The organism is Streptomyces sp. ISL-43 (assembly GCF_018614195.1).
GTDB lineage: Bacteria > Actinomycetota > Actinomycetes > Streptomycetales > Streptomycetaceae > Streptomyces.
In genome coordinates, this window is sequence record NZ_JAGGOT010000034.1 from 55,372 (window position 1) to 166,515 (window position 111,144).

Consider the following 111,144-nt stretch of genomic DNA (forward strand, 5'->3'; position numbering starts at 1 on the left):
GCTGGGTGATGGTCGAACCGGACTGGGTGCCCTTGCCGGTCGCGGTGTTCCAGGCGGCGCGGAGCATCGCGGCGGGGTCCACGGCCCGTTCGGAGTAGAAGTCGCGGTCCTCGGCGGCCAGGACGGCCTCCTGGACGGTCCGGGGGATCTGGGAGAGCGGTACGTTGACACGGTTGACCTCGCCGTCGCGGGCGAGTTGGGAGCCGTCGGCGTAGAGGTAGACGTTGGACTGCGCGACGGCCGCCGCGTTGGCGGGCGGGATGTCGACCAGGAGGTAGCCGGCGACGAGGGCCCCGCCGCCCAGCAGGGCGAGCAGCAGGACGCCGCCCAGGACCATGCGCCAGGTGGGAAGGACGCGGCGCCAGCCGGTGCGCTTGCGCTTGGCCTTCTTCGCCGCCCCGGCCCTCTGCTTCTCCGCTTTCTCCGCGTCCTTGGCGCTCGCCGCCGGTCCGGCCGGCGAGGCCGCGCCGGCGCCCTGAGATCCGTCGGGGGTACCGGTGTTCTCGGGGGTGTCGGGGTCGCGAGGGGTCCAGCCGGGTGGTGGTGACGGGTCGCTCATCTCCGGGACTCCTCGGCGCCGTACGAAATATCCACATCTGTACCTCATGCTGTCTACCCGATGGCCACCGGTTCCGCTCCGGACGGGCGTAAATCGATCGCGTGGATCGCCCCTCCGCACTAAGCTCGCGCGCTTTGGACGACCTAGGAAAACGAACGACCCAGCATCGACGTGGGAAACGGAGGAGTGCGGTGCTTCAGACGGCAGCCCGGCGCGCCGGGCTCTACGGTGCGGTCGCGGCCGGAGGCTTTCGCCGCTACGCCACCTACGGGACCGCGACCGCGGCCGGGGTGTTCACCAACACCGTGTTCGGTTTCATCCTCGCCTACACCTACATCGCGCTCTGGGACGAGCGGCCCGGTCTCGGCGGCTACGACCAGTCGCAGGCCCTCACCTTCATGTGGGCCAGCCAGGCGCTGCTCTCCGCCGGCGCGCTGATCGGCGGAGGCTTCCAGGAGGAGTTCCAAGAGCGAGTCCGTACGGGTGACATCGCCGTCGACCTGTACCGCCCGGCCGACCTGCAGATGTGGTGGCTCGCGGCCGACTTGGGCCGTGCGGCGTTCCAGCTCCTGGGCCGCGGGGTGGTCCCGCTGGTGGTGGGCGCACTGGCCTTCGACCTGGCGCTGCCCGCCGACCCGGTGCGCTGGCTGCTGTTCCTGGTCTCCGTGGTCCTCGGGCTGGTGGTGGGCTTCGCGCTGCGCTACCTGCTGGGGCTGGCGGCGTTCTGGCTGATGGACGGAGCCGGGATCAACATGATGGCCACGGTCGTCTCCATCTTCTTCTCCGGGATGCTGCTGCCGCTGACCGTGTTCCCGGGCGGCTTCGGGGAGTTCGTCCGCCTCCTGCCGTGGGCTGCCATGCTCCAGGTGCCGCTGGACGTCCTGCTCGGCGAGGGCGCGGGCGCCGGGAGCGCGGCGGGGGCGCTCGGCTTCCAGGCCGCCTGGGCGCTGGCCCTGCTGGGACTGGGCAGGGTGCTGCAGTCGGCCGCGACGCACAAGGTGGTGGTCCAGGGTGGCTGAGCGGGTGGCCGAGGCGATCCCCGTACGGGACCTGCCGGTGGGAGCGGTGGAGGTACCCCGGCGCGGCCGGGTCGTGGAGGGCCTGCGCGGCTACGGCCTGATCGCAGCGATGTGGATCCGGTCGACGATGACGTACCGCACGTCGTTCTTCCTCTCCACCCTCGGGAACGCGGCGATCACCCTCCTGGACTTCGTCGCGATCTACATCATGTTCTCGCACGTGGACGAGCTGGGCGGCTTCGCGCTCCCCGAGATCGCCCTGCTGTACGGGTCCTGCTCGGCCTCCCTGGGCCTGGCCGACCTGCTGCTCGGCAACACCGACCGGGTCGGCACCCGGATCCGCGACGGGTCGCTCGACACCATGCTGGTCCGCCCCGTCCCGCTCCTCGCCCAGGTCGCGGCCGACCGTTTCGCGCTGCGCCGGCTGGGGCGCGTCGTACAGGGCCTCACGGTGCTGGGGTGGGCGGTCACGGAGCTGGACCAGCTGCACTGGACCGCCGGAAAGGTGCTGCTGGTGCCCGTGATGATCACGGCCGGGGCGGCGATCTTCGGGGCGGTGATGGTGGCCGGGGCGGCGTTCCAGTTCGTCGCCGGGGACGCGGCGGAAGTGCAGAACTCCTTCACCTACGGCGGCTGCACGATGCTCCAGTACCCGCCGACGGTCTTCGCGAAGGACCTGCTGCGCGGGGTGACCTTCATCGTCCCCCTCGCCTTCGTCAACTGGCTGCCCGCGCTCCACGTGCTGGGCCGGCCCGACCCGCTGGGGCTGCCGGGGTGGGCGGCGTACGCGAGCCCGCTGGTGGCCTTCGCGGTCTTCCTCCCCGCGTCGCTGGCGTGGCGCGCGGGGGTCCGTTCGTACCGCAGCACGGGGAGCTGAACCCACATGGCCGACGCGCTGATCTCGCTGGACGAGGTCGAGAAGGTCTTCGACGTACGGCGCCGGGTCGGGCTGATGCGCCGGGAGAAACGGCAGGTCAGAGCCGTGGACGGGATCAGCTTCGAGGTGGCGCGGGGCGAGGTGGTCGGCTACATCGGGCCCAACGGCGCCGGCAAGTCGACCACCATCAAGATGCTGACCGGCATCCTCACCCCGAGCGGCGGCCGGCTGCGGGTCGCCGGCATCGACCCGGCGCGGGAGCGGATGCGCCTCGCGCACCGGATCGGGGTGGTGTTCGGGCAGCGCACGACCCTGTGGTGGGACCTGCCGCTGAAGGACTCGTACGGGCTGATGCGGCGGATGTACCGGATCCCGGCGGCGCGGTTCGCGGAGAACATGGAACGCTGCGTGGACCGCCTCGACCTCGCCGAGCTGCTCGACGTACCGGTGCGCCAGCTCTCGCTGGGGCAGCGGATGCGCGGGGACATCGCGGCGGCGCTGCTGCACGATCCGGACGTGCTGTACCTGGACGAGCCGACGATCGGGCTGGACGTGGTCAGCAAGGCGAAGGTACGGGGCTTCCTGCGGCAGTTGAACGAGGAGCTCGGGACCACGGTGCTGCTGACCACCCACGACCTCCAGGACATCGAGCAGCTCTGCGAGCGGGTGATGGTGATCGACCACGGGCGGCTGATGTACGACGGCTCGCTGGGCGGACTGCACACGGCGGGCGGGGCGGGCAAGAGCGAACGGACGCTGGTGGTGGACCTGGAGCGGGAGCTGCCGCCGATCGAGGTGGCCGGGGCGCGGGTGGTCAAGGTGGAGGGGCCGCGGCAGTGGCTGGCGTTCCCGGCGCGGGCTTCGGCGGCTCCGCTGGTGGCGGCGGTGGCGGCGGAATACCCGCTGCTGGACCTGTCGGTGCGGGAACCGGACATCGAGGACGTGATCGCGCGGATGTACGCGGGGCGGGGATAGGGAGCGGGACAGGGAGCGGGCGAGGGGGCTGCGGCGAGGCGAGGCGGGGCGGGGATCGGGATCGGGCTCGGGGCTGCGGCGAGGCGGGGATAAATCAGGGAGAACCCTGAGCCGGAGCCGGGTCCGGGCCATACAACTCTTACCGGCGACTGCATAGGCTGGTCCTCATGAGTGACGAGCGGCCTGAGAAGCCGTTGCCCCAGGAGCCGGTGCCGTCCGAAAAGCCGCTGCCGGATCTGAGGGCGTCGGACGCGGACCGGGAGCGGGTGGTGGACCGGCTGCGGGACGCCGTCGCCGAAGGCCGGCTCGACATGGACGAGTTCGAGGAGCGGCTGGAGGCGGCGTACAAGTCCCGTACGTACGCGGAGCTGGAACCGCTCACCCGGGACCTGCCGGCGCTCGGCGCGACGGCCCCGGTGGCGGCCGCCCCGGTCGGCCCGGCCCCGATCGGTCTGACGAAGGGCGCGGCGGCGGGCTCGGAGTCGGCCTGGCCGGCCCGGATCGGTGGCGGCGGCCCGGCGGGCGGGCCGGCCATGGCCGTCGCGGTCATGTCGGGATTCCAGCGCAAGGGCAACTGGACCGTGCCCGCCCGTTTCCACGCGGTGGCGTTCTGGGGCGGTGGTGAGCTCGACCTGCGCGAGGCGAACTTCGCGGAGCGCGAGGTCGTGATCAACTGCGTCGCCGTCATGGGCGGCATCGAGATCACCGTGCCGCCGGGCGTCGAGGTCGACGTACGGGGCATCGGCGTCATGGGCGCCTTCGACCAGCGCGACAACCCCGGCCCGCCGGCGCCGGGGGCTCCGCGGGTGGTCGTGACGGGCTTCGCCTTCTGGGGCGGGGTGGAGATCAAGGTCAAGCCGCCGAAGAACGCGAACCCGAACCGGATCTCGAAGTCGAAGCCGCGCAAGGAGCTGTAGGGACGGCGGCAGGGGCCGCAGGAGCCGTAGTGGACCCGCGGGGGCTGTAGGAGCTGTAGGCGCGGTCCGGCGCGCGTTCGGCGCGCCGGGAACTCGCAGGGCTCCCCGGGAGTCGGATGCTATGGAGACAAAACCGGCGCCCGGGGGAAAGCAGGAGTACGTGGAGCAGGGCAGCAGTACGACGAAGCCGGCGGCGCGGGGCGGGTTCGTCTTCAGCGAGGCGGACGAGGAGCGCCGGCGCGGCGTCCGCCGGATGAAGCGGACCGCCACCGGCCTGCTGATCCTGGTCGCGCTGGTCTACGTCGCGGCGAAGTGGGCGGAGCACGCGGGCGCGGGCGGCTGGGCGGGCTATGTCGCGGCCGCCGCCGAGGCGGGCATGGTCGGCGCGCTCGCGGACTGGTTCGCCGTCACCGCCCTCTTCCGGCGGCCGCTCGGCCTGCCCATCCCGCACACCGCGATCATCCCGACCAAGAAGGACCAGCTCGGCGTCTCCCTCGGGGAGTTCGTCGGCGAGAACTTCCTCTCCGCCGACGTGGTGCGCACCAGGCTGCACGCGCTGGGCATCGGCGGCCGGCTCGGCTCCTGGCTGGCAGAGCCCGCGCACGCCGACCGGGTCACGGCCGAGCTGGCCACCGCCCTGCGCGGGGCGCTGACGGTCCTGCGGGACTCCGATGTACAGGCCGTCGTGGGCGAGGCGATCACGCGGCGGGCCGAGACGGCGGAGATCGCGCCGGGGATCGGCAAGACACTGGAGAAGGTCGTCGCGGACGGCGGCCACCGCCGGGTCGTGGACCTGGTGTGCGCGCGGGCGCACGACTGGCTGGTCACGCACGCGGACTCGGTGGAGGCGGCGGTGCAGGGTGGGGCGCCCGGCTGGACCCCGCGCTTCGTGGACCGCAAGATCGGCGACCGCGTGTACAAGGAGCTGCTCCGCTTCGTCCAGGAGATGCGGGACATGCCGGAGCACCCGGCGCGCGGGGCGGTGGACCGCTTCCTCGCGGACTTCGCGGCCGACCTCCAGTCGGACACGGAGACCCGGGCGCGGGTGGAGCGGCTCAAGTCCGAGCTGCTGGCGCGCGACGAGGTGCAGGACGTGATCGCCTCCACCTGGATGGCGGTCCGTTCGATGATCATCTCGGCGGCGGAGGACGAGCGGAGCGCGCTGCGCCTGCGGGTCAGGTCCTCGCTGATGTCGCTGGGGGCCAGGCTGGCCACGGACCGCCGGCTGCAGGACAAGGTGGAAGGCTGGATAGAGGGTGCGGTGGTCTATGTCGTCACCACGTACCGGACCGAGATCACCTCGCTGATCACGGACACGGTGGCGGGCTGGGACGCCGAGCACACCTCCCGCAAGATCGAGGCCCACATCGGCCGCGACCTCCAGTTCATCCGCATCAACGGCACGGTGGTAGGCGCCTTGGCGGGCCTGCTGATCTACACCTTGTCGCGGGCGCTGGGGGGATAGGGAGCGGGGCGGGCTGTGCGGGTCCCGGCGGATGTACGGGGCTCTGCGGCGGCTGTACGAGCGCCGGCGGCGGGCGGTACGGGTCCGGCCCGGCCCGGCCCCGGAGGCGTTGGCCGATCCGGCCCCGGCGCTCACTGGGCCCGGTTCTGACCAGCCCGGCGAGGAAGGACCGACCGGACTGCTCGGCCGAGAAGTAGGCACAGACCCGACCCGCCAGGGCCCGCCGCACAGTCTCTGGGCTGCCTACTCCGGATGGCTGCCGGGCGCGGGCCCGGGTCGCGAGAGGAGTGGCGCGGCTCAATAGTGAGTCGTGAGCAGGCCGCGGCATGCGCTCCGCAGATCCGAGGTCGGATGGGGCCGCCTACGGACCTGAGCCGACGAGCGGACGGCGCGGCCGAGCGTCATTCTGCCGACACCCGACAGTGAGGGCTGAGATGGACGACAGGCTCCAGTCGAAGGTTGCCCTGGTGACCGGGGGCGCCACCGGTATCGGGCTCGCCACGGTTCGTCGGCTTCTGGCCGAGGGCTGCAGCGTCATGATGGCGTCCAGGAACCGAGAGCGGGGCGAGGGCGTCGTTGCCGATCTCGGCAACGCGCGAGCCGCGTTCCATCAGTTGGACGTGACCGACGAGTCATCGGTCGAGTCGTCCGTCGAAGCCACCGTCCAACGCTTCGGGCGTCTGGACTGCCTCTTCAACAACGCCGGAATCGAGGGCACTGCGGGGCCTATGGCCGCGTGGTCTGCTGACGTTGTCGATGCGGTGCTGGACGTGAACGTCAAAGGCGCGTTCCTGTGTATGAAACACGCCGCGCCGCGCATGGCATCCGGGTCGGTGATCGTGAACAGCAGCTCCTGGCTCGGGATGATTCCCATGCCTGTCGCCGCACCTTACGCGGCCAGCAAGGCCGCCCTGGTGAGCCTGACCCGTTCGGCGGCCGCCGAGCTTGCCGAGCAGGGGATCTCGGTCTTCGCCATCTGTCCGGCAGTTGTCGACACCCCGATGATCGACCGTATCTCGCAGATGGCAGGCGCCCCCAAGACGGCCATCGCCGAGATGGTCTGTCCGAGCCGACAGGTCACCTCGCCCGACAGGGTGGCGGAAGTCGTCGTCGGCCTCCTGGCATCCGATACACCCTTCGAAAGCGGATCGGCGCTACGAATCGATCCGAACGAGGTCGAGCGAGTCGGGCCGTGACCCGAGCGAACGAGCCCTCGTCGACCCCTTCCGTCAAGAAGGGGCACCCGGCGCCCGAGGCCTCGGCCGGCCCGGCCCCGGTGCTCACCGGCCCGGAGCCGCATCCGTAGCCGTCACCGCGGTTGACCACCCCGGCGCGGCACCGGCCCGAAGAGGTCAGCCATGGCGTCGGGTCAGCCGCGGTCGGCGACGGCCCAGGACGCGGCGGCCACGATGCCCGCGGCTCCGAGAACGGCCGGCCACGCGCCGACCTTCTTCGCCAGCGGGTGCGCACCCGCGAAGCCGGCGAGGTACAGCGCACCGAGCCCTGCCGCGGCGGGGGCGCCGCCGCGCTTGTGCCACTCCAGCCCGGCCACGACGCCCGCGGCGCCGAGCACGACACCGCCGAGCGGCCGCTTCTTGGTCCACCGGGCGACGGCGTACCCGCCGACCAGACCGGTGGCCGCCACTACGGAACTCGGTACCCGCACCATGCCCAACTCCCTCACGCCATCAGCTCGTACGTCATACGTCCATACGCCCACACGCCCACGCGCCTACACGCCCACGCGCCTACACGCCCACGCGCCTACAGCGCAGGCGCCTACACGCCCACGCGCCCATACATGCACACGCTCACACGCCTACCTGCCCCACGAGGCTAACTCGGGCCCTTGACCACACGTCGGGCACCCACCGCGCCCAACACCAGCACGGCCCCGCCGATCACCGGATCCGGCACCGCGTCCCGTACGCCGCGCGGCAGCACCGCCACCACGCCCAGGACGAGAAGAAACGCGAGCCCGCATCCGCCGGCGGCCCGAAGCAGTCTGTCCACGCGCTGCTCAACGCGGCCGCCCCGCCACCCGACACGGACCGCACCGAGGGGATTTGTCGCACACTCGCCGCATCCGTGCGATGTCTGCCCATGGAACCTGATGGGCATAAATTCAATCTCCCACCCAAAGGGGCAAACCGCCTCAGCCCCTTGGAGCTCGCCCACCCCTCCACTCCCCACACTTCCCTCATCAACACCAGGAGCAAGGACACCGTGATCTGCTACGGACAGGCCGTCCTCGACCTCGCGGACGAACTGGTCGACGCCTACGCCGACGTCTTCTCCGCCCCGCCGTGGAACGAAGACGAAGAAACCATTCGCCAGTTCGCTGCCCGCCTTCCGGCCGACGCCCGGCGCCGTGGCTTCCGTACGGCCCTCGCCCAGTCCGCCACCGGCATCGACGGCTTCGCGACGGGCTGGATCACCCCGGCGACCTTCCCGAAGAACCGTGCGTACGCCCAGGTCGCGGCCCAGCTCGGCCCGGCCCGCGTGAAGGAACTCCTCGCCGGGGCACTGGAGATAGACGAACTGGCCGTACGCCCCTACGCGCGCGGCCGCGGCACCGGCCGGGACCTCCTCACCGAGATCACCACCGACGCCCCGGACCGCCGCGCCTGGCTCCTGACCAGCCGGCTGGCCAAGGACACGGTGGCCACGTACCGCCGCCTCGGCTGGCACGAGGTGCGGGCCCTGCCCGGCACGGAGACGGGCGTGATCGTCTTCCTGTCCCCGGACCACCCGAACCGATAGGGCCGATCCGGCTGATCCCCCCCGGGGCACCTACCAGAGGCGGCCGCACGGCATGAGAGGCCCGTGGCCGGGCGCCAGCTCAACCTGGCAACGCTCCGCCAACTCGCCACGGCAGCTGGCGCCCCTAGCACCTCCTGTACCCGCCTGGGCGGCCCCCGGCAGCGTCTACCCCCGGGTAGCCGCTGTTGATTTTGATTGTTGGCCGTGGTGTACCTCGTATGAGTGAACGCGGGTGCTGTGAGCTGGCGATCTTGGCAAAGACGGTCAGTGTGGGGGTGGAAGTCGTCAGGGCTGCGGTGGGGGATGGAGGGGTAGCTGGTGGCGCGTGGTGGGGGTCGGCGGAGGCGTGCACTGCGTGCGTTGGCTGTTCCGTTTACGGTGTCGGCGCCTGCGGGTGCGCGTATCCGGGATCGTCTGCGCCTGACCTCTGGCGATGTCGAGGTCTTGCGAGTCGTCGGAGGGCATCTCGGCCGGCATGCCCGTGCTGATCTGGCTGAGCGAGTGCGGATCGGCATGGTGCCGGTGAAGAGCAACCGGCGGGCGGAGCGTAAACGCGCACTGACGGGGGTGTCGTCGTCGCGCTGGGCGGGGGCGATCACCCGCGCATCCGAGGACCAGTACCAGCTGAGTGTGCGATGCCTGTTCGATGAGCGCGCCTTGCTGCGTCGGGCCATCTCGAAGATCGGTAAGCGTTTGGCCGTTCCGTGTGGTCAGCGTGTGGGTGGTGTCCGCGGTTACCCGAGCCGGACTGAGCGTGCGCAGAAGCAGTGCCGGTTGCAGGTGCTCACCGTGCGCCTGGCCGAGGTGGAGCAGCGGATCGAGGCCGGGCATCCGGCAATCGTTGTCGGTGGCCGCCGTCTCGCGAAGACCCGGCACAACCTCATCGACGCCGATCTCACTCAAAACGAGTGGCGGGAGTGCTGGGACGCACAGCGCTTGTTTCTGACCGCTGACGGGGAGTCCGGTGCGCCGTACGGGAATTACACGATCACTGTGGACCCGGCCGATGGGACGGTCACCGTCGTCCTGCCGGAACCGTTGAGGCACCTGGCGAACGCACCTCGGGGCCGCTACCGGCTCTCGTGTCCCGTTACGTTCAACCACCGCCGGGATGAGTGGCTGGACAGGGTCACGGCAAACTGCTCCGTGCGCTACGACATCGTCTGCGACCCCGAACGCGGTCGCTGGTACCTCGATGCCTCGTGGTCCACACCGAAGGTGGTGCTGCCGACCCCCGCCGAGCTGACCGCGATTGGCACCCGGCTGCTCGCGGTGGACCTTAATGCCGACCACCTCGCCGCCTGCGTCGTAGACGCCCACGGCAACCCGGTCGGTCAGCCCATCACCGTCACCACCGACCTGACCGGACCGACATCCCAGCGCGACGGGCGCCTACGGCAGGCGATCACCGAACTCATCCGCCTCGCGAAACTCCACGGCTGCGCCGGTTTCGCCATCGAGAACCTCGGCTTCGCCGACGCCCGCGCCACCGGCCGCGAAACCATGGGCCGAGGCAAGCGCGGCAAGACCTTCCGCCGTACCGTCGCCGGCATGCCCACCGCGCGTTTCCGGGAACGGCTGTCCGGCATGGCCTTCCACGCGGGGCTCGTCGTGGTCGCGGTCGATCCCGCCTACACCTCCCGCTGGGGAGCCCAGTACTGGAAGCAGCCGCTTCAACAGCAATCGAAGACCACCGTCGTCACCGGGCACCATGCGGCCGCGGTGGCGATCGGAAGGCGCGCCCTCTGCTACGGGGCACGGCGTCGGCCAGGTGTGACCGCACACGACCAGAGGATCGTGCTGCGGAGAGCTACCGGCCAGGCCGTGCCCCGCCCAAGGGCACGCGGGAACACGAGCCCGCCAAGGACCACAGGCGCACCCCACAAGGGTGGCAAGACCTGCTGGGACCAAAGCGACCAGCTCGCGCCATTCTCGCTCTCCCAAGACCGTTCGGGGAGACAACCGGCCAGCCCGGTATCCAGCGATCCGGCCAATAGCGGCCGACATCGCTAGGAACGGTCTACCTCCTCCAGACCACCACCAACGCGCCTCGCCGCGGTCCGTACGCCGCCGAGCCCGCCACGAACCCACTGTCCGGCGACACGGCCGCCCGGCGCCGCCACCCTGGCTCTCTGTCGCTACTGGGCTGCATCCAGGGGTACGACTGACCGCTGCTCAGTCACCCTGGCTCCGCAGGTGGGCCAGCACGTCGGCGAGCTCCAGGTCGTACTGGTCCTTGTCTTCCTCCCAATGGGACATCACCGCGACTGCCGCTTCGGCCATGTCTGCGGGCAGGTTGGCCGCGCGGAGCGTCTCGGCGATGTCCTCCATCTCCGGGGCCCAGCGCCAGGCGCGTGCGGCCACGCTGGGCAGGTATCCGGGGTCGGAGAGGATGTTGGACGCCATCACCTGCGCCTCGGCCGTGAGCTCGTCGCCGACTCCATGGGCGTCGGCCAGCGCGTGGGCCACTCCGGCGAGGGTTCGGGCGGCCTTCTGGTAGCTGGCGAACGCCATCTTCAGCGCGGAAGCGGAGCCGACGCTGCCGCTCGAGCGGCGGACGTGCAACGCGGTGTCCTTGAACACCGGCTGCACCGTGTCCACGGCCTGAGCTTCGCCGGCGAGGTAGAGGCGAGCCGCCCGCTGGCCGCCGGGCGGCGGGCCGAAGATCGCCCCGTCGAGGACCGTGGCGCCCGGCCTGATCACCTCCGCGATGCGCTGCATGCGCTGGGGGTTGATCGCGTTGGCATCCACGTACACGCCGGCGAAGGCGTGGCCAGCGACCGTGGTCGCCACGTCTTCGGCGGCCTGCGGCGGACAGATCGACAGGACGATCTCGCTGCGTTCCAGCGCCTCGCCGAGCGAGTCACACGCGGTGGCCCCGGCTTCCTTCGCGCGCCGGTGGGTCGCGTCGCTGCGGCCTTCCGGCACCCACAGCACCTGGTGGCCTGCCTTGACGGCCTGGGCGGCGACGGCTGCGCCCATGGCGCCGGGGTTCAAGAGGGTCACGGTCGTCACTGGCTGCCTCCTGGCGGGAGCTGAGCGGGCATTCGTTCCTGATGAGCAATGATCACCTCACGAAGGCCGATCGCGGCAGGTGATCCGGCCCCGGGGTGCAGCGCGAGCTGACGGCTGAAGTGGCCGATCCGGCGATCGACGCTCTCGGTGCGGCGCCGGGCACTGACCCCGAGGACAGCGTGGATCTGCGTCGCGGCTCCGTCGATGTCCCCTCGGCCCAGCCGAGCCATCGCGAGGTCCATGCGGGCCAGGGACATCTCGCCGAGTCGCTGCTGCTCCGGCGGCGCGGACTGGAACATCTCCACCGCTTCATCGGCGCGGGTCTCGGCGTCGCTGAGGTGCTGAGTGCCGGCAAGCCAGAGGTGCGTACTGCTGGAGTAGAACAGTTGCTTCTCGACGGGGAAGGCCATCATTCCGCCGGGCAGTTCGTCCCCTTCGACGAGACACTCGCGCAGGTGGTCAGCGGCGCTCAGGGAGGCCAGAGCATCGCTGCCCCGGTTGAGCTGGCCGTAGGCGCGTGCCTTGATGCTCTCCAGCCGGATCTGCGCCGTGCCGGACTCGGGGGTGAACGCACTTCCCGAGTCGGCGAGGCGTACGGCGTCTACGGGGCGGCCGTCCCAGTACGCGATCAGTGCCTGGAGGCCGCGCACCCAGGAGCGAAGTCCGTTGTGGCCGGCGAGCTCGCCGAATAGGAAGGCGGTGCGTGCCTGTGTCTCGGCGGCGTCGTAGCGGCCCAGGTCGAAGCTGGCATTGGCCAGTACGCCGCAGAGGACGCCAGCGCCCACGTAGAGGTCACTGGTGTACCGCGGTGGCTGGCGGCCTTCGAGGAGTTCGAAGGCGCGGTCGCGGAGGGCACGCACCTCGCGGAACAGGGGCCCGACGGGCCGGTTCGGATACGTAATGACGAGGCGGCGGATGTCAGCTTCCAGCTGCTCCAGCGTGTGCGGTCCCACGTTGCTGCTCTCTGCCCTGGCCGCGAACTGCGCCGACTCATTCGCCGCCGCCATGACCACGTCTTCAAGGCCGTACTCGGATGGATCCACTGCATTGCGGTCGTCAGCCGCTGGGTGGTGCGGCGAGGTCCCAGGCTTGGACTCCGCAGGCCCGAGGAGACGGGCAGCCAAGATGCCCGGGAACATGAACTCCAGGACGCGGCGGGCGACGGTCTGCGGGGTCCGGACCTCGCCGTGCGCGTACCGGAAGAACTGCCGCTTCTCGATCGTCGCGGTCCCGATCGAGGGCGGCCCCTCCAACTCCGCTAACTGCTTGGCCGCCTGCTCGTAGCGCCGCTTGAAGACTTGATAGTCCTGCCAACCCCGCTGGTTGATCAGGGTCTGGAAAAGGGTCGGTCCTGATGGCTCCACAGCCGCTCCCTCGTGCCGGGGTCCTTGTCCGGCATCCACGCTAGACATCAACAGCCGCCGACCGAAGATTTGTTGTCCAGAAATTCCAGGTGGAGAGCGAATAGACATCGGTTAGGCACGAAAGGGCCGCGTTCGGCATCACTCAGGGCCTCGTTTAGGCGGGAGCCGCCGGGAACACTTCGTCTTCGCCCCGGCAAGACAGCGGCCCTGCGAGGCCGAGTCGCCGCCGTGGTTAACGCAAGTCAGGCAGCCCAGGAGGCCCGCTCATGGCAGCGCACCACCAGCTCGCGTTCACCGTCGCCCGCACGGCAGCCGCCGCCCGGCAGGCACGACACCAGGTCGTGGCCGAGATCCGTTCCTGGGGCATACGGCTCGATGCGGAGGCACTGGCTGGAATCGAGCTGGCGGCTGGCGAGCTGATCACCAACGCCGTACGCCACACCGCGTCGGGGCCGGTCACCGTCAGCGTCTGCCAGGAGGGGCCTGTGCTTGTGGTCGAGGTGCATGACGCGGCCAAAGTGCTGCCGCACCCGGAACCCTTGAGCGGGAGCGCCGAGTCTGGGCACGGTCTGTATCTCGTATCCGTGCTCGCCGACCGCCACGGTGCCGATCTGACGGCGACGGGAAAGCGCTGCTGGGCGGAGTTCGATCTGCCCAGCAGCGCGGGTGATCGAACGGCGGATCAGGGCAGCGGTCGTGATCGGCGTCTGCCCTCTGACCATGCTGGCGAAGTGGCTGATCGGGCGGCGACGAGGGTTCGTACGCCAGCAGCGGGCTCGCCATCGCACACCCGGACGAGGGCTAGGCGCCAGACCATAGCCCCGGCGGCACGGAGGCCCTTCGCGGGTCAGCTCATCGACTGAATAGTGCTGATTCGACAGCAAGTTGGGGGCCTAGACTCGTGGGCTTGCCTGCGGCACCGACCGGCCACGGTCGGCCCGGGACAAGAAGTCCCCGGCCCTCTACCGGGCCAGCCCACGAATCAGCTCCTGTACCAAGTGGAGGTTGTTGCTATGCCCGAGAAGGTCACGAAGGAAAAGGTCCTCGTCTACGTCGTGCGTGACGGGCGCCTGCTGGTGTTCCGCCACACCGACTACTCCTACGAGGAGGTCGGCATCCAGGTGCCCGCGGGCAGTATCCGCCCCGCTGAGACTCCGGAGGCCGCCGCTCTGCGCGAGGCCCGCGAGGAGACCGGCCTGTCGGACTTCAAGATCGTCCGCAAGCTCGGCGAGACCGAGTACGACATCAGCCCGTACCGGTTCGAGATCCAGCGCCGTCACGTCTTCCACCTGGAGCTCACGGAGCCGACCCCGGAGCGGTGGATGAGCCAGGAGGACCACGACGGGGAGCAGGAGCCGACTCACTTCGAGTGCTTCTGGATCCCGCTGGAGGCCGCGCACATTCTCCAGTCCGGCCAGGGCGCCCTGCTGGGGCGTTTGTCCGACTAGTCAGTCATCCGGTCACGGCAGCATAGGAGGGGGCAGCCGATGAACCTCAGCACAGAACAGCGCCACACGATCGACGGGCTCTACCGGAGCCTGGACGCCGATGACACCGGCACCGCGGTGTCGGTCATCGTCAAGACGCGCGGCGAGACGTGCGACATCGACTGCCTCTACTGCTACGAGAAGCGCAAGGAGGCGCCTGGGGGTGCCAGGGTCAGCGCCGACCAGATCAGGCGCCTGGCCGACATCTTCAAGGGCCGCAAGCTCGCCGTCGAACTCCACGGCGGCGAGCCCCTGACCGCGGGGCGGGAGCACATCGGCGCGATCCTCGCGGAGCTGGCCGGCCTGCCTCAGGTCGTCCGCGTCAGCCTGCAGACCAACGGTGTCCTGCTCGACGCCGACTGGCTCGACATGTTCGACACTCTCTGCCCGGACCTCCGGATCGGTATCTCCCTCGACGGTGACGCCCAGGGCAACGCCTGGCGTGTCGGCTACGACGGCAAGCCCGTGTATCCGCGCGTCGCCGCCGCCCTGAACCTGCTCGCGGAGCGGGGCCGGAGCGTCGGTGTGATCGCCGCGGTGACCCCGGCGGTGCTGGACCGCGCCGAGGAGGTGCTGGACCACCTCGCCGGCTTCGGTTCGGTCAACGCGATCAGCTTCGTACCCTGCTTCGACTCCACGATCCGCCGCTCCACGGCCCTGCCGAGCAGGCGCAAGTCGGCCAGCCGACTGCTTCAGCAGGCTGCCGTGAACGCAGCCGATGGCCCGGCCTGGGCGATCCATCCCGACGAGTACGCCCAGTTCGTCCTAGCCGCCACCGCTCACTGGATCAGCGCCGGACACTTCGCCCGCATCAAGCTGGAACCGGCCGTCTCCACGATCCGGCGATTACGGGGTCTGACGACGGGGTTCTGCCACTTCTCCGACCTCAAGTGCGACCACGTCTTCACCCTCTATCCCGATGGCCGCCTCGGGAGCTGCGACGAACTGCCCTGGCCCCAGGCCCGCCTCACCCAGCTGGAGTCCACGGCCGACGAGCACGAGGTGGTCCGTGCCCAGCAGGACTCGCTCCTGCTGAACCAGGCCAAGGCCCTGATGGACAAGTGCACGACCTGTGACTACCGCACCAGCTGCGGCGGAGGGTGCATCGCCACCCGCTGGCGCCAAGACTCGGCCGACGATCACGACGCGTACTGCGAATACCGCATGCGGATGATCGACGGCGTTGCCGCACTGCTGGCCCAGCCCGGTCATCCCGCCGGCGCCTGGTGCCAGAGCGTGCGCTGGCACCCGCGCACCCCGAACAGCATGCGCGACGTGAACGCCTTCCTGACCAGCTGGGACAATCCCGACCTCGTCGGCAACGAAGTGAGGCTGCACACCAGCGAGCACGGAAACATCAACACTGTGGGCCTCGCCGGCGTCCACGAGGCCGACGATCTCACCCCGGCCCACCCGATGTGGCAGGCGGCCATCGAACCCGGCGTCTGGCCGTTGGTCGACACGGTCACCCGAGCGTGGGGGCTCGTCACGTACGACAGCTGCCAGGGCCACCAGTACACCGGCACGAACCTGGCCCCCACGGAGCTGCGTATCGGTCTCCTCGCTCGCGATCGCCAGGAGTACGCCCGTGCTGCTGCGGCCCTGTGCCGGGCCGCCACCTTGGCAAACGCCCTCATGCCCGCAGGCATCGAGGTCAACGTCAGCCGCTCGGAGCTCACCTGTGAGAGCACGGGGACCACGACGCCGGTCCTCGACCTGAGTTTGGCCCCCGGCCCGGGTCAGGGATGGGACGGCTACTTCGCCCGCTTGTGCGAGGCCGCCGCTGTTCTGGCCGCAGCACTCGACGCCGAGCGCCCGACGGGCGGCACCACATGCGCCTGCCCGCTGCCGGTGCCGACGGAAGTGGCCGATGGGGTGTTGCGGTGAAGCCCGGCGACGCGGTCACCTTCCACCAGCTCCTGGGACGGATCGCCTACTTCCACACCCTGTTCATCGAACCCGCCCTCACCTCCAGCAGGCAGCCCGGAGCGGGCGAGCCGTGCTGCAACCACAAGGGCACCGCAGGGGACGGGCGCCCTGACGTTGGCGCGATGCTGGCCAATACCGCTTGGGCAGTCCTGGACGAGATCGCAGCCACCATCGGCGAATACCTCCTCCTCTGTCCGGACGCAGGCCACCGGTGCTGCGCGACCTGCCGCGTCGCCGCCGCCAGCTCTGCCATCGCCCAGGTATGGACCGTCACCGAACACCTCGCGTACGACCGGCCGCTGCCCGCAACCGCCCTTCTGCGGGCCTGCCGCACCACAGCCGCGACCCGTCTCACCCTCGCCTTCGCCGAGCAACATGGCACCGCGTGCGGCGCTCTGCCCCAAGCCGAGACGTCTGACGCGGGCCTACTACCCGACAGTGACGACCTGCCGTTGACCGGAGAACTCCTCGCCCTGTGGCAGGACCCGCTGGCCGCCACCCGCAGCCCGGTCGTCAGCTGGCTCAACCACTGCACGGACCTGAACGACATCCACCGCGTGCTCCAGCAAGGGGGAACGAAGTGATCCACATAGCCGAGACCGTCGGCGTCGGAAGCATCGAGAACTTCCTCAGCGACGCCGAGCGGGCCCACCTCGCCGACCTGATGAACGACGTCCTGACCAGCGGCGGCACCAGCCGCTTCGGTGACGAGCGCCGGACCTCCATCCACGAAATCCCCGGCCACAGCCCCAAAGAGGCCACGGCCGTCTACGAGCCTGCCGGACGCGTCGAGATCCCCGCGATCCCCCCGGCCGCCGAGAAGCTCTTGGGCGACGCCTTCGAACGCGCTCGCCCGGCACTCTCCCGCGTAATGCCCTCGATCACCCTCTGCCGCCCGTGGACGTACGTCGAGTACGGCGTGGGCCAGCACATCACCAGCCACCTCGACGGCATCGCCCCCGATCCGCTCGCCTGGCCCCGCCAGATCGCCGGCATCAGCGTCGTGATCACCCAAGCCGACGCCGGAGGCGACTTCTACGTGGAGACCGCTTCCAGCGATCGGCTGTGGAACGGCAAGGCCCCCGATGCCGCATCGAACGGGTACTCGGAGGGCATGTGGCTGACCCACGACGGGGCCGACAACTCCGCGACCTGGTTCCAGCAGATGCCCCGCACCCGCTGGAGCGCCGCCCCGGCCCCCGGAACGGCCCTGCTGTACGGCTCCCAGCTCGCGCACGGAACCCTCCCGGTCACCGCCGGCCGGGTCGCCAAGTTCATCAGCTGGCTCATCGCCGAGCCCACCGCGGCGGGGTGAGCGCGTGCTCCTGGCCCTGGAAGGCATAGCCGGCGCCGGAAAGAGCACCCTCCGCGACCGGCTCCTGGCCACCGCCCACGCCGAGGGCATCCCCCTCAGCCACATCGGCCAGTTCTCCTGGCTCTCCCACTCCGCCACCCGCACGTTGATCCGTCTGCGGGCCGGCCACGGCGGCGACGAGCAAGAGGCCATCGAGGCCGCCGCCCAGGACCTGGCCCTGCACTCCCGCTTCAACATCGCTGTCGCCCTCACCGAGGGGCCGGTTCTCGCCGACCGGCTCATCCTCTCCACCGCCTGCCTGCTCGCCCTGCTCCACCAGCAGCCCGTCGACGCGTACGTCGAGCGCCTCGCCGAGCAAACCCAAGAGCGTCCGCAGCTGACCGTTCTGCTGACCACCGAGCCCGACATCTGCCACGACCGCATCACTCGACGTGCGACAGAGCGTCGCTTCACCGAACAGCCCGAGGCCGCCGCCCGGCTGGCCGACCTCCACAACGAGGCCGCCGACGCCTGGACCAAGGCCACCGGTCTTCCAGTGTTGAAGCACCCCTGCACGACCTATGCCGACCTCGAAGCCCTGGTCGACGCCTGCATGGAGGGCCTCCGCTCGGCCGGCATTCCCACGGCCACGAACAAGGAAGCGAGCCGATGAACCTGCACCCGATGCATCCCGCAGCCTGGGTCCTCGATCAGCTCCGCACGGACGGCCGGCACATCAACGACCTCCTCGCGTTCACGAGGGCCAGCACCTTGGTCAGAGCGAGCCGCCCCGGCCAGGAGGACGTCGTACTGAAGGCGGGCTTCGGCAGCAACCACGTCCTGGCCGAGCTCGACACCAGCGAGAAGCCCGCCGCGTACGGCTACTACTGGTACGCGCAGATGACCGAGACCGAACGCGCTCTCACCCGCGACGACTTCCGCCACGAGGCGGAGCTGACCGCCGCCGCCAGTGGAACCGATCACATCGTCCCGCTGCTGGAACAGGGCAGCTCGGAGCGGTTCGACTGGTACACCATGCCGCACTGCGACGGCGGGAACTTCCAGGCCTTCATGACCTCGTCCAAGGACACCGGCAAGGGCCTCAGCATCCTCGCCGACGTCGCCGACGGCCTGGGCAACCTGCACCAGCGCGGAATCGTCCACCGCGACGTCTACCAGGAGAACATCCTCATCGACCAGGACCGGGGCCTGATCACCGACCTCGGAGCCGCCCGCCGCCTGTCCACCCCGCGCGGTCCTGAACACCGCGGCCCCGAGGTGCACTGGCCGCCGGAGTACCTCACCGGCTACCACGAGGCCACCCCGGCTGCCGATGTCTTCAGCCTCGCCGTCCTCGTCTATCGCTACCTGTGCGGGGACATCCCCCGCCTGGCCGGCCACACGAACCTGCCCTTCATCCCGGAGCCCCTGCGCAGCGTCGTCACCGCCGCGCTCTCCGACGACGCGGGCGACCGGCCGGCCATGGAGGACCTGCGCACCGCGCTCAGCACGGCGGCCGACCTCCACCAGCGCTGACCGACACGAGGGAGCCCCTCATGCCCAGGGCGAGATCTCCGCCCCGAATCCGGCCCCACAGCAGAGCAAGCGGAACAAGCCGAAGCCAACGAGACCGAAAGGCGGAACACCGCATGAATCAGGACCGCATCGCCGACTTCCTCGCCAACGTCGAGGACCTGCGCGGCGAGGACGAGACCGTCCGTACCACCGCCCACACCTCCAGCGTCTCGGCCGAGGGCTGGCCGGCGGCCGAGGCGGAGACCACCACCGCCTGAACACCCACAGCCGCCCGGTGCTCTGAGCGCCGCCGGTGAACCCACCCGGGGCCGGGCCGCCAGCACCTGCGGCCCGGCCCCGGGCCCACCACCGAACAGGAGAGCCCCCTCATGCATACCCTCGCCGACCTCTTCGACCTCCCGCCGATCGACCGACTGCACCACGAGCGCACACAGCGCATCCGCGCGGTCATCCGCCCCGGAGCCCAGCCGCCGCAGTCCGGCACCAGCGCGGCGGCCGACTACTGCTTGGCCCACCACGCCCTCGAAGGAGCCGAAGCAGCCGCCCGCGCCGGCGATGCCGCGACCTTCGACTGGTGCGTCGCCCACCCCGACGCTGGCGCCACCACCAGCTCCGTCCCCACCGCGGTCGGCACACGCGTGGTCGTGGCACCCACACTCGCTGACCTGCCCCGATCCGCGATCTCCGAGACCCCCTACTACGTCCTGGGCCCCGGCACCGAACCCGCCCAGCCCCACCTCCGCAGCCTCGCGGCCGACGCGTACGCCAGCGCCGCACGAGCCGGCTTCGGTGATCTACTCGTCGCGCACGCCGTCGTCCTGTGCCTGTTGCGGACCAAGAACATCGGCGAGACCCTCGACAGCTGGACCATCAGCCGCCTGCCCGGCACGGTCTTCATGGACCACGTCGACGACCCGGTCGTCCTAGCCCGTGACCTCATCCACGAGGCCGGGCACAACTGGCTGAACGACGCGCTCGCGGCCACGGGATGCAAGATCAGTGACACCGCGCACTTCCACTCCCCGTGGAAGCAGACAACGAGGCCGGCGTTCGGCTTCCTCCACGCCTGCTGGGCGTTCCCGCTCACCATGCTGTTCACCGCTCACGCGCTGAACAGCACCACGGGAGACCTGCACCGGTTCCTGACCGCCTACCTCGACCAGCAGCGAAGCCTCCTTGCCGGCACCGCGACCGACCACGCCCGCGCTCTGGAGCTGATCAGCGACGACGGACTACGCCACCGCCTCGCTGCCGCCCACCACCAGGCACGCGCCCTGTGAACGTGGCCCGCGACGAGGGGCCCGGCCTGTCCCTGCTAGTCCACCGGCCAGGCGAAGACCCCACTCTTCTGCACACCGGTCTGACCAGCCTCGAACACGGACTGCCCATCGGACCGGAGACCACCTTCAACGTCGGCTCGGTCGCGAAGCAGATCACCGCTCACCTGATCCTGCTCGCCGCGCGTGACAACCTCCTGCACCTCGACCAGCGGGCCGCGGACCTGCTTCCCCGACTCAAGATCAGCGACATCACTGTCGCGGACCTGGTCACCCACCGGTCGGGCATACGCGACGCCGAATCCCTGCTCTCCCTCGCCAGCTTCAGGGACCTCGACCACTACACGGCCGACGACCTGCACACCCTCGCCTACCGCCAAGACCAGCGCGCCGTCCCCGAAGCCCGGTTTCTCTACAGCAACACCAACTACCTCCTCCTGGCCGAGATCCTCGAAACGGTCTACCGCTCCACGCTGCCCGACCTCGCCCGGCGCAACCTTTTCGGCCCGCTCGGCATGGACTCCACCCACTTCAAGAACGACCCCCGCCAGGTCATCCGCGGAGCGGCGTCCGCCTACCAGGCCACTCACCACGGCTGGCAGCGCACAGAAGCGCCGGTCACCCTGCCCGGCCCCGGATCCCTATGGACCACCGTCGGCGACCTCGACCGCTGGCTCACGCATGTCCATCGGGGCTGGCAGCACCCCCAACAGCTCCCCTGGCAGGAAACTGTCGCCTACGAGCCCAGCGACCACGAGCCCTACCTCTACGGCCCCGGCCTCTACGCCGACGCCCGCCCCGGCCGCGCCGCCGTCTTCCACTACGGCCACGAGCAGGGCTTCTCCGCCGCTGCCCACATGGAGGCGTCAGGGCTACGCGTGCTCTGCCTGTCCAACAACGCCGGCCTCTCGGCCGACCACACCACCGCCACTGTCCTCCGGGACCTCCACAAGCAGCCGACGCAGGCTCCCAAGGAAGCCCTCGTCCGAGCGGCGACCCTGGAGCGAACCTCGAACACTGCCGTACGAACCCAGCCCACACTCGACGGCTGCGGCCAGCACACAGAGCTCGGCACCTTCACCTGCGACCTGGCCCCCGGCAGCCTGCGGCTCACCCATAGCGCCGACGCCCTCCACCTGTGGCGCCGAGGCGCAAGGGACCAGCTCTCCCCGACGGGGCCGGGCGTCTACGCCGGCAATGGCTACATCCTCACAGTGTCCAGCAGTACGGACCAGGTCGACCGTTTCACCCTCGACCTCGACCGCGCCCCTGGACTCACGTACATCCGCCAGTAGCCGTCCACCACGAGCCTGCTCGTGCAGCGTGGCGACGCCGAGGGACGGCTCGATGACGAAGTAGCGCTCGTTTTCCGCGCCACTGTCGACGATCTCGGGAACGGGGTATCCGAGGCGGACAGCGAGCCGCTGGAACTCGGTCTCCTCTCGCAGATCCTCGCCTCCGGTCCGCTTGTAGCGGAGACCGTCAGCCGACCTCCACACCGCGCCCTGCGTGGCCGTCCTGTCCTTTACGAACTCCCAGTCGCTCATCCATCCATCCTTCCGTAGAGCTGAGTTCACGCGCCGCATCTGCGGAGGTAGGACCGGGTCGCTCCAGAGGGTTGGTCGGGGAAGCCGGGGCTTCTCACGTTCCACTCCCTTTCGCCGGGTTCCGTCGAGGTGGCGTAAGAGCCCCCCTGAAGCGGGTGTCACGACCACGACGCGGCCGGTGTCATCTGGTGCTCACGCGGGTGACCGGGGTGTCATGGAGGTGGTGCCCGCGATGTCATCTGCACGGGTTTCATTGCGCAGCAGGGAAGTTGGCCGGTAGGCACGAAGTGGAGCGGGCGATGTGGCCCGTCTCCTGACCTTGAGGGAGCGAACCGATGGGCGAACCGGCGACGCTGCTGCGCGTGTTAGTCCAGCAACGGCACTGGCGTTACAGGGACTTCGTCACGGCGTTCGAGCGCGCGGCCGCACAGGCCGGCGTACAGGGCATGTCGGTGTCGGAGGCACAGTTTCGGCGGTGGACGTCGGGCCGGATCAAGACCATGCCGGGACCGGACACGCGCCGGGCACTGGAGCAGCTCTTCGACGTGGAGACCGCGGCGCTGTTCGGGCCACCGCCCGCGCTGTCGGCCTCGGCCTCGGTGACTCCCGCTGCGTACAACCTCGAAAGTGAAATCGCCATGACCGCACGTGACGCCGCTGATGAGGCGGGTGCTGCCGCCGCGCAGTCCGTATCCGACACGACCATCGACCAGCTCCGCGACGACGCCCTGTCCCTCGCCCGCTCGTACGGCGCCGTGAGCGCCTTCAACGTGTTCCGGCGGGCGAAGGTCCTGCGCTCGGAGGCGGAGCACCAACGTGGACTCACCAAGGTGCCCGTGCAGCAGCAGGACCTGCTGATCGTGGCGGGGCAGGCCTGCGCACTGCTGTCAACCGCTGCGTTCGACCTCGGAGCCCTGAACGACTCGGCCCGCCTCGCCCGATCGGCGGCCCTGTACGGGGAAATGGCCCGCTTCGACCCACTGCGGGCCTACGCCACCGGATCCTTGGCGATCTGCGCGTATTACACGGGCCGCCCCTCGGAGTCCGTACGGCATGTACGGACTGCGCTGGCCTACGCCGGTCTGGGCGACACGGCCAAGCGGCGGCTGCTGTCCATCGAGGCCCGCGCTCACGGGCACCTCGGGGACCGGGAGCGGGCCACCCGGGCGCTCGTCGCGTCCACGCGGCAGGACAGGGGCGAGCGGGACGCCCTGCACGACGACGTCGGCGGCGAGTTCGCCTTCAATGAGGAGCGACTGCTGATGTCCAACGGCACAACCGCCCTGCTCGTCGGCGACGGGGCGGCGGCGGAGGTGACGGCGCAGCGGGCGCTGGATCTGGTCGCGTCCCGGCCGCCGGCTCGGCAGTCGGTATCGGTACGGGGCAAGGCCGCGGCCGACCTCGCTGCGGCGCAGGTGCTTCGGGGCGACCTGGACGCGGCGGCGGTGACGCTGGAGACGGTGTGGGTGATCCCGGCGGAGCAGCGTGTGGCGGGGCTGTTGGAGCGCACCGGCGCATTGCGGCGGGCTCTGACGGCCCCTGCGTTCAGGGGGACGGGGGTGGCTGTCACGCTCGGGGAACAGATCGAGGAGTTCGGGCGCCTCTCGGCGCCGAGGCAGCTGGGTACGGGGAGCGGGCTCCTGGCCATCGAGCCATGACCCTCCGTCCCGCATACCTACGGGTGGCCGAGAGCGGAGAGGATCTGGGCTTCCTTGGCCGGGTCCACGCCGTGCTCGGCCGACCGCGGATGTTCGACTGGTCGGCCGTCTGCCTGCATCCACGCCCAGGTATCGGCAATGGTGTCGCCAAGCGGACGGCAGCGGAGCCCGGCTGCAACGGCACGGGAGGGGTCGACGGACCACACTCCGGAGTGCGCGCGCCACAGCGGAAGCTCCGTCCACTGCTTGACACCGTGCGCGGTGAGTGCCGCCGCGTTGGCCCACACCGGGCTGCCGCTGCTACCGGTGACGGTTAGGCACGCGGCGATGAAGTCGGACCAGCTGATGCCATCGGGGTGGGCGATGTTGAACGCCCGGCCGGGGCCATCGGTGCCGGCGGCCTGATCGACGGCGAAGGCGGCGACGTCCCGCACGTCCACAGGCTGGATCATCTGGGCGGCCGGCGCTGGGACGACGATCGGTCCGCCGCGCTCGGCACGGGTGAGCCACCAGGGGAGGCGGCCGACGTACTCGCCAGGCCCCAAGATCACTCCGGGCCGCAGGAACACCGCGTCGTCCCCGAAGGCGGCGCGCACGGCAGCCTCTCCACCCGCCTTCTGGAAGCCGTACTTCGTCGGGCTGCCGTCGGGACCGGTGTGACCGAACGACTCATCGGCGTCCGGCGGGCACTGCAACAGCGGGGAGTCCTCGGTGAGCGGGTGGTGGGGCCACCCTTGATAGACGGACACCGTGGAGACGTGCACCCACCGTGCGGCGGCCGGGCGCAGGATATCGGCGGCGAGGAGCACATCACGGGGAGGGAACTCACTGCTGGAGGTGTCGATGACGGCATCCCATGGCCCGTGCGAAGCAAGCCGCTTCAGGTCGTCGGGGCTGGTCCGGTCACCCTGGACGGTGTCGGCGCCCTCGACCGCGCCGGAGCGCCCCCGGTTGAACGTCGTCACATCCCAACCGCGCCGTAGCGCTTCGTCGACGATTGCTCGGCCGAGGAACCAGGTGCCACCCATCACGAGAATCCGCATGAGGAACGACCCTGCCATGAACCGCCATGCGGCACCATCTCGCCCACAGCCCAAGCCCACCAACACCTGCGGATGTTCCCGCGTGACCTATGAGCGGTAGTACGTGGCTGTGGCGGTGAGGGCGGACTTACTGGTCTGTCTTGATCAGGATCCCCTGCGTACTTGCTCAACAAAGATCGACCAAGCGTGCGACTCGAAGGACAGAAAAGGACCTTGGTGTTGCTTCGAGTCGCGCACTCCGATGCATCCGTCTCCGTCAGCGACTTCAACGCACTCGCCGCCGGTGCCATTGCTGTAGCTGCTCTTGCGCCAACGAGCGTGGGTGGAGAGGTTCATGAGGTGTGTTCCTTCAGTGTTTTCAGGACCAAGGCCGCCGATCGTTGCGGGCCCAGGGCCAGGGCACGTAGGTGATCGAATGCCTTGGTGTACAGGACGACATCCGCCGGCTGTTCAAGGTAGACCGAGTCGGTCAGGCCCTCCCGGTAGACGACATCTGGGTCTTCCTGCTCGGGGAACCCCAAGATCGTGAACGGGCCGGTGGCGGGGTATGCCCCGGCGTCGTAAGGGAGGATCTGCACTGTCACGTTCTTCAATCGGGTGATCTCTACGATGTGTTCGAGCTGCCTTGCCATCACCGCGGGGCTTCCGACGATGTGCATGAGCACGCTTTGGTGCATGACGACCCAGAGATCGGGCGGCGAGGGGTCTACCAGGAGCTTCTGACGGTTCAGCCGCACGTCCACGAGTCGTTGAATGTCTTCGTCCGTCTGCCCGGACGACGCTCTGCTCAGCTCGGTGGCGTACTCCGCGGTCTGTAGCAGGCCAGGCACGAACTCACCCTGGTAGTTGTGAAGCCTGGAGGCTGCCTGCTCCAGGCCGATGTAGACCGAGAACCAGGCCGGTACGGCGTCCCCGTGGGCATGCCACCACCCCTTGGTCTTCGATTCCTTCGCCAGAGACTTCAGTAGCTCACGAAATTCGTCGGACGTGCCGTAGAAGCGGCACAGCGCTTCGACGTCGGAAGGCTGTACCCGACCTTGGCCGGTCTCCATCCGATTGACCTTGGAACCGCTCCAGTCCAGCTCCTTGCCCACCTGATTGCAGGTGAGGTTGTTGTCCTCACGAAGTTTCTTCAACTCGATGGCCAGTCGGCGACGCCGGGCCGTGGGGGAACCTGCCATTTCAACTCCTCGCGCTCTACTGGACATTCCATCGCATAGGAAGTGGGGAGAGGGGTCAATCACTCAATGGAGCGAATCCCCTCATGCACATTGCATGGCGGGATGCGCGCCGCCATGCTTGCATACAGGCATTCGCGTGACTGATCGGGGACGGATCGTGACACGCGAGAACATCGCACCGCAGGGGGTATACGCACATGGACGTCGCCCGAACTCATGTTCTGAAGCCGTTGGAGCTGTCATTCCTGGCTGAGCCGGAAGAGGTCCCCGCTCTACGCCGCGTGGTGCGGCAGCACCTGGAGTATTGGGGAATGGCCGATCTGGTCGACGCCGCGCAGCTCTGCGTCAGTGAGCTCGTCACCAACGTGCTCATCCATGTGGGAGTTGGAACACCCACGACCCTTGTGCTCCGAATCAGGGGCTCGCATCTGCGTATCGAGGTCCAGGATCCCGACCCGCGCGCCCTCCCCACCCTGGTCGCCGCAGACCTCCAGTCTGAGACAGGCCGAGGTCTCGGACTCCTCGACGCTACGGCGGATCGATGGGGGATTATCCCGACACCGTCAGGCAAGACGACATGGGCCGAGGTTGCAACCATCTCGAAGCCGCAAGCCGGATACGAGGTCAGCGGGCACATCGCCTGGATCGAGCCGGTGATCAGGCAGTACAGGCAAGTTGCAGAGCCCTGCACCTCGGGCTCGGTGCTCAGCCGGGTTATGACCGGTGACGCCGGTACTCATCTAATCGCTGACGTGCTGCATTGGCTGCATGTCCGCGGCTTCGACGCGGATGAAACGCTGGACCACGCGCAGAGTCGGTTCGAGGCCGAACGGCCGGCCGAGCGCTGATGCCCCCGACGGCTGGCGGCTCCCAGGGCTGTGGGGTCGGAGAAGTTGATCACGTCGGAGAACTCGACGCCTGTATTACTCACTGGAGTTCGACTACAGGAGTGGGAGTGTTCTGGGTGGTGGGGGAAGGCGGGGGCTCTCGACTCTTACTGTCCGTTCCGGTGGCGGACGGCGTCGCACTCTCTTCGGGGCCCATCGATTGGAGGCGGATTACGGCCTCCCCCGAGCGCGGGGAAGTCTGCGAAGTGGGAGAGGTGCTCGATGAAGTAGTTGCTGCGCTGAACCGAGCATTTGCGGAGTACGGGTGGATGCGTGTCGCGGCAGAGCTCTCGGGAGTTCGGGAGATTCTGGCGGATTCCATGAAGATTCATCAAATCTTAGACGAATAGGGGCATGTCAGACAGTTGTGCTGCCCCACGCATGACTGTCCGGACTTTCGACCCTTGGGTCCATGCCTTTCGGTCACTGTGTGATCGAGCTCTGGTACATGATCGACCCCGATCGTATTCTGATGCCATGCCAGCAGATGAGATGTTGTTCGACGACCTCGGCGCGCCTGATGGAGAAGACGCCGAACTCGATCGGGTAGCCGCCTGGTTCACTCGTCAACCCAGCCTTGAGGGAAGGTTTTCAGCAGTCCTCAGGCAGTCAATTGACGAGGTTCTTGACGGTCAGCGAACGGCGCGTTACGACATTCGGCAGTTGGCCAAGACTGAGAAGACCTACCTGGGTACGAAGGTCGAGATCGTCTGTCAGTCCGAATTCGGGCTTCCGCGCGGCCTGGAGATGGACTACAGCGTTTCTGGTGTGGATGTTGACGCAAAATTTTCACTCACCGGGCAGTGGATGATCCCGAAGGAGGCCATCGGGCACATCTGCCTCCTGCTGTCTGCTGACGATCAGAATTCCTCCTATGTGGCAGGGCTCGTCCGGATCGGCGAGAGGATTCTGACGAAGGGCGGGAATCGGGACGGTAAGAGGTCTATTTCCAAGCCGGGACGTTCGGCGATCCGGTGGCTCTTTGAGAACGGTTCTATGCGCGAGAATCTGCTATTGAAGTTGGGCCATGGCGTCCGAGCTGGAATCATGGCTGAACCTGCGGGTCAGAGGCGTGTTGATGAGCTCTTCCGGCGTGTGCAGGGTCGAATCATTGACCGCAATGCAGTGGTAACGGTCGCGAAGCAGCTGGATTCGGCGAAGAGAGTTCGCGATGCAAGGAAACGCCTGCAGCCGGAAGGTGTGATAATCCTTGGTGCACAAGGGAAGGATCCACAAATTGCGCGATCTCTTGGCTTGACAGTGCCCGAGAAAGGCACGTGGTTGGCGGTACGATTGACCCGTGCAGAGCCGAGTGACTCACGCCTTCAGGTGGACATCGGAGGCATCCACTACGCTGTGGCGGAGGCAGGCCAGCCCTACTGGCCTGCCCCGCTGATCATCGCTGAGGGGTCCCGAGAAGATACGGCTTGAGGTGCTTCGCAATTGCCTCCGCCAGTGCCGGCGGAACGGCGTTACCGATCTGCTTGGCGATCTGGATCTTTGTTCCGCACCACTGAAAATTGTCGGGGAAGGTCTGTAGAAGGGCGGCTTCCCGGTGGGTGATGGGGCGGTCTACTCGATATCCATTCTTTCCGGATTCCCACTGAGGGTGGAGATATTGACCCTTCTCAGGTTTAAAGAATTCTGTCCGAATGGTGAGCGACGGTTCGTTCCATTGCATTCGACCCATGACGTCGGTCGTGCCGCTCGTCTTCTTCTTCCAGCAGTTCGGGAGTAGTTCCTCAGGAAGATTGAAGCGTCCTCCGCCCGGAGGGACGTGGGCGTAGCGAAGCAGAGAGAGATCGGTCGGGGTGCGGCCGAGGTGGAGATCCTTGCTCTTGAAGACGCCCGGAACGGTCTCTCCGAAGAACCTGGCGCTTGAGGCAGGCAGGGCGGTGGTCTCGGGCTTGTCCGCCAGTCCTTGCCTGTCGAAGGCGTCCTTCACTGTGCGCCACGGCTTGAGTCCGATCGGATTTCCCTGCCCGTGAGTCTGAGGGGGTAGGGGGATCTTTCCGATCTTGGAGCCGATCACGATGGCACGCTTTCTGCGCTGGGGTGCCCCGTAGTTGGCGGCCATCAGGATTCCGGACGTGAGCTCGTATCCATCCAGCAGGCCGCCCTCACGTACCTCTTCCTGGAGTAGGAGGAACTCGGACGACTTCAGGAAGCGATCAACGTTCTCGATGACGAAAACGTTGGGCTTCGCGTGCTGGACGAAGCGGATGTATTCCTTCCAGAGTTTGTTCCGAGGGTCGTTGACGTCGCGGGTGCCCAGGTTGGAGAAGCCCTGGCAAGGAGGGCCGCCGATGATGACATCTGCCCGAGGGATCTCGTGATCCTGGATTTTGGCGATGTCACCCCAACGCATGTGCTCCTCGCCGAAGTTGGATGCATAGGTAGCTGCGGCATGCAGGTCCCACTCCACCGCCATGACCGGTTTGTACCCCTTTGCCGCCATGAAGCCCGAAGTCATGCCGCCACAGCCTGCGAACAGGTCGATCATGGAGATGCGCTTAGCCATGTGCACCAGGTTAATCGGAGGCACTGACAGTTGTCCCGGATGCTGGTGTGGTCGCACAGGAGGAGATCTGTGCCGGATGCTCGACGGGTGTCCCGCACGACTGCTCGCCCAGTCGGCTGCGCCGGAGAGTCAACCCCTGTGGGGCCACGACGGTGGTGCACCTCACAGTGTTGAGACGTAGCTGCGCAGTTCGTCGTAGTCGCGGAGCCGGCGCTGGTCACAGAGGCGTCGGAAGTTGTCACGCATCTTGAGTCGGTCCTTCCTTCGCGTACCGGAGCAGTACTCATCGATGGCCTGAGAGAGGGCGGGTAGGTCGAGGTGGTAGAGGCAGTCGACATCGCCCGAACCTCGCCCCAGTAGGTTCAGCATGGACGGGCGCGGCTCCATCGTCACGGCGGCGAAGTGCGGCATGCGGCCGCGTCGGAGCGATGCCATCTTCGAGCCTTGGCTTCGGCAGTCCTGAGCGCGATCGGTCCTCAGGGTCCACTTGAGGGACAGGCCTGCGATGAGGTGCTGAGCTGCTGCCGATGCGACGCCTGGTGTTGCTCGCGAGATCGTGATGTCGAGCTTGAGTACAGACTCTTCCCCGAGTAGATCCAGGAGTTCGAGGCGTTTGGTCTCGGCCTGCAGGACCTCGTGGTCGATCTTGTCCAGATGTGCGATGAGTCTCGTGTGAGCATCGTCAACGATGGGCGACTTCACGGCGAAGGAGCGAAGATCATTCACAGTGCGAGCCACTTCGGTAGCCATACTTTTGCGCAATTCGGTGGCCGCGCTGAGGTGTGAGTACTGCTCGAAGCTGTCGAGTGATTTCTCGGGAGTTACGGTGAGATGTGGCGCAGAGGACTGAAAGTGCTGAGACAAGTCGATCGACATCATGTCTGCCATGACGCCTCCTACTGTATTGTCCGGCAATGCGACGGTGTCAGATTTTATGCCAATTGCCTCGAAGAGCAGTTTGCCCAGGTCGATAGAGAGCTTGCTCCCCGCGTCCGAGGTATTCGGGTTTCCGTCTCGATACCCGCAGAGGGATGTTATGAAGGGGGCGGGCATTGGATCTCCAGGTGTCTGTTGACGTGAAAATTTGACGTCGGTCGCGTGAACTCCATCGATGAGGTCAGATTTTTTCGCCTTTGTCCTTCTTGTCCTTGATTCTCGTGATTGCACGTGCCACATCGTCGGGTCTTTCGTGCTCCCAGAACCGGAGAACTGTCCAACCGATTGATTCCAAATGTGTTGTCGTTTCATGATCACGTGCCATGTTCTTTTCCAGCTTGCTGCGCCACCACTCGGCGTTGGCCTTGGGCTGCGTTGCGTGCTGCGGGCAGCCGTGCCAGAAGCATCCGTCGAGGAAGACCGCGATCCTGTTCGATCCGAACGCAATATCGATCGTGCGCCGTGGGATACCGGGTACCGGCACATTGACGCGATACCGCAGGCCGGATGCATGCAACAGACGTCGTACGGCCAGCTCGGGTGTCGTATTGCGCGAGGCTTGGCGGCTCATGCGCGCAGATACCCCGGGGGAGGAAGGCACGGCATCGGACATGGGTGCATGATGCCGGCCCGTGTCGCAGTGTCCGTCAGCGTGCCGCCCCGTGGCAGTCCGCGTACGGGCGGCCCGACGTGCACCAGCAGGGGGACGTGGTCGGCGGGGGCCAAGGGGTGGCCTTGCCTCGGGCCGCCAGGGTCGTGGCGTATTCGGCCAGGAGGGACGGGGAGGACGGGGAGGTCTTCTCCGAGGCCGCGAAGGCCTCGTACGAGGGGACGCTCGCGGTGACGATGCCCAGGTTGGTCGTGCCCGAGGCGGCCAGGGTGCGCAGGGAGGCTTCGACCTGGGCCAGGTGGGCGTCGTGGGAGGGGTACTCCGCGGCCAGGGTGGGGTACGAGGTGAGGAGTTCCGCCAGCTCTCGCGCCGGCCAGTGCAGGATGGCCACCGGGAACGGGCGGGAGAGCGCGGCGCGGCGGTCGCCGAGCTCGGCGCGCAGGCGGGCGATCTCGGCGCGCAGCTCGGCGGGGTCGTCGGAGCCCAGGGCCCAGATGCGCTTGGGGTCGTGGAGTTCGTCCAGCGGGATCGGGCCGATGTGGCGGGTGTCCGCGACCATGTCCCAGTCGTCGTGCGGGAGTCCGAGGAGGCGGCGTACGCGGTGGCGGCCCGTGAGGAGGGCGGTGGTCGCCGGGGTGAGGGGGGCGTTGTCCGGGGCGAGGAGGGTGGCCGCCTCCGTGAAGCACTCGTGGGAGGCTTCCAGCTCGTCGTGGGCTTCGAGGGCCTCGGCGATGACTTCCCAGGGGGCGGGGTCCGAGGGGGCCGCCGCGCGGATGCCGGAGATCAGGGCGCGGGCCTCGGGCTCGTGGCCGTACTCCCAGAGGTTGGCCGCCTGGAGGGCCTTGATCAGGGAGGGGTCGGCCGGGGAGGCGGAGAGGAGCTGGTCGTACAGCGCGCTGGCACGCTCTCGCGCGTCGGCCAGTTCGAGGTGGGCCGCGGCCTGGAGGAGCAAGGGCTCCTGGTCCTCGGGGTAGCGGGTCGCCGTGCGGATGAGGCGCTCGGCTTCGGCGATGTGCTCGGCAGGCGTGTCGGGGCGCATGGTTCACACCGTACTGCGGCTGGTCAGTTGACGGGGGAGGACTTAAGGTGCCGCCCGTGCGAGATCACGTGCGTGTCGTGGTGCAGGGGAAGGGCCGGCGGGCGCGCCGGGCCGGTCTCGCGGGGATCCTGTGGGCGGCGGGTGAACTGGCCGTCACCGTCGGCGTGGTGGTGTTGTTGCTGGTGGTGCACCAGGTGTGGTGGACCAACCGGCAGGCCCTGGCCGCCGCGCACGAGCAGGTCAGGGAGTTGGAGAGCGACTGGTCCGCCGCCCCTCCCGTTCCCGAATCCGTCCCCACGGCCGCCGAGTCTCCCGCAGCGCCTTCCGAGGAGCCCGCCGTCTCGCCCCCTCCCGAGGCGGAGGTCCCTGTCGCCCCGCCGTCGAGCGCCGCCGCCAAGTCCCCGCCGCGGGAGTCCGCGTACGGCGTCCTGCGCATCCCCGGCCTCGGCGTCGTCGTGCCCATCGCCGAGGGTGTCGACAAGCGGTCCGTGCTGGACAAGGGGTACGCCGGGCACTACGCCGGGACCGCGCAGCCCGGGGCGCAGGGGAACTTCGCGCTCGCCGGGCACCGCAACACGCACGGGGAGCCCTTCCGCTACATCAACCGGCTGAAGGCGGGGGACGAGCTGATCGTCGACGTGCGGGGGCGCAGGTACGTGTACGTCGTCGGCAGGACGTTGGCGGAGACGAGCGAGCGCGACACCGGGGTGATCGCGCCCGTCCCGCGCAGCATCGTCAAGCCGGACGCCGGCTACGGCGAGCCCGGCGCGTACATCACGCTCACCACCTGCACGCCCGAGTACACCTCCAAATACCGGCTCGTGGTGTGGGGGACGCTCAAGCGTTGACGGGCGGGCGCGGGCGCGCACCGTAATGTCGGAGCGGTGCGTCTGAAATGGATGAAACGTCCTCAGCCGCTGTGGCTCGCCGTGCCGTTCGTGCTGTTCGTCGGGGCGCTGCCCTTCGTGAACCGGGTGGAGCCGGCACCGGGCGGCGTACCGTTCCTGCTCCTCTGGTTCACCGGCTCGACCCTCGTCACCCCGCTCGCCGTCTGGCTGACCTGGCGGGGTGACCACCGGTGAGCGCGGCGGCCGTCGCGACCACCGTCTTCGCCGTCTTCATGGTGGCGACCGTCGCGCTCGGGCTGCTCGCGGTGCGCGGGCGCGGCGGGCGCGGCGGTCGCGGCGGGCGCGGCGGTCGCGACCGTCTTCCTGCTCCCCTACATCCAGCTCCAGATCACCGGAATGGGCGTGGTCGTCTCGACCGTGACGTACGGGACGGTGTCCCTGGAGTGGGCGTACTTCATCGCCTTCGCCGTCACCACCGGCTTCGTCGTCGTCAGCGGACTGCGCGGCAGCGCGTGGGTGTCCGTACTCAAGGACGTGCTGGTCATCGGCACGCTCGGATTCCTCGCCGTGTACGTGCCCCTGCACTACTTCGGCGGCTACGGAGAACTCTTCGACCGGCTCGCTGCCGAGCGGCCGCAGTGGCTGACGCTCCCCGGCGCCGGGAGCGGGGCGGGCGGCCGCGGCGAGCTGGGAGCGGGGTGGTTCGCCTCCACCGTCGTGCTCAACACGCTGACCGTCGTCATCTTCCCGACCACCGTGGCCGGGTACTTGGGCGCGCGCGACGCCGACGCGCTGCGCCGCAACGCGATCCTGCTGCCCGCCTACAACGTGCTGCTCTTCGTGCCGATGCTGCTGGGCATGGCCGCGCTGTTCGTCGTACCGGGGCTGGCGGGCGCGGACTCCAACCTCGCGCTGTTCAAGCTGGTCGTGGACGCGCTGCCGGCCTGGGCGGTGGGCGTGATCGGAGTGGCGGCGGCGCTGTCGTCGATCGTGCCGATGGCGGTGTTCATGCTGGTCATCGGCACGATGTGGGGACGCAGCGTGCTCTCGCTCGTGCCGCGCTGGAGCTCGGGGGAGCGGCAGAAGCTCGCCTCGCAGCTGGTCGTGGTCGTGGCCGGGACGATCGCGCTGGTCATGACCTACACCGCGCCGAACACGCTCGTGAGGCTCTCGCTCGTCTCCTACGAGGGCATGGCGCAGCTGGTGCCGATGCTGCTGCAGGGTCTGGTGTGGCGCAGATTGACGGCGGCGGCGGCGGTGGCCGGGCTGGTCGCGGGGGTCGGGGTCGTCTGCTGGCTGGTCTTCACGGGCAACGACCCGGTGTGGGGTGTCAACGCGGGCATGGTGGCCCTCGCCGTGAACCTGGCGGTGGCGCTGACGGTGACCCGGTTCGGGCCGCGGGAGCCGGGCGACGGGCGGCCCGACGCCGAAGTGCTGGCCCGGGATCCGCTGCCCGGGGAGGATTCCCCCTCCGTGCCCGTTGTCAGTGGGGCGGGCTAGGATCGATCGCGAGTACGAGTACGGGTACGAGTGCGATGTACTGGTCCTGGATCTCGTATGGGCGTGTGGGCTTGTGGGCGTACGGGTGTTCGTGCGCGGGAGCGGAAGGGGGGTGGTCTGCATGGCTGGGGAACGAAGCGGTGGTGGGACCTCGCCGTCCTTCCCGGTCTTCGCCGCCTGCTCTGCCTCCTCCGCGCTCACCCGGAGCGCGAGTTCGCGGGTGATCGCCCTGCTCGTCCCGCTGATTCCGCTGGTGCTGCTCGGAGGAGTTCTCGGGCTGTTCACCGGGGAGAACGGGCTCGGCGCCGTGGTGGCCGTCCTCGCGGTCACCGTCGCCGTGGGCGCCGAGGCCCTGGCCGCCGCCGCGCGTCTGGTCCGGCCCGTGCCGCCGCACCGAATACGCACCGCGATCCGTGATCGTGAGCAGCGCACGGCGTTCCTGCCGCAGCGCGATCCCGACGCCTCGGGCCGGTCGCGGCCCAGGGCACCCGGCCGTCTCGTCCCGACGGCCGCGTAGGGGCGCGCAGTTCCTCTCGCCTTCCGCTGACTGATCACTGTCGTCGCCCCTCGTGGGTCGTCACGCCGAAACGCATCACTTTCGACGTTCGACGAGACCCCTTCGGAGGGCCCGCGTGTCCGTTTTCACTCATCTTGTTGCTCAGCTGGGCAGGCTCCTGGAGCCGCTGCTGGCCGAGTCCGCGACCGCTGCCGCGATCGTGCTGTTCACCGTGCTCGTGCGGCTCGCGCTGCACCCGCTGAGCCGGGCCGCCTTCCGCGGGGCGACCCCGGCGGCGGGCTGCCTGCCCGTGCTGCTCCAACTGCCGGTCTTCTTCGTGATGTACCGGGCGTTCTCCTCGTCGGAGATCGGCGGGGCCGCCAACGAGCTGCTCGGGCACCGGCTGTTCGCCGCGCCGCTCGGGGACCGGTGGGGCGACGCGCTCGGGGAGGGCGGCCTGTTCGGGGCGCCGGGGCTGGTGTTCCTCGGGCTGTTCGCGGCCATCGCGGCGGTGGCCGCCTGGAGCGCGGCGCGCGGACGCAAGGCCGCGGCGCTGACGGCTGCCACCGCGGCGGCTGCTGGAGGGGGCAAGCCCGCCGGGGTGATGGCTGACGTGAGCGCCGAGCAGCGCGAGGTCATGCGCAAGCTGGGCGGCGTACTGCCCCTGCTGTCCTTCGGGACGTTGATCACCGCCGCCCTCGTGCCGCTCGCCGCCGGGCTGTACCTGGTCACCACCACCGCGTGGTCGGTGGCCGAGCGGGTCTGGCTCCAGCACCGCAAGGAGCGGGCCGAGGGGAAGATCGGCGGAGCCGCGTGTTCCAGTCTGTGAACAGGGTCTTGCGGATTGGGTCGACTTCTTGGAGGATCGGCCAATCCTCCGATGGCCGCAACCCATCGTCCGGCCCGGGGCATGCCCATGGGTCGACCACTCACGACCACGGGAGAATGCCCATGAAGCTGCTGCGTGTAGGACCCGTCGGGTCGGAGCGCCCCGCGCTGCTCGACCAGGACGGGACCCTGCGGGACCTGTCCGGCCTGATCACGGATGTGGACGGCGCGCTGCTCGCCGACGACTCCGTGCTGTCCCGGGTCCGGGACGCGGCCGGGTCCGGTGAGCTCCCGGTGCTGGACGCCGAGGGTCTTCGGACCGGGTCCGCCGTCGGCCGCATAGGCAAGGTCGTGGGCATCGGCCTGAACTACCACGGGCACGCGGCCGAGGTCGGCGCCGAGGCGCCGGCCGAGCCGATCCTCTTCCTCAAGGCGTCCGACACGGTGGTCGGCCCCGACGAGACCGTGCTGATCCCGCGCGGGAGCGTCAAGACCGACTGGGAGGCCGAGCTCGGCGTCGTCATCGGCAGCACCGCCCGCTACCTGGACTCCGCCGAGGAGGGCCTCGCGCACGTCGGCGGGTACGTGCTGGTCAACGACGTGACGGAGCGCGCCTTCCAGAACGAGCGCGGCGGCACCTGGGACAAGGGCAAGAACTGCGAGACCTTCACGCCGCTCGGCCCCTGGCTGGTCACCGCGGACGAGATCCCGGACCCGCAGGCGCTCGACGTGAAGCTGTGGGTGAACGGCGAGCTCAAGCAGGACGGTCACACCTCGGACCAGATCTTCCCGGTCGGCGAGGTCGTGCGGTACGTGAGCCAGTTCATGACCCTGTACCCGGGCGACGTCCTGATCACGGGCACCCCGGCGGGTGTGGCCGCGGGCCAGCCGGAGCCGAAGCCGTTCCTGCGGGCCGGTGACGTGGTGGAGCTGGAGATCGACGGCCTCGGCCGCCAGCGCCAGGAGTTCAAGAGCGCGTAGTCGCGCCGCTCGCGCACGCACGGAAAGGGGCGGTGCCGTCGTCGACGGCGCCGCCCCTTTCCCGTCTGCGGTCTGCGGTCTGCGGTTTGTGGTCCGCGGTCGGCTGCCGGTAGTCAGCCGTCAGCCGTCAGTCGTCGGTCGTCGGCCTCAGCCGACCTTCACGGTCACGCCGTCCCGCGACGACTGCCGCGCCGCCTCCAGTACGTCCAGGCAGTGCGCCGCCTCGAGCGCCGTGACCGGGGCGGGTCCGCCGCTGCGCAGCGCGCCGGCCACGGCCGCGTAGTACGCCGGGTAGTCGCCCGGCGCCGTCGGCACCGGCGTCCCGGCGCCGGTCAGCGGCGATTCCCCGGAGCCCAGCCGGCCCCACAGGTGCTCGGGCTCCTCGCCCCACGTGCGCCCGGGGTCGCCCGGCCGCTGCCCCTCGCGCAGCGCGTTCTCCTGCGGGTCGAGCCCGTACTTGACGTAGCCCGCGCTGGAGCCGAGTACCCGGAACCGCGGTCCCAGCTGGGCCGTGGTCGCGCTGACGTACAGGTGCGAGCGGACTCCGCTCGCGTGCGTGAGGGCGATGAAGGTGTCGTCGTCCGCCTCCGCGCCCGGGCGGCGCACGTCGGCCTCCGCGTAGACCCGTACGGCCGGGCCGAACAGCACCAGCGCCTGGTCGACCACATGGCTGCCGAGGTCGTACAGCAGGCCGCCGATCTCCTCCGGCGCGCCGGATTCGCGCCAGCCGCCCTTGAGCTGCGGGCGCCAGCGCTCGAAGCGGGACTCGAAGCGCTGGATCTCGCCCAGCTCGCCGGCGGCGAGGAGGCGGCGCAGCGTGAGGAAGTCGTTGTCCCAGCGGCGGTTCTGGAAGACGGACAGGAAGGTCCCCGTCCGCTCGGAGAGCGCGGCCAGCTCGCGCGCCTCGGCGGCGGTGGCGGCGAGCGGCTTGTCCACGACCACGGGGATGCCGGCGGTGAGGGCGGCGGTGGCGAGCGGGACGTGCGTCTTGTTGGGGGAGGCGATGACGACGAGGTCGAGGGCGGGGGACCGGTCCCCGTTCCACAGCTCGTCGGCGCTGCCGGCGATCCGGACGTCCGGGTAGGCCTCGCGCGCCTGGGCGGCGCGGCCCGGGTCCGAGGTGACGACGGTGTCGAGGACGAGGCCGTCGGTCGCGGACACGAGCGGGGCGTGGAAGACGGAACCGGCCAGTCCGTAGCCGACGAGTCCGACGCGGAGGGGAGTGGCGGGGGCGGTGTCGTTCATGGCGAACACTTTGGCAACAGTGTTGCCTAAGTGCAAGGAGGGTGGACAATGGCCAGGTGGACAGGGGTAGCGGGGGCAAGGGCAACGGCGTGAACCTGCCGTTGCTGCGCGGGCACAACGACGCGCTGGTACTGGACCTGCTGCGCGCCGCCGGCCCGTGCGGCCTCGGCCGTGCGGACCTCGCGGACCGTACGGGGCTCACCCCGCAGGCCGTCAGCAAGATCACGGCACGGCTCCGGGACGAGGGGCTGGTGGCCGACGCGGGGCGCGAGGCGTCCACGGGAGGCAAGCCGCGCACGCTGCTGAAGCTGGTGCGGGAGGCGCGGTACGCGGTCGGGGTGCATCTGGATCGCGACGAGCTCACGGCGGTACGGGTGGACCTGGCCGGTCGCGTCGTCACCGACTGGCGGGGCCCGCTGGACTTCGGGGCCGGTCCGGACGTCGTGGTCGAGGACGTCGTACGGGCGGTCGCGCGGGTTTGCGGTGATGCGGGTGGCGGTGCCGGTTCTGGTGCCGGTGGGTCGGGCGGGCCGGTCCTCGGCGTCGGCGTGGCCGCGCCGGGACCGCTGGACTGGCGGACCGGGGTGCTGGGACGGGTGACGGGGTACCCGCAATGGGCGGGGTTCCCGTTGGGGGAGGTGCTGCGGAGTCGGCTCGGGCTCCCGGTGCGGGTGGACAAGGACACCAACGCGGGGGTGGCGGCAGCCGGGTTCGACGGAGCCGCTGCGGACGAGGCCGTGGCGTACGTCCACGTCGGCACCGGACTGGGAGCGGGGCTCCGGCTGGGCGGCGATGGCGGCGTCTACCGGGGGCGCCGCTCGGCGGCGGGGGAGTTCGGGCACCAGGTGCTGCGGCTCGACGGGCCGCCCTGCCGCTGCGGGGGGCGCGGGTGCGCGGAGGTGCTGTGCCTGGACGCGGTGGCGGGGGGCCGGCTCGAGGAGGCGGCACGGATCGTGGGGGAGGCGGCGGCGAACCTGGTCGCGCTGCTGGACGTGGACCGGGTGCTGCTCGGGGGGCGCGTGGTGGCGGCTGCGCCGGACGTGTTCGTGGACGGGGTGCGGGGGGTGGTGGCCGCGAGATCCCTGGGCGGGGGTGAGGCCGTCCGGGTCGGCCTCGCGGGGGCGGGTGTGGCGGAGGGGGCGGCGGAGTTGGTGCTCGGGTCGGTGTTCGGCCGCTGAACGCTGCGCGGTGCTGCGCGGTGCTGCGCGGTGGGGCGGCGCCAGGCCCGTGGCTGCGCGCCCCGCCGGCCGGCGCCGTCCCCGACCGGCTGGTCCGTGGCTCCGCGCCGCCGGTCGGTGGCTTCCCCGACCGGCTGGTCCGTGGCTCCGCGCCGCCGGTCGGTGGCTTCCCCGACCGTTTGATCCGTGGCCCCGCGGCCCCGCGCCCCGCGCCTCAAGCGCCGCAGGGCTGGGTTTGGCGTCGGGCCGGCTTCGCTGGGGGCAGCGAGTCGGCCATACGGGGGGAAACGGGGAGGGACCGGGCGCGGCGCTGGACAGGGGGTCGCGGGCGCGTGGGAGGGTGCGGGCAGGGCCGGGGTGATTGTCGCCTCGTCCGACTATCTTCCTGTCCGTCGGCGAGTAGCGAAGGTCTGCCATGCGACTGCGCGAAGCCCTTGCCCTCTCCGCCGTTCTCGTCGCCGGCATCGCCGCCGCCCCCACCGCGGTCGCGGACATCGGCACCGGCGGCGGGGCCCACCCCGCCCCCGCGCTTCCCTCCCGGGTGGAGGCCACCTGCGGCGACGCGAAGAGCACGCAGTTCCCCATCGGCGCGCGGATCCGCGGCGGCCCGGCCGTCTACCGGACCGGCGGCGAGCCGCAGACCTGGTACCTCGACCTCACCAACACCACCGCCGGCGAGTGCACGGCCGTCCACCCCGTCGTCGTCTTCACCGACAAGGCCCGCGCCCTGCGACCAGCCCATTTCCGGATGGAGTTCGCTGCCCCGGGCGCACCGGGCGGTGCCTTCCCCGTCAGCCTGGAGCACACCGACCGGGACGAGATCATCGCCGTCTTCGACGGCGGCGACGCCTTTTCCGGCTTCACCGTCGGCGCCGGTGGTTCCGTGACCGTCACCGTCCGGCTCGCCTTCGCCCCCGGCACCCCGCACGGCGAAGCCCTGGCCGACGCCGCCCTCGTCCAGCGCAAGGGCGACGACGGCGACTGGGTCGGCGAGGCCGGCGGCTACCGCTTCGACATCGAGGGACCCGGCGGCGGCGAGAGCGGCGAAGCGAGGGCCCTGGCCGGTACCGGCGGCCCCGGCCGGCCCGCCTGGGTGTACGGGGCCTACGCCGCGGCCGCCCTGGCCGGTGGCGGCGGCCTCCTGCTCGGAGCCCGCCGGCTGCGCAACCCGGCCCGCCCGGCCCGCACCACGGGCACCGCGCGCACGGCCAAGAGCACTCAGGGCTCGTAGACCGTCCGCCCTGGCTCTTTGCCCGTCCACCCTGGCCCGCAGCCCGCCCCCCGCGGCCCGCGGCCCCACCGCCCCGTCCACCTCGCCCACGTAGCATCCGAGCGTGGAAGAACCGACCCCGTACCCGCATGCCCCGTACCACCACCAGCCCGGCCTGCCCGTCCGCTCCGGCATCCCGGAGCACGGCCGCATCCCCAAGTACTACGCCGTCAAGGCCCGCATCGCCGGGCTGCTCGGCGAGCTCGGCGAGGGCGGGCCGCTGCCCACCGAGCGCGACCTCGCCGAGCAGTACGAGGTCTCCCGCGAGACCGTCCGCCAGGCCCTGCGCGAGCTGCTGCTCGAGGGCCGGCTGCGCCGCTCGGGCCGCGGTACCGTCGTCGCCGGGCCGAAGCTCGAACAGCCCTTGTCGCTGGCGAGTTACACCGAGGGCGTACGTCGTCAGGGACGCACCCCCGGGCGCAGTCTGATCGGCCTGGAGCGGTTCCCCTGCCCGGCCGACGTGACCGCGGGCATCGGCGCCGAGGCCGGTGAACCGGTCTGGCACCTGGAGCGGGTGCTGCTCGCCGACGACGAGCGCGTCGGGCTGGAGAGCACGTACATCCGGGTCGCCCGCGCGCCCCGCCTCGACGTCGATTTCCAGCCGGACTCCTCCTTCTACGGGTACCTCCACGACAGCCTCGGCATCTCCTTCGGCGACGCCGACGAGAAGCTGGAGACGGTCCTCGCCACGCCCCGCGAGGCCCTGCTGATCGGTACCCCGCCGGCGCTCCCGATGCTGCTCATCCACCGCTTCTCGCGGGACCGGGACGGCCGGCCGCTGGAGCGGGTGCGTTCGCTCTATCGTGGCGACCGGTTCAGCTTCACGACCCACCTGCGACCCGAATAGCCGCTGCCTTCACCACCCAAAGGGCCGGAAAGGCCCCAAAGAGGACGCATTACTATCACGGAACGATAACGGGTCTAGTCCAAGTGTCGGGAGTCGTTCACCGGGGCGTCGCCCACGCGATCCTCGCGGGTCACGGGCCGCCGCCACCGTGGACGACGTGAGAGTCATAGTCGTCGGAGGCGGCGTGGTCGGCACCATGCACGCCTGGCAAGCAGTCGAACGCGGCCACGAGGTCGTCCAGATCGAGCGGGAAGCGGAGGCCCGGGGCGCGTCACTGCGCAATTTCGGCCAGATCTGGGTCAGTGGACGGGCCGGGGGCGAGGAACTCGACACCGCCCTGCGGGCCCGCGAGCTCTGGGAGGGGATCGGCGAGCGCGTGCCCGGCCTGGGCTTCCGTGCCATCGGCTCCCTCACCCCGGTCCGGGGCGCCCGCGAGTACGCCGTCGCCGAGGCGGCCGTCGCCCGCCCCGACGCCGCCGCCCGCGGCTACGCACTGGTCACCGCGGCCGAGGCCCGGGAGATCAACCCCGCCCTGCGCGGCGCCTTCGAGGCCGCCCTGTGGTGCGAGCGGGACGCGGCGGTCGAACCGCGCACCGCCCAGCTCCACTTGCGCGAGGCCCTCCGGGCGAGCGGCCGCTACACCTTCCTCCCCGGCCGCGAGGTCCGCGAGGTCGTCGGCGAAGGCGCCGTCCGCGACGACCACGGCGACGTCCACCGGGGCGACGCCGTCGTCCTGGCCACCGGCGCCTGGCTGTCCGGCCTGGTCCGTGAGCTGGTCCCCGATCTGCCCGTGCGCCGCGTACGGCTCCAGATGATGCAGACCGTCCCGCTCGGCGAACCCCTGACGACCTCGGTCGCCGACGCCGACAGCTTCCGCTACTACCCCGCCTACAAGTCCGCCGCGCTCGACGAGCTGAACGCCGGGCAGGCCCAGACGCCGATCGCCGCCGCGCACAAGATGCAGCTCCTGATGGTCCAGCGGCGGGACGGCGGACTGACCATCGGCGACACCCACGAGTACGAGCACCCCTTCGCGTTCGACACCCTCGAAGACCCCTACGAGCACCTCACCGAGGTCGTCGAGTCCCTCCTGGGCCGCCCGCTGCCGAAGGTCCGGCATCGCTGGGCGGGCGTGTACGCGCAGTGCACCGACACCACCCGCGTCGTCCACCGCCAGCAGGTGGGCGACGGCGTCTGGCTGGTGACCGGACCCGGCGGCAGGGGCATGACCTGCTCGCCCGCCATAGCCGAGACCACCGCGAACGAACTGGGCTGGTAAGCACGATGACCGACAACACCCCCCACAGCAGCGACCACAGCAGCGACCACAGCGACGACCGCGGGCCCGGCGACACCCGCCACCGCGACCGCAAGCTGATCGTCCTCGACATGGCCGGCACCACCGTCGCCGACGGCGGCCTCGTCGAGCGCGCCTTCGAGCGCGCCGCCGAGCGCCTCGGCGTCGAGCCGGGCAGCGCCGACCACGCCGCCAAGCTCCAGTACGTCCGCGACACCATGGGCGAGTCGAAGATCTCCGTCTTCCGCCACCTCTTCGGCGCCGAGGACCTCGCCCAGCGCGCCAACTCCGCCTTCGAGGAGGCCTACGGGGAGCTCGTGGACGGCGGCCTCATCGCGCCGGTCCCCGGTGCCCGCGCCGCCATCGAGAAGCTCCGCGGCGACGGCCGCACCGTCGTCCTGACCACCGGGTTCGCCCGCGTCACCCAGGACGCCATCCTCGACGCCCTCGGCTGGCAGAGCCTGGCCGACCTCACCCTGTGCCCCGCCGACGCGGGCGGCCGCGGCCGGCCCTACCCGGACATGGTGCTGGCCGCCTTCCTGCGCACCGGCGCCGTGGCCGACGTACGCCACACCGTGGTCGCCGGCGACACGGCCTACGACATGCTCGCCGGTGTCCGCTCCGGCGCCGGCCTCGTGGCCGGCGTCCTCACCGGCGCGCACGACCGCGAGGCCTTGCGCGAGCACGGCGCGACCCACGTCCTGGCCTCCATCGCCGATCTCCCCGCGGTTCTGGAGCGCGCCCCGGCCGAGGAGTCCGGCGCGTGAGCGGCGTCCGCTTCGACTCGGTCTCGGTCGCCTACGGCGGCAACACCGTCCTGGACCGGCTCGACCTGAGCGTCGAGCCCGGCGAGGTCATGGCGCTGCTCGGGCCCTCCGGCTCCGGCAAGACCACGGCGCTGCGCGCGGTCGCCGGTTTCGTCCGGCCGCTCTCGGGCCGGGTGCTGATCGGCGGCCGGGACGTCACCGCGCTCCCGCCCCACAAGCGCGGCATCGGCATGGTCGTCCAGCAGTACGCGCTCTTCCCGCACATGCGCGTCGAGGACAACGTCGCCTTCGGCCTCCGGGCGCAGAAGACCCCCAAGGCCGAGATCCGCGGCCGCGTCGCCGAGGCCCTCGGCATGACCGGGATGGCCGCCTACGCCAAGCGCTACCCGCGCGAGCTCTCCGGCGGCCAGCAGCAGCGCGTGGCCATCGCCCGCGCGCTCGCCATCCGCCCCGGCGTGCTGGTGCTGGACGAGCCGCTGTCCGCGCTGGACGCGCAGCTGCGCTCCGGGATGCTCGCCGAACTGGCCCGCCTGCACCGCGAACTGCCCGACGTATCCATCCTCTACGTCACCCACGACCAGGTCGAGGCGCTGACCCTCGCCGACCGGATCGCCGTCATGGACCAGTCCCGGCTGCAGGACTGCGGCACCCCGCAGGAGCTGTACCGGGCCCCGCGCACCGAGTTCACCGCCTCCTTCGTCGGCAACGCCAACCTGCTGCCGGTCACCGTGGCCTCCGAAGGCGCGCTGTTCGCCGGGCAACCGATCGCCCTGGACCGGGGCCGCGCGGCCGTCGGCGCGAGCGCGACCTTGTGCGTACGGCCGCACCTGTTCGGGCTCGGCGCCGGCCCCAACGCGCTGAGCGGGACGATCACCGAGGTGCAGTGGCGCGGTTCGACCCACCGGCTCTACGTCGACGTCGAGGGCCACCGCGTCAAGGCGGACCTGCCCGAACTGCGCGAGACCCCGGCGCTGGGCGACCGCGTCACCCTGCACTTCGAGCCGCGGGACGCGGTCCTGCTGTCCGCGGGGGTGTCCGATGGCTGAGGCCACGGACCGGCGCGGGGCGGCGCCGCCGGCCGAGGCCGGGACTCCGGCCGTTCCCCACCAGCCGGTACGAAGCCTTGCCCCGGGCGAGCCCCACCCCCCGGCCGGAGCCCCAGGCGGCTTCGCGGCCCAGGCCGCACGGGCGCCCCGTAGCGTGCCCGGCCTGCTGTGGACGGTTCCTCCCGTGGCCGTGCTCGCGGCGGTCTTCCTCTACCCCCTCGCGCTGGTCGTCCAGCAGTCCCTCACCCCCGAGAAAGGCGGCGGCGCCTTCGACGCCTACGCCTCCGTCTTCGCCTCGCACTCCTTCCGCGAGGCCCTCGGCACCACGGTGTGGCTGGCCGTCGGCGCCACCGCCGGCTGCCTGGTCCTCGGGTTCGCGCTCGCGCTGGTCATCGCCTTCGTCCCCTTCCCCGGGGCGCGCGCCGTCGCCAAGTTCATCGACGTCTTCCTCTCCTTCCCCTCCTTCCTCATCACCCTCGCCCTCCTCTTCGTCTACGGGACGGTCGGCATGGCCAACGGACTGTGGACCGACGTCTTCGGCGTCGCCGACGGGCCCTTCCACTTCCTCGCCACCCCGTGGGGCGTCCTCCTCGCCGAGATCACCTACTTCACGCCGTTCGTGATGCGCCCGCTGCTCGCCGCCTTCTCCCAGCTGGACACCGCCCAGCTGGAGGCGGCCCAGCTGGAGGCGGCTTCCTCGCTCGGCGCGAAGCCCGGCCGCATCGTCCGGCGGGTGATCCTGCCCGAGGCGCTCCCGGCCCTCGCCGCCGGCGGCAGCCTCGTCCTCGTCATGTGCCTCAACGAGTTCGGGATCGTCCTGTTCACCGGAGCCAAGGGCGTCACCACGCTCCCGATGCTCATCTACGGCAAGGCGATCCTCGAATCCGACTACTCGGCCGCCTGCGTGGTCGCCGTCGTCAACATCGCGATCTCCGTCGGCCTGTTCGGCCTCTACCGGGTGGTGAGCAAGCGTGCTGGTGCATAGCAAGGGCGGCCGCTGGGCCGCCTGGAGCCTCTTCGGCCTCCTCTTCCTGCCCCTCTTCGCCCTGCCGCTCCTCGTGGTGGTGGCCGCCTCCTTCGCCACCCACTGGTCCGGCGCCTTCCCCTCGGGCCCGACCACCGGGAACTACGCCTCCGCCGTACAGGGGGAATCCCTCCGGGCACTGACCACCTCGCTGCTCACGGCGCTGGCCGCGAGCCTGCTCGCGCTCACCGTCGGCACCTGGGCGGCGCTCGCCGCCGCCGGGCTGAAGAAGCGCGCCAAGCGGTCCCTGGACGCGCTGTTCATGCTCCCGGTCGCCGTACCGTCCGTGGTCGTCGGCCTCGCCGTGCTCGTCGCCTTCAGCAAGCCGCCGCTGCTGCTCAACGGCACCGGCTCGATCGTGATCCTGGCGCACACGATCCTCGTCACGGCGTTCGCCTACCAGTCGGTCTCGGCTGCCATCGTGCGCCTCGATCCCGCCTACGAGCAGGCGGCGGCCTCCCTGGGCGCCCACCCCGTCTACGTGCTGTGGAGGGTCAAGCTGCCCCTCCTGCTGCCGTCGCTCACGGCGGCCGCCGGCCTCTGCTTCGCCCTGTCCATGGGCGAGCTGAGCGCCACGATGATGCTCTACCCGCCGGACTGGATGCCCCTGCCGGTCCGGATCTTCACCGCCACCGACCGCGGTTCGCTCTTCGGCGGATCCGCCGTCGCCGTGGTCCTGATGGCCGCCACCCTGCTGGTCCTGCTGGCCGTCTCGCGCGTCCGCACCAAGGCCGCGTACCGCTGAACCCCAGCTCAACCCAGCTCAACCCAGCTGAATCCCTGCTGAGCCCTGCTGATTCCCCTGCCGACTCCCTTTCCCCGTGAGGAAGTTCCATGCCCAGCAACAAGTACCCGCGTGTCACCGCTGCCGTCGTCTGCAGCCTCGCGCTCGCCGCCGGGCTCACCGCCTGCGGCGGATCCTCCTCCGCGGAGGAGTCCGAGGGCGGCGGCGAGAAGGTCGTCACCGTCTACAGCGCCGACGGCCTCAAGAGCGACAAGGGCGACGGCTGGTACGACAAGGTCTTCGCCGACTTCACGAAGAAGACCGGCATCGAGGTCAAGTACGTCGAGGGCGGCTCCGGCGAGATGGTGCAGCGCGCCGTCCGCGAGAAGACCAACACGCAGGCCGACGTGCTGATCACCCTGCCCCCCTTCATCCAGCAGGCCGACGGCAAGGGCCTGCTCCAGACGTACAAGCCGCAGGGCTCCGACAAGGTCAGCGGCGCGAACAAGGCCACCGACGGCAAGTGGACCTCGGTCGTCAACAACTACTTCGGCTTCGTCTACAACAAGAAGGAGCTCGCCCAGGCCCCCAGGACGTGGGAAGAGCTGCTGGACGCCAAGTACAAGGGCAAGCTCCAGTACTCCACCCCGGGCGTCGCGGGCGACGGCACGGCCGTGCTCATCAAGTCGATGCACGACTTCGGCGGCAAGGAGCCGGCGATGGAGTACCTGAAGAAGCTCCACGCCAACAACGTCGGCCCGTCCTCCTCCACCAGCAAGCTCGCGCCCAAGACCGACAAGGGCGAGCTGCTCGTCGCCAACGGCGACGTCCAGATGAACTTCGCGCAGTCCAAGTCCATGCCGAACCTGGGCATCTGGTTCCCCGCCAAGGACGGCGGCAAGCCCACCACCTTCTCCCTCCCGTACGCGGCAGGCCTGGTCGACAAGGCCCCGCACACCGAGAACGGCAGGAAGCTCCTCGACCACCTGCTCAGCGAGGACGCCCAGAAGCTGGTCAGCGGGGTCGGCGGCGGCTTCCCGGCGCGCACCGACGTCAAGCCCACCGACGCCAACGCCGTCGAACTCACCAAGCTCATGACGGGCGTCGAGATCTTCGAGCCGGACTGGACCGACATCGACAAGAACCTCACCGGCTACGTCGACTCGTGGAAGTCTGCAACCGGAAGCTGACTCGTTGCCTCCCGGTCACCCACGACCGGGACAGTGACGCGTGGATAACGGGTCTGGACCGAAGACCGCACCTTCGGTCCGGACCCGAGACGTGTAACGACGTACGACCACTCGCGCATTCACCACGATCACTCCCGGAGGAGTTCGTGCCCACTGTCCTGTCCGGACGCGCCCTCGCTGTGGCCGCCACCGCCACGGCCCTGCTCGCCACCGCACTCGGCACTCACGCCGCCACCGCCGACGAGGCCGCCGCCCCCGTCAACAAGGTCCTGGTCATCGGCATCGACGGCACGGTCCTGGACCGCGTCAAGGTCGCCGACGCCCCGAACCTCAACGGCCTGATGGCCCAGGGCCTGACCGCCCGCAGCACCCTGTACGCGAACCCGATGGCCGCCACCTCCTCGGGCCCGGGCTGGTCCACCATCGCCACCGGCGTGTGGCCCGACAAGCACGGAGTGAAGGACAACTCCTTCACCGGCAAGAACTACACGGCCTACCCGGACTTCCTGACCCGCGTCGAGAACGCCAAGCCGGCGCTCAACACGTACGCGGCCGCCGACTGGGAGCCCATCACCTCCACCGACCAGAACGGCCCGATCTTCTCCGCCAAGGTCGACAAGCGCCTGAGCCTCAAGGGCGACCGCGACGGCTACGGCAGCGAGGACCCCAAGATCGCCGCCGCGGCCGCCGCCGAACTGCGCGACCAGAACCCCGACGCCGCCTTCGTCTACCTCGGCGAGATCGACCACGCGGGCCACTCCTCCGGCGCCGCGAGCCAGGAGTACCTGAACACCATCGCCCGCGTCGACAAGCTGATCGGGCAGCTCCTCACCGCCGTCCAGGCGCGTCCCACGTACGGCCAGGAGAGCTGGAAGATCCTGGTCACCACCGACCACGGCCACACCAACGCCGGTGGCCACGGCGGCTCCACCATCCAGGAGCGCGGCACCTTCGTCATCGCCAAGGGCGCGGGCATCCCCGCCGGATCGGTGCGCGGCGACGTGAAGCTCGTCGACGTCGCTGCGACCGCGCTCGCCCACGTCGGGGTCGCCGGCCCGGCCATCGACGGGGTGCCGCTCGACGCCCCGGACGACGACCCCTTCGACACCCTGCGCCCCAACCTCCAAGCGTGCGTGGACGAGACGGGCATCCCGGCCGCCACCAAGGGCTTCACGCACACCCCGCCGGCCGGCTGGTCGATCGACAACTCCAAGATGGGCACGGGCGGTGTCACCGAGTGGGCCGGCTGGGCCTTCGCCACCGACGAGTTCTGGAGCCAGGCGCAGCGCGACCAGTGGCGCGAGCTGAACGTCCGCTCCCGTGACGTCTTCGCCGTCGCCGACTCCGACGAGTGGGACGACAAGAGCCACACGGGCTCCTACGACTCCACCCTCATCACCCCCAAGTGGGCGGTCACCGGCGGATCGACGCGGAACCTGACCTTCCAGACCCACTACCGCCACGAGGCCGGCCAGAGCGCCCAGGTCCTGGTCTCCTACAACGGCGGTACGCCGGCGGTCGTCAAGAACTACACCGCCGACGCGGTCGCCCGGTCCGAGTCGATCGCGCTCCAGGTCCCGGCCGGAGCCACCGACGTCCAGGTCCGCTTCCGCTACAGCGGCAGCAACAACTGGTACTGGACCGTCGACAACGTCAAGCTCGGCTGACCTGCCGCAAGGCCCTCTGTCCGGGCCGTGGACGCCCACCGCGTCCACGGCCCGACCCGGATAGGGTGGTACAGACCAGAGGCCCCAGAGGTCAGAGGCCCCGCAGAGCGGAGAACAGTCCCGTGGCAGAGCGCAAGCCGATCGAATCCTGGCTCACCGACATGGACGGGGTCCTCATCCACGAGGGCATCCCGATCCCCGGTGCCGACGCCTTCATCAACCGGCTGCGCGAGTCCGGCAAGCCCTTCCTGGTCCTGACCAACAACTCCATCTACACGCCGCGCGACCTTCAGGCCCGGCTCAGCAGGATGGGCCTGGAAGTCCCCGTCGAGAACATCTGGACCTCGGCGCTCGCCACCGCGAAGTTCCTCGACGACCAGCGCCCGGGCGGCACCGCCTACGTCATCGGCGAGGCCGGCCTGACCACCGCCCTGCACGACATCGGCTACATCCTGACCGACCACGAGCCGGACTACGTGGTCCTGGGCGAGACCCGCACCTACAGCTTCGAGGCCATGACCAAGGCGGTCCGCCTGATCAACGCGGGCGCCCGCTTCATCTGCACCAACCCGGACGAGACCGGTCCCTCCGCCGAGGGCCCGCTGCCCGCCACGGGCGCGGTCGCCGCGCTGATCACCAAGGCGACCGGCAAGCAGCCGTACTTCGCCGGCAAGCCCAACCCGCTGATGATGCGGACCGGGCTGAACGCCATCGGCGCGCACTCCCACAGCAGCGCGATGATCGGCGACCGGATGGACACCGACATCCTGGCCGGGCTCGAGGCGGGCATGCAGACCTTCCTCGTGCTGACCGGTCTGACCTCCGTCGAGGACACCGAGAAGTTCCCGTACCGGCCGACCAAGACGGTCGACTCGATCGCCGACCTGGTCGATCTGGTTTAGGTCGTACGGCTGACACGTACGGGCCAAGAGGGCGCCGCTCCGGATGCGGAGCGGCGCGCCGCGCGTGAATCTCCTTGTTGAGGAGGTTCACCATGCGCAGTGATCTGATCGCTCTCCGTGCCGCCGGGGTGGCCGTCGCCCTGACGGCCCTGTCCGCCGTGACCGCACCCATCGCCTTCGCGGAGGAGCCGAACCGCGGCAGCGTCTCCGCCGACCCCAATCCGGCCGAGCCGGGGGCGCAGGTCAAACTGCGCGTCCGCGGCTGTGACGACGACTGGGCCATCGCCGAGTCCTCCGTCTTCGTCTCCGAAGTCCGGCTGTCCACCGGCCGCGACGACCGGCGCACCCTGTGGGGCGACGCGATGATCCGCTCGTGGGCCGAGCCCGGCCGCCACGACATCCGGGTCAAGTGCGGCGGTCGCGGCGACCGCGAGTGGGGCTCGATCGTGGTCGAGCGCCGCCGCGAGCACCACCCCAATCCGCACCACACGCCGATCTGGCCGGTCCACGCGGGCGGCGGGGGCATGTCCGAGGAGCTCGCGGCGAAGTCGAAGACGGCGGACCTGGCGAAGGCGGCGGACCAGGCCAGGGCCGCCGCCCAGGCGAAGGCCGCCGGCTCCGCGCAGTCGGCCGCCGCGGCGAAGAAGAGCCGCGACGGCGACGGCCCCGGCCTTCCGCACACGGTGATCGGCGCCGTGCTCGCCGCCGTGGCCACCCTCGCGGTCGCCGGCCGGGCGCTGAGCCTGCGCCGCCGCCGCAGTGGCGAGTGAGCCGGTGAGCGGGTGAGCGGGGAGCCGAAGGGCTCCGGCGGCTCCCGGCTGCTGACCTTCGCCGCTTGGTCGGTGCTGGTGCTCGGCCTGTGGCTGTGGGGCCGCGAGATCACCGGGGTGTCGATACCCGTCCCCGGCCAGGCCGGCGGACAGGCCGCCCCCGGCCTGCCCGCGGCGCACACCCCGATGGAGCCGGCCGCGCCCGCGCGGGTCGACGTACCGTCCATGGGCGTCCAGGCCCCGGTGATCACCCGGGACCTGGACGCGCGGGGGGCGATCGAGCCGCCTCCGTACGGCAACCCCGGCACCGTCGGCTGGTGGCGCGGCGGCGCCCAGCCGGGCACGGCCGGGACCGCGCTGCTGGTCGGACACGTGGACACGCAGTCGAAGCCGGCGGTGTTCTACGGCCTGAGCTCGGCGAAGCCGGGCGACAAGGTGCGCGTGGTGCGGGCGGACGGCTCGGTCGCCGAGTTCACGGTCGAGGACGTACGGGTCCATGAGCGCGCGGGCTTCGACCCGGCGAAGGCGTACGGCCCCAGGGTCCGGGGCCGGGCCGAGCTGAGGTTGGTGACCTGCGGCGGCACGTACGACAAGGCGGCCAAGCAGTACACGGCGAATGTGGTGGTGTCGGCGTACCTGACGGGTGTCGGAGTCCGCCCGGGCACGGCGGCGTAGGCCGGTCCGGTGGAGCGCAAACGAAGAAGCCCCTCGCAGTTTTCACTGCGAGGGGCTTCTCTCGTCTGTGCGCCGCCAGGGACTCGAACCCCGGACCCGCTGATTAAGAGTCAGCTGCTCTAACCAACTGAGCTAGCGGCGCTTGGTGACAGGGAAAACTCTACCCCACCCGTGCAGGTGCTCGTGACAAGCTGCGCGCGTTCTGTCCGATTAACCCATGTTTAGGAGGTTTGTCGTGCACGATATGTCTGGGCCAGGCCGGATCTGATGCCCCGCCAGATGCGGTCCCGGCCGCCCAGTGGACGAGCAGGGGAGTGGACGGAACCGCATGACGATGCAGCCTCCGACGCATGTGTACGAAGTGACGCCGACGGCGACACCCACGCCGACGCAGATGACGCCGATGCCGATGCCCGCCTTCGAGGAGTACGAGCCCGCCGGCGACTGCCCGTGCCGCGGCTGCGCCCACCGCCGGCGCACGCTCGCCCGCGCCCGGGCCATACCGCTGCGCGACGGCGGCCACCCCGCCGCGCGCGGAGCCCGCCGGGCGCTGGTCCTGGCCACCGCCGCGGGGGTGGTCCTCGGCGGCGGGGGAGCGGCGGTCGCGGTGAGCGCGCCCGGCCCCGGCACGGTGGCGCTGGACGACCCGGGCTCGCCGCAGGGCGACCGGGCCCCGCTGCACGGGCCGAAGAAGGGCAAGCCCGCGAAACCGGCCGGCCTGCCCGGAGCGCCCTCGGCGGTGAAGCGCATCGACCGGGCGACGATCGTCAACCGGGCGAAGCTGTGGCTGGACGCGCAGGTCCCGTACAGCATGTCCGAGTACTGGTCGGACGGATACCGGCAGGACTGCTCCGGCTACGTCTCGATGGCCTGGAACCTCGGCACGAACGAGTGGACCGGCAGCCTCGACAAGTTCGCGACCCGGATCACGAGGGAAGAGCTGCTGCCGGGCGACATGCTGCTCTTCCACAACCCGGCCGACCCCAACAAGGGCTCGCACGTGGTGCTCTTCGGCGGATGGGCGGACGAGACGCGGACGGCCTACGTCGCCTACGAGCAGACGCGGCCGACGACGCGGCGCCAGGCCACGCCCTACGGCTACTGGAACAACGCGCTGAAGTACGTCCCGTACCGGTTCAACGGGGTGGCGGGCGGAGTCGTTCCCGCCCCCCCGGCCGGCGACCCCCCGGCCGGCGACCCCCCGGCCGGCGACCCCCCGGCGCCGGGCGGCATGCCCGCCGCCCCGGCGACCTTCCCCGGGGCGTCGAAGTTCGGGCCGGGCGCGAACAACGTCCACGTCGCCCAGCTCGGCCGGATGCTGTCCGACCGCGGCGGACTGCGCTTCTACCCGCAGGGCGTCAGCAGGCAGTGGACCGAATCCGCCCGGCAGGCGACCGAGGCCTTCCAGCGCGCCCAGGGCTGGACGGGCGCCGACGCCGACGGCATTCCCGGCGCGCAGACCTGGCGGCTGCTCGTCCGACACCAGGGCAAGGACATCCCGCCGACGGCGGGCGGCGCACCGGGCCCGGCGGGCAAACCCGCCTTCCCGGGAGCCGCGACCTTCCGTCCTGGCGTGTCCCACCCGTCCATCGCCGCCCTCGGCCGCCAGCTGGTGAAGAAGGGCTTCGGCAAGAACTACACGTCCGGGCCGGGCCCCCGCTGGGGCGAGGCCGACCGCCGCAACGTCGAGGCCTTCCAGCGCGCCCAGGGCTGGCGCGGCGCCGAGGCCGACGGCTCCCCGGGCCCGGAAACCTGGCGCCGGCTGTTCGCATGACGGAGGCAACGATGTACCCCACGCGCACGACCTCGACCACGGGCACCTTCAACGTCCCCCCGCGCCCGGCCCCGACGCCGGCTCCGACGGACCGGACCGCGACCGAGTGGTCCACCCCGACGTCCTGGCCGGCACCCCCCGCCGACCGGGACACTCTCCCCGACCCCGCCCCGGCCATGGCCACGGACCGCCCGGCGCAGGCACGGGACCCGGAGGGTCCGATCCCGGCGGGCATCGCGCACGGGCGGGCTTTCGCCGGGGCTGCCCCCGGCTCCGTACCGGCCGTGGCCGCGGACCGGGAAGCGGACCGGGAAGCGGACCGGCTGGTCGCGGCGGAGACCGCGCGCGGCGACCAGCCGACGCGGGCACGGGCCGAGGCCCGGCACACGGACGGTCCGATCCCGGCGGGCGCCGCGCACGGGCAGGCCTTCGTCGAGTCGGCGCCGGACTCCGTACGGGCGGTGCATGCGAGTCGGGACACGGACGGGCCGCTCGCCGCGGGCGCCGCGCACGGGCGACCGGCCTGGGCGGCGGAGGCCGCGCGGAGCGATGTTCCGGCGGCGCGGGTGGACATCCCGCACCCGCAGGAGGCGGCGGCCCACGTCGGCGCGGCCGCCCTGTGGCCGCGGAACCCGGACGCCGAAACCGCCCGCCCCCACCCGCAGGACACCCCCTGGCCCCCCGCCTCGTCGGCCACCGACCCGGCCCGGCCGCGCGCCGGCGCGGGATCCGCCCGGCCGGGCGACCTGCCCATCGGGCCCCCCGCCTGCCCGTCCGCCGGGGCGGACCGCGTACCACCGCCCGGGGCATCCGGGTCCGACCGGCAGTCGGGACACGGCGGTTCGTCCGCCGCGCACGACCTGCCGGTGCCGGTGCCGGTATCCGTCGGAGGCGTCGCCGAACCGACCGGTGCCACCGCCGCGCCCGCGCGGGCCGAGTACCGGCCCGCCGCCGCGCACACCTCCTCCGGCGCTCCCCAGGGCGACCCGTTCACGGGGCAGTCCACCCCGGAGCCCGGCCCCGGCTTCCCGCGCGCGGCGGCCCGGGCCGAGTACGGCTCCGCCGGGGCCGAGCCCCGCTTCCGAGGAGCGGCCGCGCAGGCCGACTCCCGCTCCGCCGGTACGGGGCCTGGCTTCCAAAGCCCGGAGGCCCGGGCCGAGTACGGCTCCGCCGATGCGGAGTCCGGCTTCCCGGGCGCGGCAGCGCGGGCCGAGCACGGCTCCGCCGGAGCGGAGCCCGGCGTCCGAGGTGCGGCAGCACGCGCCGACTTCCGCTCCGCCGATGTGGACCCCGCCTCCCGGGGCGCGGCCACGCGGTGGGACGAGCCGTACGTCGGGGCGGAACACGGCCGGGTGTCCGGGCTCGACCCGGAGGGGGTGCACGGCGGTGTGTCCGCCGCGCGGGATCTGGCGTGGTCCGTGCCCGTGCCCGCCGGGGAACCGGACGTCGCCGTGCCCGCGCGAGGCGGGTTCCGCAACTCCGACGCCTCCCTTGGTGGGTCCGCCGAGGCCACCTCGGTTCCGGCGCCCGGGCTCCGGGCCGGATCCGGCGGCGATCCGGCCGACCCGGCCGACGTGCGGGACCCGTCCCGGTCCGTGCCCGTGCCCGCCGGAGCGGTCCGGGAACCCGTCGGTGCCGGCGGTGTGCCGGCCCGGGACCAGAGCCAGGCCGCCGCCCACGGCGGACCCGGCCGGCCGGGCAGCCCGGGTGGCCCGGAGCTCGTCTTCGACGGCGAAGCCGGGCGCCGGGCCGACTCCTGCTCCGAGCCGGCCGAACAGGCCGCCGGGACGGACCGCGGGCCGGTCGGTGCCGGTGCCCCGGGGCTCGCGGTCCCCGGCCGTCACGACACCGAGCAGTCAGCTGTGCGGTCCGCCGCGACGGAACGCGAGCCGGCCGCTGGCCCGGGGCTCGCGGCCCCCGGTCGTCACGACAACGAGGAGCCCGCCGGGCCGGCCCGGGACGAGGACGAGGCCGCCGCCCACGGGGAACCCGGCGGTCCCGCCGAGGCGCACGACGACGCCGCCGGGTCACCCCGCGAAGCGGACGCCGAGTCCGCGGACAGCGCCGACGCCCGGGAGCTGTCCTGGTCCGTGCCGGGGCCCGGGCACGGTCCCGGGGCCGTGGAGGTCGTCGCGCGGGCCGTGGCGCGGATGGAGGAGGACGATACGCAGGACCTGCCCCGGGTCGGGGCGGTGCGCGGGGTCGCGGTCAGCGAGGTGCCGGTGCACCTGCCGTTCCGGGGCGCCACCCAGCCGCAGGGGCTCCAAGGGCTCCAAGGGCCGCAAGGGCCGCGCGGACCGCAGGCCAAGTCTCCCGCCCGGGCCGCAGCGGCCGCTGCCCGGCCCGCCCCCGGTCGCCGCGTACCCCGCGGGGACGACCGGCTCCGCGAGCATCACGGCCCGGTGCTGCCCGGCTGGATCGGCGTGGCCGTCGGCGGGATCGCCCTGGCCGGCTGCACGGTCGTGCTCTGGCGGGCCGGGGCCGTCCCCGACGCCCTCGCCGCGGCGTTCGGCGCGGAGCCCCGCCCCTACCGGGGTCTGCAGGCCCGGTTCTGGCCCCCGCTCGCCTTCCTCGGCGTCGTCGCCCTGCTCGCCCTCGGCGGTCTGGGCAGGGGCCGGACCGGCCACGCCTGGGTGCTCACGCTCTTCGGCCGCTACCGGGGCACCGTGCGCCGCTCCGGCCTGACCTGGATCAGCCCCCTGCTGCTGCGCCGGCGGGTCGACGTACGGCTGCGGCACTGGCGCAGCGACCCGATGCCCGCCGTCGACTCCGGCGGCCTCGCCCTCCAGGTCGTCGTCCAGGTCGTCTGGCAGGTCAAGGACACCGCCCGCGCGACCCTGGCCGTCGCCGACCACGTCGACTACCTGGCCGAGCAGGTCGAATCGGCCATGGCCCGCGTCCTGTCGCAGCTCCCCGCCGACGCCTTCCACGAGGACGCCCCGACCCTGCGCGACGCCGAAGCCGTCGGCGACGCGCTGACCCGGATGCTGGCGGCCGAGACCGAGGCGGTCGGGGTGGAGGTGTTCTCGGCGCAGCCGACCCGGATCGAGTACGCCCCCGAGGTCGCGGACGCCATGCGGCGCCGCCGGGTCGCGGCGATCGACGCCAAGCACCGGGACACCGTCCTGACCTCGGTGGTCGACGCGGTCGACGACACCGTCCACCGCCTCACCTCGCGCGGGCTCGTCGAGCTCGACGACTACGAGCGCAAGGCGTTGGTGAAGGACCTGACCGTCGCCTTCTACACGGGCCGCGCGGAGTAGGGGCCACGGCGGCCGACGCGGCCGCACCACGGGAACGGGTGGATCCGGGTGGACCGGTCCACCCGTTCTTCCGTTGGTATGGACATGGCCAACTCCCGTCAATACTGTGGGACTTGGTCTAGACCTAAAGAGTTTCGCGAACGGGCCGTGCCGGTGACCGCGCCGGCACGGCCCATCCCCACGCGTGCGCACGCTCTCCCCGGACATCCCCCCACGTTCAAGGAGCATCATGCGTTCCTTCCGCATGCCCAGATCCCAGCAGGCCGTCGCCACCGCCGTCGGCCTCGGAGTCGTCGCCGCCCTCGCGCTCGTCACGGCCCCCACCGCGACCGGCCACGGCTACACCGACACCCCCATCAGCCGCCAGAAGCTCTGCGCCAACAAGACCGTCGCCGACTGCGGCCCCATCCAGTGGGAGCCCCAGAGCGTCGAGGGCCCCAAGGGCTTCCCGGCGGCCGGCCCCGCCGACGGCCGCATATGTTCGGCCAACCACACGGAGTTCGCGCAGCTCGACGACCCGCGCGGCGGCGCCTGGCCCGCCACTGCGGTGACCAGCGGGCAGAGCTACAGCTTCCGCTGGCAGTTCACCGCGAACCACTCGACCACCGACTTCCGGTACTACGTCACCAAGAATGGCTGGGACCCGAACAAGCCCCTCACCCGCGCCGACCTCGACCCGCAGCCCTTCCTCACGGTCGCCTACAACGGCGCCCGCCCCGCCATGACCACCGTCCATCAGGGCGCCATGCCGAGCGGCAAGACCGGCCGGCACCTGATCCTCGCCGTCTGGACGATCAACGACACCGTGAACGCCTTCTACTCCTGCTCGGACGTCCGGTTCTGACCGCCGGCCCCCGGTCCTGTCGGTGCGGCGTTCATTTCTGACGGAACGTCAGCTATCCTCCGGCGGCATGCGGACGACGACACCCGAAACCGTCGCGGAGCTCATCGCGCGCCAATGGGGCGACCACCGGCCCGGCCTGAAGCACGCCGACGGCGTCCTCAGCCACCACCGGACCGCCCGGGAGGCCGCGGCGCGCGCCGCGCTCCTCGTCGACCTGCTGCCGCCGGGGGCGGAGCCGCACATCGGGGTGCTGCTCGACAACACCCCCGAGTTCCCGTTCTGGCTCGGCGCGGCGGCCCTCGCCGGGGCCGCCGTCGCCGGGATCAACCCCACCCGGCGCGGCCCCGAGCTGGCCCGCGACATCCTGCACACCGACTGCCGGATCCTGGTCACCGAGCGCACGCACCTGCCCCTGCTCCGCGGTCTCGACCTGCCCGGCGTCCGGCTCCTGATCACGGACACAGAGGAGTACGAGGCCCTGCTCGCCCCGTACGCCGGCGCGAAGCCCGGCGAGGCGGTCCTCGGACAGGGCCCCGGCCCGGCGTCGCGGCTGCTCCTCTACTTCACCTCCGGCTCCACCGGCGCCCCCAAGGCCGCGATCTGCACCCAGGGCCGCCTGGCCGGCGCCGGCGCCTCGCTCGCCCGGCACTTCTCGGTCACCCCGGACGACGTCCACTACGTCTGCATGCCCCTCTTCCACGGCAACGCCGTCATCGCCGACTGGCTGCCGGCCCTCGCGGGCGGGGCCGTCGTGGCGCTGCGCCGCCGCTTCTCGGCCTCCGCGTTCCTGGATGACGTACGGGCCTACGAGGCGACGTACTTCACCTACGTCGGCCGGGCCGTCCAGTACCTCCTGGCCACCCCGCCGCGCCCCGACGACCGCGCGCACACGCTGCGCCTCGGGTTCGGCACCGAGGCCGGCGCGGTCGACGCGGCGCGCTTCGCCGAACGCTTCGGGGCCCGGCTCGTCGAGGGCTACGGGGCCACCGAGGGCGGCGCCTCCGTCCAGCGCACCCCGGACACCCCACCGGGCGCCCTGGGCCGCGCGGGCGCGGGCGACGACCTCGCCGTCATCGACCCGGAGACGGGCCGGGAGTGCCCGCCGGCCGCCCTGGACGCGCAGGGCCGGCTCCTCAACGGCGCCGAGGCCATCGGCGAGCTGGTCAACAAGGGCCGCAGCCTATTCGAGGGCTACTGGCGCAACCCCGACGCCGAGGCGGCCCGCACCCGCGACGGCTGGTACTGGACCGGCGACCTCTTCTTCCGCGACGCGGACGGCTTCCTGTACTTCGCGGGGCGCACGGACGACCGCCTGCGCGTCGACAGCGAGAACCTGGCGGCGGCGGTGATCGAGAACATCCTCGCCCGCTGGGCGCGGGCCGCCGCGGTCGCCGTCTACGCCGTACCGGACGCGGTGGCGGGCGACCAGGTCATGGCGGCCGTCGCCCTGCGCGAGGGGGCCGCCTTCTCCCCGGAGGGCTTCGAGGCCTTCCTCGCCGTCCAGCCGGACCTCGGCACGAAGATGGCCCCGCGCTACGTACGGATCGTCGACGCCATGCCGACCACGGCGACGAACAAGGTCCACCGGGTCTCCCTGCGCCGCGAGGGCTTCGACACCCCGGACCCGGTCTGGTGGCGCCCGCCGGGCGAGTCCGCCTACCGCCTGCTGGGACCGGCCGACCTGGCGGCCCTCCTCGCCTCCTACGAGGCGCAGGGGCGGGCCGAACTGCTGGGTCGCTGAGGCTCCCGATCCATTGGTTTTGAGCACCCCGGAGGACCGGGTAGTATTTTCTCTGTCAGCAGGCGCCGCTAGCTCAGTTGGTTAGAGCAGCTGACTCTTAATCAGCGGGTCCGGGGTTCGAGTCCCTGGCGGCGCACCTGTCCTTCGGGCGGTTTCCGGTTCACCGGGAACCGCCCGAAGTGTTTTCCGGGCCGGGTCGAGCAGGGTCGGAGCGGCCCGGTCGGCCCCGGCGAGGCCCCTGCCCGCCCGGCGCCCCACCGCCCCGCCGATCACAGGGTGAGCGACAGCAGCAGCGGCGCGGCCTTCCGGTTCAGGACGTCGGCTGCCGCCCGCAGCCGGTGGGCGTGCTCGACCGGCAGCGACAGGGCCAGGCAGCCCACCGAGGCTCCGGCGGTGATCGGGACGGCCGCGCAGACCGTGCCCACCGCGTACTCCTGGAGATCGAGCACCGGCACCGTGGCCGGCTGGCTGTCCAGCTTCGAGAAGAGGATCCGCTCGTTCACGATCGTCTTCGACGTCAGCCGGGCGATCTTGTGCCGGGACAGGTGGTCGCGCCGCCCGTTCAGGTCGAGCTGGGTCAGCAGGCACTTGCCCACAGCGCTGGCGTGCGCGGCCGACCGGAAGTCGACCCACTCGTGAACCTTGGGCGTGCGCGGGCTGTCCGCGAACTGCGTGATGCGTACTTCGCCGTCCACGTACCGGCTGATGTAGACCGCCGCCCCCACCGAGTCCCGCAGCCGGTCCAGGGTTTCCTGGAGCTTGTCCTGCAGGGCCTGCTGGCGGTCCACGCCGGAGCCGAGGAGGACAAGGGAGTCCCCTATGGCGTAGGCGCCGTCGGACACCTGCAGCACGTACCCCTCCCGGCGCAGCATGAGGAGCATCGGGGCGAGATGGACCGCGGGCAGGCCGGTCTCACGCGCGATCTGTACATCGGTCACGCCGCCGGTATGGCGGGCGACCGTTTCGAGTACGCGCAGGGCGTACTGCACCGAGTGGAACGGCGCGGTCGGCTCGGGCTTCAGCGCCACGGTTTCCCCCTAGCAGGTTGTTACCGCTTGCCTTAACACGATAGCCATCAAGAGGCCCACGTGGAGCGCCTGTTGGTGAGATTGATGGCTCAATCACAGCGCTCTGCCTGGATCTACTCCACTGGCATATGCCAAGGTCACGCGCAGTGTCCGACTGCGCCGGGAATGCCCGGCCCGCCCCCGCGGTTCGGGTTCTTCGTACGGACGGGCGAGCGGAACGGGAGCGACGATGAGTGACACCGTGGACGCGGGTCGACAGGAGGGCCGCCGCATGCGGGACCGGGCGGCGGCAGGCCCCCCGGACGGCTCCGGCGAGGCGATCCACGGGACCGCCCGCGGGCGGTCCCCGGTCCCGCTCTCGGTGCTCGACCTCGTCACCGTCGGCGCCGGCAGCACCGCCCACGCCTCCCTGCGCACCAGCGTCGACATCGCCCGGCTCGCCGAGGCGCGCGGCTACCACCGCCACTGGGTCGCCGAGCACCACTCCATGCCCGGCGTGGCCAGCTCCTCCCCGGCCGTGATCCTGGCCCACCTCGCCGCCCACACCTCCCGGATCCGGCTCGGCTCGGGCGGGGTCATGCTGCCCAACCACGCCCCGCTCGCGATCGCGGAGCAGTTCGGCACCCTGGAGGCCCTCGCGCCGGGCCGGATCGACCTGGGACTCGGCCGCGCGCCCGGCACGGACGGGCAGACGGCCGCCGCGCTGCGCGGGCCCGGGCGCCAGGGCGAGGCCGTGGACGAGTTCCCCCGGCAGCTCGCGGAGCTGATCCGCTTCCTCGACGACGACTTCCCCGAGGGGCATCCGTACGCCCGCGTGCACGCCGTACCGGGACCCGTGCAGGGCCCCGGGGGGCGGCCGCCGGTGTGGCTGCTGGGCTCCTCGGGCTTCAGCGCCCGGCTGGCCGGCGGACTCGGGCTGCCCTTCGCCTACGCGCACCACTTCTCCCCGGCCGGGACCCTGCCCGCCCTCGACCTCTATCGGCAGTCGTTCCGGCCCTCGGCCGTCCTGGACGCCCCGTACGCCCTCATCGGGGTCGCGGCCCTGGCCGCCGACACGGCCGGCGAGGCCCGCGCGCAGGTGCTGACGGGCGCGCTGTCGATGCTGCGGCTGCGCAGCGGTCGCCCCGGGCTGGTGCCGACGCCCGCGGAGGCGGCGGCGTACCCGTACACGCCGCTGGAGCGGGAGTTCGTGGACGACCGGCTCACCAGCGTGGTCCACGGGACCCCGGACGAGGTCCGCGCCGGGCTCGACGACCTGGCGAAGCGGACCGGCGCCGACGAGCTGATGCTGACCGCCAACGCCCATGGCGGGGAGGCGCGGTTGCGCTCGTACGGGCTCGTCGCAGATGCGTACGGGATGCCCGGGGAGGACCCCGAGCGGCTCTGATCGCCGACGAACGGGGTTTGGCTGGTTTGTTGCCGAAACCTTGCGCGGGGATGGCCGAAGGTCCTTGAAAACTGCTCGTCACCTGGGGTGGCGGGCAGTTTTTGGTATGCCTTCAGGCCTCTGACGAGGGGAATTGTCCCGCAAGTGGTCTAGTCCTTCTTTGGTCCAAACCATTGACGCGGGCATCGAGCGATCGCTATCACTTCTCCCACCTGAGGTTCTCGCTTCCCCCTCCCACCCCCCGGAGGCAGTTCATGCACATCCGTAAACCTCTCATCGCGGCCGCCGCCACGGCCGCGCTGGCCACCGGAGCGCTCGCCGCCTTCGCGGGGCTCGGTACCGCCTCGGCGGCCGAATCCTCGACCACGGCCGCGGCCGGCAGCGTCAAGATCGCTTACTACGACCAGTGGAGCGTGTACGGGAGCGCTTTTTACCCCAAGCACCTCGATACCCGTGGCATAGCGAGCAAGCTCGACGTCATCAACTACTCCTTCGGCAACATCCACCCCACCAACCTCACCTGTTTCGAGGCGAACAAGGCGGCGGGCGACGACAACAACCCCAACGCCGGTGACGGTGCGGGCGACTCGTACGCCGATTACCAGAAGTCCTTCAGCGCGGCCGACAGTGTCAGCGGGGTCGCCGACAAGTGGGACCAGCCGATCGTCGGCGTCTTCAACCAGTTCAAGCAGCTGAAGGCCAAGTACCCGAACCTGAAGATCAACATCTCGATCGGCGGCTGGACGTACTCCAAGTACTTCAGCGACGCGGCGAAGACGGACGCGAGCCGCAAGAAGCTCGTCTCCTCCTGCATCGACCAGTACATCAAGGGCAACCTGCCGGTCGAGGGCGGCTACGGCGGCGCGGGCAGCGCGGCGGGCATCTTCGACGGCATCGACATCGACTGGGAGTACCCGGGCTCGTCGGGCGGCCACCTCGGCAACCACTACGCCCCCGAGGACAAGCAGAACTTCACGCTCCTGCTCAAGGAGTTCCGCGAGCAGCTCGACGCCTACGGCACGGCCAACGGCGGCAAGAAGTACCTGCTGACCTCGGCCCTCCCGGCCGGCCAGGACAAGATCAAGTACATCGAGACGGACAAGATCGGCGCGTACCTCGACTACGCGAACATCATGACGTACGACATGCACGGCTCCTGGGACGGCGACGGGCCGACGTACCACCAGTCCCCGCTGCTGAACTCGGCGGCCGACCCGACCGACCCGATCGCTCCGGGCACCCAGAAGTACGGCATCAAGAACGCCATCGACTCCTGGATCGACGGCAACGCGGCCTACGGCATCGCCGGCGGCTTCCCCGCCAACAAGCTGACCCTGGGCTACGAGTTCTACTACCGCGGCTGGAAGGGCGTCCCCGCCGGGACCACCAACGGCCTCGCCCAGACCGCGACCGGCCCCTCGGGAGCCCGGCCCACCAGCCAGCAGGCCGGCATCGCCAACTACAAGGAGCTCGGCGGCATCGTCGACAACCCGGCGACCACCTTCTGGGACGACCAGGCCAAGGCCTCGTACTTCTACAAGGACGGGGAGTTCTTCACCGGCCTCAACCAGAAGTCCATCCAGGCCCGGGTCGACTACGGCAAGCAGCGCGGCCTGGCCGGCGCGATGATGTACTCCCTGCTCGGCCTGGACGACAACGCCACGCTGCTGAACCAGATCTCGGACTCCCTCGGCGGCACCACCCAGCCGCCGACCACGCCTCCGACGACCCCGCCCACGACGCCTCCGACCACCCCGCCGACCACGCCCCCGACGACGCCGCCCGCCACGGGCTGCACCGCTGCGGCCTACGTCGCGGGCGCCGTCTACACCGGCGGTAACGAGGTCTCGTACAACGGCCACAAGTGGAAGGCCCAGTGGTGGACGCAGAACGAGGTGCCCGGCACCACCGGTGAATGGGGTGTCTGGAAGGACCTCGGCGCCTGCTGATCTCCCCCCACCCCGCGCCGAGCGCCGGCCGCCCCCGCCCCTTTCACAGGGGCGGGGGCGGCCGTGTTCCGGCGCGGCCTCAGAACCCGGTCGGCCGGGCGGCGATCATCTCTGCGATCAGCTCCGGGGCCACCGCCCGGGAGTACAGCCAGCCCTGGCCGGTGTCGCAGCCGACGCGGCGCAGCCGGGCCGCCTGGCCGGCCGTCTCCACGCACTCCGCCGTCACCGTCAGGCCCAGCCGGTGCGCCAGCTGCACCAGGGCCTCGACGATGGTCTCGTCGGCAGGGTTCGGGTGGGAGCCCTCCTCGTAGCGGAAGCCCCGGACGAAGGAGCCGTCCAGCTTCAGCACCGAGACCGGCAGCCGGCTGAGGTAGGCGAGGTTGGAGTACCCGGTGCCGAAGTCGTCGATGGCGATCCGCACCCCCATGTCGCTCAGCGCCTGCAAGGCCTGCAGCGGCCGCCCCGCCGAGCCCATCACGGCCGACTCCGTCAGCTCCAGCTGCAGCAGCTGCGGGGCCAGGCCCGTCTCGGCGAGGATCCCGGCCACGTCGCCCACCAGGTCGGAGTCCCAGACCTGGCGCACCGCGACGTTGACGGACACGAAGACGGGGGAGTCGCTCGGCTGCTCGATCTGCCAGCGCCGCGCCTGCCGGCACGCCGTCCGCAGCACCCACCGCCCCAACTGGACGATGGACCCGTCCTCTTCGGCAATTCCGATGAACCGATTCGGCGTCAGCGTGCCGAACTGCGGGTGGTTCCAGCGCACCAGGGCCTCCACCCCGCGCACCACGCCGCTCTCCAGATCCACCAGCGGCTGGTACTCCAGCGCGAACTCGCCCCGCTCCACGGCCGGCCGCAGGCTCGAGGACAGGGCCTGGCGGGTCATGCGGTGCGCGTTGCGCTCCGGGTCGAAGAGCGTCCAGCGGGCCTTGCCGTCCGCCTTGGCCCAGTACAGCGTGGTGTCCGCGGCCTGCATCAGCCCGGTCGCCGACGTGCCGGCGGCGTCCCGCTCCACCACCCCGATCGACGCGGAGACGGACAATCGCTGCCCGGCCAGGTCGAACGGCTCCTGTACGGCGGCCAGTACGCTCCGCGCCAGGTCCGCGAGCTCCTCGGTGCCGGTGGAGTCCTCGACCAGCAGGGCGAACTCGTCCCCTCCGAGCCGGGCCACGAGGTGCCCGCCGGCGCGCCCGTAGCCGGACTGGTCGGCGCACCGGGTCAGCCGGGCGGCGACGGCGGTCAGCAGCCGGTCGCCGACCCGGTGGCCGAGGGTGTCGTTGACCGCCTTGAACCCGTCGAGGTCCAGGTAGCACAGCCCGATCCGGCCGGTGCCGCCCTGCTCGTACGAGGACGCCTCCAGGGCGGCGGAGAGCCGCTCGAAGAACAGCGCCCGGTTGGGCAGCCGGGTCACCGGGTCGTGCATCTGGAGATGGCGTAGCCGGGCCTGCAGGTCGCGCCGGTCGCTGATGTCGGCGACCGACAGCAGGACGTCGCCGGTCCCGGGGACGGGCCCGAGGGTGACCTCGGTCCACAGCGAGTGCCCGTCGGGGTGCTTGAGCCGGCGGGTGCACCGCAGTCGGGCCTGGCGTCCGCGCAGCACCTCCTGGTAGGCCTGCCAGGTGCGGGCCTCGGAGGCCAGGTCCACCAGGTCGGCGGCGGACTGTCCGGCGAGGGCGTACGGCTCGGCGCCGAGCAGGCCCGCGAGGGCCTGGTTGGCCCAGACGACGTGGCCGGAGCGGTCGATGACGGCCATGGCGAGGTGGGCCGCGTCGAAGACGGCCCGGTAGTCGGCCCGGCGGTCGGCCCGGCGGTCGGCCGGGTGGTCGGCCGGGTGGTCGGCCGGGTGGTCGGACGGGTGGTCCACCTGGTGGTCGGTTTGGAGACCGGCCGTCGGGTGGTCCACCCGGTGGTCGGCTTGGAGGCCGGCCGGGTGCGGTGCGGACTCGGCGCGGTCCGTGGTGGTCGTCGCCGCCGGCACTGCCGGGTGACGCTGCGTCATGGCCGATCGGATGCTGTCGGCCGCCGAACCGGTTCCTTCTGAGGTTCCGCTCACCGTTGGCTCCCGCAGTGCGTGTGAGTGTCCGTGCAGGAAAGTGTGCCGATCATAGAGGCTCCCGGACGGCCCTATCCAGCGGCGTCACCGTTCTGGGACGGGGGAGTTCAGTGTGATGACGGATCGCCGGCGCACGAGCGTGTGATCGTTTCCGCACGGCTGTGAGCAAGCGGCGGCCGCCGTTGATCTGACCTGATCGATCGTGACGTTCTGTAGGCGGGTGCGTGAACCCCCGCGTCACCGGCTTGCCCTGGCGCTCACTCGTGTGGGGCAGCGGAACAGGGCATTAGTAAGACAATCGCCCCAAGGTGGATGAACAGGTACCAATCCACCACCGGAGGTCGATGTGCCGCGACAGGAGACACCCGGGGGAGTGGACCGCTCCCGCATGCGAACCACGGCGGCGGCGCTCACTTCCTTGACGGCGCTCGCCGCCATGTCGCTCGTCGCGGGCCCGGCGGTCGCCGCCCCGGGAGCCGGACCCTGCGCGCTGACCCGCACCGCGGCCCACCACTCCCTGGGCCTGGACAGCTGGAACGGCGCCTACCCCAGGCCCGAGCGCACGCTCGACGCGGTCATGGTCTTCCTCTCCTTCCCGGACCACCGCACCACCCTGACGACCGAGCAGCTCGCGGACGACTACTTCCCCGCGACCAGCGACTTCTTCGAGCAGGCCTCGTACGGCCGCTTCCGGCTGGTGCCGCACCCGCAGAAGCGGTGGATCAAGATGCCCAAGCCGTCCACCGCCTACGGGATACAGCGTGACTGGGCCCCGGCGGACCGCGCCGCCTACCTGCGCGACGCCGTCGCCACCGCCGACCCGGAGGTGGACTTCACCAAGTACGACGTCGTGTACTTCGTCGCCGACCCGGAGGCCCCCGGGGTCGACTCGGACGCCACCAAGGTCGTCAACTTCGACCGTCCGATCAGCGCGGACGGTACGGAACTGCGCCGCATCGTGACCGTCTTCGAGAAGCACCCGCCGGACCGCAACGTACTGGCCCACGAGACCGGGCACGTCTTCGACCTGCCCGACCTCTACCACCGGCCGACGGACGGCAAGGGCGACTGGGACACGTACGTGGGCGACTGGGACGTCATGGGCAGCCAGTTCGGCATGGCCCCGGACCTCTTCGCCTGGCAGAAGTGGAAGCTGGGCTGGCTGGACGCCTCCCAGGTCGACTGCGTGCCGTCGGGCTCCTCGCTGCACACCCTCCAGCCGCTGTCCGAGGCCCCGCCCCCGGGCGGCACGGGCGGCACCCGGCTCGCGGTGATCCGTACGGGCCCCGGCAGCGCCATCGCGGTAGAGGCGCGGGGCTCCGCCGGCAACGACGGGGACACGTGCACCGAGGGCGTGCTCGTCTACCGGGTCCGCAACGAGGCGGCGTCGGGCGGCGGGCCGATCGAGGTCGTGGACGCGCATCCGGACACCGAGGCGTGCTGGGACCGGTCGGTGTACCCGCCATTGGCGGACGCGCCCCTGGAGGTGGGGGAGACGTTCACGGTGCCGGGTGAGCGGATCACCATCGAGGTGGCGGACCGGACCCAGTCGGGCGCGTACACGGTGAAGATCACCACGTAGTCCAGCCGTCCGCGGGCGTACGAAAAAGACCCCCACTCGCGTGGGGGTCTTTCTCCGTCTGTGCGCCGCCAGGGACTCGAACCCCGGACCCGCTGATTAAGAGTCCGATGGAGGACGAGTCGGACGGTGACGAGTAATGTCGCGCCGGACCATTTTCGCAGGTCAGCGGTTGTCAGGCCATACCGGCTGCAACCGGCATTCCGTGGGGTACATCGGCGCGGCCGTTAGCCTCGCGCTAGCACGGACGAGCCGGGTGGCGCTGGCCCTGGTGCTGGGGCGGCCGTCATGAGGCCGCCCGACTACGACCTCTACAAGGTGCTGGGCATCAAGCCGAACGCCAACCTCGCTACCATCCGGCGGGCACACCGAGCCTGTGTGCATCGCGCCCACCCAGACAAGCGTCCGGCGGCCGATGCGGCTCGGGCTCACGACGACATGGTGCGGATCAACACCGCCTGGGAGGTCCTGCGCGACCCGCACAAGCGGGCCGAAAGGCGTTTAGCTTCGTTGAGATGACCCAGCGGGCAGCCGATGAGTTCAGGAAATCGCCGTCCGGCGACCGGAAACGCGAGCTGATTGGCGAGCTGTTCGACAAGCTCACGCTGGACGGAGAACGGCTCCAGCCGCAGTACAACCCTCGCGCCGCCTGGCTTATGACTGAAATCTTGCCCGTAGCCGGGTCTGGAAACGATAAATTCGGACGAGGCGATTCAGGCTCCACGGAGTCGAAAAAAGCCCCTAATGGGGCTCCTCGTTACTCTTGGCGGGCAGTCGCGAACACTATTCGAACACTGTTTGACCAGTGATGTCAATAGTTGGTTAGCCTTGGTGGGCCGCATCTCTCCATCTTTCCCCGTATGAAAGAGGTGCGGCCTGCGACTGCGAGCCGGGCTAGCGAATCTCGCCATTCCCGTCTCTCAAGATATATCGAGAAATAATTTATTGCAATAAATCGGAGCGGTTGGCACGCATCTTTCGAACCGCCTGGTCACGGGTTCCCTGGCGACAAGTCGGGGATACGCTCATCGGTTCCGGTGTTGGCGGCGCACGTCCTCGTTAGCGCTCGGCGGGCAGGCACACATAGGTGGCGCTAGCCGGCCGGACGGCCGTGTGACCGGACCGCGCAATCGCCGGTGACTCTCTTGCGTCCGCGCCCGTTGACTCCGGTATAGACGACTACAGCCACCTCGACCTGGATGAGATCGACTTTGCCCCCCTGGCGGACGGACCGTGGCTGCTTCGACTCGGCACCTCGCTGTCGGAAGAGAAGAGGGCGGCTTCAGGTTCAGGACTTCCGCTCCAATCGGGTGACCAGATCATTGAGTGGCTTGGTGCCAGCCCCGATAACCAAGCCGGTTAGCAATAGGTCCAGCCAATACCAGGGCATAGTACTGGCATCCAAGATCGACCTGAGCAATGTGATGTTGCTCGACGCCGCCAAAAGAAATCCGATAGCGGAGGCAACTCCCCATGCGATCAACGCAGTTGCGTTTCTGGCCTCAATCAGTTTCTTTTCTGCTGTCCTGATCTCGGCGGAGGTGGTGTTCGCTGTGCGTTTTTTTTCCTCAAGATCCAGTCTGACGGGTTCGCTGTCAGGCCCGAGTTTCGGTGCGAATGGCTGAATGAGGCGCTCGATAGCCAGCGCGAGCACGAACAACATTGCGAACGTACTGATGTTGCCAGCCACTCGGTAGGGGGCAACCTTGTCGAAATTCGCGATATGCACCCAGAAGGCCAATCCGTAGCCGACTCCTCCGACGGCGTAGCCGATGGCGCCTGCTACAAGCGGCCCGTCCCACGTTTTTTCCGTCATGACCTTCCTCCTCATCTCGCGTGCCAAGCATGCCACTTGCGACGGAGGTACAGCCTTAGTCCGTATACCATGAAGACCAGGAGGCAAAGGGAAGTTCGTGAGAGTGGCCCGGTTCCCGAGCCGCCCCATCTATCATCACCCCGATAGCCAGAAACCGCGACTTGTGTAACGCGAAGGGCCATCGGGTGGCTTGCTGTTCAAGTCTGGCAGAGCCGTCTTAACCACACACAACGAAGCGCGAATACTAATTGCCAGTCCATAGTAGACAACGTTCGAACTAGGCTCGCAGAAGCCATTAATGAGATCGACCTACCTGAGTTTGATGCCTTAGGAGATCTCGTTGACGACTAGCCTGATGCAGCTCCATCGTGGACAAGGTTCAAACTGCCATCAGAGACGCCTCTACAGATATAAACATCCCCGATCTGAAGGCCGTAGACAGTCTGCTGGCTCGGCCAAGAGGCCGGAAATCAGAGGATTAGAAGCGGCGGTTCAAACCACTCCCCTGCGGCACGAGGGTAGGCACTATGGCAGACCTTATTGAGGAAGAAGTAGGGCCGTCCCCGCGCTGTGGGAGACGCGGAGATCGCAGGGACGGCCAGCTGTCAGGCGTCAGCGAAGCGCCTTGGCGATCCGGTCGCGGAGGCCGTCATCGCTGATGGTGTCGAGCTCGCGCCAAGCGGCGTCGGAAACCTCTTCGGTCTGGAGGTCGCCGATGTCGGCGGTAGTGCGGAAGAGGAATCGGAAGTCGAAGTGCTGGTGGGCCGGCTCCTCCTTGGTGGGGTTGGCCTCGATGGGGTGGACGTCGATGTGGAGGGCAGTCTCGCCGAGCGGGGTGACCAGGTGGGGCGGGATACCGGTCTCCTCGGCGAGCTCGCGGCCAGCTGCCTGGAGGAGGGTGTTGTCACCGGGCTCGATGTGCCCACCGGGCAGGAGCCATTTGCCGGTGGCCAGGTGGTGGATGTGCAGGACGCGCTGGTCGGCGCCGATGAGGATCGCTCCGGCGGTGATGTGGCCAGGCAGGGTCTTGCGGCTGGTGAGGTCGTCGCCGTCGTCGAGGAGGGCGAGGACGACGTCGAGCTCGGGCTTGGCCTCCGGGTGCTGGTCGAGGTAGGCGGCGAGGGTGGTGCGGATGTGGTCTGCCGTGATGGCCATGGTGATCACCTGTTGAAGTAGTTGAGCCAAGTCGCCGCGATAGCGGCGCGGTCGGCCGCGGGGACCTCGTGGATGCCGGGGGCGAGGTCTCCGCGGGTGAGCATCCTGATCGCGGCGAGGATCTCGGCCTGGATCAGGAAGATGAACGGTCCAACGCTGGCACCGTGGATGAAGTTGACGGCGTTGCCGCCGTTCGCCAGATAGAAGTAATGGCCGGTGGTCTGGTAACGGGTGACGTGGTCGCCGACGGTGGTTCGGGTATAGACGTCTGGGAGTCCGTTCAGATCCAGCTCGTCCTCGCTGCTGGTGACGGTGGCGACGTAGGCGCCGTTGCGGAGGTGGGCGAAGTCCTCGCCCCGCAGGGAGATCGCGCCGGTCGCGCAGAGGACGAGGCCAGCGCCGGTCAGGGCGGCTTCGCGGTCCCGGGCGACGGTGAAGCCCTGCGAAAGGGCCTGGGTGCGGCGGACGGGGTCGATGTCGAAGACGGTGACCTGGACGCCCTTGGCGTGCAGGAGCCGGGATATGGACGAGCCGAGCTTGCCGAAGCCGAGCACGAGGGCAGGGCGGCCATGGAGGATGTCGCCGCATCCGCGGATGACGGCCTCGGTGGAGAAGACGACGGACTGGCCGACGAGGAAGTCCTCGGGGTCCTTCAGCGGGGACCGGGCGACGGAGATGACAGGGCAGGGCAGCTTGTCGAGGTCCTCGTAGCGGCGGTGGCCGTTCTCGGTGTCCTCGACCACCCCGGAAAGCCGACCGGAGAAGCGGCTGTTCACCGCCTCGAGGGTGGGGGCGAAGTAGCCGCCGACGTCCAGCAGGGCGAGGGTCTCGCCGCTGGCCCGGGATTCGAGGTAGTCCAGGGCGGTGTCGGGGTCGGTGAACAGCTCGCGGGTCAAGGCATCGACCGGGACGGTGTGCTCGACCTCGCGCTGGGCGGCCGCGCTGATGGACTTGGGCTTGGGCAGCACCGCCTTCAGCATGGTCATCTGGGCGACTGCCCGGACGAAGGCGGGCCGCTCCGGCAGTAGGTGCGTGACCAGCAACGATGCGGGCCGCTCGTCCGGGGTGAACCGGGCCGCGACCTTGGAGAAGTAGGCGTCCAGCCGTGCGCGTTCGAAGATTTCCATGGCAGTGACCTCTCGTGGCGAGATGGGGGCCGTGCATGGGGTCAGGAACATGCGCGGGCGTAATACAACGCCCGCATATATGCCCTCCAGGGGGCATAACTGCTGTTAGGTCGTTCGGGCGAAGCCGAACAGCAGCCGGTCGGCGGTGATCCCGGCGTCGAGGTAGGCGTCAACTCGGACGGCGTCGGCGGACTGGGTGAGCGGATCCAGGCCGACGATCAGGACGGCCCGGCCGCTGTCCTGGACCAAGCGGGTCCACTGGGGGTGGGCCGGCAGTCGCAGGCCCCAGCGGGCCCCGGGGAACTTCAGAAGGGCCCGAGATCCGACGGTCACGAGGGTGCCCTGGGTGTCGGGTACCGAGTCCTGAGCCTGGGCGAGGCCGCCAAGGATCTCGGAGAGGAGCCGCATCCGAGCCTCGATCGCCTCGGGACTGTCGTGGCTGGTCCGGCCGATCCGATGGGCGAGAAGTATGTGGGCGACCTGGCGCCCGTCAGCGGCGGTGCCTGGCCAGGTCCAAGCACCGAGCGAGGACAGCAGCCCGGTGTCCACGACGGCGCGGGTCAGCACGCTCGGGCCTGTCCGCCTGGCTGGCCCGTCTTGAACAGCATCCAGACGATCTTGCCGCTGGGCCTGCGGTCCTCGACGCCCCAGCCGTCGGCGAGCACAGCGACGATCTGCAGACCCCGGCCGGCGATGTCGGTCTCGACCGCTTGTGTGATCTCGGGTTCGCGGCGGTGGCGCGGACGGCTGTCGTGCACTTCCAGGCGTACGGAATCGTCGTCGGCGTTCAGCTTCACCAGGAAGCCGTGGTCGTAGTCGCTGCCGTGGATCAGGGCGTTCGAGGCCAGCTCGGAGACGCAGAGCCGGATGTCCTCGGCGGGGCTGTGAAGGCCCCAGGAGGTCAGGGTCGTGATGGCGAAGTCCCGGGCGAGGCCGACCGACTCGGGCCGCGGATCGAAGAACTTCTGCTTCGCATCAGGCATCGGGGCCTCACGTCTCGGTGTTGAGGGCTGGGGTGGGGGCGGGGCCGAAGCGTCGGACCGGGGCCGGACCCGGTCCGGTCGGACCGTGGGCTGTCGGACGGCGACTGCCGGGTCCTCGGACCAGCAGCAGTCGGGCGCCCGCCTCGGCGATGCGGGCTTGCCTCGGGGCGGCTATGTCCTTGGGGCCCAGGTGGGAGGCGGCGGGCAGGACGACGCCGTAGGTGTCGGGCAGTTCCATGACGTCGATCAGGCCGGTGAACGCCGCCGATGGCCCGCTGCCGGTGTCTCGTTCGGTGAACACCCCCGAGAGCGTCAGCTCATGCTGGCGGCAGTACTCGGCCAGGGCCTCGTTCAGGGCCATCTGGCGGGCCGGGGAGACCCGGACCAGCCGCAGGTAGCCGTAAACGACCGGACCGCTGACGCCGCGATGCTCGGTGAGGGGTTCCATGTCCGTGTCCATCCAAAGGTCCGGCGGCTGGTGTCACCGCTCAGCCTGGACCTGCTCCAACGCTGCGGAAATGGCCGCCTGTTGTACTTGCGTTGCACTTGTGTCCCCCCGCCGGTGCGGGCCGTGCTTCGATGGCGGCAGGAAGGGAGCGACGTGTGGCGACCGTGCACCACTGGACCGGCCTGGAGGCCCGTGCCCTGCGTCTCGCGCTGCGGCTGAGCGTCCGATCATTCGCCGGCCATCTCGGCGTCGGCATCCGGACGATCTCCAAGTGGGAGAAGCTCCTGGCCGCGACCGAGCCCCGCCAGGACACCCAGGCGATCTTGGATACCGCCCTAGCCCGCGCGGATGCCGACGCCCACCTCCGCTTCGAGACGTTCCTGTCCGAAGCCGGCCGGACCACCCCTGCGACCAGTGCCCGCAGGGTGACCACCAGCGGACCGCTGGCCTGGGAGTGCGAGTCGTGGACCGACGATCTCGACCGGGCCGTGGTGGCCCTGTCCCGGCAGGATTTCACCTTCGCGGACAGTCTCATCCGCCGCTGGCTCGGCCGGTTCAAGCCGACCGCCCTCGATGACAAGGGCCTGTATCTGTTCGCCCGCTCAACCGCCCTGCTGGGTGATCTCCAGCGCGACCGGGGGGCCGTGATCGGTCCGCTGTCGGCCCAGCACTCCTATGCCTCGGCGAAGTCTCTGTTCGGGCAGTTGGACATTCCCCGCCGTGTTGCCCAGCTCGACCTGTCCCTCGCGGTGGTCGCGGAGATGTCGGGAAGGCTGGAGATCGCCGCCCAGCAGTACGAGTCCCTGGCCGTCGATGACCGGCTTTCCCGCCGTGATCGGGCCCGTGCCCGGCTGTGGGTGGGAACGGCCCTGAGCAAGGACGGCAACCACAGCTATGCCTCGCGCGTCATGCTCGCCGCGACCCGGGAGTTCGAGGATCTCGCCGAGCCCGAGGACTGGTCGGTGGCCCACCAGAAGCTCGCCCTCGCTCACCGCGGTGCCGGCGACCTGACGTCGGCCCTGCACTTCATCGGCGTCGCCCGCAGCACGGCCGCCACCGACGCGCCGATGCAGCGGGTCCGCCTGGAAACCGCCCACGGGCACATCCTGCTATCCGATCCCGCCACCCGCGATGATGGTCTTCACGTCCTCGACAAGGCGGCCAGACTGGCCGGGCAGTTCGGCCTCAGCCACCAGCTGGCCAGCATCGAGGGAATCAGGGCCATGAGCGAGGGGGCCGCCGGCCCCCGGCGACGGTGACCAGGGAGAAGATCGCGTGACGGACAACCAGCAGACGATCACCGAGGACCAGTGGCGCAAGGCCAAGCTGATCTGGGACTACCACCAGATGGGCCACGACCTGGCCCCGGTGGATGTCGCCATCGGACTGGGCAGCCACGACCTCGGAGTCGCCGCCGCCTCGGCCGACCTCTATCACGCCGGCCTCTTCCCGGTACTCGTGTTCACCGGTGGCAACAGCCCCACCACCCGGGCCCGCTTCCCCCGCGGGGAGGCCGTGCACTTCCGCGAGCACGCCCTCGAACTCGGCGTCCCCGACGACGCGATCCTCGTCGAGCCGAACGCCGCCAACACCGGCCAGAACGTCACCCTCAGCCGCGAGCTCCTGGCCGCGAATGGCATCACGCCGAAGACCGTCCTGCTGGTCTCCAAGCCGTATATGGAGAGGCGATCGTTCGCCACCGCCCGCAAGCTGTGGCCCGAGGTCGAGATCCTCTGTGCCTCGGAGCCGCTCGAGCTGGACGACTACCTCAAGAGCATCGGCGACGAGAAGCTTGTCCTCGACATGCTCGTTGGCGATCTCCAGCGGGTGATCGAGTATCCGAAGAACGGGTTCGCCATCGCCCAGGATGTCCCGGAGGACGTGCATGACGCGTACGAATCCCTCATCCGCGACGGCTTCACCAGCCGCCTCATCGGCTCCTGACCTCCCTGCGCCGGGCGGGCTGTGTGCCATCCACCAGCCCAACCTGTTCCCCCGGCTGACCACGCTGACCAAGCTGCTCGCGGCGGACTCCTGGATCGTCCTCGACGACGTCCAGTTCACCCGCCGCGACTACCAACACCGCACCCGCCTCGCCGTTCTGGGAGCCCAGCAGGCGCCAGCGTCGCGGTGGATGTCTATCCCCACCAACCTCCCCCAGGGCCGCCAGACAATCGTTCGAGACGCTCTGATCGCCGACCCCGACCTCGCTCGGCGCCGGACCATGGCCATGCTGAGGCAGTACTACGGAGCCAGCCCGCACTGGCCCGCCCTCGCCCAGTCCCTGGAGCCGGTGGCGGCCTCGTTCGGCAGCGGCCGGACCGCTGTCGTCGCCGAGACCTCCGCCCGGACCCTCCTGAGCCTCCTCGGCTGGAAGGGCCAGATCCTCCGCAGCAGCGACATAACCGTCCGGCCCGGCCGGTCCCAACGACTCGCCGACCTCGCCGCCGCCGTCGGCGCCCGCTCGTATCTGTGCGGAACCGGCGGCATGAAATACCTCGACTCGGCCCCGTTTACGGTCCAGGGTCTCGCCGTCATCCCGTTCCTGACCCCGCCCGATGGGATCTGGGGCTCCGGCCGCCAGGTCAGTGCCCTGTGGGCCCTGGCGACGCTCGGGCCAACCGCCCTGGCGGGGCGGCTGCGGGCCGTCGCCGCGGACCAGGCCGCGCTGGAGCCGGCCGCCTGAGCACGTTTCTCTGTACTTCCGCCGTCGCTGACGCCGAGGCCATCCAGCAGGATCTTGCCGGGATCATGGACCGCGCGCGGCGCCAGAGCCGCCGATATCGCCGCATCCAGCCCCGCCTGCGGGCGGTCTCGACTAGCTGCACGGCGCCGGACTGCGAGACCACCCCGCGACCACCGCCCTCGACGCGGACACGCGGGTATAACCCCATACGCTTCTTCATCGTCCCAGGTCAGAGGCGCGCTCCTCATTCTTTTGGTCACGCCTCGGACAGCCCCGCTCGTGAAAGCACGAGGCTAACTGGATCGTGGGGGGAGAGCGCCGGTGCTTGCAGGGGCCGGAAGCTTGATCTGCCAGGGTTTGGCGATGGTGCCGTCGCCCGCCCACCCGTAGTGCCGTAGTCGGTCAGCGTCTGCCGTTCGGCCGAGCTGCGTGAGTGCACGAACTGCGAGGGTGCGATCGTCGAGTCCGGCTGCGGCCGCGCGTAGGAGCCAGGTGAGTGCCTCGCCCCACCGGCCTGCGGCCGCAAGTGACTTGCCAGCCATGCGCAGAGCCTCGATGTCGCCGACAGCGGCAGCTCGCTCCAGCCAGGGAAGGGCTTCATCTAACTGGCCGGTGAGCGATAGATGGCTTGCTATCGCTCGAAAGGCTTCGGTGTCTCCGTATGACACCGCACGCCTGAACCACTCAAGGGCCTCCTGGGTGCGGCCGGAGCGCGCCAGATGGTCCGCGATTTGCCGCAGGACCAAGGAGCGGTCAGTGGCGAGCGAGCGTTCAGCCCATACGTTGACCTCTCGCATGCGGTCAGCTCTCAGCAGGATACTGACGGCCTCGTCCAGAGCGTCCACATCTCCCGCATTGACAGCCTTTTCCAGCCATATGAGGGCCTCGTCCATGCGGCCTGCGGCTTCGAGCAGACGGGCAGTCGCGCGAAGTGACGGTACGTCTCCGTCTGCGGCGGCACGCTCGAACCAGAGGAGGGCCTCGTCGACATAGCCGGCCTCTACAAGCAAGCGCGCTGCCGCGCGAAGCGCATGCCTTTCACCGTTTGTGCTCGCCTGTTGGAAACGCGCGAGTGCCTCCGTCGAACGGCCGGCTTCCAGCAGCCATTCGGCAGCCATCATGAGGGCGAGCGAGTCACCCCTTTCAGATGCCTTTTCGAACCAGGTGAGCGCCTCGTCGAGGCGCCGGGCGGCGGCGAGGAAGTCAGCAGCGGACCGGAGTGCACGGACGTCGCCGTTCGTGGCCGCACGTTCGAACCAGAAGAGGGCGTCGTCAATGCGGCCCGCAGCCGCAAGTTGATCACCGGCAGTGCGGAGCGCATCAGGATCGCCCGCCTGGGCAGCCCGTTCCAGCCACGTGAGGGCCTCGTCAACGTGGCCTGCATCACCCAGCAGCCAGCCCACCTCTCGTAGTGTCTTTGTATCCACACCTGCCGCGGCTGCGCGCTCGAACCACGGCAGTGCCTCGGCTATCCGCCCCGCGCGGGCTAGTCGTCCACCCCACGCCAGAAGCTCTTCGGGGCCAGAGGCGACCTGTGGATAGGTGAACGGTTGAACCGCAGAAGCTGTGGCGACTTGCAGAACCTCTTGTTCCTTCAGTCTCGCTGCTGCGCTGATCGCCTGGTCGTCTCCCGCGGCTATGGCGCGAGCGCACCATTCCAAAGCCTCATCTAAGCGGCCCTCGGCCGCAAGCCAGTGAGCTGCCGTGACGAACGCCTGCGTGGAGCCCGCATTCCCAATATCCTTGAACCACGACAGGGCGTCTTCTAGGCGCCCTGCTGCCGCGAGCTGGTTACCGGCCGTTTGGAGCGCGTCCCGGTCACCGGCCTGGGCCGCCCGCTGGAACCACACAAGGGCATCCTCCAGACGTCCGACGCGCGCCAGGTGGTTCGCCCAGCGTCTGCAGGCGCGGACGTCGCCCATCGAGGCTGCGAGCTCGTACCACGCGTCGGCTTCCTCTCCTCGCGCGAGACCCTCCAGCGCCTCGGCAACCTGCACATAGTCGCCGCTGTTTGCCCACAGGAGGCATGCCTTCTCGATAAGGCCTCGCCTTTCTGCCGACAGTGCCAGGCGGTGAACAGCCTCGTTGTCGCAGTGCTGGGCGACTGCTTGCCAAAACAGCGCTGGGACAGCGTCCAGGCGCCGTGACGAGCGTCCGTGGGCTTCGAGGAAGTCCGCAAGACGATAGGCCTGGCCGTTGCCAGCTGCTGTGGCTGTGGTGCCTCGTGGGCGCCGCTGGGCGTGAAGAGGCCCGCGCGCGCCTTTGACCGCATTGGTGAGCTGAGCCATGGACTGCTCAAGCCAGTTGTCCGATAGCAGATCCCACTCAGTGTCGGTCAGATACGCCTCAGCAGCGGCAGCAAGGAAAGGCAGCGGAAGACTGTTGGGGTGGCCGAGTCTGCGGGCGTCCATCGCTGCATCGAGCAGTGCCCTGGGTCCTGGTGGCGCCGTTTTGTAGATGCTCGTCAACTCAAAGCCGGCGGCAAGATATTGGGTGATCTTTCCGTCCTGGGCGGACCGTGCCGCGGCCGCCAGACGTGGGTCTTGGGAGCGCTTGATACCGGCGACTTCGAACGAATCAAATGCTGGCGGCACATGGAGGACTCTTCCAGCCAGCAACACCCGTGCCTGAGCGTGACGGTCCGCTGTACCGGGCGGCGGCGTGACACGCAGCTCCTCGAAGTAGCCCGCCCCCGGCCAGATTGTCCCCAGGACCAGGGTTGGAGCCCGGCTGGCATCACTGAGCAAGGTACGCAGACCAGCGGCGATGGGTTCTCCGTGCTGCGGGTGGAGAAGGTAGTGGTGTGCTTCGTTGAGCCAGACCACCGTTTTCGGGCCGACTCTGGAGAGGTCGGCAAGTGCGGCTTGAGGCCGTTCCGGGTCGATCGGATGCCACAACCTCCACTCATCTGGCAGCTGTTGCACGGCTTCAAAGCAAGCCCGGGTTTTTCCGGTCGATGACGTACCCACCAGCAGCACCAGTCGGCTTTGCCCTGCGGCGGACTCAGCAACAGTGTGATGCAGTTCCACGTCGTGGGCGCGTTCCACGTACGCGGGTAGCCCGGTCACACCGTCCATGGTGATGGCGTGGTGCACCTCCAGGTCGTACGGATCAAGGTCTTTGACGGGACGGCCCAGGCGTTCGGAGAGCTGAATCTGCGTCCAAAGAACAGCCGCTTGCTGCCCACCCTGCGCGCCGTCAGCTCCGTTCATCCGTGTAAGTACGGTGAACAGCGCGACCACGTCCGCCTGCTTGGCCGGCACGGTGGAGTCGCCGATCAGCCGATTGATCGTGTCTCGGGAGGGGCTGCCAGGGAGCGTTTCGTCGCCAGCCACTGCTGTTGCCATCTCGTCCAAGGTCGGCGCGCCAGCGGCGACGTAGGCCTCGTAGATCAAGGTCTTCAACGTGCGTAGTGGCCCCGGCGGCAGCATCGGCCGAGGTATCAGCCGCTTGGCCCCCGTGGGTCTGGCACCGCCCGACCCGACTCCTGTTCTGTCGCGCTTCATCGCACCATCGTGCCCATCACGGCACTCCGAACGCTGCTGAACTGCGCAAATTCCATGCAGCAGATAAGCGTTGATCGCACTTCATCGTGGACCAGGCCACCGCCTTGAAGGTGGAGAGCAAGCCGGCCGGCTGCCCGTAACCACGACAAGGTGAGGACACCACCATGCCTCGTACCACACGCCGCGACAGCCGCTCCCGCACCGAAGTGCGCCAAGTTGTCATCACCAGCCTCATCTCCACTCTCATGCGTTTCTTCCTCGACTGGTTTCGCGATCTGATCTGATGACGGACAGCCGGGACAGCTCGCTGGTCACGGAGAACAGGTCGCGAGGCCGACTGGATGGTCCGAGTCCTCGGCCACCCCTGACCCGATAGCCACGCGGCTCTCGCCTCACGCTGCGTCGAATAGAACGACTATCCGAATCCCCTGTGAGAGGGCCCCGGGCGAACGCACCGGGGCCCTCTCACAGCCCGCAGCGTTGGCCGGGTGGGTAGCTGCCGCCCTGGCGGTGGTCGCCCGTGGGACAGGCCAGCGGCGAGCTGGGCGAAGGAGAGTCGCTGTGTGATCCAGGAACCTGGCACCGCCGGCTGTGTCCGCGGGCTCTGGGCGTTAGGCGGAACGCAGGCTCCTCAGCTCACCGAACTGCCTCAAGGCCACTCTCACGGCCCGTGGCGCCAAGGCCGGGCACTGGACCGTGGTGAGAACACGCTGGAGCCTCACGATCGGCCAGCGGCAGCAGGACCACCCTGCGCCAGCTCGCCGCCGACTGCCCCAACGAGCCGATCCAGGGTCGAGCTGGCGCGGCAGAACACGCACAGCCCAAGGGCCAGCACAGCTCCCCACTGCGCTGGCCCTGCTGCTCCTACAAGTTGAACTTCGCCACCACGGGCGAGTGGTCGGACGGCTTGTCGTGGGGCGCGGCCGGCTGGGCCTCCACCACGTTCGGCAGCTTCTCGTTGCCGGTCGAGACCGATTCAAACTTGGCCAGTAGCGAGTGGCTGATCATGACGTGGTCGATTAGCTCGTGCTGGCCCTCGAAGATGCGGGAGAAGCCGCCCCGCTCCAGGATGTGCGGGGCCAGGTTCCACAGGCGGTTGGCGTCGCCCGGGTTGTCGGGGTGAGTGAAGCCGCCGGTGCCGATCTGCGAGCCGGGCGGGCCGTACAGGATTTGGGTGGTGGCGGCCTGCCACTCGTCGTTGAAGTCACCCAAGACGATCACGTTGCGGTTCTTACCGTCGCCCTGGAGCAGGTCGTCGGCCAGGCCACGCAGAGTGACGGCCTCGGCGGTGCGGCGGAAGAGCGCGTAAGCCTCATAGCGGGCGCGCAGGTGCTCGTCCTTCGTGCTGTGCTGCTTGTTTGGGAAGGTCAGCAGCTTTGACTTGAGGTGGCAGACGGCCACGTGGAGGCTCTGGCCGGGAGATGGCTCGACCCGGACGGCCAGACCGCCGCGCCCCATCTCGCTGGTGAGGGCGTCGTCGCCGTGGTCCTCGACCTGGATGGGGTGGAGGTGGTCCGGGAAGTCCTTGCGCTGCTTTACGTCGAGCAGGGGCAACCGGCTGATGACGCCGACTCGGATGCCGCGGGGGTCCGGGTGGTTCGACAGGGCGGTGTGCCAGGTGCCCGGCAGCTTGGCCACCAGGTCGTCCAGTGCCTCCTGGCTGCCGACCTCCTGCACGCCGAGCAGGTCCGGCCCGATCTCGGTGATGGCGCCGGCCAAGGCCTCGACCTTGGCGTCATAGGTCGCTTGGTCCTTGGCGGCGCACCGGTTGGGGTTCGGGGCGCTGCCGGGGGGCAGCGGTCGGCAGAAGTTCTCTACGTTCCAGGTCCCGATGATCAAGCTCATGGCTGCTCCCGTCGTCGTTGACCAGGTCGCGAAGTAGTCTTTCGGGCGCATCCGAACGGGCTCGAAACGCTGGGTAGACGCGCCTGCAGCTTCACTCATCGGCAGCAGTTGTCGGACGAGCTGCGGGACCGGTTACTCGCTCCAACATCACCATCACGGCCAGCGGCGATCCCGACTTCGCTCGGCGCCAGACCATGGCCATGCTGAGGCAGTACCACGTAGCCAGCCCGCACTGGCCCGCCCTCGCCCAGTCTCTGGAGCCGGTGGCGGCCTCGTTCGGCAGCGGCCGGACCGCGCGGGAGCCGGCGGAGGACCCGGGCAGCAGAAGTCACAGGGTCGTCACACGGTGAGTGTCAGCCTTCTCAGGGCGCTGGCCCACCTGGATGATGCTTGGATCATTTGGCGCTTCTCAACGCGCTAGCCCGCCCGACTCCGTGCCATCGTGGCCCGAGTACAGACGTAAATCGTTAGACAGGCGAACGATTAATTGATTTAATTGGGAGGCACCTTGACAGCAATCCGAAAGAAATCCGCACGCCTTTCTATTGGAGAAGCTAAACATGCTCGTCCGGATTGGCGATCTGAGATCGGACTATTTAAAGACTCGGTCATCGTTGAGCTGAAAAAGTCCGGGGAACACGGAATTCGAGCCGTGAAGGGGACTCTGCGGAGCATTGGCCTTAAGCGTGTAGGTGACGTGGTCGTGCTGGCCAATAATCGCCGAAACTTGGGCAAGATTCGACGAGTTAGGGAAAATGTCAAGATTGCGGATCCGGCTTCGCCTGCTATTCAGGCCAAGCTAAACCAAAGGAAAGCGGCAGTCATGGACATTCGCAACTATAGAAACGGTCAATACGTTGGCCGTATCGCTACATTCCAGACCACCAAAGAGTACGCCTCGCTTGAGCACTATGACGGCTACTCCATCTTGGCGTGGACCTCACCGGCTAGCTATCAGGCAATGCTTGCCATGGCCATGCGATTCTTGATCAATTCGGGCAGTGTGCACGTGTTTATCGGCTCGGACACCATCGATCCCGACCAGGAATTGGACGCGGAAACTGCCGAGTCAATCCTTCGCTCCGATGAGAGTATTGACTTTGTTCGAGTCAATGGCGGTCCTGAAGCGTTGTCCCTGCATGACGGGCTTGAGCACGAGGTCGGCCTATCGCTTCTCCTTCAACTGAGCTTCCTATTCAAAGATATTGACCAGAAGCGAATGCTTGAACTTCTCGAAGAGGCAGGATCTCCCCTCGTCCGCACCAGGGCTGACGACCTACTGCGGAATCTGCTGGTGCTAAAGAAGCCGTCAGGAGAAGAGCGATGACAACACCCTGTTCTCCGGAGGGTAAGCGGCGCGCCATCAAGGTACGTTCGAACCTAGATGGAGCGCAGTGTGTTGTGGGTGATGCCGGCGCCATCCATCACATTACAGTCTCTTCGACCTTCGATTTCCCGATTCGGATCTTCCTGTATTGGGAATGCCGTAGTAAAGCGGTTGAAAGACTCTCGCCGTTCACTGATCCGGTTGAGTTGGACGTCCATGGAGGGACCGCTCAGAATCAGGCTCCTCACGAGTGGACTCTTAGGAAGTCAAAGGGGGCGCTCCCAGGGCCAGCGCAGGTTACCGTGCGCGTGGGCTGGTATAAGCTTCTATCCGATGGCCCCAGAGGCAAGGAGACCTTACTCCGATCCCCTCTGATTTATAACCTTCGCGTCCAGTAGCGCTTATCGAATGCCAGGCCAGAGATGAAGTTCCTGACTCTTTGCTTCCCTTTCATCGCCTCCATTCTGCTTATTGGCATTAGTCCGGTAATCTGCGCGAAGATCAAAAGCTTCGAGCTGAAATATTATGAGGTAAAATTTACCGAACTTGGTCTTGCTGACCACACCGATGCTGAAACCAGTGAGAAAAGTATCGCGGAGTTCAGCCTCTACATGGTTGATGCGTACCAAATGGCTACGCTCACGCTGGTGCCAGTGATTGGGGTCGTGATTGCATTCGCTGACATCGGCCTAAGTCTGTGGGCAGCCCTTGCCTATATTGGTATGGCTTTCGTTGGCGTGTTTGGGTTCATCCGGATGCTTTCGGGGGATCCTGACCCGGAGCACTATTTTCGGGGTACCAGATGGCGGCGCGGAATCTACAGTCCTGTAGCCGTGTGGGGTGTTCTAGCCAACATTGGTGCGCTGGTCGCCGTTACTTGCATCTACTTCTTCGTGAAGTAGGTCTGAGCCTTTCGATAATCGGAGGGCTCTTTTTCTTCGACGTGCTGCTAGTCAACCAGACCCAGCAGTGCCAATAGCGGCGCAGTCGGCACCCGCCACGTCATGCCCACACGCAGCACCGGCACGGGGAACTCGCTGCGTCGGGCCAGCTCGAACGCTCGCGTCCGCCCTATGCCCAGCGCCTTGCCGGCCGTGACCAGGTCCGTGATGGCCGGTAGTCGCAGCAGCTCTTCTCGGGTCATGCCGTCCATGGGGCTCACCTCATCGGTGGTAGTGCTCTAGTTTGTGAGCGCATGAAGTCCCAACTTGTAACGAATGAAACGCTCTGGCTTGCGAGCGGGTGAAGGCGTACCGTGGAAGGCTCCAGCTGCGATCTACCGAGGTGACCCATGGAGCCCACGGCGTTGCCCCTGCGGGACGTGTTGGCCGCTGGCCTGAAGCAGGTCCGGCTGGCTCGCGTGCTTCGGCAGGAGGAAGCCGCTGCCCTCATTCGGCAGCAGGGCCTCACGTCGTGGATTCGGGGCACCGTGGCCCAGGCTGAGGTCGGCGCGCGGCGGTTCTCCATCGAGGAGCTGCTGCTGCTCGCCCTGGCGCTGGAGGTATCGCCAACCGACTTCATCAGGGGCTCAGACGACCAGCTCATTGAGCTGGCTCCAGGTGCCAACCTGACCGCTGCCGCCCTGCGGGCCCTGCTGTCGGGCGACCAGAAGGCCGTGCGGAAGCTGGCTCCACGGCCCGTGGATAGGCCGAGTCCCGTGCCGAGTGACCGATCCGAGCTGCTGGATGCGGCCCAGCGGTCCGGGCTGGCTGATCCAACCCTGGTCGAGCGGGCCATCACGGCCGTAAGCGACGCCGAGCGGCATGTCGCGCGCAAGGTCGGCACCTCGCCGGAGTGGGTCAATCTCGTGGCGCTGAACCGATGGGAGCGAACCTGGTCGGAGGAGCGTGACCGACGCCTGGCCGGACGGGCGGCTGAGGCCACGCCACGTCAACTCCAGGCATTGCGGGGCCATATCACCCGTGAGCTGCTGACCGAGCTGGAAGAAGATCTCAAGGCGGGGGCGAGCCAGGGCTCGGAAGAGCCCGAAAGCAGGGCACGCCATGAAGGGCACGACGTATAAGCGGTGCAAGTGTCCTGCCCGCTACAACCCAGCGGGCAGGCGACTGGCATGCACCAAGAAGCACGGCACCTGGTCCTATGTCGTAGATGTGCCGCTGTCGGACGAGGGCCGCCGTGAACACGGCCGTCAACAGATCACGCGCGGCGGCTTCGCCAGTCAGCGGGACGCGACCGACGAGCTGCACCAGGCGATCCGGCTGCTGGCCATCCCCGAGACGGACGACGACACCGGGCGATTGGCCATCCTGGAGACCATCCGTGCGCACTACCGCAGCTCCCAGCAACTGCCGGACTACGCCGACATCAAACGGCGGTTCGGGGCTGGGCTGTCGCTGACCTTGCGGCAGACGACCGGCGAGTGGCTGGACGAGTGGCTGGCGAGCAAGCGGAAGCTGGCCGCCAATACCCGCCGCTCGTACGCCGGGCACATCGAGCAGCGGCTGGGGCCGTACCTGGGCGACATCGACCTGGAGAAGCTGCGGGCGAGCCACATCCGCACCGCCTACGACACCATCCTGGCGACCAGCGCGGAGACGCCCCGGCCGGTCGGGCCGGTCACGCTGGCCCGGATCCACGCCACCCTGCGGGCGGCCCTCAATGCGGCTCGCAAGCAGCACCGCATCGTGGACAACCCGGCCCTGTTCGTGGAGCTTGACCCCACGCCTCGGCCCAAGCCGGTGCTGTGGACCCCGCAGCGCGTCACCGAGTGGCTGGCCACCGGCCGCCGCCCGACGGTGGCCGTCTGGCTGCCGCATCAGATCGCCGATTTCCTGCACCTCATCGCTGACGACCGGCTCTACGCCTACTACCACCTGCTCGTCTTCCGAGGACCGCGCCGTGGTGAGGGCATCGGACTGCCGTGGTCGGATGTGGACCTGGACGGCCGGACGCTGGTCATCTCCCAGCAGATCATTCAGGTGGGCTGGCAGACAGCCGTCACCCGGCCCAAGGACGACAGTGGCGGCGTCATCGCGCTCGACTCGGTGACCGTCGCGGCGCTCCGGGCACACCGCGTGCGGCAGCTGGCCGAACGCCTGGCCATGGGGCTGGCCTGGACCGACAGCCACCACGTCTTCACCACCGAGGAAGGCAAGCCGCTCCACCCCGACTACGTCAGTCGGCACTTCGTCCGGGTCATTAAGCGAGCCAACACCCTGCGGGTGGGCGATCGTGGTCCGGCCGTCGCTGACGTGCAGCACGCCCTGGGTCTGTCCGAGTCGGCCGTCTTCGATGACGAGCTGCGCCGGGCGGTGTTCGAGTTCCAGCGTGAGCACGGGCTAACGGCCAACGGCATCGTGAACCCGCAGACCTGGTACCGGCTCACCCCGGACGAGCCGCTGCGGCCGTACCCGCATCCGGGCTACCTGCCCCCGATCCGGCTGCACGACCTGCGGCACAGCGCGGCCACGCTGGCGCTGGCCGCTGGAGGAGACATGAAGGTGATCTCAGCGATGCTCAGGCACTCATCCATCCAGATCACGGCGGACACCTACACCTCGGTGCTGCCGGAGATCGCCCACGCCAACGCCGAAGCGGCCATCGCGCTGGTGCCGCAGCCGAACCCCGCGCGGACCGATGGCGGCGCGGTTAGCCCCTCGCTAGCACCGGGGGCCGGAAACGCCAAAGGCCGCCCTTCCCGAAGGAAGGACGGCCTGGTCAGGCGATTGCCTCGCTGTGCGCCGCCAGGGACTCGAACCCCGGACCCGCTGATTAAGAGTCAGCTGCTCTAACCAACTGAGCTAGCGGCGCTTGGTGACGAGGAAGACATTAGCACCCCGACCGGCGATCGGAAAAATCGATATCCGCAGCTCGGGTGGCACGGACGAACGCCCACAGCAGGGCCTCGGGTCCGGGCAGCCAGGGCGTCCTGGCGTCGGGTGCCACCAGCCACCGGGACGGCCCCGGACCGGCGGCCAGCGGGGGCACGGCGACGGCGTCGCCGCGGCCGTGGCAGAGCGGGGCGGGTGCGGGCGCGCTCCACTCCTCCCAGGCGAGCAGGGCCGGGAGCCGGTGGGCGGTGCCGGGAGCGGCGAAGAGCAGCGTCCGGCCCCGGTGCACCGCGGCGGGACCGGAGCCGGGGCCCTCGGCCCAGAGCAGGTCGAGCATCCGGCGCCCGAGGACGGCCGGGACGTTGACGACGTCGAAGGCGGTCCCGCAGGGCAGCACGGCGGGTGCGGTGGGCCGGGCCTGCCAGGCGCTCAGGGTGCTCTGGGGGTGGGCGGACGCCGAGGCGAGCCAGGCGGCTCCGGCCGGGGTGACATGGGTCGCGGAGGCGCTCGTCCGCACGTCGAGGGCGGGGCAGCCGGTCAGGGTCGTCATGCGTCAAGGTCTACCGGCTGTAGCGATTCGATCCCCGGGAGTTACGGAAATCCGGGACAGGTCGGGTGTTGCTGGGGTATGTTGCGCCCCGCATATGCCAGTGGTCGCGCCCGTCGTGCCGGCGGCCGGACCCCGGCGTGCCGCGACACCCGGACCCGCCCCGGCGGCTCAGAGGGCCTCGGGGGCGGCGCCGCGGAGCAGGGACTCGCCGAACTCGATCATCTTGCGCGCGTAGTCCCCGGTCCACTCCGCCTGCTCCGCGATCACGTCCGCGGACAAGCGGTCGAAGCGCCGCGGATCCGCCAGCTGGGCCGCCGCCACCGCCTGGAACTCCATCGCCCGCTCCTGTGCCGCCCGGAAGGCCAGCGTCAGCTCCGTCGCCCGGGCCAGCAGCTCCCGCGGGTCGTCGATGGATTCGAGGTCGAAGAAGTGCTCGGGGTCGGTGACGGTCTCCGACGGCTCGAAGAGCAGCTGCGCGGGCCGCGGCTTCCGCTCGGTCCGCTCGGGCTCTGTCATGCGTGTCCTCCTGCTGCGCGTACGAAAAGCTTCCGGGCCACCGTCCATTGTCCAACGTCGCGCAAGAGCGCCCGGGGCGCGAGCCGCTCACGCGCCGACCGGTGTGCTGGTCGGCGCCGCCACCTGCCCGGGACGGCCACTGACGTGTCACCTATGGAAGCCGAGGAATGCGTGACATGTCACCTAGATAGGTGACATGTCACGCAGCGGTCTAGACTTCACCCATGACCGACAACGAGAGCGGGCCGCGCTGGCTCACCGCCTCCGAACAGCAAGCCTGGTACGCCTGGCGGCGGATGTTCCCACTGGTCAACGCCGATATCGCGCGCGACCTGACCCAGGACAGCGGGCTCTCCGAAGCCGACTACGACGTCCTGTCCGTCCTCGGCTCCACCGACGGCCACCGCATGCGCATCAGCGCCCTCGCCGTCCTGATGCAGTGGTCCCGCAGCAGGCTCTCCCACCAGCTCACCCGCATGGAGCAGCGCGGCATCGTCCGCCGCGAGGAGGTGGCTGCCGACGGCCGCGCCGCCGAGGTGGTCCTCACCGAGCAGGGTGTGAGCACGATCATGACGGCCGCCCCGCTCCACGTGGAGTCCGTACGCCGCCACCTGATCGACATCCTGACCCCGGAGCAGCTGCGCACCTTCGCCGAGGTGGGCGAAGTGCTCCGCACCCGCCTCGGCGTCGAGCGCAAGTCCCGCTAGGTCCTGTCCGCCCGGACAGGACCTGGATGGGGCCTAGGGGCGCCAGCTCACGCGGTGTTCCGCCAGGTGCGCCAGCACCGAGTGGTTGGCCTCCCAGCCGTCCGGGAACTTCACCGTCACCCCCAGCTGCACGGGCTCCGTCGACGGGTGGTCGTCCAGCAGTTCCGCTATCCCGGCCCGGGCCACCACCACGCAGGCGTGCCGGTGCCGCGAGGCCAGCACGCACAGCCGGCCCGTCTCCAGGTGGAAGGCGGTCGCGTCCGGGCGTCCCGACAGGGGGTGGAGGACCACGGTGAGGTCGTACTCGCGGCCCTGGAGCCTGTTCGCGGTGTCCACGGTGACGCCGGTGACCCCGAGCGCGGCCAGCGCCGCGCGGACCGCGGACGCCTGGTCGCGGTGCGCGGTGCCCACCGCGATCCGGTCGGCCGTCAGCGGGGACGGGCCGCCGGGCTGCTCGTCCACCGTCACCGCGCCCCGGTCCAGGGCACGGCGGACCACCAGGGCCACCGCCCGCACCGCCTCCGGGTCGGTCCGGGGCGTGTGCCGGGCCGGCAGCTCCAGCAGCCCCCAGCCCGATTCCGCGGCCTCGTCCAGCACCCGGTCGGGGCCCGAGCCGTCGCCCGCGACCCCGTAGGACAGCCGCCGCTCGCCGGGGCCCGTACCGCTGCGGAACGGCGTGTACGGGTAGAAGGCGCGGGAGACCAGCGGCGCGGCCGAGGCCGGCAGCCGCCACGAGACCGGTAGCCGGTGCTGCGGCAGGGTCGGATTGTGGGCGAGCAGGGTGCTGACCGCCGAGGCGGACGGGTCGTAGGACAGCCCGGCCCACTGCTCGGCGCCGACCACGCTGAAGGGATCCAGCTGCCCGGGGTCGCCCACGAACAGCGCCCGGTCGAACAGCCCGGCCACCGACAGCAGCGCGTCCGAGCGCATCTGGTACGCCTCGTCCACGATGGCGTGCTCCCAGGGCTCCACGTCCTTGACCCACGCCCACTTGGCCGCCGTGGAGATGGTGACCGGCAGCCCGGCGAGGTCCGCGGGCTTCGCCGAGAGGACCACCGAGTCCAGCTCGCGCAGAGCCGGATCGTAGGCGTCCGCGTCGCTGCTGTGCAGCCGGCCGACCTTCAGGCCCGGATCCTTCCCGTGCAGCCGCAACACCAGGTCGTCGACCTGCGCGTTGGTCTGCGCGACCACCATCAGCCGCCGCCCGGCCGCCGCCAGCTCCCGCGCCGCGCGCACCACCAGCGTGGACTTGCCGGCTCCGGGCGGGGAGTCGACGACCACGCCCCGCGCCTTGCCGTGCAGCGTGTCGTGGAGGATGGCAGCGACGGCCCCGTCGGCCGCGGTGCCCGGATCGAAACTCACAGAAGGTCCTCGTCGGTCACGGGGTCGGGCAGCGGCAGCGTGGGAGCCGAGCCGGTCAGGTGGGCGGGCGGACCGCCGTGGGTCCACGGGGTCTGCTCGGGGTCCGGCAGCTTCGGGCCGCCGCGCGAGTCGTGCTCGAACAGCGTCCAGCAGACCCGGTCGCCCTTCTCCGGCACCGAGCCCGCCTCCGGATCCTTGCCGCGGCCCATCTTGTCGAGGAGGCGCAGCACGAGCCGGCCGTCCTCCTCCCAGCGCACGAACCGGGCGCTCTGCGGGCGCCCGTCCAGCGAGCGGTACACCTTCGCGCCGCCGCTGCCGCCTTCACCGCCGCCGTCGGTGAGCTGCGGCCGGTCCTCCGTGGCCACCGTCACCAGCGGGCGCGGGCTCGGCCGCTTCGAGTCCGTCCACTCCATGACCACTTCGGTGACCTCGCCGGCGAAGGCCTCGCCCGCGAGCCGCCGGCCGGCCATCACCAGCGGGTCGTCCAGTGCCTCCTGCGCGTCGAGCCTGACCTGCTCGGTCTCCCGCTTCGCGAGCTTGCGCGCCGCCGTCACCGCGTCGTCGCGGCGCGGCTGCGGCGCCTCGCCGGCCCGCACCCGGTCCCGGTGCCCGGTGTACGACCAGCGGTCGCCGGTCCAGCGCTCCTCGGTCCGCTGCCCGGCGGGCAGTTCGCGCAGCAGGCCGACGGCCTGCCACACCGCGTGCCAGGTGCTCTCCATCTGGGTCTCGACCAGCCGCCGGACCGCCAGCTCGGCGGACCGGGCCCCGTCGGCTCCCCGGGGCCCGGCCGCCCGCGCCGCGTCGAACTTCGCGATCGCCGGGGCCAGCAGCTTGTTGTCGAAGGCCGGATCGGTGGCCGGACCGGCCGGCGGGACCAGCAACTGGCCGTCCGCGCCCCGGCCGAGCTCCGCGCGCAGCGCCCGCTCGGCGCCGGACTCGCCCCGCGGGGGGTCGATCCACGCCAGCAGGGCCCGCAGGTGCTGGTCCTCCAGATTGCTCTGGCCGCTCGCCCAGTGCCGGGACAGCAGATCCGTCGCCGACAGCAGCATCGACGACCCCGGCACCCGCGAGCGCTCGGCGAGGTGCGTGAACCAGCGCCCCAGCAGCGGTACTTGCGCGGGCGCCGGATACGGGTTCTCCGGGTCCTCCTCGGCGGTCCGCCGAAACCGCATGGACCGCCCCAGCAGCCGTACGTACTCCACGCCCGCGCGGCTCGGCACGATCAGTTGCGGCGCGTCCACGCAGAGCTCGGCCTCCACCTTGACCCGCTTGCCCGTCTCCGGATCGGTCTCGGTGTGCTCGGCCGGCTCGACGTCGTCCGCGTACGAGTCGATGTACGGGACGACGTGCCCGGCGAGCTCCGCCAGGAACTCCCACCGCAGGTCGCGGTCGCGCGGCTGCGGTATGACGAGGACCTGCGGCTCGTCCGGGTCGGTGCCGAACATCGCGCCGAGCGGAGCCCCGGCCTCGCCCGCCGTCGTCAGCGGTACGAAGACCAGCGGGCGCTCGCTCAGATGCCGGTGCCGTACGGTCGCCAGGGCCTGGGCCCGGCCCGCCCGGACGGCCTGAAGCCTGGCCAGGGTGGTCAGCAGGGACATGCGGCGGCCTCCGGGCGGGTACGGGCGGGGGCCTGCTCCAGCGCCTCGGCGCGCAGCCGGGCGGCGTACCGCAGCGCCGCCGCGGTCGGGTCCTCGGAGGCGGAGGCGGAGGCGGAGGCGGCGGCGGCTTCGGCGACGGGGCCGGGGCCTGCGGGAGCGCCGCACCCGGCGGCCGCCGCGAGGGCGGCCTCGACGGTGGTCAGCGCGCCCAGCTCGCCCCGCACGGAACGGCCCAGCGCGGTCACCTCGTCGGCCCCGCGCGCCCGGTCCCGGCAGTGGAAGGCCAGCTCGCAGGCGGCGAGGCACTCGGGGGCGTAGGCGGCGGACACGGCGGAGACGGCCTCGGTCAGCTCCTCGGCGGAGCGCGCCGGGTCGAAGCTGAGCCCCTCGGGCAGGGCGCCGGCCAGCTCCTCGACCCGGGTGAGGCGTTCCAGCTGGCGCCGGGTTACGGCGCGCTCGCGGCGGACGTCGACGGCGGCGGCGGTGGGCAGGTTGGAGAAGTCCTTGGGGCAGACGAGCAGCACGGTGTGCCCGACCTCGGCGCCGGCCAGCTTCGCGGCGGTCGTCTCCAGGGCCAGTACGTAGACGGCGGCCTGGCGGGCGGCGGCGCCCACCTTGGCGGCGTCGGCGGCCCCGTCGATCATCGGGAAGGACTTGATCTCCACGACGGTCCAGCGGCCGTCGGGGTGCACGACGACGGCGTCCGGCTCCAGATAGGCGGGGGAGCCGGCCACGTCCAGGGCGAGCATCGGGTGGTCGAGCAGGGTCCAGGCCCCGGCGGCGGTCGCGTCCCGCAGCGCGAGCGCGGTGCGGGCGGCGCGGCCCTGCGGCCCGGCGGCGGTGAGTTCGGGCACGAGCGCGTCCGGACCGGGCGGCTCGGCCGCGCCGCCCGGCCCCGCGCCGATGTGCTCGTACACGAGTCGCAGGAGCTCGGCTCCGCCGTCGCCCTTGACCTTGGCCTCGAAGGAGTTCCCGCGCACGATGGCGAACTGCGACTGCCCGAAGGCGGCGGGCGAGCCGAGGGCCGCCGCGAGGGCGGTCTTGTCCACGCCGGCGCTGTCGAGCAGGGCGCGTCTGCCGCAGCCCGGGTTGGCGGCGAGCGCCGCCAGCGCGCGGGCGTCGAGCGGGCGGGGCGGGACGGCGGGACCGCGCAGGTCAGCGAGCCGCTGCCGCAGTGTCCTCGGGGGCCGGGTCGTCGGCTGCGAGGTCTTCGGTGGCTGACCGCTGGACGGGTAGGAGCTCACCCGCGGAAGTGTCCCATCCGCCACTGACAATCGTGGACTTACCGCGGAAACCGGCGCTCCGGCCGGTGTGCGGGGCGGACCAGGCGGGCAGGGCCCGGGCCGCGAGGAAGCCGATGCCCATGACGGCGGCCCCGGCGACGGCGTCGAGGAAGTAGTGGTTGGCCGTGCCCATGACCACGAGGGCGGTGACGGCGGGGTAGGCCGCGCCCAGCGCCCGCACCAGCGGCCGGCGCCCGCAGCGCCACAGCAGGATCCCGCACCACAGGGCCCAGCCCACGTGCAGGCTGGGCATGGCGGCGAACTGGTTGGTGAAGGAGCCCAGTCCGCGCGGGGCGCTGGCCTCGCCGCCCCACCAGCCGTAACCGCTGTACCGGGACATCGTGTCGACGAACCCGTACGAGGCGTCGAGCAGCCGGGGCGGGCAGGTGGGGACCAGGGCGAAGCCGATGAGCCCGAGCAGGGTGGACATCATCAGCCAGGTCCGGGCGAATCGATACTGCTGCGGGCGCCGCCGGTAGAGCCAGACCAGCACGGCCGGCGTGACGAGGTAGTGCAGGGAGGCGTAGACGAAGTCGGCGGGTATGCCGAGCACCCCGTGGTGGGTGAAGATCCGGTTGAGCGGCCGCTCGAAGTCGAGCCGCAGCAGCTCCTCCAGCCGCAGGATCGCCAGCCCGTGGTCGACGGCGAGTTGTACGTCGCCCCGAGCGAGGAGTCTGCCGCCCGAGTACGCGCCGTAGACGAGTCCCAGGAGCAGCAGTTCTGCCCACCAACGAGGGGGCTGCCGCCGATTAGTCATACGGCGTAGGACGTGTGTGAACTGGCGTAGGTTGCGCGCCGTTCATGTGATGGATGATGGACGGACGACGGAATCCCCGCAAAGCCGTGCGAATGGTTCCGCCGGTGCCGCCCCTGTTTCGCTCTTCAGCCCTCTCGACCGGGAGAACTCATATGGCCCCCCGCATCCTCTTGGCCCGTCACGGCCAGACGGCGTGGTCCCAGCTCGGCAAGCACACCGGACGCACGGACGTGCCCCTGCTGGAGGAGGGGAAGCGGGGCGCGAAACTGCTCGGCGAGCGCCTCGGCCGCGACCCGTGGGCGAGCCTGCGCGGCCTTGAGGTGCGCACCAGCCCGCTGGTGCGAGCGAGCGAGAGCTGCGACCTGGCGGGCTTCGGCATCCAGGCCGAGCCGTGGGACGTGCTGATGGAGTGGGACTACGGCGACTACGAGGGCATGACCCCGGCCGAGATCCAGGCGATCCGGCCCGGCTGGCTGATCTGGCGCGACGGGGTCCCGGGCGGCGAGTCCGTCGCGGACGTCTCGGCCCGCGCGGACGAGGTCGTCACCTGGGCCCGTTCGGCCGAGCGCGACGTCCTGGTCTTCGCCCACGGCCACATCCTGCGGACGCTGGCCGCCCGCTGGCTCGGCTTCGACGCCTCCTTCGGGGCCCGCATCCGCCTCGACCCGACCTCCCTGTCGGTCCTGGGCTGGGCGTACGGGGACCCCGCGCTGGAGCGCTGGAACGACACGGGCCACCTGGACGCGTAGGCCGCAGGCCCGGTCGTCGAAGTGGCGCCCGGCTCCACTTCGACGACCGGGCCTGGCCGACCGGACGGGGCCGCCGGGGCCTGTGGCGGGTCAGGCCGGCGCGTGGCGGGTCAGGAACGCGCCCACGCGCGGGGAGCGCTGGTGCGGGACCAGGGTGCGGGCCGTCGCCGCCAGCATGGACTGGATGCGCGTCGACTGGACCTCGGCCAGCAGGTCCAGCACCCGGCCGCCGGCCCAGGCCGCCTCGTCGGGGGCGCCCGCGTGAGCCAGGTCGTCGGCCAGCTCGGCGGTGTACAGGGCGACGTTGCGGGCGAAGTGCGGATCCTGGAGGTCCGCCGCCCTGCGGGCGTGCCGGGCCGCGCGGGCGTGCTCGCCGAGCGCCGCCCAGCAGCGGGACTCCAGGTACTCCAGCTCGGCCTCGCCGAAGAAGGACATCCACTCGGGGTCCGCTCCCGCCGGGCCGCGCGAGAACTCCGTGTGGGCCCGGGTCAGCGCCTCTTCACACGCCTTGCGGTCCGCGAGCCCCGCCCAGCCCCCGGCCTCCCGCAGGGCCAGCAGGGACAGCAGCCGCGGGGAACCGAGGGCGCGGGCGGCGCGGCGGCCCGCCTGGGCCGCCCGTACCGACTCGCGGGAGCGCCCGCAGTCCCGGGCGAGGAACGCCATGTTGCTGAAGGCGTGGGCCTCCAGCCCGGCGTCCCCCGAGACCCGGGCCGTCGCGAGTGCCTCCGCGTAGTGCGAGCGGGCGTCGTCGAAGCGGCCCGAGTCGTGTGCGAGCCAGCCCACCGAGATGGCCAGCTCGCCCGCGCCCGCGTGCAGCCGGTCCTCGGTGGACTGCCGGGTCGCCCCCGCGTCGAGCAACGCGTAGGCGGTGCGCAGGGGTTCCGCGGCCCGCCTGTACAGGGCGTCCGCCCCGTGCCGGTCGTCCAGCAGCCGGATCTGGCGTACGGCGTCCTCGACGGCGGCCGCCTCGGACTCGCCGGCACGGGAGGGGAGCCGGCGGGTGTCGCCGAGCAGGGTGAGGCTGAGCGTCGCGGCCGCCACGGTCGCGGAGCCGCCCGCCATGAACGCGCGACGCAGCACGTCGCTCTCCTTGGAACGCGAAGGGGAACCTGGGCTGGGGTGCCTGGTGAAGGGGGAGAAGGGCGAGGCCTGTTCGCGCTGCGCCAGCCGGCCGCGGACGCTCTCGCGCGGGGAGAAACCGAGGTCGGCCAGGGTGCGGCCGGGGAACATGTGGAGGAAGACCCGCTCGTAGGCGTAGTTGGGGCAGCGGATCTCGCCGGACTCGACCCGGCCGATGTAACGGGCGTCGCAGGAAACCGTTTCTCCGATTTCCTTCGCCGCCCTGCGCACCATCGCGGCGAACTCGGCCGGGGAGTGCTGACCGCGCAGCCGCCGGAAGGGGGAATTGGGCGAGTGGGGGGACGCCGCCATGGACGTGACCTCTCTGGGGCAAGGGACGCGCTGCCGGTGACTGTGTGGCCCTGTGGCCGTGTCGCGGTGGAGCGGTGTGGCCGTGGAGCGGTGCGGTGGGGGTGCGACGGGGTGTCCGGCGGGCATGAACGTACCGCCAGCGGCAGCGGGTTGACCCGGTGTTTGGCTACAAAACGGATATCTCACCCACGATCCGCCATGAACTGCCATCCTTTGCAGCGTCTTGCCGCCGCACCTGTTGACGTTCCCGTGCGTTGAACCCATGCGGAGTGGGAGGAGGCTTCCTGGCTTCCCGTGTCCACTCCCGCGAGGCTCGTACGCGGATCGAGGAGGGGTTCCCTTGGTGGAGGGCGGCATGGAGAGCACTGGAACGAGCACCGCGCCCGAGCCCGGCGCGTCCCTGATCACCGGCACCCCCCCGATCACCGGCACCCCCCTGATCGCCGGCGCCCCGGACCTGGTCACCGTGCCCACCCGGCAGGGGCTGGAGGCCGTCGACATCATCCGCCGGGCCGCCGGCCAGGCCAGCCAGGCGGGCGGCGTCGGCCCGGTCCTGCACGACGGCTCCGGCAGCACCCTCGGCTTCCTCGTCCCGCCCGGCACCGCCGACGCCTGGGACCTCCCGGGCAGCGCCTGCACCCAGACCAACGGGCGCGGCATGCGCTTCGGCGACACCTCGCCCGCCGCGGGCGCCACCGGCTGGCTGCTGCCGCCCGAGGCCGTCGGGCCGGTCACGGATCCGGAGGTGCTGCGCGCGGCGCTCGGCGAGGCGGCCCGGCTGATCGAGGCCGCGGACAACTGTTGCTGACTCCCTCCATGCCCTGACCAGCCATAATGGGGGCGTGGCAGGCAAGGGCAAGGACAAGCGGCGCGGGCGCGACACCTCCGAGGCGGTCGTCGGGCAGGTGGACGGCGGCCAGGCCTCACTGGAGCCCGACCGGGAGCGGTCCCGCGCCTGGACCCTGCTGATCGACGGGGCCCCGCAGTCGCACGTGGACCTGGACGACCCCGGATACCTGGACTTCTCCTACCAGCGCCGGATCGGCCACCTGATCGACCTCGTCGCCCCCGCCCGCCAGCCCCTGAACGTGCTCCACCTCGGCGGCGGCGCCTTCACCCTCGCGCGCTACACGGCCGCCGCCCGCCCCCGCTCGACGCAGCAGATCGTGGAGATCGACGCCGGACTCGTCGCCTTCGTACGGGAACACCTGCCGCTGGACCCGCAGGCGCGGGTCCGGGTCCGGGCGGTCGACGCCCGGGCCGGGCTGGCCAAGATTCCCGACGGCTGGGCCGACCTGGTGATCGCGGACGTGTTCAGCGGCGCCCGCACTCCCGCGCACCTGACGAGCGCCGAGTTCCTGGACGACGTACGCCGGGCCCTGGCGCCGGGCGGCTGGTACGTGGCGAACCTCGCGGACGGTCCGCCCCTCACCCACCTGCGGGGCCAGATCGCGACGACCGCGTCCCGGTTCGCGGAGCTGGCGCTGGCAGCCGACCCGGTGGTGTGGCGGGGCAAACGATTCGGCAACGCCGTCCTGGTGGCCGCCGACCGCGAGCTCCCGCTCGCCGAGTTCACCCGCCGCGTCGCGAGCGACCCCCACCCCGGCCGGGTCGAACACGGCCGCGCCCTCACCGACTTCGCGGGCGGCGCGGCCCCCGTCGCGGACGCCTCGGCGGTGGCCTCGCCCGAGCCCCCGCCGTCGGCCTTCCGCTAAGGGCTTTCGGATCCTGCCGGGCTCCCCGTGCTACGGGTCGACGATCTCCACCAGCGGCGGATGGTCGTGCCACGTGCAGAACACCGACACCTCCCGGCCGTCGCGGGTGAAGGTGACGCGGATCCAGAACTCCGTCTTCCACACCTGCATCCGCCAGCCGGCCGCGGGGGTCGCCGAGACCAGCTCGCCCGAGGAACCGCCGAGGCCGAAGACGACCCGCCCGCCGGAGACGCTGTACGCCTTCACGTCCCCGCTCGCGCCGCCCTGTCCCTCCGGCGGCGCTACGGGCGCCTGCCGCGAGGGCGGCGCCGCCGGCTTGGCGGACGAGGCGGACGCCGAGGGGGACGCCGAGGGGGAGGGCGAGGAGGACGGGGACGGCTCCGGGGGCTGCGCCTGGTGCGTCGAGGAGGAGAGCGGCCGCGTGGCCAGCGGCACCGCGAGCGGGGGATCGTAGGCCGTGCCGGACATCACCGTGTGCACGCCCCACCACGACAGCGACACCGCTGCCCCGGTCGCAAGGGTCCACGCCCCCGCATGTACTAGTCCTCGTCGCATCGGGGGACATACTGCCCCACCCGTCCCAGGCCTGGCCCGGCACCCTCGGGCATCCCCCGAATGGGCTACGGTGCGGGCCATGGCAAGTGTGCTCGTGGTCGAGGACGACCAGTTCGTACGTTCCGCCCTCATCCGGCACCTGACCGAGGCCTCGCACACCGTGCGCAGCGTCGGTACCGCCCTGGAGGCCCTGCGCGAGGTCGCGCACCACCGCTTCGACCTGGTCATCCTCGACCTCGGATTGCCCGACCTGGACGGGGCCGAGGCGCTCAAGATGCTGCGCGGCATCACCGATGTGCCCGTGATCATCGCGACCGCCCGCGACGACGAGGCGGAGATCGTCCGGCTGCTCAACGACGGCGCCGACGACTACCTGACCAAACCTTTCTCCGTGGAGCACCTCTCCGCCCGGATGGCCGCCGTCCTGCGCCGCGCCCGCTCCGCCGCCGGAGCCGAACCGCCCTCCCGCGTCCTGCGCGTCGGCGGCCTCGCCATCGACCCGCTGAGGCGCCAGGCCGAGCTGGACGGGGCGGTACTGGACCTCACGCGGCGGGAGTTCGACCTGCTGGCCTTCCTCGCCGGGCGACCGGGCGTGGTCGTGGCCCGCCGGGAACTGCTCGCCGAGGTCTGGCAGCAGTCCTACGGCGACGACCAGACCATCGACGTCCACCTCTCGTGGCTGCGCCGCAAGCTCGGCGAGACCGCCGCCAGCCCGCGCTACCTGCACACGCTGCGAGGTGTGGGCGTCAAGCTGGAGCCGCCGCAGTGAGGTGGGCGCTGGTCAAGGTGTGCCTCGCGGTCACCGTGATGGTGGTCGTGGCCTTCGCCGTACCGCTGGGGCTGGTCGTCCAGGAGATGGCCAGCGACCGGGCGTTCTCCAACGCCGAACGGCAGGCCGCCACCATCGGGCCGACGCTGTCCATCACCACCGACCCGACGCAGCTGCGCAAGGCGGTGGAGTCCACGCAGATGGGCGCGGCGCGGCGGATGGCCGTGCACATCCCGGCCATGGGCGACAGCCCGAACGTGGACATCGGCGACGGCTGGGCCGGCGAGCACGCCGTCGCCGAGACCCGGCGGATCGGGCGGGCGGCCACGGCCCCGGTGGCGGGCGGTGGCTCCGCGCTGCTCCAGCCCATCGCGCTCGGCTCCGGGGACATCGCGGTGGTGGAGATCCTCGTCCCCGAGAACGAGGTCAGCAATGGGGTCGCCACCGCCTGGGTGGTCCTCGCCGGCGTCGGCCTCGCGCTGATCGTGGGCTCGGTGGCGGTCGCGGACCGGCTCGGCGCCCGCCTGGTGCGGCCGGCCGAGCGCCTCGCGGACGCCGCGCACCAGCTGGGCGAGGGGCGGCTCGGGGCGCGGGTCCCGGAGAAAGGGCCGAAGGAACTGCGCTCGGCGGCCGTCGCGTTCAACGCGATGGCGGACCAGGTGATGGAACTCCTCGCCAACGAGCGGGAGCTGGCCGCCGACCTCTCGCACCGGCTGCGGACGCCGCTGACGGTGCTGCGGCTCAACGCGGCCTCGCTCGGCGACGGCCCGGCGGCGGAACAGACCCGGGCGGCCGTGGAGCAGCTGGAGCGCGAGGTCGACACGATCATCCGTACCGCCCGCGAGCAGCGCGCGCCCGCCTCGGCCACGGGCGGCGCCGGCGCCGGCTGCGACGCCTCCGAGGTGATCCGCGACCGGATGGACTTCTGGTCGGCGCTGGCGGAGGACGAGGGGCGCGAGGTCCGGCTCGCGGGGGTCGACCGCACGGTACGGATCCCCGTGGCCCGGCCCGAGCTCGCCGCCGCGCTGGACGCCATGCTCGGCAATGTCTTCCGGCACACCCCGGAGGGCACTCCCTTCGCGGTGGACGTCCACGACGCCGGGGACGCGGTCATCGTGCTCGTCTCGGACGCGGGAGGCGGCATCGCCGATCCCGACGCGGCCCTGCGGCGCGGCAACGACGGCGGCCGTGACGGTTCGACGGGCCTCGGCCTGGACATCGTGCGGCGCGTCGCGGAATCCACGGGCGGAGACGTGCGGCTCGGGCGTTCGGTGCTCGGCGGCACCGAGGTGCGGGTGTGGATCTCCCTGGACGGCCGGTGGCGGGGCGATGCGGCCCGCGCCGGGCGCGGCCGGCGCAAGCGGCGGGGCAACTGACCGCGCAAGCCCGGGGCGGGCGGGGCAACCGTCGCCCCCTCGGCGCGAACGGCGGGGCAACCGATGTAACCCGGCGGCCGCGGGGGGCGCGCCGCGCGCCCGGTATGTCCCTATGTCGATACGGTCCGCGCCATGGACACCCTCATCTTCGGCGGCCTCCTCGCCTTGCTGATCGCGATGTACCGGGACGCGTCGCGGACGGTCGTGCTCGGCGCCTGGTGGCTCATGCTGCTCGCCGTCATCCTGCTGATGGCGCACCACATCACCAGCGGCCTCGCTCTCACCTTGAGCTACTGACGGTGGCCGCGATGTCCAGCCTCCTTCCGGAGGCGCAGCTGGAGGGCGGGCTGCTGGGGCGTGTCCAGTACTGGTTCGCGTGCGTCTTCGCCATCGGCTGGACGGGCGTGGTCTGCGGCGGGCTCTTCTACCAGTTCGGGCTGTGGGAGTACCCGTGCCCGCTCTGCATCGTGCAGCGGATGTTCATGCTGCTGGCGGCGATGGGGGCCGCGCACATCATCCGCACCGCGCTGGCGCGGGGGGCGGTCGCCGGCCGCGACTACATGATGGGCTGGGGCCTGTCCCTCGTCGCGGTGATCGCGGGCTCCTTCGCGTCGTGGCGGCAGACGATGCTGCACATCCTGCCGGGCGACAAGGGGTTCGGGAGCGAGGTGTTCGGCCTGCACCTGTACGTATGGGCGTGGATCCTCTTCCAGGCCTCGGTCGTCGCGGTCGGGATCGTCCTGGCCTTCGCCCACGCCACGGCGGACCGGGCCATTCCGGCCGAAGGGCCGGGCCCGTACCGCACGGTGGGACTGGCCGCGCTGTGGTTCCTGGGACTGGTGATCGCCGTGAACATCGTGGCGGTCTTCCTGGAGGAGGGCTTCCACTGGTTCCTGCCGGACGACCCGAGCGCTGGCTAAGCAAGTTAATTCACCCGCAGGGGTGAGGCCTGGCGTCGGGGCGCGGCAGGTGTTGACTCGTGAGCAGCCCGACCTGTTCGGCGTGGGCGAAGTGGTGCTGAAGCTCGTCGGCGAACTGCTTGCTGACGTGGTCCGGGTGGACGGCGAGGACCGTGTGGTCGGCCATCTGGATGGGGATCATCGCGCGCCCGTCGGGCACGAGGGGGCTGATGACCACCTGTACTTGCTGTGCACGCGGGCGCTCCCGCGCCTTGTCACTGTCAGCCATGCGACCCCCTTGGCGCTGCCTGCATCACAAACCGTGCGTGAGTTCGAACCACACGGCGCAACGCAGACTATCGGACCCATCACGCCCCCAGGCGGTCCCGCCAATAGTGCCGCATTGAACCTCTTGTGACTACTAGGAGCACGGGTTCACCACGAAGCGTGACGAGCCTCGCCGGGGGCATATGCCCGAAACCCCTATTCCTGTCGGGTGAACGAATCCACCAGACGCTGCAACTGCTCACGCTGAGTAGGCGTCAGCTTGTCCGCGCCCTCCACGAGCGCCCGAGCCTCACCCGAGGCGGACCACACGACATCGATACCGAAGAACTCGGCGCCGGCTGCGTCCTGGACGCGGCCGAGGGGCACGTCGAGGCCGGCCGCGAGTCCCCGAAGGGCCGCGTAGTCCGGCGTCTGCACGGGGAGGTCCGTCGCGAGCCGGTGGAGCCAACTGGATTTCACGGCCTGCTCGCCCGACTCCGGGTCGATGCAGCGCGCTGCGAGGCGGTCGTAGCTCAGCCCCAGAGCGCCCTTGCGCTCCCGTACCAGGTCTCTGAGCTGCGTGCGCCCCGCCGTGGGGGAACGATCTTGTGCAGCCATGAGGGTCATCCTGCCACTCCGAGTCATGTCATGGGCCGTGGGGTGTCCATGTGACCAGTGCGGCGGTCCACCTATCCCCCCAAGTGGCGGCCGGTCTGCCGTCCCACTCGTCGGACGGATTGTCCATGCGGTACGACGGCGCACGCTAGGGCGCATCGGCCGGTTTGGCCAAATCTGCACACGTCATCCAAGAGGCTGGACGAGGCGTCCAAGCTGTGTAATGCTTCATCCATCCAAGCAGTGCAACACTCCACTGCATGAAATGGACGGATGCTGATGTCTGAGCACACCATTCCGCTCTACCAACTCGTGGACCGAACGCTGCTGGCCACGCTCATGAAGCGCACCGGCACCGGGGCCTCCATGAGTGTCCGGGACCTCGCCTCTCAGGCCGACGTATCCCGATCCACGATCGGCAACCTGCTGTCCGGCGTACAGGAAGCCGTCTTCTACCCCACGGCCTGCCAGATCGCTGCGGCAATCGGTGTGGATGTCCTGATCCTGTTCACCCCGACCGGACGTTCGACCCGTCACTCGGGGCGCATCCGGCTCAAGGCTGCAGCATGACCGCCCCGTTCAACCGGGCGGCCGCCGAGCAGCGGCTCGGACCTCTGGCGGTCCAGTCGATCAGAGAGCTCGTGGACGCGGCGCCCCCGCTGCGCATGGAGCTACGGATGCAGCTGCAAGCGGTATTCGACTCCGCTCGGCCGGCCGTCGAGGCCGAACGCCCGCTCGCTGCCTGACCCAAGCAAGCGGGGCCGCCCGGACGGCTAGGTCCGAGACAGCCCCTCGGCAGTACCCACCACAGACAGAGAGGTACACCGTGAACCACAAGCCTACCGTCGCCATCTCCGCCATCGCGGAGCAGACGAACCCCATGAACCAGCACGCCGCTGGCGCTGCCGCGCTGATGGGCCTGACGCAGATGTACGGGCACCTGCCCGCGCCGTACGTGACGATGCACTCCACGGAGACCGCCGTCGGTCTCCAGCTGAACAGCCCGGCCGAGTTCGAGGCGTGGCGGACGGCACTCCTGGTGCCGGCCGAGACCGTGCAGCTGTGGAACGGCCAGACCGGTGTCTCCTGGCTGGTGGCCGAGGCCGTGTTCCAGGGCGTTGCGCTTCACCTGACCGGGTTCGGTATCAGCGTGTCGGCGCCGGTGTCGCTGGAGCGTGCGGCATGACGCACTCGCCCACGCCGACGGAGTTGCTTGCGCTGCGGACCGCGAACGCGGCCCTGCTGAACTCGCCGGACTCCTTCTGCGACATGGTCGCCACGATCGTGTTCGCCCTCGGGTCGGCGCAGTTGCTCCAGTCCCCGACGCGCGCTGCCGAGTTGACCGCGCGCCGCAACGAGGACATGGCGCTTCGCGGCGAGCTGGCCCCGATGGGCGAGCCCCGCAAGGTGCCGTTCGAGCTGGGTGACTCGCTGGTCCCGGCAGTGCAGTGGCTGATCGCCCAGGTGGCCGAGCAGGAAGAGGTCAGGGTCGACCTCTGGGCGCACCTGGACTTCCGGCTCCGGGACATCGAGCGGCTTCGGGCCCGGGTGGCCGAGCTGGAAGCCGAGCGCACCCGCCCGGCGCCGCTCTTCCCGCCGGACCCCGCCGCGCCGGTCATCGAGCCCCTCGCGGGGACCTTGCGGATCCGCGCCCTGATGGCCGAAGACCCGCACGAGTCGCCGCTCCACCACGAGCACCGCCTCAGCCGCGACCTCCCGGAGATGCCCCGTGGCTGACCGCGAGATCACCCCGTTCGGCTGCCGTCACTGCGGCATCTCCGCTGGCGAGCACGGCCTCCGGTACTTCGCCGCCGCCGGTGTCCACGCCTGGGTGCTGCCGACCAACCACCAGATCCTGCGCCGCATGCAGATGCGCCGCGCACTCCGCACCACGCGTCTCCTGGAGGACCAGTGAGCACCAACCCGAGCCGGGAGCCCGGCCTGTCCATCCGCCGCGACGCGACGTGGCTGTCCGGGATCCTCCGCGCCGACCAAATCCGCCACGACACCCTCGTCTCCCTCGTCGCCACGTGGGGTGACCCGGACGCCCGGGACGACATCCTCGCCCAGCTCGACGCGCTCGCCGAGGCCGTGCAGTCCCCGCGTGAGGGCGAACTCGACCACCTCCTCGACGCAGTCGAGGACGCCGCCGGTATGGACGACGCGGAGACCGGTCTCGACCTGACGGCCGCACTGCGGCTGAGGGGCGAGCTGGACGCGCTGATCACTGTGCTGGCCCGGTTCAACCCGGCGGCCGCCGCCCGGCCCGTGCTGCTGGCGAAGGTGCCCACCCAGTCGGAGAGGGGTGCAGCATGAGCGACCTCGACCAGGCCCGCACCGCGGTTCGACTCCTGATGCCCGCGCTCGCTGGCGGGGGCCCGGCCCCCGTGTGGCGCACCTGTTTCAGTACGGACGACACCGACAGCCCGACCGGAATCGCCCCGGAGTGCTTCGACGAGGGCCACGATCCGGAGGACGGCAGCGTCTACACGTGCTACCCGGAGCCGGTGATCGAGACCGGGTTCCCGCAGTTCGCCGAGTACCTGGCCGCGCTGCTCAACGCTGACCGCGGGAGCGCCGCGTGAGCGCCCGTACTGCACTACGTGAGGCGTTGCTGCTCATACACCGTCCCGAGGACGCCGACCGGCTGATCGCCGACTACGACGCCGAGACCGCGAAGGCCCGGACCGCTCCCGGCCTGGACGAGCGGGCGCTGCGCCTGGCGAACCACATCACCAACACCGGCGGCGAGTGGACCACCGGCAAGGCGCACCGCTGGGTCACCGAGGCCATCAGCCCGAAACCGCCGATCCATTTCACCCGGCATTCCCTCCAGGCCCTCGCCGCTTACGGCTACCTCACCGAGCGCCGCGAGCCGGGCCGCGTCTCCTACACCCCGAACTACGTAAAGGACGGGCAGTGATGTTCATCCGCCGCACCACCTACAACCGGCTCGTCGCCCGCGCCGATGCCTACGCCGGCGCGTATGTCGCCGCACGGAGGGCCGATCGCCGGAAGGCGGTACCAGCCGCCGCACGCCGGGAGCGCCTGGCCGCTGCCTGCCTGCGGTACCGGGCCGAGCTCGCCGAGCAGCGAGCGCAGCACGCGGCTGCGCTCGCCCGACAGCAGCGCCGCGCCGACCAACTGCAACAGCAGCTCGACGACGTGCTCGGCCTCAACAGCTCGGACGTGCAGGCCGGCGTGCGTTGGCAGCAGCGCCGCCAGGACAGGCCACGGCCGTACGTGGAGGCCGGACAGTGATCGCTACCGGCAGCGACGAGTACAGCCAGGCCCTGGCAGCACGCATCGGGCAGTTCATCATCGACGCGGACAGCGGCAGTGCCCGCAGCCAGCAGCGGGCAATCGGCCCGTCCGAGATCGGCGAGCCGTGCGAACGGCAGCTGTCGTACAAACTCCTCGACTGGCCCGAGACCAGCCGCGACCGCGACCCGATCGCCGCGATCATTGGCACCGGATTCCACATGTGGATGGCCGCGCAGTTCGAAGCCCGGCAAGCCCCGCTGCCCGACGGCCGACCCCGGTACCGGATCGAGGAGCGCGTCACCGTGCGGCAGGGCCCAACCGAGGCCAGCACCACGACCGGCAGCTCGGACCTGTTCGACCGCCTCGCCCTCCTGAACAACGACTGGAAACTCGTCGGCAAGTCGTCGCACGACAAGTACCGGCGGCAGGGCCCCAGCACCAAGTACCGGGTCCAGGCCCACCTGTACGGCCTCGGTCAGGAGAACGCCGGACACACGCCCGCCCGGGTCGCGGTCACGTTCATCGGCCGACACCACGAGCTCATGGTCCACGTGTGGTCCGAACCCTACGACCGACAAATCGCCCTCGACGCGCTCGCCCGGCTCGACCGGATCCGCGACACCGCACAGGCCCTGGAGCTCGATCTCCACCCCGAGAACTGGCGGATGATCCCGATCCCCGAAAAGCCCGAGTGCCGGTTCTGTCCCTGGCTCAAGCCCGGATCCGACGACCTCGCAACCGGATGCCCCGGCGCCCCGAGCCCCAACGCGGGCGCTTCGCTCGAAGCACTCATCGCCTGACCCGCCAGCCACCAGGCCCCGGCGTGAACCAACCAGCAGACAGCAGAAGCGAGAATCAGATGACCACACCGCAGCAGTACCAGGCGCCCTCGGCCGACGACTTCCTCATGGGAGGCGGCGGCGCCCCCACCGCAAAGTTCCCCATGCCGGGCACCAGCATCGGCGGCCGGATCACCGAGCGGCCGACCGTCGAGCAGCAGCGGGACATCAAGACCGGCGACAAGAAGTTCTGGTCAGACGGAAACCCGATGATGCAGCTCGTCGTGACCGTTCAGACGGACCTGCGTGACCCGGCGATCGAGGACGACGACGGCCGGCGTCGCCTGTTCGTCAAGGGCCAGCTCAAGAACGCCATCGCAGACGCGGTTCGCCTCACCGGAGCCCGCGGCCTGGAAGTCGGCGGCGGCCTGGCCGTCACCTACACCCACGACGGGGCCGCGTCGGGGCCCGGGATGAGCCCGCCGAAGCAGTACACCGCGACGTACACCGCGGCGGCCACGGCTGCACTGCACACGCCGGACCCGGGCGCCCAGGCACCCGCACCGGCACCCCAGTACGCGCCGCAGCCTGCCGCACAGCCGTACACAGCGCCCCCCGTGGCCGCCGCACCGGCGCCGGCCCTCCCCGGCTTCACCCCGGAGCAGATCGCCGCCGCGATGGCGAACCCGGCCACGGCCGCGCTCATCGCCCAGCAGCAGGCCGCAGCCGCAGCCGCGCCCCCGCCGTTCTAACCCGATCGCCGTCCGGGGCTGCGAGACCTCCCCCGCAGCCCCGGACGGACCAAGCCCTCAGGAAGGACCCACGGAGTGAACTCCTGGCACCACGCCCAGTCCTCCGCCCGCAAGTGGGGCGGCAGCCCCGACCTGTACCTCCCGATCCACGAGTTCATCGACAGCTCCAAGCAGGTGATCGGCGACGTCCGTCACCGCTCGCTCTACCACCACACCACCGGCATCTGGCTCGCGCAGCGGATCTTCGGCGTGACGCTCGACGTGCCCAAGAACCGCAGCGTCGTCCAGGTCCCCGTACGGCTGATCGCCGAACAGCACGTCCTTGAAGATCTCGGCTGGCTTCCCTCGCCAGCCGACTACATCGACGGCATGCCGATCAAGCCGTGGATGTCCGGCAGCCAGCGCAAGACCGTCCCGCTCTCGCACCTTCTCCTCACCCAGCCCGGAGGCACCCAGTGACCGGAAAGAACTTCCTCGGCATCCCCGTGCAGGGGGACATCACACAGGGCGCTTCCCGCGTCGAGCAAAAGCCGATCGAAGAGTTCCAGCCCATCCTTCAGGCGGTGCTCGACGATGCAGTCGTCGTCGAGTTCGGATGGCGGCAGTACACCCCGTACTTCAACGATGGCGAGCCGTGCGAGTTCAGCGTCTACGGAAGCTGGGTCCGCACTGAGGCTGACACGGACGTTGAGGACGAGTACGAGCTCGACCTCGACGGCGATCACCCCAGCCTCGGCAGGGTGGAAGGAATCTGGGGGCCCGACCCGGAACGGCCCGGCCGCGAGAAGCGGATCGGCGAGAAGTTCACCGGCCCGGACCGCGCGCGCTACGACCGCTGCCAGGCCCTGCGCGGCGCCGTCGAGTGTGGCCAGTTCGAACATGTCCTCCTCGAAGCCTTCGGCGACCACGCGGCTGTGACCGTCCGCCGCCACGGGATCGAAGTCGATTTCTACGACCACGACTGATCACGCCCCACCGCCCCGGCATCCACGCCGCGAGGGCGCGGGATCGACTCCCGCCCGGGGCACTACCACCATCCGCACGGCACGACGAGGAGCCCACGTTGAGCGACACCACACCCGACATGCTCGCCGCGGCGCTCGCGCTGCACGCGGCTGGCTGCTCGGTGGTCGCCGTCAGGACGGACGGCTCGAAGAGACCACAGGGCGACTGGAAGCAGGCGCAGGCGGAGCGGGCCAGCGAGGACGCGGTACGCGCCTGGTTCGCTGGTGGGCACCCGGGCCTCGGCGTCGTCTGCGGCCAGGTTTCCGGCGGCCTGGAAATGCTCGAACTGGAGGGCCGTGCCGTCGACGAGGGCGTGCTCACGAAGCTCGTTGAGATCCTCGCCAACTCGGGCATGACCGAGCTGTGGACGCGCATCGCCACCGGATGGCTGGAGCGCTCCCCTTCCGGCGGCCTCCACATGCACTACCTCGTCGCGAGCGGCGCCCCGGGGAACACCAAGCTTGCGTCCCGGCTCGCCCGCGAGGACGAGCTCACCGAGCAGGAGCGCGACCTCCTCGTCCGCCACCCGAACAAGCGCATCTTGCGCGGCCTGATCGAGACCCGCGGCGAAGGCGGCTTCGTCGTCACCGCGCCAAGCCACGGCACCGTGCACGCGACCGGCCGCCCCTACGAACTCCTCGCCGGCGGCCCCGCGACACTGCCCACGATCACCGCAGAAGAGCACCGCGCGCTGCACACGGTGTGCCGCATGCTCGACACAGTCCCCGCGGACGAGACGCTTGATCACTTCCGCGATGCCGCAAAAGTGATAGGCGAGCCCCTCGACGAGGCGGCCGCGTTCCTGTTCTCCGGCAGCGGCACCCCGGCCGCGGAGGGTGGCCTCACCCCGGGCGACGACTTCGAGGCCCGCGCGTCCTGGCCGGACATCCTCCTGCCGCACGGCTGGAGGCCGATGTTCAAGTCGGGTGCCACCTCGTACTGGCAGCGCCCCGGGAAGGACGGCCGCGAGCCCTCGGCCACGACCGGCCGCGCCCTCGACCGCGACCGGCTGTACGTGTTCACCACGAGCACCGAGTTCGTGGCCGAACGCCCGTACACCAAGTTCGGTGCCTACGCGCTCCTCAACCACAGCGGCGACCACTCCGCGGCAGCCTCCTCCCTGCGCCGCCAGGGCTACGGCGCGCCCGCGCCCGAACCGGTCCGCCACCTCACCTCAGTCCCCGCGCCCCGGCCCGCAATCGACGGGACCGCCGCACTCAACGTGGTGCAGCACCCGAGCGCCGTAGCCGAGGCCGGGCCCGAGACGTACACCCGCACCGACGACGGGAACGCACTCCGCCTCATCGATGAGCACGAGCAAGAGATCCGGTACGTGCCGCAGCGCGGCCGCTGGCTCCGCTGGGACGGACACCGCTGGGCATGGGACGAAGCCGGGACCGTACGCGAGATGGCCCGCGCAATCGCCCGCGACCTCCCCAACGGCGAGGGTGAAGCCAAGCACCGCATGCGCTCCCTCTCCACCGCGGGGATCGCCGCGATGGTCACCATGGCGCAGACCGACCCGCGCGTCGTCGTCCACGCGGGCCAGCTCGACGCGCACCGCATGCTGCTAAACACCCCAGCCGGCGCCGTCGACTTGACCACGGGCGAACTGTCCGCGCCGGACCCGGACGAAATGCACACCCGCTCAACGAAGATCGCCCCCGACGCGGCCGTGCCCACGCCGAAGTGGGACAGGTTCCTCGACCAGACCTTCGGCGACGACGCGGAGCTGAAGGGCTACGTCCAGCGGATGGCCGGGTACGCCGCATCAGGGTCGGTGCGCTGGCACATCCTCCCCTTCCTCCACGGCCCCGGCGGGAACGGCAAAGGTGTCTTCCTCAACGTGCTCCGCGCCGTCCTCGGCGACTACGCAGCCACCGCGCCGAATGCATTCCTCATGGCCGGCGCCCAGCGCCACGAGACGGAGATCGCCCGGCTCCACGGGCTCCGCCTCGTCATCGCCTCCGAGGTCAATCAAGAAGCCAAGTTCGACGAGGCCAAAGTCAAGGAACTCACCGGCGGCGACGGCCTCACCGCAAGGTTCATGCGGCAAGACCACTTCACGTTCGAGCCCACGCACAAGCTGTTCCTGATGGGCAACCACCAGCCCCGCGTATCCGCCGGCGGCAAATCGTTCTGGCGGCGCCTGCGACTCATGCCCTTCACCCGCACCCCCGAGGAGGTCATCGAAGACCTCGACCTCCTCCTCATCTCCGAGGAGGCCCCGGGCATCCTCGCCTGGATCGTCGCCGGTGCAGTCGCAGTGTTCCGTGACGGCCTCCAGGACCCGGCGTCCGTGACCGCGGCCACCGCGCAGTACGCGGCCGAGGAAGACGCGCTCGCCCGGTTCCTCGACGAGGCCTGCCACGTCGGCGGCGGCGTCCAGGTTCGCACCCTCACGGACGTGTTCCGCACCGCGTACGAGAAGTGGTGCCGAGGCGAGGGTGAAGATCCGCTGCCCTCGCGCCAGCTTGGCCGCGAGCTGAAGGACCGGTTTCAGATCACGCGGAAGCCGAGCAACGGCACCTACTCGTACATCAACGTGGCGTTGCAGGCACCGGCTGATGATCGGTGGGACGACAAGTGACCGTGATCAAAGTGCCGTTGCAGTGCCGTTGCAGTGCCATCAAAAGTGCCATTGAAATTGGTCGTTCTCGCAGGTCACAGCACGACAGTGCCATCAGTGCCGTTGAAACGAGCTATCCAGCTCCGTACGCACGCAAGAGCACCAATGCTCAGAAACTGGCCCTGACGGCACTGATGGCACTGCCACCACTGTTGACCTGCGAAAACAGCAGTGCCATCAACGGCACTGCAACGGCACTGCCCTCCGGCGGCCCACGATGACCAATCCCGGCATCGCAGCCCGCATCGCCGCCAGCGCCGACCATGCGATCGAACGCACCTGCCCCCGCTGCAGCGCCCCGATCCTCACCGCGTGGGCCGGCCGCACCGCAGCCCTCCACGTGACCGCAGACCCGACGCCTGTCAACCTGCCCGGCGAAATCCAGGCCCGCACCGAAGGCCGCCTCACTTGGCGGCTCCTCGTCTCAACCCTCGGCGTCCGCCGCATCGTCTGGCGCGACCCCCTCACCGTGCCCCACCACACCCACCCCGTACTCCGCGACCACCGCTGCCCACCGCAGCCCGTACAGGAGGCCCTGCTGTGACACGCCACTTCACGATCAACCTCCCCGCTGGAATGGCCCTGCTCAACGCGAATCAGCGCCCCCACCACGCGGTCAAAGCCAAGCTGACCGCGGCCATCCGCGGCGCCGCGATGGAGGCCTGCGCCAACGACCCGACCATGTGGGCCGCGCTCGAAGCGGCCGGCGACGGCCCGGTGCTGCAGCGCGCATACATCCTCGGAGTGCTCCACCCTCCGTCACGGCGCCGCGCCGACCCGGCCAACTGGTACCCGTCGTTCAAAGCCGCAGTCGACGGCCTCGTCGACGCAGGCGTCCTCGAAGACGACGACCACACCCGCGTCGTCGGCCCCGACATGCGCATCGGCCCCGTGGTCAAGGGCGGCCGCATCAGCCTCCACATCCAAGAAGTCGACACCGTCACGTTCGCCGCGTTCCAGTGGAGGACCGCATCATGACCACCCCCACCGACTGGATGACCGACAGCGGCCCCCGCCCGTGCCGGACCAATCCCGAGCTGTGGTTCTCCAAGAGCGCCAAGGACAAAGAGGCTGCCGTCCAGGCCTGCCTCGCCTGTCCGCTGCTCATCCCCTGCAGGGACTACGCATTGACCACCCACGTGTCGCATGGCGTGTGGGGCGGGCTCACCGAGACCGAGCGCCGCAAATTCCCCAACGGACTGCCCGCGTGCTCCACCCTCAGCAGCTACATGCGCCACCGAGTCAAGCGGGAGACGTGCGCCGAGTGCGAGGCCTGGCGTGCCACCGAGGTGGAAACCGCACGGCGCGCCAGCCTCGCCGACGAGCACCTCAAGGGCGGCACCCGCACCGGGGCCCGCATCCACCTCCGGCTCGGCGAGCGCGCCTGCCCCGCGTGCGCAACGGCTGCGTACCGAGAACGGGAAGCCGAACTCGCTGGCCGCCCCAAGCGCCGCCGAGCTCCGCGCCGCAGCCACCCCGACGCAGCCTGAAAGGCCAGCCATGGACCACCTCCGCCCCATCCCCGAGCACTGCCACCGCGGACACCGACTGGACGACACCAACCTCTTCTACAACTGCAACGGAACCCTCCTCTGCCGCAGCTGCCGCCACGACATCGAACGCGCCTACCGACACCGCAAGTTCGCACAAAAGCACGCCGGCCACGACGTCACCCAGGTATCCGACAACCGCAGACACTGCCGCACCTGCCGCACCGCCGACCTGGACGAAGTGGCAGTCGAACGCGCCACAGCAGGCGACCCACCCGCACACCTAAACACTGCCGAACGAGCCGCAGCCGTTTTCCAGCTCACCAGCAAGGGCCTCACCAACGCGGCCATCGCACAACGAATCCGCTGCCACCCGCGAACCGTGTACGCAATCCGCCAACGAAACCGAGCCCAGACCGCCACCTAACCGGACCGCCACCCCGGTTCGTCCGGCCTCGCGCACACCGAAGGAGATCCGCCTCATGGCCCGCTGCGACTTCACCGACCTGCCAGCCGACGCCTGCGCCCACTGCCTAGGTCACGCCGACCCCGAGACCGAGACCCGCCGCGAGCACACCAGTCTTCTGGCCACGGGCCGCTGGTTCCCCGCCCAGTTCCCC

General features: G+C 70.3%; 115 protein-coding genes, 3 tRNA genes and 3 pseudogenes (2 of these 121 cut by a window edge). 85 read left to right on the forward strand and 36 right to left on the reverse strand.

All coding sequences use genetic code 11. From position 1 onward, the window contains the following. Positions 1-559, reverse strand: partial view of a transglycosylase domain-containing protein gene (locus J7F03_RS20030; protein ID WP_214951289.1) — the 5' end (the start) only. 1,907 nt of this gene lie to the left of the window's left edge; the window shows 559 of its 2,466 coding nt (coding positions 1-559); the start codon lies at positions 557-559; its stop codon lies off the left edge, out of view. A 191-nt stretch (positions 560-750) separates the two neighbouring features. Here J7F03_RS20030 and J7F03_RS20035 point away from each other — a divergent pair, with 191 nt between their 5' ends. The 6 genes from J7F03_RS20035 (at position 751) to J7F03_RS20060 (ending at position 7,008) form a co-directional block, all read left to right on the forward strand. Then, positions 751-1,578, forward strand: a complete 828-nt coding sequence (locus J7F03_RS20035; protein WP_214951291.1) for an ABC-2 family transporter protein — start codon at positions 751-753, stop codon at positions 1,576-1,578. Further along, positions 1,571-2,455 carry an ABC transporter permease gene (locus J7F03_RS20040; RefSeq protein ID WP_374104367.1) on the forward strand — a complete coding sequence of 295 codons (885 nt, stop codon included), beginning with the start codon at positions 1,571-1,573 and terminating at the stop codon, positions 2,453-2,455. Before J7F03_RS20035 ends, J7F03_RS20040 begins: the two co-directional genes overlap by 8 nt. Before the next feature lie 6 nt (positions 2,456-2,461). After that, complete coding sequence (locus J7F03_RS20045; protein ID WP_214951293.1) at positions 2,462-3,430, forward strand: ATP-binding cassette domain-containing protein; 969 nt, start codon at positions 2,462-2,464, stop codon at positions 3,428-3,430. A gap of 167 nt (positions 3,431-3,597) precedes the next feature. Beyond that, positions 3,598-4,347, forward strand: coding sequence for a DUF1707 domain-containing protein (locus tag J7F03_RS20050; RefSeq protein ID WP_214951295.1), 750 nt, complete (start codon positions 3,598-3,600; stop codon positions 4,345-4,347). Positions 4,348-4,468: 121 nt separating this feature from the next. Next, positions 4,469-5,812: a DUF445 domain-containing protein gene (locus J7F03_RS20055; RefSeq protein WP_214951297.1), complete on the forward strand. Its 1,344-nt coding sequence runs from the start codon at positions 4,469-4,471 to the stop codon at positions 5,810-5,812. Between the two features lie 434 nt (positions 5,813-6,246). Next, on the forward strand, positions 6,247-7,008 hold the full coding sequence (locus J7F03_RS20060; RefSeq protein WP_214951299.1) for an SDR family NAD(P)-dependent oxidoreductase: 762 nt from the start codon (positions 6,247-6,249) through the stop codon (positions 7,006-7,008). A gap of 173 nt (positions 7,009-7,181) precedes the next feature. On the opposite strand, the gene J7F03_RS20065 is transcribed toward J7F03_RS20060, so the two are convergent. Further along, a complete protein-coding gene (locus tag J7F03_RS20065) occupies positions 7,182-7,481 on the reverse strand; it encodes a hypothetical protein (RefSeq protein WP_214951301.1) in 300 nt (99 codons plus the stop codon). Between the two features lie 167 nt (positions 7,482-7,648). Beyond that, on the reverse strand, positions 7,649-7,825 hold the full coding sequence (locus J7F03_RS20070) for a hypothetical protein (RefSeq protein WP_214951303.1): 177 nt from the start codon (positions 7,823-7,825) through the stop codon (positions 7,649-7,651). Positions 7,826-7,975: 150 nt separating this feature from the next. On the opposite strand from J7F03_RS20070, the gene J7F03_RS20075 reads away from it, so the two are divergent. Both J7F03_RS20075 and J7F03_RS20080 read left to right on the forward strand, forming a co-directional pair. After that, positions 7,976-8,575, forward strand: coding sequence for an acetyl-CoA sensor PanZ family protein (locus J7F03_RS20075; RefSeq protein WP_251072181.1), 600 nt, complete (start codon positions 7,976-7,978; stop codon positions 8,573-8,575). Between the two features lie 360 nt (positions 8,576-8,935). Beyond that, positions 8,936-10,588, forward strand: a complete 1,653-nt coding sequence (locus J7F03_RS20080) for a hypothetical protein (RefSeq protein ID WP_251072182.1) — start codon at positions 8,936-8,938, stop codon at positions 10,586-10,588. A 162-nt stretch (positions 10,589-10,750) separates the two neighbouring features. Here J7F03_RS20080 and J7F03_RS20085 read toward each other — a convergent pair whose 3' ends face one another. After that, positions 10,751-11,590, reverse strand: a complete 840-nt coding sequence (locus tag J7F03_RS20085) for an NAD(P)-dependent oxidoreductase (protein ID WP_214951307.1) — start codon at positions 11,588-11,590, stop codon at positions 10,751-10,753. Next, a complete protein-coding gene (locus J7F03_RS20090; RefSeq protein WP_214951309.1) occupies positions 11,587-12,954 on the reverse strand; it encodes a hypothetical protein in 1,368 nt (455 codons plus the stop codon). The genes J7F03_RS20085 and J7F03_RS20090 overlap by 4 nt, the downstream gene beginning before the upstream one ends. A gap of 266 nt (positions 12,955-13,220) precedes the next feature. Between J7F03_RS20090 and J7F03_RS20095 the strand changes: the two genes are divergently transcribed. From J7F03_RS20095 to J7F03_RS20145, 11 genes are all read left to right on the forward strand, one after another. Then, the gene (locus J7F03_RS20095) at positions 13,221-13,817 is read left to right on the forward strand and encodes an ATP-binding protein (protein ID WP_214951311.1); all 597 of its coding nucleotides are present in this window, start codon (positions 13,221-13,223) and stop codon (positions 13,815-13,817) included. Between the two features lie 150 nt (positions 13,818-13,967). Continuing rightward, positions 13,968-14,402, forward strand: coding sequence for an NUDIX domain-containing protein (locus J7F03_RS20100; RefSeq protein WP_214951313.1), 435 nt, complete (start codon positions 13,968-13,970; stop codon positions 14,400-14,402). 39 nt (positions 14,403-14,441) lie between these two features. After that, entirely contained in the window at positions 14,442-16,328 is a 1,887-nt protein-coding gene (locus J7F03_RS20105; protein WP_214951315.1) for a radical SAM/SPASM domain-containing protein, read from the forward strand. After that, positions 16,325-16,954 carry a hypothetical protein gene (locus J7F03_RS20110; RefSeq protein ID WP_214951317.1) on the forward strand — a complete coding sequence of 210 codons (630 nt, stop codon included), beginning with the start codon at positions 16,325-16,327 and terminating at the stop codon, positions 16,952-16,954. Before J7F03_RS20105 ends, J7F03_RS20110 begins: the two co-directional genes overlap by 4 nt. Continuing rightward, positions 16,951-17,685 (forward strand): hypothetical protein, encoded by a 735-nt coding sequence (locus J7F03_RS20115; RefSeq protein WP_214951318.1) that lies wholly within the window; start codon positions 16,951-16,953, stop codon positions 17,683-17,685. Before J7F03_RS20110 ends, J7F03_RS20115 begins: the two co-directional genes overlap by 4 nt. Before the next feature lie 4 nt (positions 17,686-17,689). Further along, positions 17,690-18,337, forward strand: a complete 648-nt coding sequence (locus tag J7F03_RS20120; protein ID WP_214951320.1) for a hypothetical protein — start codon at positions 17,690-17,692, stop codon at positions 18,335-18,337. Continuing rightward, positions 18,334-19,200: a protein kinase gene (locus J7F03_RS20125; protein ID WP_214951322.1), complete on the forward strand. Its 867-nt coding sequence runs from the start codon at positions 18,334-18,336 to the stop codon at positions 19,198-19,200. The genes J7F03_RS20120 and J7F03_RS20125 overlap by 4 nt, the downstream gene beginning before the upstream one ends. Positions 19,201-19,313: 113 nt before the next feature. Continuing rightward, the gene (locus J7F03_RS20130; protein WP_167347301.1) at positions 19,314-19,457 is read left to right on the forward strand and encodes a hypothetical protein; all 144 of its coding nucleotides are present in this window, start codon (positions 19,314-19,316) and stop codon (positions 19,455-19,457) included. A 111-nt stretch (positions 19,458-19,568) separates the two neighbouring features. After that, positions 19,569-20,480, forward strand: a complete 912-nt coding sequence (locus J7F03_RS20135; protein WP_214951324.1) for an HEXXH motif-containing putative peptide modification protein — start codon at positions 19,569-19,571, stop codon at positions 20,478-20,480. A 2-nt stretch (positions 20,481-20,482) separates the two neighbouring features. Beyond that, positions 20,483-21,772, forward strand: coding sequence for a serine hydrolase (locus tag J7F03_RS20140; protein ID WP_214951326.1), 1,290 nt, complete (start codon positions 20,483-20,485; stop codon positions 21,770-21,772). Positions 21,773-22,359: 587 nt separating this feature from the next. Further along, positions 22,360-23,682, forward strand: a complete 1,323-nt coding sequence (locus J7F03_RS20145) for a DNA-binding protein (RefSeq protein WP_214951328.1) — start codon at positions 22,360-22,362, stop codon at positions 23,680-23,682. 17 nt (positions 23,683-23,699) lie between these two features. Here J7F03_RS20145 and J7F03_RS20150 read toward each other — a convergent pair whose 3' ends face one another. The 3 genes from J7F03_RS20150 to J7F03_RS20160 all read right to left on the reverse strand — a co-directional run bounded on the left by J7F03_RS20150 (position 23,700) and on the right by J7F03_RS20160 (position 25,906). Next, positions 23,700-24,725, reverse strand: a complete 1,026-nt coding sequence (locus tag J7F03_RS20150) for an NAD-dependent epimerase/dehydratase family protein (protein ID WP_251072184.1) — start codon at positions 24,723-24,725, stop codon at positions 23,700-23,702. 144 nt (positions 24,726-24,869) lie between these two features. Beyond that, positions 24,870-25,061: a DUF397 domain-containing protein gene (locus J7F03_RS20155; RefSeq protein ID WP_214951330.1), complete on the reverse strand. Its 192-nt coding sequence runs from the start codon at positions 25,059-25,061 to the stop codon at positions 24,870-24,872. Then, positions 25,058-25,906, reverse strand: a complete 849-nt coding sequence (locus J7F03_RS20160; RefSeq protein WP_214951332.1) for a helix-turn-helix transcriptional regulator — start codon at positions 25,904-25,906, stop codon at positions 25,058-25,060. Before J7F03_RS20160 ends, J7F03_RS20155 begins: the two co-directional genes overlap by 4 nt. Before the next feature lie 197 nt (positions 25,907-26,103). Between J7F03_RS20160 and J7F03_RS20165 the strand changes: the two genes are divergently transcribed. After that, entirely contained in the window at positions 26,104-26,754 is a 651-nt protein-coding gene (locus J7F03_RS20165) for an ATP-binding protein (RefSeq protein WP_214951334.1), read from the forward strand. 516 nt (positions 26,755-27,270) lie between these two features. Next, positions 27,271-28,224, forward strand: coding sequence for a NaeI family type II restriction endonuclease (locus tag J7F03_RS20170; RefSeq protein WP_214951336.1), 954 nt, complete (start codon positions 27,271-27,273; stop codon positions 28,222-28,224). On the opposite strand, the gene J7F03_RS20175 is transcribed toward J7F03_RS20170, so the two are convergent. From J7F03_RS20175 to J7F03_RS20190, 4 genes are all read right to left on the reverse strand, one after another. Then, complete coding sequence (locus tag J7F03_RS20175) at positions 28,190-29,314, reverse strand: DNA cytosine methyltransferase (protein ID WP_214951338.1); 1,125 nt, start codon at positions 29,312-29,314, stop codon at positions 28,190-28,192. The two genes, J7F03_RS20170 and J7F03_RS20175, sit on opposite strands and share 35 nt — an antisense overlap. 162 nt (positions 29,315-29,476) lie before the next feature. Then, positions 29,477-30,202: an NgoMIV family type II restriction endonuclease gene (locus tag J7F03_RS20180; RefSeq protein WP_251072185.1), complete on the reverse strand. Its 726-nt coding sequence runs from the start codon at positions 30,200-30,202 to the stop codon at positions 29,477-29,479. Positions 30,203-30,431: 229 nt separating this feature from the next. Beyond that, positions 30,432-30,863 carry a very short patch repair endonuclease gene (locus J7F03_RS20185; RefSeq protein ID WP_214951340.1) on the reverse strand — a complete coding sequence of 144 codons (432 nt, stop codon included), beginning with the start codon at positions 30,861-30,863 and terminating at the stop codon, positions 30,432-30,434. A gap of 34 nt (positions 30,864-30,897) precedes the next feature. Next, positions 30,898-31,899 (reverse strand): SEC-C domain-containing protein, encoded by a 1,002-nt coding sequence (locus J7F03_RS20190; protein ID WP_214951342.1) that lies wholly within the window; start codon positions 31,897-31,899, stop codon positions 30,898-30,900. 56 nt (positions 31,900-31,955) lie between these two features. Here J7F03_RS20190 and J7F03_RS20195 point away from each other — a divergent pair, with 56 nt between their 5' ends. The 6 genes and pseudogenes from J7F03_RS20195 to J7F03_RS20220 all read left to right on the forward strand — a co-directional run bounded on the left by J7F03_RS20195 (position 31,956) and on the right by J7F03_RS20220 (position 36,552). After that, positions 31,956-32,747: a class E sortase gene (locus tag J7F03_RS20195; protein WP_214951344.1), complete on the forward strand. Its 792-nt coding sequence runs from the start codon at positions 31,956-31,958 to the stop codon at positions 32,745-32,747. A gap of 51 nt (positions 32,748-32,798) precedes the next feature. Then, a complete protein-coding gene (locus tag J7F03_RS20200) occupies positions 32,799-32,981 on the forward strand; it encodes a DUF3311 domain-containing protein (protein ID WP_214951346.1) in 183 nt (60 codons plus the stop codon). 102 nt (positions 32,982-33,083) lie between these two features. Next, positions 33,084-34,247, forward strand: a pseudogene (locus J7F03_RS20205) (sodium:solute symporter); the annotation flags it as partial. 277 nt (positions 34,248-34,524) lie between these two features. Continuing rightward, positions 34,525-34,764: a DUF6412 domain-containing protein gene (locus tag J7F03_RS42690; RefSeq protein WP_374104369.1), complete on the forward strand. Its 240-nt coding sequence runs from the start codon at positions 34,525-34,527 to the stop codon at positions 34,762-34,764. Between the two features lie 115 nt (positions 34,765-34,879). Then, on the forward strand, positions 34,880-35,572 hold the full coding sequence (locus J7F03_RS20215; RefSeq protein ID WP_214951348.1) for a YidC/Oxa1 family membrane protein insertase: 693 nt from the start codon (positions 34,880-34,882) through the stop codon (positions 35,570-35,572). A gap of 122 nt (positions 35,573-35,694) precedes the next feature. Next, positions 35,695-36,552 carry a fumarylacetoacetate hydrolase family protein gene (locus tag J7F03_RS20220; RefSeq protein ID WP_214951350.1) on the forward strand — a complete coding sequence of 286 codons (858 nt, stop codon included), beginning with the start codon at positions 35,695-35,697 and terminating at the stop codon, positions 36,550-36,552. Between the two features lie 147 nt (positions 36,553-36,699). On the opposite strand, the gene J7F03_RS20225 is transcribed toward J7F03_RS20220, so the two are convergent. After that, complete coding sequence (locus J7F03_RS20225) at positions 36,700-37,797, reverse strand: Gfo/Idh/MocA family oxidoreductase (protein ID WP_214951352.1); 1,098 nt, start codon at positions 37,795-37,797, stop codon at positions 36,700-36,702. 56 nt (positions 37,798-37,853) lie between these two features. Between J7F03_RS20225 and J7F03_RS20230 the strand changes: the two genes are divergently transcribed. The 13 genes from J7F03_RS20230 to J7F03_RS20290 all read left to right on the forward strand — a co-directional run bounded on the left by J7F03_RS20230 (position 37,854) and on the right by J7F03_RS20290 (position 51,154). Further along, positions 37,854-38,975 (forward strand): ROK family transcriptional regulator, encoded by a 1,122-nt coding sequence (locus tag J7F03_RS20230; RefSeq protein WP_308379795.1) that lies wholly within the window; start codon positions 37,854-37,856, stop codon positions 38,973-38,975. Positions 38,976-39,390: 415 nt separating this feature from the next. Beyond that, complete coding sequence (locus tag J7F03_RS20235) at positions 39,391-40,206, forward strand: hypothetical protein (RefSeq protein WP_214951356.1); 816 nt, start codon at positions 39,391-39,393, stop codon at positions 40,204-40,206. Between the two features lie 103 nt (positions 40,207-40,309). After that, entirely contained in the window at positions 40,310-41,092 is a 783-nt protein-coding gene (locus J7F03_RS20240) for a GntR family transcriptional regulator (RefSeq protein ID WP_214951358.1), read from the forward strand. Between the two features lie 157 nt (positions 41,093-41,249). Next, positions 41,250-42,371 (forward strand): TIGR03364 family FAD-dependent oxidoreductase, encoded by a 1,122-nt coding sequence (locus J7F03_RS20245; RefSeq protein ID WP_214951360.1) that lies wholly within the window; start codon positions 41,250-41,252, stop codon positions 42,369-42,371. 5 nt (positions 42,372-42,376) lie between these two features. After that, positions 42,377-43,156 carry a phosphonatase-like hydrolase gene (locus J7F03_RS20250; protein WP_214951361.1) on the forward strand — a complete coding sequence of 260 codons (780 nt, stop codon included), beginning with the start codon at positions 42,377-42,379 and terminating at the stop codon, positions 43,154-43,156. After that, positions 43,153-44,202, forward strand: a complete 1,050-nt coding sequence (locus tag J7F03_RS20255) for an ABC transporter ATP-binding protein (RefSeq protein ID WP_214951363.1) — start codon at positions 43,153-43,155, stop codon at positions 44,200-44,202. The genes J7F03_RS20250 and J7F03_RS20255 overlap by 4 nt, the downstream gene beginning before the upstream one ends. Next, positions 44,195-45,187, forward strand: a complete 993-nt coding sequence (locus J7F03_RS20260; RefSeq protein WP_214951365.1) for a 2-aminoethylphosphonate ABC transporter permease subunit — start codon at positions 44,195-44,197, stop codon at positions 45,185-45,187. Before J7F03_RS20255 ends, J7F03_RS20260 begins: the two co-directional genes overlap by 8 nt. After that, the gene (locus J7F03_RS20265) at positions 45,174-45,971 is read left to right on the forward strand and encodes an ABC transporter permease (protein ID WP_214951367.1); all 798 of its coding nucleotides are present in this window, start codon (positions 45,174-45,176) and stop codon (positions 45,969-45,971) included. Before J7F03_RS20260 ends, J7F03_RS20265 begins: the two co-directional genes overlap by 14 nt. An 89-nt stretch (positions 45,972-46,060) precedes the next feature. Then, on the forward strand, positions 46,061-47,140 hold the full coding sequence (locus tag J7F03_RS20270) for a 2-aminoethylphosphonate ABC transporter substrate-binding protein (protein ID WP_214951369.1): 1,080 nt from the start codon (positions 46,061-46,063) through the stop codon (positions 47,138-47,140). 146 nt (positions 47,141-47,286) lie between these two features. Beyond that, positions 47,287-48,807, forward strand: coding sequence for an alkaline phosphatase family protein (locus J7F03_RS20275; RefSeq protein ID WP_214951371.1), 1,521 nt, complete (start codon positions 47,287-47,289; stop codon positions 48,805-48,807). 122 nt (positions 48,808-48,929) lie between these two features. Next, positions 48,930-49,709, forward strand: a complete 780-nt coding sequence (locus J7F03_RS20280; protein WP_214951373.1) for an HAD-IIA family hydrolase — start codon at positions 48,930-48,932, stop codon at positions 49,707-49,709. Between the two features lie 92 nt (positions 49,710-49,801). After that, positions 49,802-50,479 (forward strand): hypothetical protein, encoded by a 678-nt coding sequence (locus tag J7F03_RS20285; RefSeq protein WP_214951375.1) that lies wholly within the window; start codon positions 49,802-49,804, stop codon positions 50,477-50,479. Between the two features lie 12 nt (positions 50,480-50,491). Continuing rightward, positions 50,492-51,154, forward strand: coding sequence for a class F sortase (locus J7F03_RS20290; protein ID WP_214951377.1), 663 nt, complete (start codon positions 50,492-50,494; stop codon positions 51,152-51,154). Positions 51,155-51,222: 68 nt separating this feature from the next. Here J7F03_RS20290 and J7F03_RS20295 read toward each other — a convergent pair. Beyond that, positions 51,223-51,296, reverse strand: a tRNA-Lys gene (locus tag J7F03_RS20295). Positions 51,297-51,557: 261 nt separating this feature from the next. Between J7F03_RS20295 and J7F03_RS20300 the strand changes: the two genes are divergently transcribed. The 5 genes from J7F03_RS20300 to J7F03_RS20320 all read left to right on the forward strand — a co-directional run bounded on the left by J7F03_RS20300 (position 51,558) and on the right by J7F03_RS20320 (position 58,912). Continuing rightward, positions 51,558-52,928 carry a peptidoglycan-binding protein gene (locus tag J7F03_RS20300; protein ID WP_214951616.1) on the forward strand — a complete coding sequence of 457 codons (1,371 nt, stop codon included), beginning with the start codon at positions 51,558-51,560 and terminating at the stop codon, positions 52,926-52,928. 11 nt (positions 52,929-52,939) lie between these two features. Next, positions 52,940-56,191 (forward strand): SPFH domain-containing protein, encoded by a 3,252-nt coding sequence (locus tag J7F03_RS41095; RefSeq protein WP_251072186.1) that lies wholly within the window; start codon positions 52,940-52,942, stop codon positions 56,189-56,191. 229 nt (positions 56,192-56,420) lie between these two features. After that, positions 56,421-57,035, forward strand: coding sequence for a lytic polysaccharide monooxygenase (locus J7F03_RS20310; RefSeq protein ID WP_214951379.1), 615 nt, complete (start codon positions 56,421-56,423; stop codon positions 57,033-57,035). Between the two features lie 67 nt (positions 57,036-57,102). Further along, positions 57,103-58,776, forward strand: a complete 1,674-nt coding sequence (locus J7F03_RS20315; RefSeq protein ID WP_214951381.1) for an AMP-binding protein — start codon at positions 57,103-57,105, stop codon at positions 58,774-58,776. Between the two features lie 62 nt (positions 58,777-58,838). Beyond that, positions 58,839-58,912: transfer RNA gene (locus J7F03_RS20320), tRNA-Lys, on the forward strand. Between the two features lie 133 nt (positions 58,913-59,045). Here the strand turns inward: J7F03_RS20320 and J7F03_RS20325 are convergent. Next, positions 59,046-59,804, reverse strand: coding sequence for an IclR family transcriptional regulator (locus J7F03_RS20325; protein WP_214951383.1), 759 nt, complete (start codon positions 59,802-59,804; stop codon positions 59,046-59,048). A gap of 271 nt (positions 59,805-60,075) precedes the next feature. On the opposite strand from J7F03_RS20325, the gene J7F03_RS20330 reads away from it, so the two are divergent. Together J7F03_RS20330 and J7F03_RS20335 are read left to right on the forward strand one after the other, a co-directional pair. Continuing rightward, complete coding sequence (locus J7F03_RS20330; RefSeq protein ID WP_251072223.1) at positions 60,076-61,191, forward strand: LLM class flavin-dependent oxidoreductase; 1,116 nt, start codon at positions 60,076-60,078, stop codon at positions 61,189-61,191. 254 nt (positions 61,192-61,445) lie between these two features. Next, positions 61,446-63,140, forward strand: a complete 1,695-nt coding sequence (locus J7F03_RS20335) for a glycosyl hydrolase family 18 protein (protein ID WP_214951387.1) — start codon at positions 61,446-61,448, stop codon at positions 63,138-63,140. Between the two features lie 79 nt (positions 63,141-63,219). On the opposite strand, the gene J7F03_RS20340 is transcribed toward J7F03_RS20335, so the two are convergent. Next, positions 63,220-65,139, reverse strand: coding sequence for a bifunctional diguanylate cyclase/phosphodiesterase (locus J7F03_RS20340; protein ID WP_251072187.1), 1,920 nt, complete (start codon positions 65,137-65,139; stop codon positions 63,220-63,222). Positions 65,140-65,581: 442 nt separating this feature from the next. Between J7F03_RS20340 and J7F03_RS20345 the strand changes: the two genes are divergently transcribed. The 3 genes from J7F03_RS20345 to J7F03_RS20355 all read left to right on the forward strand — a co-directional run bounded on the left by J7F03_RS20345 (position 65,582) and on the right by J7F03_RS20355 (position 67,581). After that, complete coding sequence (locus J7F03_RS20345) at positions 65,582-66,775, forward strand: M6 family metalloprotease domain-containing protein (protein ID WP_251072188.1); 1,194 nt, start codon at positions 65,582-65,584, stop codon at positions 66,773-66,775. A 285-nt stretch (positions 66,776-67,060) separates the two neighbouring features. Then, the gene (locus J7F03_RS20350) at positions 67,061-67,291 is read left to right on the forward strand and encodes a DnaJ domain-containing protein (RefSeq protein WP_214951392.1); all 231 of its coding nucleotides are present in this window, start codon (positions 67,061-67,063) and stop codon (positions 67,289-67,291) included. After that, positions 67,288-67,581: a hypothetical protein gene (locus J7F03_RS20355; RefSeq protein ID WP_214951394.1), complete on the forward strand. Its 294-nt coding sequence runs from the start codon at positions 67,288-67,290 to the stop codon at positions 67,579-67,581. Before J7F03_RS20350 ends, J7F03_RS20355 begins: the two co-directional genes overlap by 4 nt. A 479-nt stretch (positions 67,582-68,060) precedes the next feature. Here J7F03_RS20355 and J7F03_RS20360 read toward each other — a convergent pair whose 3' ends face one another. The 6 genes from J7F03_RS20360 to J7F03_RS20385 all read right to left on the reverse strand — a co-directional run bounded on the left by J7F03_RS20360 (position 68,061) and on the right by J7F03_RS20385 (position 72,301). Further along, positions 68,061-68,588 (reverse strand): hypothetical protein, encoded by a 528-nt coding sequence (locus J7F03_RS20360; RefSeq protein ID WP_214951396.1) that lies wholly within the window; start codon positions 68,586-68,588, stop codon positions 68,061-68,063. Positions 68,589-69,200: 612 nt separating this feature from the next. Continuing rightward, positions 69,201-69,743, reverse strand: a complete 543-nt coding sequence (locus J7F03_RS20365) for an NUDIX hydrolase (RefSeq protein ID WP_214951398.1) — start codon at positions 69,741-69,743, stop codon at positions 69,201-69,203. A gap of 5 nt (positions 69,744-69,748) precedes the next feature. Then, on the reverse strand, positions 69,749-70,870 hold the full coding sequence (locus tag J7F03_RS20370) for an adenosylhomocysteinase (RefSeq protein ID WP_214951400.1): 1,122 nt from the start codon (positions 70,868-70,870) through the stop codon (positions 69,749-69,751). 105 nt (positions 70,871-70,975) lie between these two features. After that, the gene (locus J7F03_RS20375; protein WP_214951402.1) at positions 70,976-71,437 is read right to left on the reverse strand and encodes a DUF5949 family protein; all 462 of its coding nucleotides are present in this window, start codon (positions 71,435-71,437) and stop codon (positions 70,976-70,978) included. Further along, positions 71,431-71,853 (reverse strand): ATP-binding protein, encoded by a 423-nt coding sequence (locus tag J7F03_RS20380; RefSeq protein WP_214951404.1) that lies wholly within the window; start codon positions 71,851-71,853, stop codon positions 71,431-71,433. The genes J7F03_RS20375 and J7F03_RS20380 overlap by 7 nt, the downstream gene beginning before the upstream one ends. Positions 71,854-71,860: 7 nt before the next feature. Next, positions 71,861-72,301 carry a hypothetical protein gene (locus J7F03_RS20385; protein WP_214951406.1) on the reverse strand — a complete coding sequence of 147 codons (441 nt, stop codon included), beginning with the start codon at positions 72,299-72,301 and terminating at the stop codon, positions 71,861-71,863. A gap of 155 nt (positions 72,302-72,456) precedes the next feature. On the opposite strand from J7F03_RS20385, the gene J7F03_RS20390 reads away from it, so the two are divergent. From J7F03_RS20390 to J7F03_RS20400, 3 genes are read left to right on the forward strand one after another with little or no spacing between them, the layout of a single operon-like run. After that, the gene (locus J7F03_RS20390; protein WP_214951408.1) at positions 72,457-73,560 is read left to right on the forward strand and encodes a hypothetical protein; all 1,104 of its coding nucleotides are present in this window, start codon (positions 72,457-72,459) and stop codon (positions 73,558-73,560) included. A gap of 16 nt (positions 73,561-73,576) precedes the next feature. Next, positions 73,577-74,245, forward strand: coding sequence for a YdcF family protein (locus J7F03_RS20395; RefSeq protein WP_214951410.1), 669 nt, complete (start codon positions 73,577-73,579; stop codon positions 74,243-74,245). After that, positions 74,187-74,987 (forward strand): WbqC family protein, encoded by an 801-nt coding sequence (locus tag J7F03_RS20400; RefSeq protein ID WP_214951412.1) that lies wholly within the window; start codon positions 74,187-74,189, stop codon positions 74,985-74,987. Before J7F03_RS20395 ends, J7F03_RS20400 begins: the two co-directional genes overlap by 59 nt. 293 nt (positions 74,988-75,280) lie before the next feature. Here the strand turns inward: J7F03_RS20400 and J7F03_RS20410 are convergent, their stop codons facing one another. Then, positions 75,281-78,382, reverse strand: coding sequence for a tetratricopeptide repeat protein (locus tag J7F03_RS20410; protein ID WP_214951415.1), 3,102 nt, complete (start codon positions 78,380-78,382; stop codon positions 75,281-75,283). Positions 78,383-79,357: 975 nt separating this feature from the next. After that, positions 79,358-80,338, reverse strand: coding sequence for an endonuclease/exonuclease/phosphatase family protein (locus J7F03_RS20415; RefSeq protein WP_251072190.1), 981 nt, complete (start codon positions 80,336-80,338; stop codon positions 79,358-79,360). A 508-nt stretch (positions 80,339-80,846) separates the two neighbouring features. Between J7F03_RS20415 and J7F03_RS20420 the strand changes: the two genes are divergently transcribed. Together J7F03_RS20420 and J7F03_RS20425 are read left to right on the forward strand one after the other, a co-directional pair. After that, entirely contained in the window at positions 80,847-81,665 is an 819-nt protein-coding gene (locus tag J7F03_RS20420; RefSeq protein ID WP_214951417.1) for an uL30 family ribosomal protein, read from the forward strand. Positions 81,666-82,087: 422 nt separating this feature from the next. Further along, positions 82,088-82,567: a hypothetical protein gene (locus J7F03_RS20425; protein ID WP_214951419.1), complete on the forward strand. Its 480-nt coding sequence runs from the start codon at positions 82,088-82,090 to the stop codon at positions 82,565-82,567. A 47-nt stretch (positions 82,568-82,614) separates the two neighbouring features. Here the strand turns inward: J7F03_RS20425 and J7F03_RS20430 are convergent, their stop codons facing one another. After that, entirely contained in the window at positions 82,615-82,818 is a 204-nt protein-coding gene (locus J7F03_RS20430) for a hypothetical protein (protein ID WP_251072191.1), read from the reverse strand. 138 nt (positions 82,819-82,956) lie between these two features. Between J7F03_RS20430 and J7F03_RS20435 the strand changes: the two genes are divergently transcribed. After that, positions 82,957-83,688: a hypothetical protein gene (locus J7F03_RS20435; RefSeq protein WP_214951421.1), complete on the forward strand. Its 732-nt coding sequence runs from the start codon at positions 82,957-82,959 to the stop codon at positions 83,686-83,688. Further along, positions 83,669-84,958 (forward strand): annotated as a pseudogene (locus J7F03_RS42695) (hypothetical protein); the annotation flags it as partial. The gene J7F03_RS20435 and the pseudogene J7F03_RS42695, both read left to right, overlap by 20 nt. Positions 84,959-85,362: 404 nt before the next feature. Here the strand turns inward: J7F03_RS42695 and J7F03_RS20455 are convergent. The 3 genes and pseudogenes from J7F03_RS20455 to J7F03_RS20465 form a co-directional block, all read right to left on the reverse strand. After that, a tRNA-Lys gene (locus J7F03_RS20455) sits at positions 85,363-85,436 on the reverse strand. Next, a pseudogene (locus J7F03_RS20460) lies at positions 85,427-86,006 on the reverse strand (bifunctional DNA primase/polymerase). Before J7F03_RS20460 ends, J7F03_RS20455 begins: the two are co-directional and overlap by 10 nt. A 168-nt stretch (positions 86,007-86,174) precedes the next feature. Beyond that, positions 86,175-86,522, reverse strand: coding sequence for a hypothetical protein (locus J7F03_RS20465; protein WP_214951423.1), 348 nt, complete (start codon positions 86,520-86,522; stop codon positions 86,175-86,177). Positions 86,523-86,746: 224 nt separating this feature from the next. On the opposite strand from J7F03_RS20465, the gene J7F03_RS20470 reads away from it, so the two are divergent. Next, positions 86,747-87,229: a MarR family winged helix-turn-helix transcriptional regulator gene (locus J7F03_RS20470; protein WP_214951426.1), complete on the forward strand. Its 483-nt coding sequence runs from the start codon at positions 86,747-86,749 to the stop codon at positions 87,227-87,229. Between the two features lie 33 nt (positions 87,230-87,262). On the opposite strand, the gene J7F03_RS20475 is transcribed toward J7F03_RS20470, so the two are convergent. From J7F03_RS20475 to J7F03_RS20490, 4 genes are read right to left on the reverse strand one after another with little or no spacing between them, the layout of a single operon-like run. Continuing rightward, on the reverse strand, positions 87,263-88,591 hold the full coding sequence (locus J7F03_RS20475; RefSeq protein WP_214951428.1) for an AAA domain-containing protein: 1,329 nt from the start codon (positions 88,589-88,591) through the stop codon (positions 87,263-87,265). Next, positions 88,588-90,189: a hypothetical protein gene (locus tag J7F03_RS20480; RefSeq protein ID WP_214951430.1), complete on the reverse strand. Its 1,602-nt coding sequence runs from the start codon at positions 90,187-90,189 to the stop codon at positions 88,588-88,590. Before J7F03_RS20480 ends, J7F03_RS20475 begins: the two co-directional genes overlap by 4 nt. Next, positions 90,177-91,433: a hypothetical protein gene (locus tag J7F03_RS20485; RefSeq protein WP_214951432.1), complete on the reverse strand. Its 1,257-nt coding sequence runs from the start codon at positions 91,431-91,433 to the stop codon at positions 90,177-90,179. The genes J7F03_RS20480 and J7F03_RS20485 overlap by 13 nt, the downstream gene beginning before the upstream one ends. Next, entirely contained in the window at positions 91,345-92,229 is an 885-nt protein-coding gene (locus J7F03_RS20490) for a phosphatase PAP2 family protein (protein ID WP_214951434.1), read from the reverse strand. The genes J7F03_RS20485 and J7F03_RS20490 overlap by 89 nt, the downstream gene beginning before the upstream one ends. Positions 92,230-92,381: 152 nt before the next feature. Here J7F03_RS20490 and J7F03_RS20495 point away from each other — a divergent pair, with 152 nt between their 5' ends. Continuing rightward, the gene (locus J7F03_RS20495) at positions 92,382-92,978 is read left to right on the forward strand and encodes a histidine phosphatase family protein (RefSeq protein WP_214951436.1); all 597 of its coding nucleotides are present in this window, start codon (positions 92,382-92,384) and stop codon (positions 92,976-92,978) included. Between the two features lie 90 nt (positions 92,979-93,068). On the opposite strand, the gene J7F03_RS20500 is transcribed toward J7F03_RS20495, so the two are convergent. Beyond that, positions 93,069-94,409: a tetratricopeptide repeat protein gene (locus J7F03_RS20500; RefSeq protein ID WP_214951438.1), complete on the reverse strand. Its 1,341-nt coding sequence runs from the start codon at positions 94,407-94,409 to the stop codon at positions 93,069-93,071. Positions 94,410-94,764: 355 nt separating this feature from the next. Here J7F03_RS20500 and J7F03_RS20505 point away from each other — a divergent pair, with 355 nt between their 5' ends. Together J7F03_RS20505 and J7F03_RS20510 are read left to right on the forward strand one after the other, a co-directional pair. Beyond that, the gene (locus J7F03_RS20505) at positions 94,765-95,217 is read left to right on the forward strand and encodes a hypothetical protein (RefSeq protein WP_214951440.1); all 453 of its coding nucleotides are present in this window, start codon (positions 94,765-94,767) and stop codon (positions 95,215-95,217) included. A gap of 34 nt (positions 95,218-95,251) precedes the next feature. After that, positions 95,252-96,124 carry a spermidine synthase gene (locus tag J7F03_RS20510; protein WP_214951442.1) on the forward strand — a complete coding sequence of 291 codons (873 nt, stop codon included), beginning with the start codon at positions 95,252-95,254 and terminating at the stop codon, positions 96,122-96,124. Positions 96,125-96,154: 30 nt separating this feature from the next. Here the strand turns inward: J7F03_RS20510 and J7F03_RS20515 are convergent, their stop codons facing one another. Further along, the gene (locus J7F03_RS20515) at positions 96,155-96,679 is read right to left on the reverse strand and encodes a hypothetical protein (RefSeq protein ID WP_214951444.1); all 525 of its coding nucleotides are present in this window, start codon (positions 96,677-96,679) and stop codon (positions 96,155-96,157) included. 79 nt (positions 96,680-96,758) lie between these two features. Between J7F03_RS20515 and J7F03_RS20520 the strand changes: the two genes are divergently transcribed. The 4 genes from J7F03_RS20520 (at position 96,759) to J7F03_RS20535 (ending at position 99,744) form a co-directional block, all read left to right on the forward strand. Next, positions 96,759-97,448, forward strand: coding sequence for a response regulator transcription factor (locus J7F03_RS20520; RefSeq protein ID WP_214951446.1), 690 nt, complete (start codon positions 96,759-96,761; stop codon positions 97,446-97,448). After that, positions 97,445-98,824, forward strand: a complete 1,380-nt coding sequence (locus tag J7F03_RS20525; protein ID WP_214951448.1) for a HAMP domain-containing sensor histidine kinase — start codon at positions 97,445-97,447, stop codon at positions 98,822-98,824. The genes J7F03_RS20520 and J7F03_RS20525 overlap by 4 nt, the downstream gene beginning before the upstream one ends. A gap of 132 nt (positions 98,825-98,956) precedes the next feature. Next, positions 98,957-99,121: a DUF5993 family protein gene (locus tag J7F03_RS20530; RefSeq protein ID WP_214951450.1), complete on the forward strand. Its 165-nt coding sequence runs from the start codon at positions 98,957-98,959 to the stop codon at positions 99,119-99,121. Between the two features lie 11 nt (positions 99,122-99,132). Continuing rightward, positions 99,133-99,744, forward strand: coding sequence for a disulfide bond formation protein B (locus tag J7F03_RS20535; RefSeq protein ID WP_214951452.1), 612 nt, complete (start codon positions 99,133-99,135; stop codon positions 99,742-99,744). 10 nt (positions 99,745-99,754) lie between these two features. On the opposite strand, the gene J7F03_RS20540 is transcribed toward J7F03_RS20535, so the two are convergent. Continuing rightward, positions 99,755-100,012, reverse strand: coding sequence for a hypothetical protein (locus tag J7F03_RS20540; protein WP_214951454.1), 258 nt, complete (start codon positions 100,010-100,012; stop codon positions 99,755-99,757). A 194-nt stretch (positions 100,013-100,206) separates the two neighbouring features. Beyond that, complete coding sequence (locus J7F03_RS20545; RefSeq protein ID WP_214951456.1) at positions 100,207-100,608, reverse strand: XRE family transcriptional regulator; 402 nt, start codon at positions 100,606-100,608, stop codon at positions 100,207-100,209. Positions 100,609-100,884: 276 nt separating this feature from the next. On the opposite strand from J7F03_RS20545, the gene J7F03_RS20550 reads away from it, so the two are divergent. The 20 genes from J7F03_RS20550 to J7F03_RS20645 all read left to right on the forward strand — a co-directional run. Next, entirely contained in the window at positions 100,885-101,175 is a 291-nt protein-coding gene (locus J7F03_RS20550) for a helix-turn-helix domain-containing protein (protein WP_214951458.1), read from the forward strand. After that, positions 101,172-101,351 (forward strand): hypothetical protein, encoded by a 180-nt coding sequence (locus J7F03_RS20555; protein WP_214951460.1) that lies wholly within the window; start codon positions 101,172-101,174, stop codon positions 101,349-101,351. Before J7F03_RS20550 ends, J7F03_RS20555 begins: the two co-directional genes overlap by 4 nt. Positions 101,352-101,431: 80 nt before the next feature. Beyond that, positions 101,432-101,791, forward strand: a complete 360-nt coding sequence (locus tag J7F03_RS20560; RefSeq protein WP_214951462.1) for a hypothetical protein — start codon at positions 101,432-101,434, stop codon at positions 101,789-101,791. Next, entirely contained in the window at positions 101,788-102,342 is a 555-nt protein-coding gene (locus J7F03_RS20565) for a hypothetical protein (RefSeq protein ID WP_214951464.1), read from the forward strand. Before J7F03_RS20560 ends, J7F03_RS20565 begins: the two co-directional genes overlap by 4 nt. Next, positions 102,335-102,520, forward strand: coding sequence for a hypothetical protein (locus J7F03_RS20570; RefSeq protein WP_214951466.1), 186 nt, complete (start codon positions 102,335-102,337; stop codon positions 102,518-102,520). Before J7F03_RS20565 ends, J7F03_RS20570 begins: the two co-directional genes overlap by 8 nt. Then, the gene (locus J7F03_RS20575) at positions 102,517-102,921 is read left to right on the forward strand and encodes a hypothetical protein (protein WP_214951468.1); all 405 of its coding nucleotides are present in this window, start codon (positions 102,517-102,519) and stop codon (positions 102,919-102,921) included. Before J7F03_RS20570 ends, J7F03_RS20575 begins: the two co-directional genes overlap by 4 nt. After that, a complete protein-coding gene (locus J7F03_RS20580) occupies positions 102,918-103,190 on the forward strand; it encodes a hypothetical protein (RefSeq protein ID WP_214951470.1) in 273 nt (90 codons plus the stop codon). Before J7F03_RS20575 ends, J7F03_RS20580 begins: the two co-directional genes overlap by 4 nt. After that, the gene (locus J7F03_RS20585) at positions 103,187-103,528 is read left to right on the forward strand and encodes a hypothetical protein (RefSeq protein WP_214951472.1); all 342 of its coding nucleotides are present in this window, start codon (positions 103,187-103,189) and stop codon (positions 103,526-103,528) included. Before J7F03_RS20580 ends, J7F03_RS20585 begins: the two co-directional genes overlap by 4 nt. Next, entirely contained in the window at positions 103,528-103,866 is a 339-nt protein-coding gene (locus tag J7F03_RS20590) for a hypothetical protein (protein ID WP_214951474.1), read from the forward strand. The genes J7F03_RS20585 and J7F03_RS20590 overlap by 1 nt, the downstream gene beginning before the upstream one ends. Next, positions 103,863-104,669 carry a hypothetical protein gene (locus J7F03_RS20595; RefSeq protein ID WP_214951476.1) on the forward strand — a complete coding sequence of 269 codons (807 nt, stop codon included), beginning with the start codon at positions 103,863-103,865 and terminating at the stop codon, positions 104,667-104,669. Before J7F03_RS20590 ends, J7F03_RS20595 begins: the two co-directional genes overlap by 4 nt. Before the next feature lie 59 nt (positions 104,670-104,728). Further along, positions 104,729-105,400: a hypothetical protein gene (locus tag J7F03_RS20600; protein WP_214951478.1), complete on the forward strand. Its 672-nt coding sequence runs from the start codon at positions 104,729-104,731 to the stop codon at positions 105,398-105,400. Positions 105,401-105,475: 75 nt separating this feature from the next. Continuing rightward, entirely contained in the window at positions 105,476-105,859 is a 384-nt protein-coding gene (locus J7F03_RS20605) for a hypothetical protein (RefSeq protein WP_214951480.1), read from the forward strand. 26 nt (positions 105,860-105,885) lie between these two features. Further along, positions 105,886-106,365 carry a hypothetical protein gene (locus tag J7F03_RS20610; protein WP_214951482.1) on the forward strand — a complete coding sequence of 160 codons (480 nt, stop codon included), beginning with the start codon at positions 105,886-105,888 and terminating at the stop codon, positions 106,363-106,365. A gap of 98 nt (positions 106,366-106,463) precedes the next feature. Then, on the forward strand, positions 106,464-108,995 hold the full coding sequence (locus J7F03_RS20615; RefSeq protein ID WP_214951484.1) for a phage/plasmid primase, P4 family: 2,532 nt from the start codon (positions 106,464-106,466) through the stop codon (positions 108,993-108,995). Beyond that, the gene (locus J7F03_RS20620) at positions 108,992-109,255 is read left to right on the forward strand and encodes a hypothetical protein (protein WP_214951486.1); all 264 of its coding nucleotides are present in this window, start codon (positions 108,992-108,994) and stop codon (positions 109,253-109,255) included. Before J7F03_RS20615 ends, J7F03_RS20620 begins: the two co-directional genes overlap by 4 nt. Continuing rightward, positions 109,252-109,578: a hypothetical protein gene (locus J7F03_RS20625; RefSeq protein ID WP_214951488.1), complete on the forward strand. Its 327-nt coding sequence runs from the start codon at positions 109,252-109,254 to the stop codon at positions 109,576-109,578. The genes J7F03_RS20620 and J7F03_RS20625 overlap by 4 nt, the downstream gene beginning before the upstream one ends. Further along, the gene (locus J7F03_RS20630) at positions 109,575-110,012 is read left to right on the forward strand and encodes a hypothetical protein (RefSeq protein WP_214951490.1); all 438 of its coding nucleotides are present in this window, start codon (positions 109,575-109,577) and stop codon (positions 110,010-110,012) included. Before J7F03_RS20625 ends, J7F03_RS20630 begins: the two co-directional genes overlap by 4 nt. Further along, the gene (locus J7F03_RS20635) at positions 110,009-110,524 is read left to right on the forward strand and encodes a WhiB family transcriptional regulator (RefSeq protein WP_214951492.1); all 516 of its coding nucleotides are present in this window, start codon (positions 110,009-110,011) and stop codon (positions 110,522-110,524) included. Before J7F03_RS20630 ends, J7F03_RS20635 begins: the two co-directional genes overlap by 4 nt. Before the next feature lie 10 nt (positions 110,525-110,534). After that, positions 110,535-110,951, forward strand: a complete 417-nt coding sequence (locus tag J7F03_RS20640) for a helix-turn-helix domain-containing protein (protein WP_214951494.1) — start codon at positions 110,535-110,537, stop codon at positions 110,949-110,951. A 55-nt stretch (positions 110,952-111,006) separates the two neighbouring features. Further along, positions 111,007-111,144: the 5' portion of a hypothetical protein gene (locus J7F03_RS20645; protein WP_214951496.1), read on the forward strand. 108 nt of this gene lie beyond the right edge of the window; only the first 138 of its 246 coding nucleotides appear in the window; it begins with the start codon at positions 111,007-111,009; its stop codon lies off the right edge, out of view.

Bases quoted from the DNA above. Each gene is read 5' to 3' on its own strand.
- J7F03_RS20045 (WP_214951293.1), top strand. From the start codon at position 2,462: ATGGCCGACGCGCTGATCTCGCTGGACGAGGTCGAGAAGGTCTTCGAC.
- J7F03_RS20050 (WP_214951295.1), top strand. From the start codon at position 3,598: ATGAGTGACGAGCGGCCTGAGAAGCCGTTGCCCCAGGAGCCGGTGCCG.
- J7F03_RS20055 (WP_214951297.1), top strand. From the start codon at position 4,469: ATGGAGACAAAACCGGCGCCCGGGGGAAAGCAGGAGTACGTGGAGCAG.
- J7F03_RS20060 (WP_214951299.1), top strand. From the start codon at position 6,247: ATGGACGACAGGCTCCAGTCGAAGGTTGCCCTGGTGACCGGGGGCGCC.
- J7F03_RS20065 (WP_214951301.1), bottom strand. From the start codon at position 7,481: ATGGTGCGGGTACCGAGTTCCGTAGTGGCGGCCACCGGTCTGGTCGGC.
- J7F03_RS20095 (WP_214951311.1), top strand. From the start codon at position 13,221: ATGGCAGCGCACCACCAGCTCGCGTTCACCGTCGCCCGCACGGCAGCC.
- J7F03_RS20100 (WP_214951313.1), top strand. From the start codon at position 13,968: ATGCCCGAGAAGGTCACGAAGGAAAAGGTCCTCGTCTACGTCGTGCGT.
- J7F03_RS20105 (WP_214951315.1), top strand. From the start codon at position 14,442: ATGAACCTCAGCACAGAACAGCGCCACACGATCGACGGGCTCTACCGG.
- J7F03_RS20125 (WP_214951322.1), top strand. From the start codon at position 18,334: ATGAACCTGCACCCGATGCATCCCGCAGCCTGGGTCCTCGATCAGCTC.
- J7F03_RS20130 (WP_167347301.1), top strand. From the start codon at position 19,314: ATGAATCAGGACCGCATCGCCGACTTCCTCGCCAACGTCGAGGACCTG.
- J7F03_RS20135 (WP_214951324.1), top strand. From the start codon at position 19,569: ATGCATACCCTCGCCGACCTCTTCGACCTCCCGCCGATCGACCGACTG.
- J7F03_RS20145 (WP_214951328.1), top strand. From the start codon at position 22,360: ATGGGCGAACCGGCGACGCTGCTGCGCGTGTTAGTCCAGCAACGGCAC.
- J7F03_RS20150 (WP_251072184.1), bottom strand. From the start codon at position 24,725: ATGCGGATTCTCGTGATGGGTGGCACCTGGTTCCTCGGCCGAGCAATC.
- J7F03_RS20155 (WP_214951330.1), bottom strand. From the start codon at position 25,061: ATGAACCTCTCCACCCACGCTCGTTGGCGCAAGAGCAGCTACAGCAAT.
- J7F03_RS20160 (WP_214951332.1), bottom strand. From the start codon at position 25,906: ATGGCAGGTTCCCCCACGGCCCGGCGTCGCCGACTGGCCATCGAGTTG.
- J7F03_RS20165 (WP_214951334.1), top strand. From the start codon at position 26,104: ATGGACGTCGCCCGAACTCATGTTCTGAAGCCGTTGGAGCTGTCATTC.
- J7F03_RS20170 (WP_214951336.1), top strand. From the start codon at position 27,271: ATGCCAGCAGATGAGATGTTGTTCGACGACCTCGGCGCGCCTGATGGA.
- J7F03_RS20175 (WP_214951338.1), bottom strand. From the start codon at position 29,314: ATGGCTAAGCGCATCTCCATGATCGACCTGTTCGCAGGCTGTGGCGGC.
- J7F03_RS20180 (WP_251072185.1), bottom strand. From the start codon at position 30,202: ATGGCAGACATGATGTCGATCGACTTGTCTCAGCACTTTCAGTCCTCT.
- J7F03_RS20185 (WP_214951340.1), bottom strand. From the start codon at position 30,863: ATGTCCGATGCCGTGCCTTCCTCCCCCGGGGTATCTGCGCGCATGAGC.
- J7F03_RS20190 (WP_214951342.1), bottom strand. From the start codon at position 31,899: ATGCGCCCCGACACGCCTGCCGAGCACATCGCCGAAGCCGAGCGCCTC.
- J7F03_RS20200 (WP_214951346.1), top strand. From the start codon at position 32,799: ATGAAACGTCCTCAGCCGCTGTGGCTCGCCGTGCCGTTCGTGCTGTTC.
- J7F03_RS20220 (WP_214951350.1), top strand. From the start codon at position 35,695: ATGAAGCTGCTGCGTGTAGGACCCGTCGGGTCGGAGCGCCCCGCGCTG.
- J7F03_RS20225 (WP_214951352.1), bottom strand. From the start codon at position 37,797: ATGAACGACACCGCCCCCGCCACTCCCCTCCGCGTCGGACTCGTCGGC.
- J7F03_RS20235 (WP_214951356.1), top strand. From the start codon at position 39,391: ATGCGACTGCGCGAAGCCCTTGCCCTCTCCGCCGTTCTCGTCGCCGGC.
- J7F03_RS20250 (WP_214951361.1), top strand. From the start codon at position 42,377: ATGACCGACAACACCCCCCACAGCAGCGACCACAGCAGCGACCACAGC.
- J7F03_RS20260 (WP_214951365.1), top strand. From the start codon at position 44,195: ATGGCTGAGGCCACGGACCGGCGCGGGGCGGCGCCGCCGGCCGAGGCC.
- J7F03_RS20270 (WP_214951369.1), top strand. From the start codon at position 46,061: ATGCCCAGCAACAAGTACCCGCGTGTCACCGCTGCCGTCGTCTGCAGC.
- J7F03_RS20285 (WP_214951375.1), top strand. From the start codon at position 49,802: ATGCGCAGTGATCTGATCGCTCTCCGTGCCGCCGGGGTGGCCGTCGCC.
- J7F03_RS20300 (WP_214951616.1), top strand. From the start codon at position 51,558: ATGCCGATGCCCGCCTTCGAGGAGTACGAGCCCGCCGGCGACTGCCCG.
- J7F03_RS41095 (WP_251072186.1), top strand. From the start codon at position 52,940: ATGTACCCCACGCGCACGACCTCGACCACGGGCACCTTCAACGTCCCC.
- J7F03_RS20310 (WP_214951379.1), top strand. From the start codon at position 56,421: ATGCGTTCCTTCCGCATGCCCAGATCCCAGCAGGCCGTCGCCACCGCC.
- J7F03_RS20315 (WP_214951381.1), top strand. From the start codon at position 57,103: ATGCGGACGACGACACCCGAAACCGTCGCGGAGCTCATCGCGCGCCAA.
- J7F03_RS20330 (WP_251072223.1), top strand. From the start codon at position 60,076: ATGCGGGACCGGGCGGCGGCAGGCCCCCCGGACGGCTCCGGCGAGGCG.
- J7F03_RS20335 (WP_214951387.1), top strand. From the start codon at position 61,446: ATGCACATCCGTAAACCTCTCATCGCGGCCGCCGCCACGGCCGCGCTG.
- J7F03_RS20340 (WP_251072187.1), bottom strand. From the start codon at position 65,139: ATGACGCAGCGTCACCCGGCAGTGCCGGCGGCGACGACCACCACGGAC.
- J7F03_RS20345 (WP_251072188.1), top strand. From the start codon at position 65,582: ATGCGAACCACGGCGGCGGCGCTCACTTCCTTGACGGCGCTCGCCGCC.
- J7F03_RS20350 (WP_214951392.1), top strand. From the start codon at position 67,061: ATGAGGCCGCCCGACTACGACCTCTACAAGGTGCTGGGCATCAAGCCG.
- J7F03_RS20355 (WP_214951394.1), top strand. From the start codon at position 67,288: ATGACCCAGCGGGCAGCCGATGAGTTCAGGAAATCGCCGTCCGGCGAC.
- J7F03_RS20360 (WP_214951396.1), bottom strand. From the start codon at position 68,588: ATGACGGAAAAAACGTGGGACGGGCCGCTTGTAGCAGGCGCCATCGGC.
- J7F03_RS20365 (WP_214951398.1), bottom strand. From the start codon at position 69,743: ATGGCCATCACGGCAGACCACATCCGCACCACCCTCGCCGCCTACCTC.
- J7F03_RS20370 (WP_214951400.1), bottom strand. From the start codon at position 70,870: ATGGAAATCTTCGAACGCGCACGGCTGGACGCCTACTTCTCCAAGGTC.
- J7F03_RS20380 (WP_214951404.1), bottom strand. From the start codon at position 71,853: ATGCCTGATGCGAAGCAGAAGTTCTTCGATCCGCGGCCCGAGTCGGTC.
- J7F03_RS20385 (WP_214951406.1), bottom strand. From the start codon at position 72,301: ATGGAACCCCTCACCGAGCATCGCGGCGTCAGCGGTCCGGTCGTTTAC.
- J7F03_RS20400 (WP_214951412.1), top strand. From the start codon at position 74,187: ATGACGCGTACGAATCCCTCATCCGCGACGGCTTCACCAGCCGCCTCA.
- J7F03_RS20415 (WP_251072190.1), bottom strand. From the start codon at position 80,338: ATGAGCTTGATCATCGGGACCTGGAACGTAGAGAACTTCTGCCGACCG.
- J7F03_RS20425 (WP_214951419.1), top strand. From the start codon at position 82,088: ATGAAGTTCCTGACTCTTTGCTTCCCTTTCATCGCCTCCATTCTGCTT.
- J7F03_RS20430 (WP_251072191.1), bottom strand. From the start codon at position 82,818: ATGGACGGCATGACCCGAGAAGAGCTGCTGCGACTACCGGCCATCACG.
- J7F03_RS20435 (WP_214951421.1), top strand. From the start codon at position 82,957: ATGGAGCCCACGGCGTTGCCCCTGCGGGACGTGTTGGCCGCTGGCCTG.
- J7F03_RS20465 (WP_214951423.1), bottom strand. From the start codon at position 86,522: ATGACAGAGCCCGAGCGGACCGAGCGGAAGCCGCGGCCCGCGCAGCTG.
- J7F03_RS20470 (WP_214951426.1), top strand. From the start codon at position 86,747: ATGACCGACAACGAGAGCGGGCCGCGCTGGCTCACCGCCTCCGAACAG.
- J7F03_RS20480 (WP_214951430.1), bottom strand. From the start codon at position 90,189: ATGTCCCTGCTGACCACCCTGGCCAGGCTTCAGGCCGTCCGGGCGGGC.
- J7F03_RS20490 (WP_214951434.1), bottom strand. From the start codon at position 92,229: ATGACTAATCGGCGGCAGCCCCCTCGTTGGTGGGCAGAACTGCTGCTC.
- J7F03_RS20495 (WP_214951436.1), top strand. From the start codon at position 92,382: ATGGCCCCCCGCATCCTCTTGGCCCGTCACGGCCAGACGGCGTGGTCC.
- J7F03_RS20500 (WP_214951438.1), bottom strand. From the start codon at position 94,409: ATGGCGGCGTCCCCCCACTCGCCCAATTCCCCCTTCCGGCGGCTGCGC.
- J7F03_RS20505 (WP_214951440.1), top strand. From the start codon at position 94,765: ATGGAGAGCACTGGAACGAGCACCGCGCCCGAGCCCGGCGCGTCCCTG.
- J7F03_RS20515 (WP_214951444.1), bottom strand. From the start codon at position 96,679: ATGCGACGAGGACTAGTACATGCGGGGGCGTGGACCCTTGCGACCGGG.
- J7F03_RS20520 (WP_214951446.1), top strand. From the start codon at position 96,759: ATGGCAAGTGTGCTCGTGGTCGAGGACGACCAGTTCGTACGTTCCGCC.
- J7F03_RS20530 (WP_214951450.1), top strand. From the start codon at position 98,957: ATGGACACCCTCATCTTCGGCGGCCTCCTCGCCTTGCTGATCGCGATG.
- J7F03_RS20535 (WP_214951452.1), top strand. From the start codon at position 99,133: ATGTCCAGCCTCCTTCCGGAGGCGCAGCTGGAGGGCGGGCTGCTGGGG.
- J7F03_RS20540 (WP_214951454.1), bottom strand. From the start codon at position 100,012: ATGGCTGACAGTGACAAGGCGCGGGAGCGCCCGCGTGCACAGCAAGTA.
- J7F03_RS20545 (WP_214951456.1), bottom strand. From the start codon at position 100,608: ATGGCTGCACAAGATCGTTCCCCCACGGCGGGGCGCACGCAGCTCAGA.
- J7F03_RS20550 (WP_214951458.1), top strand. From the start codon at position 100,885: ATGTCTGAGCACACCATTCCGCTCTACCAACTCGTGGACCGAACGCTG.
- J7F03_RS20555 (WP_214951460.1), top strand. From the start codon at position 101,172: ATGACCGCCCCGTTCAACCGGGCGGCCGCCGAGCAGCGGCTCGGACCT.
- J7F03_RS20565 (WP_214951464.1), top strand. From the start codon at position 101,788: ATGACGCACTCGCCCACGCCGACGGAGTTGCTTGCGCTGCGGACCGCG.
- J7F03_RS20580 (WP_214951470.1), top strand. From the start codon at position 102,918: ATGAGCGACCTCGACCAGGCCCGCACCGCGGTTCGACTCCTGATGCCC.
- J7F03_RS20590 (WP_214951474.1), top strand. From the start codon at position 103,528: ATGTTCATCCGCCGCACCACCTACAACCGGCTCGTCGCCCGCGCCGAT.
- J7F03_RS20600 (WP_214951478.1), top strand. From the start codon at position 104,729: ATGACCACACCGCAGCAGTACCAGGCGCCCTCGGCCGACGACTTCCTC.
- J7F03_RS20625 (WP_214951488.1), top strand. From the start codon at position 109,252: ATGACCAATCCCGGCATCGCAGCCCGCATCGCCGCCAGCGCCGACCAT.
- J7F03_RS20635 (WP_214951492.1), top strand. From the start codon at position 110,009: ATGACCACCCCCACCGACTGGATGACCGACAGCGGCCCCCGCCCGTGC.
- J7F03_RS20640 (WP_214951494.1), top strand. From the start codon at position 110,535: ATGGACCACCTCCGCCCCATCCCCGAGCACTGCCACCGCGGACACCGA.